This window comes from Candidatus Thiodiazotropha endoloripes, assembly GCF_001708965.1.
Taxonomy (GTDB): domain Bacteria; phylum Pseudomonadota; class Gammaproteobacteria; order Chromatiales; family Chromatiaceae; genus Thiodiazotropha; species Thiodiazotropha endoloripes.
The window spans coordinates 1-115,343 of sequence record NZ_LVJW01000006.1 but is presented as its reverse complement, the minus strand read 5'-3'; the positions used below and the strand labels follow the sequence as shown (position 1 = coordinate 115,343).

Here is a 115,343-nt window from a genome sequence, read left to right as displayed (position 1 = left end):
GGTCGCCATACCGCTGTGAAGCTCACGATTCAGGTTGGCGATCTTGTGCGACTTCTCACTGAGTGGAAAACGGGTACCGAGATAGTGCTTGTTCAGATTGGTGGCAACATAGGATAAGGGTTCGCGAAAATTTTCGATGCTTCGCAGTCGTTGCGTGGCATCCAGGCTGGTACGGTTGAAGGCACGCAGGGATTGGAAGATCTGTCTTGAAGTCTCACCGATATTAGCCATTGGCAGCTCCTTCGCCCACGCAGCGACCTGTTTATCATTCAGATAAAAGGGTACGCCTGACGGGGAGGATTGCTCTGGAATTCTCAAGCCGATCGGATTGCTGGTTGCCATATTAGTTTTGCCGCCGAAATTCACTGTTGCTCATATAGGTTTAGATTAGTCACTTTTTCCATCAAATTCACAGATATGTCTCTATGATCCGATTCTGCAATAACTGTTCAGGTTAGACGCCGAGGACCATGCAAAACAGCTACCCTGCTGACAACCAGCTGAGGATTGACGAGCTGATCTCTCCGAGGGGATAGGTCTGTGGGACGGAATACGTGTGCACCCAGGTCATCCGTGAGCAGGTAATTCAGTATCTTGAATAGGTAGGAAAAATACAGATTTTGTAAACGTTTGTAAATAACCCTGTAAACTCTGGGTGTAGTCCTTTCCATTGCCTTTAATATTCCCTGGTAATTATAGTCAAGCTGTTGATATTAATGAATTTATGCATGTCAAGCCGCTTGCCATTTCATCAATATAAGCCGAGCTTTGACAGATTGCAATAGTGCCTTAAATTCCTCAGTTCTATCAAAAGCTTATGTCTAATGTCATGAAACAGTCATCAATCTGCTCAAGAACAATGGACCTAGCCAGCAGGCGGTACACCGTTTACCTCTGGGGAAATCACTGATCAACTGCAGATCTGGCACAATCGAGCAAGAGCGCCTGGTTGTCGGAGAACCGTTCACTCACGCACCTGTGAAGATCCATCCGGAGTCGTGAAAATCGGCTGAATCGCTCATGCCGGACAGGCTATGATGCGTGGATAGTGATGATTCAATAAGGTGGGTGATATGGAACTGAAACTGGTCAGCTTTGCAATCTGTCCATTTGTACAGCGTTCTGTGATTCTATTGCGGGAGAAGCAGATCGACCATGAGATTGAGTATATCGACCTGAACGACCCTCCGGATTGGTTTCTGCAGCTATCCCCGACTGGAAAGGTCCCGCTGCTGTTGGTTGATGGCGCCACGCTGTTTGAGTCCTCAGTTATCCTGACTTTTCTGGATGAGTCATTCCCTCCCGGCTTCCAGCCTGCAGATACCCTCAGACGAGCCCGGCATAGATCCTGGATCGAATATGGATCGACTCTGCTGATGGCGCAACATGCCATGGCAACCGCCAGTGATGAAGATACGTTTATAGAGAAAAAGCACTTACTTGAAGAGGATATTGCGCGACTCTCCGAGCCGTTGAGTGAAGGATTGTTCGCCAATCCGGATGAGTTTTCGCTGGTCGATGCCGCCATTGCACCACTTTTTATGCGTCTGCAGCATCTGGCTGATATCAATCAGCAGGCGGTTGTGAAAATACCGGATCCGGTGCGTCACTGGTCAGAGCGGCTGTTGCAGCGTGCTGCGGTCGAGCAGTCGGTGGTGACGGATTTTGCGGATCGATACAGGGCTTTCCTGGTGTCGAATAAGAGCTGGCTCTGTGTCGCTGATGGTTCTGGTAATTGAAAGTTGGCGGCAAGATAACCCATTGATCTCGCATGGATAAATAGGCTCCTTGCTATGCTAGTTTAGCCCCATGGTGTTGTCGAATAGTTACACGGAGCTGGGTGGGGCCTTCTATCAGAGTATCCCCCCCGAGCCGGTGAAAGAGCCGAAACTGTTTCTCTGGAACAGTCCCCTCGCTGAGACGCTTCAACTGGAGCGGATATTGGAGCGTGACGGACCGTCGCGGGCGCAGATTTTTTCCGGCAACCGGCTTCTACCCGGCGCCAATCCCATGGCACTCGCCTATGCCGGCCATCAATTTGGGCACTTTGTGGCTCAGCTGGGTGATGGCAGAGCCCATCTGCTGGGTGAATTGACCGACCGTTTCGGAGAGCTGAAAGAGATTCAACTGAAGGGATCCGGTCCGACTCCCTACTCCAGAAGCGGGGATGGACGATATGCATTGGGCCCGGCGGTTCGCGAGTTCATCATGGGCGAGGCCCTGCATGCCATGGGCATCCCCACAACCCGCAGCCTGGCTGTGATCACGACCGGTGAAACAGTCTATCGGGAGACACCCAATCAGGGCGCGGTATTGACCCGTATTGCGGCAAGTCATCTGCGGGTGGGCAGCTTTGAATATTTTGCTGCGCAAAAGAATCATCAGGCCCTGCAGCAACTTGCAGATTTTGCCATCGGTCGCCACTATCCGGAACTGCAGAGCGAGGGAGAGGAGCGGTTTACGCTACTGCTCGAACAGGTGATCAAGCGACAGGTCGATCTGGTAGTGGAGTGGCTGCGGGTCGGTTTCATCCATGGCGTGATGAATACCGACAACACCACCATTTCCGGTGAAACCATCGATTATGGACCCTGTGCAATGATGGGGGTTTACAGTCCGGATACGGTCTTCAGCTCAATCGACAAGGCTGGGCGCTATGCGTTTGGCAACCAACCTGCAATTGCCCAGTGGAACATGGCCCGTTTTGCCGAGACACTGTTGCCATTGATCCATCCTGAGGAGAAGCGGGCAGTAGAGATCGCCAGCCGCAGCCTGGAAGTGTTCGGCGATCTTTTCAATGATCGGTATCAGCGGATGATGGCGTGCAAGATCGGTATCACCCAGGCAGAATCCTCAGATGCAAAACTGATATCGGAGCTTTTGCACTGCCTGCAACAGAAGCGTCTGGATTACACCGAGAGCTTTGACCGATTGACCCGCAGTCTCACTTCTCCAGCCCTGGCTCATGAGTTGAGCAGGGAGCTGGGCGATTGGTATCAGCAGTGGCAGACCCGCTTGAGCGCTGTCGGAGAGCTTGAACAGGCACAACAGGTCATGCGGCCGATGAATCCTCTGGTGATTCCCAGAAATCAGCAGATGGAGCAGGTGATTCAGATTTCCACGCAACAGGGTGATGCCAGTGCCGCGGAACAGTTCCTCGAGGTTTTACGCTCACCCTATACCCTGACAGATAAAACAGAACCCTATCAGCGCACTGCGCCCGATGCGGATCAAGGTTATCGTACCTTTTGCGGCACTTGATCGGTGCTGGGTTGATCATTGACACCCAATGATGGAGTCTCGTGGGTGGTTGGCTAAAATGGTGGCTATGGGGAGAGAGAGTCTCTTGTCTGAAAAGAGGTTTCCTTAACAACCTTACCATTGCTGGGTCCCAGGGACCTTCAGCAGAAGAATAAAACGGGTAGCTCATGATTAAACCAAGCCACAAACCATTTGTCATTTCTCAGGGGATGACATCGCTCACCGTCGCCGCCTTTTCGGTCGGGGCCACGCTTTTTTCAAGCGGTATTGAAGCGGCTACCGGGGTACCGGACATCTACACCATCGATGCCAATGATCGTTCGGAAACCATCGTGGTAACGGTGAATGATCGGCTGGAGATCTCCACCCTGGAAGCGATCAATGCCATCGAAATCGTCTCGATCAGCAGTCTCTCCAATGCCGCTGCGGGTTCCGTGCAGATCGATCCGGATGACAACTTCTCGATCAATGTGTTTCCCAATCCGGGATTCTCCGGCAGCGTCACTTTCACCTATCGGGTCAGCGACATCCGAGGCACCAGCGATGACACCCTGGTGACCTTGAACATCGTCTCCTCCACCTCAACCCTGGAGACCGTCAACGATCACTATCTCAGCAGTGGCGGTGCAATCAACCTTTTTCCCCAGGAGAACGACATCCATCCGGGTATCGGATTCCGTGTCGAGATTCTCTCCCAGCCCAGTCAGGGAACACTTTCCACAACCGATGTTACCGGTCTCTATCTCTATACGCCTCCAACGGATCTCAGTGACCCGACCTCGGTCAGTTTCGACTATCGCCTGGTGGCTGACAGTGGTGAGGCCAGTGCTCCGGCCAGCGTCACCATAACCCTCGATCCCAGCCTGGACCCCATTGCCAATGGTGGCGCGGATGAGGCGCAGAGCAGTCTGGCCAGGGTGATGCAGGTGGCCTGTGACGCCAACTCCGCCGCTGCTGGATCACAGACCGATGAGGCGCTGGCTACCACCTGTAGCGCGCTCTCGTCTCTGAGTGGTTCAGAGCTCGATAGTGCGTTGGAAGAGGTGCTTTTGAGACAGGTGGGCGCCCAGGCGAGCTCGATGAAGGGGGTTGCTGCAAACCAGATCAAGAATGTAGCTGGTCGTCTGCAGGAGATACGCACTGGTCTGCCCGGTGTCAGCCTGGCCGGATTGCGGGCCATCCTGAATGATCAGCAGCTCAATCTTGGGCGCCTGCTGACCGGCCTGCAGCAGGGGGGAAGTGCCGGCGATGGCATCGCCAATGAGCGTCTGGGTGGATTTATAACCGGAACGATCAATATCGGCGATGGGGAGTCGCGTAACCGGGAGAACGCCTTTGAGATCGATAATCAGGAGTTGCTGGCCGGTCTCGACTACCGTTTCAACAACGATCTGGTGATGGGAACGGCACTCGGCTACAGCCGCTCTGAGACCAGTGAAAACGGTGGTGATACCGGTGTCGATGTGGATGGTTGGAACCTCTCGATCTACGGTAACTACTACCCGGCCAGAGATTGGTATGTGGATTGGTTGCTCGGTTATGGCGAGTCATCCATCGATACCAGTCGCTCAATCGATATCGGGGGCGTTGCCTCTCAGGCCAAAGCTGAGACAGATGCGGATATCTTCAGTGCCGTGGTTGGTACTGGATACAGCTACAACGTACAGGCCTGGAGGATTGACGGTTATACATCACTTGAGTATCGCAATAGTGAAATAGACGCCTACCGGGAGCGTAACGATGCCGGATTGGATATGAATATCTATAAGACCTCCACCGATGTTCTCTCCGGTCGACTCGGTGTGCGGGCCAGTAACGCACTCAGCTTCAGCTTTGGTGTACTGGTGCCGCAGTTCGAACTTGAGTTGGTCAAGGACTTCAAGAATGAAGCGCCTGAGATCGAAGCGGAATTCGCACTGGTACCGGAAGCGGGAAGCTTTACACTGACCAATGAGGATCCGGATGACAGCTATGTCAATGCGGGGATCTCACTCAGCGGCCAATTCAAAAACGGTATCACAGGCTTTGTCCGATACAGCACCATGCTGGCCAGGGATGATCTGGATCTGGATACCTGGCAGCTCGGCGCGCGCATGCCGTTCGGTGGTCCGGCAGAGGATATCCATCTGCTGCAGGCGGGTGAGGATCAGCATGTTGCAGCGGGCCTGTTCATCGGTACCACCGGTCCCGGTCTGGCTCTGACCCTGCCCGTGCGTGGAGAGAGCCTCAATTTTCGAACCCTGCTGGCAAACATGCCCTATGACACGGATGAGGAGCTCGATGATATCGAGTATGACATAGACCTGGATCTCTTCACTTGGGGCGCACTGCTGGATTGGCATCCGATGAATGGTGGATTCAGAGTGAGTGGCGGACTCTACGCCCTGCAGTCGAATATCACAGCATCCGCTCAACCCACCGAGCCCGTGGAGATCGGTAGCACTACATTCACTCCTGACCAGGTGGGTACCCTGGAGGCGGAGGTCGATTACAGCCGCAATCTGGCACCCTACCTTGGTATCGGTTGGGGTAATGCGGTGAAGCCGGGATCCAAGTTCAGCTTCAGTGTCGATTTCGGTATTCTGTTTACCGACAATCCGACGATCTCACTCGAAGCGGACAGTGCCCTGGCTGATGCCAATCCGGCGCTGAAAGCCCAACTGGAGTCGGAGTTGGCGGTTGAGGAGAACCGGATCAACAGTGAGGATCTGGATGACATCCGATACTGGCCGGTGATCAATGTTGGTGTGGCCTATCATTTCTGATACGGGATGCGACCGTGATGGGGCTGGCCCATGCTGTTGTTATTCGGTTGAGGTTTGAGATCAAAGGCAGAGAGCGGATGCTCTCTACCTGTCTGAAGCGTGTCGTGAAAGCTCGGGTTTAATCGTCTGTGACCAACCCGGCGACTCTGCTTCGGGCTTACTGGGCCGGTTTTACGTTCTCACCGGCAACCAGCTGGCTGACGATTTCGAACATTTTGCTGTAGGAGCCGGCCCGGCTACCACTGGTCAGATATTTACCATTGACCGCGATGGCGGGTACTCCGTCCAGTTGGTACCGCTGCCCCAGCTTCTTCGCATTCTGAACCTTGACGTAGACACCGAAGGAGTTCCAGGCTTCCGTAAACTTCTCTTTGTCCACACCCTGTTCCACCGCAAAGTCGATCAGGGCATTCTTGTCGTAGATTTTACGCTTCTTGTCATGGATGGCTGCAAACAGGGGGGTGTGCAGTTTTTCAGTCAAACCGAGGATCTCGGCGGTGTAGAAGAACTGTGCGTGGGCGGTCCAGCGACTGTTCAGTGGTGCGGGCACCCGGACAAACTCCACATTTTCCGGCTTCGCTTTCAGCCAGCTCTCCAGATCGGGTTCCATGTGGTAGCAGTGAGGGCATCCGTACCAGAAGAACTCGAGAACTTCCACCTTGCCATCGGCAACGGAAGTGGCCACCGGCGGATCCACCGGATCATATCCCTCGCCCCATTCGGCGGCGTACAGTGTTTGGCTGGTAACAATGAGAAAAAGTAGTGTCAGTCGGTTGATCAAGGGCATAATCTGTCCTTCAGTTTGTTGTAATGTTGATAGGATCAAATCCTATTGAAACCTGTTAGAAATTTGAATAGCAGTATGGTTCCCGGTACGGTATGGCGAATTGACGCAAATCAACTTGAAATATCCTATGCGAGTTGTGATTCATGGGAAATAATCAGATAGATCACTATATCGAGATACTCTGCCAGAAGGGTTGCAGATCAGTCCGTGATGACATTAAGTTGTTGGAACAGGGCGTTATATTACCCGAATTGAAGGTTCTAGACGACCTTTCAAGAGAGAAAGTCTTGAAAGAGTTACGCGACATTATGGCGGTTTATGGAGAGAGTTGCCCGCTCGGCTCTCCCAAAGATAATCAGCGAAGCGGTATGAAAGATGGCGAACAGTAGAACAAGACTCGGTAATATTGTCTATAAAGCACCCTCCCGGATACACGGTAATGGACTGTTTGCGAAGGTATCCATTGCCAAAGGGGACTTCATAGGAACCTATGAGGGCCCGCAAGCGAAGCGGGATGGCACCTATGTGCTTTGGGTGTTTGAAGATGACAAGCAACCGGTCGGCCGCAGCGGTAGAAATCTGCTTCGCTATCTCAACCATCATGATCAGGGTAATGCTGAATTTGATGGCTTCGATCTGTTCGCACTGAAGGACATCAAACCCAACGAAGAGATCACCTTCGATTATGGAGGCTGGGAAGAGGAGTAGGCTCCTCTTTCTCGTCATCGAAACCCTGGGCTCAGCCGCCAGCTGTCAGGGATTCAAGGGTATCAGTAGATTCTGTTCGGCTTTATCAGCGGATTGTCTGGAATCCTTTGCCTCTATCAGCTTCAGGATCTCAAAATCCGACCAGCTGATTTCTGAATTAGGGCTGTAGATGGCCCTCTCCAGAGCATTTACCGCTTGTGCCAGATCCGGATGGCATCGCCTGGCCAGCCTGCTGAGGTTGTTGGGCGGGTTGTCGGGCCAGCTGAGCAGGGCCCAGTGGAGCCAGGCATCTCTCGCCGCTTGACCATCTTTGGTCTGATAGGCTTCTGCCAGGTGCTGCAGGACGTTTTCCAGCTCTGGCTGGTTCGATCTCTGCTGGCTGGGCTCTTTGATCGTCACCGGCTTGGCGGGTTGCTTGCGTCGACTGCTGAACCACCAGGCACTGACTGTTATCAACCAGGCCAATCCGAACAGGGTGGCCATCCAGGGAAAGTCGTCAGCCGACTCCGGGTCAGGGGTGGCTGGATTTTCTGCGCTCAGATTCTGTTGACTGGTTTGAGCAGCGACCGAAGGCTGAGCTTGGTTAGCCATTCCGGCAGGATTGGGCATAAAACTGATCTCTTTGGCGGGCAGTCTGGCAATCTCCTGCTGGCGGGTTTCGGTATTCCACCAGGGAACCTCAATCGGGGGCAGGGTGTATCTCCCCGGATCCGTGGCGATCAGAGTCAGACTCTGCTGCAGTGAACTGCTGATACCGGATCGATTCGGCTTGTCATTCAGATGTGGGCTTTCCGGATAGAGTTTGAGTCCGCTTGGCATGCTCTGTTCGATGTTTGGCAGTTGGTTCGACATCACTCCGTCGGCGATAATCATCACTCGACGGGTGATCGGACTGCCCGCCAGCACCATTTCGTTGTCGATACCATTCTCCACAATTTGCAGATTTTTCGCCGGTAGCCAGCGTTCACCGGTAAACTCTTGTGGAATTGGCAGAATCTCCAGGGAGACCGGGTTGGATTCAGCTCGAATGATACGACCGGCTTGTTGATGTGAAGGAAAGCCGTTGCTGAAAAAGGCAGTGAAGGGGTCACGGCTGCCACCTGAACGGCCACGAAATTTTACCCCATCCAGTGTCAGTATGCCGGTTTGGCGTGCGAACAGGGCGTAGACTCGCTCTACCACCCGGTAGTCCACACCATCCTTGCGGCTGCTGTAGCGATCCTCATGGATCAGGCTGATCTGGGTGTCGTCCAGTGATGGTTCAGGTGGATCCAGTGATTCACCCCGGACTCCCTTGGCCTGGTAGAGCTTCAGGGTCAGCAGGATCTGTTCTTCGAGATAGGCGGAATCCTTGTTCAGGTTCAGTTCGATCAGTGCCTGCTTGGTTGCCTCTGCCTCCTGCTGGGTCTGTTGCTCCACCTGCAGGGTCAGTGGTTGTGTGGTTTGATCAGCAACCTGGATCGCCGGGATGGTCAAACTGCCGCTGCGTAACGGAAGCAGTGTGAGGTTCAGGGAACGCTTTGATGTCATCTCGCCATTGATCACCGAAATGCTCTGCTGCGTGGAGCGGCTGAGAATTTCAAAATCCTGTTCGAGGGGGGTGAGGTCGGGCGAGAGATCTTCTCCGTCATCGGTCTCTATGGTCAACTGCACCGGCTGATCCAGGCCGGTTACCTGGTGGGAGAGTCGGCTCTGCACCTGGGCTTGAAGTAAGCCTGCCGGAAGGCACAGAAGAAACGCCATCAGGCGAGCGAGATGAGCAGTGTCGGTTTTTAAAAACTCTGGCATAGTCCTGGTTGTATTGCGGTTTTCCATCTTACCCGGCCGCTGGTGGTATGCAGTGAAAACGCTCTGTTTCAGCAGTACCGGGTTGCAGCAGGGTGACTGAGCGTGTCGCTTAGAGACCTGCACAGACACAACACAGGCTCGCATACCCTATAATTGTGCACTTGTATCAGCTCCAAGGTCACCCCTTTAGATGGGGGTGGCAAACATAAGTTTCCTATGGATTTTACAGAGTTTTTACTCTGATATCCTTAGTCCCTAAGGTTTCGCACAGAACAACTCTGAAGCGGAGACATCGTGTCAGGTAGAATAAGAACTTAGTGAAAATCCAAGCAAGAACCCAACCGTCAGAGCCTCCTCAATTTTCAGCGGAGATACATCCGGTGCTGCAGCGGATCTACCATGCCAGGGGATTGAAGCGGCAGGAAGAGCTCGACCTGGCCCTGTCACAACTCTGTCCAGTGTCCCGGTTGAAAGGGGTTGAAGCCGCAGCCGAGCTGCTGTTCGAGACCATCCGTGCAGGAGAACCAATCGTCATTATTGGTGATTATGATGCGGATGGGGCAACCAGTACCGCACTCTCGGTGCTGGCTCTGCAGGCATTCGGTAGCGACAAGGTCTCCTATCTGGTGCCTAACCGGTTTGAGTTCGGCTATGGCCTGAGTCCGGAAATTGTCGACCTGGCCGCACAGCGCAGTCCGGGTCTGATCGTGACTGTGGATAATGGCATTTCCAGTCTCAGTGGGGTTGAACAGGCCAACTCCCTGGGTATTCCGGTATTGATCACCGACCACCATCTACCGGGACAACAGCTGCCCGAGGCCGCCGTGATCGTCAACCCGAACCAGCCGGATGACGATTTTCCCAGTCCCTATCTGGCCGGGGTTGGGGTGATCTTCTACGTAATGATTGCGCTCTACAATCTGCTCAAAACGAATGACTGGTTTCAGCAGCAGGGGCTGAAACACCCGCAACCGGCGGAGTGGCTCGATCTGGTCGCATTGGGCACCATCAGCGACCTGGTACCGCTGGATCGAAATAACCGCATACTGGTTTCACAAGGCTTGAAACGGATTCGTGCCGGACGCTGCAGGGCAGGAATACTGGCGCTGTTGGCCATCGCCAAGCGCAACTATCAGCGTGTGGTTGCTTCAGACATGGGTTTCGCCGTAGGCCCCAGGCTGAATGCCGCCGGTCGCCTCGACGATATGGGATTGGGTATCGAGTGTCTGTTGAGTGAAGGCATTGACTCGGCCACCGCCATCGCGGCCGAACTGGACCGGCTCAACCATGCCCGGCGGGCGATCGAGCAGCAGATGAAGCAGCAGGCGGAGAGTCTGTTGCAGGAGCAGCTGCCACCAGCCGACGGTATCCTGGCCCAGGGTCTCTGTCTCTACGAAAAGAGCTGGCATCAGGGGGTGATCGGGATTCTCGCATCGAGGATCAAGGAGCAGTATCATCGCCCGGTAATCGCATTTGCAGATGCCGGCTCCGGGGTAATGAAGGGTTCGGCCCGCTCCATTGCCGGATTGCACATACGCGACCTGCTAGAGCGCATCGACAGCGCCAATCCCGGTCTGATCACCCGCTTCGGGGGCCATGCGATGGCCGCTGGTTTGAGTCTCTCCGCTGATAGGTTTGATGATTTTAAATTCGCCTTCGAGCAAGCGCTTGAACAACAGCTGGATCCCCAGTTGCTCGAGGGGGTTATACTGACCGACGGCGTTCTCAAACAGGAGGAGATGAATCTCACTCTGGCGGAACAGATTCGTGCCGGCGGCCCCTGGGGGCAGGGGTTTCCTGAGCCGATGTTTGAGGGGCGGTTTACGGTGAAGCAGCAGAGAGTGGTTGCCGAGCACCATCTGAAGCTGGTGCTGGGGGATGACAGTGGCGAGTGGCTGATTGATGCCATTGCCTTCAATCAGCCACCCCTGTCTGAGTCTGCCGGTCAGGTTTTGCTTGCCTACCGACTGGATGTGAACGAATTTCGTGGTCAGAAGAGCGCGCAATTGATTGTGGAGAAGATAGCATCGACATTCGAGACGACGAACTAGAGCAGGACGAGGGGCCGAGCAAAAGCGAGATCAAGCGTGAAATGCTCGCCCTGCAGAAACTGGGGGAGCGGTTGACCGGTCTGTCAGCGACCCAGCTGGGCAGGATGCCACTGAGTGATGCCATGCTGGCTGCCCTGGCGGAGTCAAAACGGATCAAATCTATGAATGCCCTGCGCAGACACTACCGGCGTCTGGGCAAACTGTTGCAACAGGAAGATCTGGATGCGATCCGCCAGGTGGTGGATGAGCTGGACAATAAACATCAGGCATCGGTTGCAAAGTTTCACAATCTCGAGCGTTGGCGGGATCGCCTGATCGAGGGGGAGAGTGAGGCGTTTGGCGCTTTTCTGGCGGAGTATCAAAATGCCGACCGTCAACATCTTCGGCAGCTGATTCAAGCGGCCAAGCGGGAGCAGGAGAAGGGTGGTCCCCCTCAGGCCTTCCGCAAATTGTTCAAGTATCTGCGAGAAGTGTCCGGGCTATAGTGTCCCTGTCATGGAATCTCTCCTATTCAGTTGGTCAGTACGAGATGATCCGGTCACTGCAGGAGCCGCAATGTCCTAATGGCGGTGCCGTCAGCCAAACCAGTTGAGCCACTTGCCGGCATAAGGGGTCAGAGCCCGCTTGAGCTCGCGCTCCTCAGGGACTCGGTCCGCCATCTTGGAATCGCCCATTGCCAGAGTGCTTCCGGGCTCTCCGGCTGCTCCGGAGGCAGTGGCTGTTGCAGGAAGGCAAGGACACTGAGCAGGGAGTTCAGGGGATCTTTCGGCTCCACCGGCCTGTCCCGATCCTGTTTGCTCAGTTTACGCCCACTTTGATCGACTGCCAGCGGCAGGTGTAGATAGTTGGGTTGCTCCAAGCCGAGCAGCTGTTGCAGATAGCACTGCCTGGGGGTTGAGCTGAGCAGGTCGGCACCACGCACCACATCGGTAATTTTCTGCCAGGCATCATCCACCACCACGGCCAGCTGGTAGGCGTGATAGCCATCCATCCGTCTGATCACGAAATCGCCGATCTCTGTTCCAGGGTTCTGCCGGAATATCCCCTGCAGTCTGTCTTCGACCAGAATATCCCGGTCCTGGGTCACCAGGCGGATGCTGTTTGTCGCTATACCCGGTTTTTTTCCGGATCGACAGGTTCCCGGGTAGATCGGCCCTTCCGGGCCGATCTGAGCACGTTCACGTATCTCTTTACGGGAGCAGCTGCAGGGATAGGCCAGGTCAGCGGCAAGCAATTGTTCAACGACTTCGGCATAGCGCTCCGTGCGACGGCTCTGATAGATCACCTCTCCATCCCAGTGCAGAGCGAAAGCCTCGAGGCTGGAGAGGATCTCCGCGGCGGACCCGGGGACTTCCCGGGTACGATCCAGGTCTTCAATTCTCACCAGCCACTCACCTTGGTGATGACGGGCATCGAGAAAGCTGCCAACAGCAGCGACCAGGGAACCGAAATGGAGTTTTCCTGTCGGTGATGGCGCAAAGCGCCCCCGATAGGTAGTACGGCTCATTGTCCCCTATCCATAACGTAAAAAACCGGCATATGCCGGTTTTTTACAGGAAAAATCCGATCGGCATCACCCCATCTGTTTTTCACGAATCTCATCTAAAGTCTTACAGTCGATGCAGAGGGTGGCGGTCGGTCTGGCCTCCAGTCGGCGGATACCTATCTCGATGCCACAGGACTCGCAATAGCCATACTCTTTGTTATCGATCTGCTCCAAGGCTTCATCGATTTTCTTGATCAGTTTTCTCTCCCGGTCCCTCGTACGCAGCTCAAGACTGAATTCAGACTCCTGGGTGGCGCGGTCGTTCGGGTCAGGGAAATTGGCAGCCTCATCCTGCATATGGTGAACCGTACGGTCGACCTCCTGCATCAGATTGGCTTTCCAAGCAGCAAGTATGGAGCGGAAATGGTTCTCCTGCCCCTCACTCATATACTCTTCACCCTTAGCGGGTTCATAGGGCTCGATGCCGAAGGATCCAGCCCCTTTAGCTGTGGCTTTCTTCTGGGCCATTCATGGTACCTCTTACGTGAAGGCGCATATCTATACCAGAAAGGGGAGAACGAAACAATACATGGTTAAAACAGAATCAGGAATCGGGCACTGAGTCGGTGCACAGGTCTCCCGTCCGTGTAAGGCTATTGTCAGCCAATTGCAATGTTCTCTCTTCCATCAATAAGGTTGGCCAAAATTCAGAAAAAATAAAGGTTGATGCAGGAATAACATTCCTTGGCAGGGGTACTTTGTTGATCTAGAGCAGGCCTTAGCCACAATTGATATTTGCGGATTGAGCCGCTGAATGAGCGAATTACTTAGGATCAATCGGTGGAATAATCGGGTGGTGATCTTGAAAAAAGCCAAATCCTGGCACTTATCAGGGTAATCGCGCATCAATTACCCCACTTGATCATGTGCGAGCAATTCCGGTTTTGTTGTTACACTATTCCGCCGTCGGGGTAATCATCCCGGGTTGTATATGACGAAGGTGTGAAAATGGCTGATTTAGAGGCACTGATATTTGATGTGGACGGCACCCTTGCCGACACCGAGAGAGATGGGCATAGAGTCGCATTCAATCTGGCTTTCAAAGAGGCTGGACTGGACTGGGAGTGGTCTGTTGAGCTGTATGGAAAACTGCTTGCGGTAACCGGTGGCAAGGAGCGTATCCGCCACTATCTGGCAGACTACAATACCGCTTTTCAAGGTCCGGCGGAGCTGGATCAGTTCATAGCCGGACTGCATGCCGCAAAAACCGAGCACTACACCAGGATGCTAGCGGAGGGCATGATACCAGTGCGAAACGGTGTCAAAAGGTTACTGCAGGAGGCGAGAGAGCAGGGTTTGCGCCTGGCAATCGCCACCACCACCACACCGGCAAATGTCAGTGCACTGCTGCAACACAGTCTGGATCCGCAAGCGGAATCCTGGTTCGAAGTGATTGCGGCAGGCGATATTGTAGCGGAGAAAAAACCGGCACCGGATATCTATATATGGGCCATGCAGCAGATGAAGTTGCAGCCACAGGCCTGTATGGCGTTTGAGGATTCCCACAATGGGGTTCAATCGGCAAGTCGCGCCTCGATTGATACCATTCTGGTGACAACCAATGGCTATACCGTGGAGGATGATTTTACCGGCGCCACCCTGATCATCGACCAGCTGGGTGAACCTGATCAGCCTTTCCAGCGCCTGAATGGGAGTGCCGGTGATTTCAGTTACACCAATATCGAGATGCTGCGGGCGCTCCATGGCCGTGGTGTGAAATGACCGAGATCGCCAGGCGCATGGCGCAAATCGCGCCATTTCACGTGATGGATCTGCTGGCAAAAGCCCGTCAGCTGGAGGCTCAGGGCCGTTCGATCATACATATGGAGATCGGTGAACCCGATTATCCGACCCCGGAACCTGTGGTTGCGGCGGCACAGGAGGCCCTCAGCGGGGGCAATGTCCACTATACCCCGGCTACCGGCCTGCCGCAGTTACGTCAGAAGATTGCCGCCTACTACAAAAGTAAATATCGGGTCGATGTGGACCCGCACCAGGTGATCGTGACCCCCGGCTCATCTGGTGCGTTGCAGTTGTTGATGAATGTGCTGATCAATCCGGGGGAATCGGTTCTTATGGCCGATCCCGGATATCCCTGCAATCGCCATTTTGTATCGATGGTCGATGGGATACCCGTGGGTGTGCCGGTCGGGGAGGAGACGGCATACCAATTGACCGCCGAATTGGTGGAGCAGGCCTGGCGGGATGACACCAAAGCGGTTCTGATCGCCTCTCCCTCCAATCCCACCGGTACATTGCTGGCTGAAGCCGAGCTGCGACAGCTGTATGACAAGGTGACCGAATTGGGCGGTGTACTGATCGTTGACGAGATCTATCTGGGCCTGACCTACGGTGTTGACGCGAATACCGCCCTGGATATCAGTTCCGAGATCTGCGTGATCAGCAGTTTTTCAAAATATTTCTCAATGACCGGCTGGCGATTGGGTTGGATGGTTGCCCCCGAGGCGATGATCGATCCACTGGATCGTTTGGCTCAAAACATGTTTCTCTCCGCACCGACCCTGTCGCAGATGGCTGCCTTGAGTGCCTTTTCTCCAGAGGTGATTTCGATTCTGGAACAGCGGCGTCTGGCCTTTCAGCAGCGGCGGGATTTTCTGCTTCCGGCCTTGCGGGATCTGGGTTTCTCACTGCCGGTGACCCCCCAGGGGGCTTTCTATCTCTATGCCGGCTGTGGAGAGCACGCCAGTGACAGTCAAAAACTGGCCCAACAGCTGCTGAATGAGGCAGGTGTTGCCGTTACCCCCGGTCTCGATTTCGGTTTCAATCGGCCTGAATCCTATCTGAGATTCGCCTATACCACGGCAATGGATCAGCTGCAGGAAGGGGTGGCGCGGATCGCCCGCTTTTTTGCCTAGATCCACTTCTCGATCAACGTTGCTGGCTACCCTTTCGGCAACTTTTGCAGTTGCTGATGCCAGAATACGGTGGCGCCGGCCACCCCTGCCGGCATGGCCAGAAAGTTCAGCAGGGGAACCATCATCATCGCGGTCAAGCCACCGCCAAAGGCGAGCGAGGTCATCCGCACCCGCTTTAAGCGTTGATGTTGTTCCTTGAAAGGCAGGCTGTGATTGGCCATCGGGTAGTCGCCATATTCCAGGGCAAGAAACCAGGCGCTGAAAAGTATCCAGAGAAAGGGGGCGGCCAGATTGATCACCGGAATCAGAAACAGTAACAACAGGGGGATGGCGCGAAGTAGAAAATAGAGGAGTTTGCGTAATTCAGAGAGTATCGAGGGTAACACCTCTTTCATGATCTGTTTTGCGCCAGCGGGTTGATCGCCAAGTTTACCACCCAGATAGAGTTCCACTTTCTCCGCCAGCAGGCCGTTGAACGGCGAGGCAATCAGATTGGCAATTACAGTGAATGTATAGAAAACGACCAAAATGATGGCGATCGCGAAAAGCGGCCACAATAGCCAGCGAAGCCAGGCCAGCCAGCTCTCATCATCGGGCAGAAAACGATCCATCAATTGCTCGAATTGATCGACACCCAACCAGACCAGCAGACTGAATACCAGAATATTGATGAGTAGTGGGATTAAAACAAAGGGTCTGATTCCCGGTTTGAAAAGTAACTTTAAACCTTCTAACAGATAACCGGCGCCGGAGATTGGGTTGCTACTCATCTATGAATACCTGGATTACTTAATCTGCATGAAATGTGAAAAAGGCGAGAACGGATAACTCATTCTGATTTGCCCGGAGAGTACACTGATTCTATCGATCAGAAAAATCTTTGGCAGCGAATAGAGGCGCGCCATACACTTTTTTACAATTAGGATGGTGAGTCTCAGATGTATGAAAACTGGTCTGAAGTGGCGTGGGGACCTCTCGAAAACAAACTTTCTCGATCTATTTTTCGATGCATTCTCAAAAGATTGATTCAATTCACATTAGCGCCTATGAGGAGCTATCAACAATCTGTCGAATCAGTCGATATAAAGTAGGATTGTAGTTCACTGTTTTACCGCACTGAACGATGAGAATGGGTGGTACTTATGGAGTATCCTACTGATTGATTTGATAAATCGTTTTTGGTTGCACCTAGATTTACCAACTATACTTGGATTCAGTTCACACTTCTCATAGACTGAATGGTAACTTGTGAGTACGATCAACAAAATTTTAGTGGCGGGAATTTAAACTTCCTAATAAATCGGATTTGTATCTTGCCTGAGGCTGAAAATGTTGAAACACAACACTAAATATTTCTCGTGCAGTCATCTGCGTAATTCTGTTGTTGGTCTGTTGTCCATGGTTCTCCTGGCCATGCCAATGAGCAGTTTTGCCAGAAACGTTGGAAACCTACCCTTCAATGAGACTTTCGATGTCAACAACTATCAGGACATCGTCTGGGTTACCAACGGAGCTCGACACAACTGGCTGTCAAGTGGCGGATGGCAGGGTGGTGGTGCCGCCCAGATTTTCCCAATCTCCAATGGCCAGGGTTACAACGGCGTGGGGCAGTTTACCGGTATGAATACCGAACAGCTCAACGTCAGATGGCTGATGCGCCATGGGCCAGGATTCAATTCAGCCGGTTTTGATGAAACCAAAGTCATCATCATGAACCGTATCGATTATCGTGAGAGACCGATGATCATCGGTCGCGGTCAAGACTGGAGAACCTGGGGCGCCTGTGACAACACGGTGTGTCGATATGAAGGTGGAGACTATTGGCCGGATGGTACTGACTCCTTCAAGATCGGTGATCCTCCATTTCACCGTGAAGACGAGTGGATCAGTGTGGAGCTCGAAGCCAATGCCCGTACCGGTATCATCAGACTCTATATCACCACACAGGATGGTGAGCATAATGGCCTCTATGTCCAACAGACCATGAGTACACCGGGTGGTGAGTTCAACTATGTCGATGTCATAGGTGGTTACTTCAACACGGCAGCCCCCGCCAGTCCCGACAACTATTTCATCATTGATGAGCTGGTTATCGATGACAGCTATATCGGGCCGCCGGCCGGGTTTATCGTGGGAAACCCGCCGAATCCCCCAATTCTTGAGTGAATCAAGAAAAACCCTGATCCCCGGATCAGGGTTTTTTTATTCCGTGATGGTTTTCTCGATACGATCGGAGATCGGGCTGTTCAGGCCATCGGTATCGTAAGCCACAACTCCGAAAAAGTAACTGCCGGGCGTCATGCTGGAGAGGTCGTAGGAGGTTGAGTGGCTATCCTCGATATCGGCAATCAACTCCAGGTTGTTTGATGATGGGCCACTATAGATTTTAAATCCCGCAAGCTCGCTGAGATCCAGGAAACTGCCATCCGTTCTGGTGGATGGAGCAACCCAGCTCAACTCCTGAGCCTGATTATCCGATGGATTGACCGGAGTATTGTCGTCATCTCCACCACCGCCACCACCTCCACAGGCGGTAAGCCCATAGGCAAGTACAACGAGTGTGTAAAGTGCTGATCTATTCATGGTTTCCTACCACTGTTTTCAGTTGCCAGAATCCGTTGTTGAGATGTTACAGCACAAATTGGCTTTAGCACGGTAATTTGCACATTTTTGCGGAGGCAGAATTTACCATGCACCCACTCAAATTATACAAAAAAATGGTCAACATCGATCGGATTTTCGCAATCTTTGATTCAGGCCCCGGTCATCTGATGGAGGGTAGCCCCCAAGGTTTCACTGCCATTGATCCTTACAATGGTAATTAGTTCACTGGATCCGGAAAATCCACTCTCCATTGACAGAGTCAATACCCATCCGGGTTAGGGCCTGTTAATACTAATCCAATTGGCCCAGCAGGGCCGAAGCCCTGGTCCATTATCTGTTTTTATGATAATTCCGGAGCCTATGGAAACGGTGTGATCTGCTTCAATTTTCCGCCTGTTCAGTGGATTCCGGCATTCGGTTCATGACGGCGTCTCTCAGACAATTGACCTTGGAATCGGACGATAGAGGCTTGTTCTGACGATCTGTGATGAAAAAGATATCCTCCACCCGGGCCCCCAGGGTGGTGATCTTTGCATGCTGCAGGCGGATATTGCACTCAGCAAAGGCTTGCCCCACATCGGAGAGTAACCCTGGCCGGTCGAGTGTCACCAGCCGCATGATCGTGCGTTCCAGGGTAGGTTCCTGGGTGAAATAGATTGCTGTCGAGTTATCGAAGTGTTTGTTTTGTCTTGGAATTCTCCGGCTTACGCTGAGTGGTTGGTCACCTTCCTGACATATTCCCTCTCGCAGGGTGTTGACGATCTCCTCACTGCGTGGACCGAACTCAACCGGTGAGCCGTCCTGTTCGAGAACCAGATAGGAGTTGAGTGAGAAACCATTTGAGGTACTCATTACCCGGGCATTGACGATCGAGAGGGAGAGCTGGTCGAGGAGGGTGGTCGTCACGGCGAACAGGTTGTCTCTGTCGATACCGTAATAGAGCACCTCGGTTCCACCCCGCTTCTGGGTCTGGCGCATCTGAATCAGCGGAAAGGCGTCCGCAGGGGCCTGCAGAATGGATTTACTGTGGCGCTGGATGGCATTCGGTGAATGGGTGAGGAAATACTCATGGGTGAAGGTGGACCAGAGCTGACGTATCGCCGTTTCATCGATCTGCTGCTTTTTCAGCTGATGCAGTGCGGCCTGCTGTTTTTCCTGAATCAGCTCCTCCTGGGCGAGGGGATTCTCCAGACCGCGAATCAGTGCCCGGCGGGTGGCATTGAACAGATCCCTGAGCAGTGAATCTTTCCAGGAGTTCCAGGCATCGGGGTTGGTGGCGCGGCTGTCAGCGAAGGTGAGCAGGTAGAGATAGGTCAGTCGGTTCAGGTCGCCGACCAGTGCGGCAAACTCCTGAACCACCTTCGGGTCGGTGATGTCCTTGCGTTGTGCCGTCATCGACATCACCAGATGGTTGCGCACCAGCCAACTGACCAGTTGACTGTCATATTCACTCAGGTGGTGGAGGCGACAGAAATCGTAGGCGTCCACCGCTCCCAGATCTGAGTGGTTGCCGCCTCGGCCTTTGGCGATATCATGGAACAGGGCAGCCAGATAGATCAGCTCTTCCTTCGGCAGGGTTTTGGCCAGTTGAGTACAGAAGGGATATTCGTCTGCAAACCGGTCGACACTCAATCGGCGGATATTGCGAACCACCATCAGGGTGTGTTCGTCGACGGTATAGACGTGGAACAGATCATATTGCATGCGCCCGACGATGTTTTCGAACATCGGGATATAGGCGGCCAGCACCCCGTAGACGTTCATTCGGCGCAATACTCTGGTGAGTCCCACAGGCTGACGCAGAATCTCCATGAAAAGGCTCTGTGCCCGGATATCCTGGCGAAATGCCTCATCGATCAGAAAGGCATGGTTTCTGATCAGGCGTATGGTGCTGGCTCTGACCCCGATCAGGTCCGGGTGTTCCTGCATTACCAGAAACATTTCCAGTAGAGCGGTAGGGTAGCGCTTGAAGACGTTCTCGTGGGTGACTTCCAGGAATTGACTGCGCTGCTGGAATCGCTGATTGAGCTCGACCGGTTCACCGAGCTCGTCTTTCAACAGAATGCTCTCCTGAAAGTGCTGCAGCAGCATTTCGTTGAGACGACTGAGCTCCATTACCGTGCGGTAGTAGTCTCGCATGAAGCATTCGACAGCCAGGTTGGCATGATCGGCGTCATAACCCAGATAGCTGGCGAGGGTGCGCTGATGATCGAACAGCAGCCGGTCGTCGCAACGTCCGGTCAGCAGGTGCAGGGCAAAGCGAACCCGCCAGAGGTGATTCTGTCCCTCAATCAGGGTCTGGTACTCGGCTTCGGTAAGAAACTTATGTTTGACCAGGTCGTGCAGGTCATGGATCTGGAAATGGCGCTTGGCAACCCAGCCGATCATCTGAATATCCCGCAATCCACCGGGGCTCTCTTTAAGGTTGGGTTCGAGATTGCTCAGGCTGCAGCCCTGCTTGTTGTGCCGTTTACGCTGCTCATTCCATTTCGCCTCAAAAAACTCATCGCTGTTCCACATCTTGTCAGGAGCGATTGCCAGCAGCATATTCTCGAAAAGTGTCACGGAGCCGGTCAGCAGCCGTGCTTCGATCAGGTTGGTAATGACCGTGATGTCCTGCTTGGACTGACGCTCCGCATCATCGATGGTTCTAACACTCTGTCCGATTTCCAGGCCGATATCCCAGAGCAGGGTCAGAAACTGCTGCAGCTGGTCCTCAAAGGATTCAAACTGACTCTCATGCTCAAGCAGAATCATGATATCGATGTCCGAGGCGGGGTGGAGTTCCCCCCGGCCATAGCCCCCGACCGCAACCAGAGAGGCTGCCACCTGGTCGGAAAAATAACGCTTCCAGGCCTGTTTCAGAATCTCATCGATCAGATTGGCACGCTCGGCAACCAGCTCACTGGTGGGGGTCTGTCCCGTGGTAAAACGTTCATTGACATCCTCAACATAGCGTTTCAGATAGTCTTTACAGGGTTGGATTGGAGAGACGTCGTGGGTGAAGGCCTCTCTTAGGGCGGCATAGTCGATCATAATTCACAGTATAAAGGTAGTGGGGCTCAGGCCCTAGATTAAGACCACCACTGTTGGGATTTGACTCCCGGTCAGCAACGACTTTCCCGCTCTTCCTCACGCAGAGTCAGCACTTCAAAACCGCCCTCGGTAACCAGGATGGTGTGTTCGAATTGCGCTGAAAGGCTACGATCCCGGGTGATCACAGTCCAGCCGTCCTGCTTCAATTTGACCTGCTGTTTGCCTGCATTGACCATCGGTTCAATGGTGAAGCACATGCCGGGCTGCAGAACCATGCCGGTGCCGGATTGACCGTAGTGCAACACCTGGGGATCTTCATGGAAATCCTTGCCGATACCATGGCCGCAATACTCTCTGACCACACTATAGTGGTGATTTTCGACAAAGGTCTGGATCGCGTGGCCGATATCGCCGAGTCGGCAGCCAGGCTCTACCTTGTTGATCCCCAGCCACAAGGCATCCTGGGTGACATCGATCAGTCGCTTGGCAAGAATTGAGGGTTGGCCGACGGTGAACATCTTGCTGGTGTCGCCATGGTAACCATCCTTGATCACGGTGATATCGATATTCACGATATCGCCCTTTTTAAGACGTTTCTCGTTGGGAATCCCGTGACAGACAACCTGATTGACCGAGGTGCAGATCGACTTGGGAAAGCCGCGGTAGTTCAGCGGTGCCGGAATGGCCTGCTGCTGGTCGACGATGTAGTCGTGGCAGATGCGGTCCAGCTCCAGGGTTGTCACGCCAGGCTGTACATGAGGGGCAATCATCTCCAGTACATCAGCCGCAAGCTTGCCGGCCTGTCTCATCTTTTCTATTTCTTGTGCTGTTTTTATTGTGACGCCCATGTGAAATCGCTTGAATGTCCGGGAAGTTAAACCTGAATCCGAGGGTTCATGACGGCACATAGCGCAAGCTATTGCTTCCCCTGCGGTCCAAAAAATGCCCGCTTAACCTATGGGTGAAGCTAAGATTTTTTGATTCCAATGGGAAATCAATAGTTTACACTCTGAACTCGCCATGAACCCTCGGATTCAGGTTATAAGGGGATGGCGGGTGCGGCAAGATTGTCGCAACAAGCCGGTTATGGTATAAAACGCCCCGCTGAATCGCAAACGCTTCAGCATCCAAAGTCCGCGGAGGCCCTAGGGTTATTCTCGCGGGTAGAAAACACACACATATCGTCACATGGTCCTGGGTGCCTTGGAAGATACTGAGTATTACTAAGTTTTACTTATTAATCAGTATCATAAGGTTGGACTATGGGATATGTGGAGGTTTAACCCGATACATATCAGGAGTCACTCATGAGTGAAGTATCAATGCGCCAGATGCTTGAGGCAGGCGTACATTTTGGTCATCAGACCCGTTACTGGAACCCGAAAATGGGTTCTTACATCTTTGGACATCGCAATAAGATCCACATCGTCAATCTGGAAAGGACGATGCCTCTTTTCAAGGATGCGATGAATTTCATCGGTTCCCTCTCTGCCAACGGCGGCAAGGTTCTGTTTGTCGGCACCAAGCGTGCAGCACAGTCCGTGGTACGCGAAGAGGCGGAGCGTTGCGGTATGCCTTTCGTCAACCATCGCTGGTTGGGCGGTATGCTGACCAATTTCAAGACCATCAAACAGTCCATCAAGCGACTCAAAGAGCTTGAGGCGATGTTCGAAGACGGTAGTGTTGAGCACCGTTTCAACAAGAAAGAGGCGCTCGGATTGAGCCGAGAGCTGGAGAAGCTGGAGCGCAGCCTTGGCGGTATCAAGAACATGAACGGTCTGCCCGACGCCCTCTATATCATCGATGTTGGCCACGAGAAGAATGCTGTGGCTGAAGCCCGCAAACTGGGTATTCCGGTGATCGGCGTGGTGGATACCAACAACGACCCGGATGATATCGATTACGTGATTCCGGGTAACGATGATGCGATTCGCGCGATTCAGCTCTATGTACAGGGTGCTTCGGCAGCGATCCTGGAAGGTCGCGCCAGTGCCGCCAACAGTGTGGCAGCAAATAGTAACGAGGAGTTTGTCGAGGTAGCGCCTGATCAGGCCTGACACTTCGGCAAAGTGGCCGGACTCCCCGGAGTCCGGTAACCATTCTCTTGTAAGACAGTTTTAGTACTTAAATATTTAAGGTAGGCGTATTATGGCAATTACAGCCTCTCTGGTGAAAGAGCTGCGTGATCGTACCGGCGCAGGGATGATGGAGTGTAAAAAGGCATTGGTTGAGTCCAATGGCGACGTGGATGCAGCCATCGAGCAGATGCGCAAATCCGGTCAGGCGAAGGCGGCCAAAAAAGCGGGCCGTATCGCAGCTGAGGGTATCATCGTGTTGAGCTTCAACGATGACAATACCCAGGGCGCAATGGTTGAGGTCAATTGTGAAACTGATTTTGTCGGCAAGGACGACAATTTCACCTCCTTCGCAAAGGCCGTTGCAGAGCGAGTTCTGGCAGGTGGCGCAGATGATGTCGCCGCACTGATGGAGCAACCGCTGCATGAAGGTGAAGAGACCACAGTCAATCAGGCCCGTGAGGCACTGGTCTCAAAACTCGGCGAAAACATGAATGTACGTCGTTTTGTCCGTTTCAATGCCTCATCCGGTAAGCTGGTCAGCTATCGCCACGGCGTTCGCATCGGTGTGGTGCTTGAGCTCGACGGTGGTGATGATGAGCTGGGACGCGATCTGGCGATGCACATTGCGGCAACCAATCCGGTCTGTCTCTCTGCGCAGCAGATGCCTCAGGATATGATGGACAAAGAGCGTGAGATCGTCACTGCTCAGGCCAAAGAGAGTGGCAAGCCGGATGAGATCATTACCAAAATGGTCGAAGGCCGGATGCGCAAGTATCTCGCAGAGAACACCCTGATGGGTCAGGCCTTCGTCAAGGATCCGGATACCAGCGTGGAAAAGCTGCTGAAAAGCAAAAATGCACAGATTGTGGATTACAAACGCTTTGAAGTCGGCGAAGGTATCGAAAAGAAGCAGGAAAACTTTGCTGAAGAGGTCATGGCTCAAGCCAAGATGTCTTGATTTTTTCTGCGCCAAGCCCATGGGCCTAGTGGAAAGGCATCCATCGCAATCCGATGCCTTTCCACAGCCAGCCATCCCGATGGCTGGCCACCATTAATAACAGACCCCAGGAAAGGGATGATATGAGTGCGCTAATTTGCCAACGCATCTTGCTGAAACTGAGTGGCGAGGCCCTGATGGGAGAGGGGGACTTCGGTATTGACCCTGGCGTGCTTCAGCGGGTTGCTGAGGAGATCAGGGATCTGATCGATGCGGGCATTCAGATGGGGGTTGTGATCGGTGGCGGCAACATCTTTCGTGGTGCAGGTCTGGCTCAGGGTGGCTTTGACCGTGTACGCGGCGATCAGATGGGTATGTTGGCCACCGTAATGAACTCACTGGCGATGCAGGATATGCTCTCCCGCCTGGGTGTGGAAGCCGATGTCTACTCGGCGCTTGCCATGCCAGATGTTTGTGAACCCTTTACTGCGAGAGATGCAAGGCGTAGCCTGGATCAGGGCCGGGTTGCCATTCTCGCGGCCGGTACCGGCAATCCCTACTTTACCACTGACTCCGCTGCCAGCCTGAGAGCGGTGGAGATCAAAGCGGATCTGCTGATCAAGGCGACCAAGGTGAATGGTGTCTATTCAGCCGACCCGATGAAAGATCCCCAGGCAACCTTCTATCCCCGATTGACCTACGAACGCGCTTTGGCGGAAAACCTTCAGGTCATGGATGCCACGGCAATCGTTCTGTGCCGGGACAACGGGATGCCCCTGAGGATCATGAATATAAACGACCCGGGTGCTCTCATGCGCTTGATGCGTGGAGAGGCAATTGGCTCCCTGGTGGAAAAAGGCGACTGACTATGATTGATGATATTAAGCGTGATGCGTCAACCCGTATGGGTAAGAGTGTAGAGTCCCTGGTACATGAACTGGCCAAGGTGCGGACCGGCCGTGCCCATCCCAGTCTGCTGGATCATATCCGGGTCGACTACTATGGATCGGATGTACCGATCAGCCAGGTGGCGAATATCAATGTCGAGGATGCTCGCACGCTGACCGTGGTGCCCTGGGAAAAGAACATGGTTTCGGTTGTGGAGAAGGCGATTATGACTTCCGATCTGGGACTCAACCCGATGAGTGCCGGCTCGGTTTTGCGGGTGCCGATGCCGCCGCTGACCGAAGAGCGGCGCAAAGATCTGATTCGAGTCGTCCGCCAGGAGGCTGAGCAGGCCAAAGTCGCGGTGCGCAACATCCGTCGTGATGCGAACCATGATCTCAAGGATCTGGTTAAAGAGAAGATGATTTCAGAGGATGATGAACACCGCGGACAGGAACTGATCCAGAATCTGACAGACAAACACATTAAACAGGTTGATGAGTTGCTGGAGGAGAAAGAGAAGGACTTGATGGAGATTTGATCCTCCTGAAGAGCCTAATGAAATCTCTATGACAAGCGGCATGACAAAGGACTCCGATACTGTCGTCGCAGAACTGCCTCGGCATTTGGCGATTATCATGGATGGCAATGGCCGATGGGCGAAAAAGCGTGGCCTGCCGCGTTACGCCGGTCATCCGGCGGGTGTCGATGCTGTACGGCGGGTGGTTGAAGCCTGTGTGGTGCGTCAGATACCGGTTCTGACCCTGTTTGCCTTCAGCAGCGAGAACTGGCGTCGGCCCGCCAAAGAGGTCAATCTGATCATGGACCTTTTCATCCGCTCCTTGAGGAAAGAGGTCAAACGTCTCGATCGCAATCAGGTCAAACTTAAAGTGATTGGCGATCGCAGTGCATTCTCCAAAAAGCTGCAGCAGCAGATCGCCGATGCGGAGCAGCAGACCGCATCCAACCAAGGCCTGCTGTTACAGGTGGCCGCCAACTACGGAGGTCGCTGGGATATCACTCAGGCTGCAAGATCCCTGGCCCAATCGGTCGCATCGGGAGAACTCTCCGCTGAACAGATCGATGAGCAGGCGCTGGCACAGCAGCTCTCATTTTCCGGGGTTCCGGAACCCGATCTGTTCATTCGCACCGGCGGTGAAAAACGGATCAGCAATTTCCTGTTGTGGCAGTGTGCCTATACCGAACTCTACTTCACTGATCTGCTCTGGCCCGACTTCGATGACCAGGCCCTGGAAGCGGCAATTCAGGATTTTTCAGGCCGACAACGTCGTTTCGGTCGTACCGGAGAGCAGGTTCAGGGACAGACTGCTGAAGCCTCCTGAGCCGTCCGATATGCTGAAGCAGCGTGTGATCACAGCCCTGATTCTGGCCCCACTGGTCATCTCCTCAGTGCTGCTGCTGCCAACCGGTTATGTCGCCCTGCTGCTCGCCGTCGTGGTCTTGGTGGGGAGTCGGGAATGGGCCAGACTGAGTGGTTTTACCGATCTGCCCCAACAACTGCTCTATACGCTGCTGATGCTGCTACTGCTATGTTGCAGCTACCTTTGGTTGCCCCCATCGTGGATTTCTGTCATTACCGGCCTCGCGGTTGTATGGTGGTGTTTTGTGCTGGTGCGGATTATGCGTTATCGGTCGGATCAGATCCCATCTGAAAACTCGCTGTTGAAAGGGCTGGAGGGAATCATTGTGCTGCTTCCCCCCTGGCTTGCGCTGATCACCCTGCATCAGATACCCGGTTTCGGTCCCGGTTTGATGCTGTTTGTACTGATGCTGATCTGGAGTGCGGATGTGGGAGCCTATTTTGCCGGGCATCGCTGGGGGAGTCATAAGCTGGCACCTGAGGTGAGCCCGGGCAAGACAAGGGAGGGTGTGTATGGTGCCATGGCCAGTGCGCTGCTGTGCGGATTCGTTCTAATCTGGTGGCTGGAGAGCTCTGTTCTGAAATCGATACTGATCTTGATTCTCTGTCTGGTTACCATGCTCTCCTCGGTGGTCGGTGATCTGTTCGAGAGTCTGTTGAAGCGTCAGAGGGGGATGAAGGACAGTGGTACCCTGCTACCCGGACATGGTGGTATGTTGGATCGTATCGATAGTCTGACGGCCGCGGCTCCAGTATTTCTCTTCGGCCTGACCCTGTTGGGGGAAGCGTGATGAAAGGTTTGACGATTCTGGGATCGACTGGCTCGATCGGCATCAGCACCCTGGATGTGGTGTCCAGACATCCGGATCAGTACCAGGTCGTCGCCTTGACCGCCAATCGGGATGTGGAGGGGCTGCTGAACCAGTGTGAAAGGTTTCAGCCGAAGATTGCGGTGATGGGCGATCCACACTGTGCCGACCAGTTGGCGAAAGGGTTGAATCAGCGCGGACTGGCGATTGAAGTGCTCTCCGGGCTGCGCGGCCTGGAGATTGCGGCAGCCATGCCGCAGGCTCACTATGTGATGGCGGCAATCGTCGGTGCGGCCGGTTTGTTACCGGCGCTTGCGGCTGTGCGGGCCGGCAAGCGTCTGCTGCTGGCGAATAAAGAGGCGTTGGTGGTGGCCGGAGACCTGTTCATGCAGGAGGTGAAGGCGCACAATGCACTGGTGCTTCCCATCGACAGTGAACACAATGCCGTATTCCAGTGCATGCCGGAGGATTATCAGGGCAATCTGATGCAGTCCGGAGTGAAGCGTATTCTGCTGACTGCATCCGGTGGACCCTTTCGTGAAACCCCGGTGGAAACGCTGCATGACGTCACCCCCGATCAGGCTTGTGCCCATCCAAACTGGGAGATGGGCAGGAAGATCTCAGTCGACTCGGCAACCATGATGAACAAAGGGCTGGAGGTGATCGAGGCGCACTGGCTGTTTCAGGCCGGGGCGGATAAGATTGAGGTCGTGTTGCATCCCCAGAGTGTCATCCACTCCATGGTTGAGTATGAGGATGGTTCGGTGCTCGCCCAGCTGGGACAGCCGGACATGCGGACACCGATTGCCCATGCGCTGGCCTGGCCGAACCGGATTCAGTCCGGGGTTGAAAGTCTGGATCTTTTTCAGATCGGCCGTCTCGATTTTGAGCCACCGGATCCCCAGCGGTTTCCTTGCCTGGGCCTGGCCTATCAGGCAATCCAGAGCGGCGGTACCGCCAGCGCGGTGCTGAATGCGGCCAATGAGGTGGCGGTGGATGCGTTTCTCAATCAGCGTCTCGGTTTTACCGGTATTGCTGAAGTGGTCGAGGAGACGATGCAACGGCAGCCGGTGGATCAGGTCAAAGACCTGGAGAGCCTGTTGGAAGCGGACCGTAAGGCGCGAACCATGGCGGAACAAGTCGTGCAGAAAAGGGTCTCAAGCTGCGGTATCAGCTGATTAGACATAATGAATTCACTACTCTTCACCATCATCTCGTTTCTTGTTGCACTGGCAATCCTGATTGCCGTGCATGAATTCGGCCACTTCTGGGTGGCGCGTAAACTGGGCGTCAAGGTGTTGCGTTTCTCGATCGGCTTCGGCAAGCCGTTGTGGAAAAAGACCAGTCAGGTTGATGGTACTGAGTATGTTGTTGCGGCCATCCCACTCGGCGGCTATGTGAAAATGCTCGATGAGCGGGAGGCACCAGTTCCCGAGGCAATGCAGAATCAGGCGTTCAACCGCCAGTCCCTGCCGGTGCGCAGTGCGATTGTGGTCGCCGGTCCCCTGTTTAATTTTCTGTTTGCGATCTTTGCCTTCTGGCTGATTTTCGTGACCGGTGATAGCGGCCTCAAACCGCTGGTCGGCAAGGTGGAGGAGGGCTCCCTGGCGCAGCAGAGCGGCTTTGTGGTTGGTGACCGGATTACCTCGGTTTCCGGTAAAGCCACTCCCACCTGGGAGAATGTGGTCTATGCGATGCTCTCCCAGGCATTGGATAAGGATACCCTGCAGATTGGTGTGACCAATCCGCAGCAGGGTGAACGTCAGGTTCTGCTGCCGAGCCAGGATCTTGCGACGATGGCGGAAGAGGGGCAGCTGCTGACCAATCTGGGATTGACCCCCGACCGACCGGAGATACCCCCGGTGATTGGTGAGATTGTGCCTGGTGAAGCGGCCGACAAGGCTGGTATGAAGGCGGGAGACAGGATAATTCGGGTTGATGATCAACCGGTTACCGATTGGGCCGAGTGGGTCAACTATGTCCGGGAGCGACCAGATCAGACGATGTTGATCGAGGTCAGTCGGGAGAGAGAGTCGCTGATCATCGAGGTCACGCCGAAAACGGTAATACCCGATCAGGGTGAACCCTATGGACGGATCGGTGCCGGGGTTGAACAGATACCGAGTGACCTGTGGGACGACTATCGGGCGATTGTACGCTACGGACCGCTGGAGTCGGTCGGGCAGGCGATCAACAAGAGCTGGGATCTGTCGGTACTGATGCTGAGAATGCTCGGCAAAATGATCATCGGCGAGGTGTCGGTCAAAAACCTCAGCGGCCCCATATCGATTGCTGATTCTGCTGGTAAATCAGCAAGTTTTGGCCTGGTCTATTTTATTAAGTTTCTCGCTGTCGTGAGCATCAGTCTGGGGGTTTTGAACCTGTTGCCCATCCCAGTGTTGGACGGCGGTCATCTCTTTTATTTCCTGATCGAGGCGATTAAGGGTAAGCCGCTATCGGACCGGTTTATGGAGCAGGGGCAGAAAATCGGCCTGTTGATTCTGCTCGGTGTCATGAGTCTCGCTTTTTATGTCGACCTGAACCGTTTTCTGGGGTAGCCATTCTTATCAGTTCAAGGGGATAGCTCTGTATCCTGAAGCTGTAAGATAACTTATACTTACGCCCTTCGTGACATTGCTGACTTGTCGGAGATTTCTGCCAACAGGCAGCTGAATAATGAATAAACTCTGTTGTTTCAAAGCATAATGCCATTTTTCTTGCGGATTTTTATCACTCTACTGCTGTCTGCCGGTGTCCTGTTTCCGCAACTGGCTGCCGCCTTTGTCGTCCAGGACATCCGTGTCGAGGGACTTCAGCGCATCTCAGCGGGTACGGTCTTCAACTATCTACCGGTGAAAACCGGTGATGAGGTGAATAAGGGGAACACCGCGAAGATCATTCGGGCCCTCCACAAAACCGGTTTTTTCCAGGAAATTCGACTGGAGCGTGAAGGGGATGTGCTGATCGTCTTCGTGCATGAGCGGCCGGCAATTGCTGAGATCAACATTACCGGTAACAAGGATCTCGATACGGATCGGTTGATGGCCGGACTCAAGGATGTTGGACTGGCCGAGGGGCGGGTCTTCAAGCGCGCTCTGCTGGAGCAGGTCGAACAGGAGCTGAACCGGCAATATTTCGCCCGTGGTAAATATGGCGTCAAGATCGAATCCAAGGTGACCCCGCTTGAGCGTAACCGGGTGGGGATCGATATCGAGATCTCAGAGGGACTGACAGCACGGATTAAAAACATCAACATTATCGGCAACTCAGCCTATGACGATGATGCTCTGCTGGATGAATTCGAGCTGGGTGTGCCTGCCTGGTACGCGATCTTCTCGAGCCGGGACAAATACTCCAAACAGGCCCTCGCCGGTGACCTTGAGACCCTGCGCTCGTTCTACCTGGACCGGGGCTATATCGATTTCAAAATCGAATCGACTCAGGTTTCGATTACCCCGGACAAGAAAGATATCTACATCACCATTGCACTCGATGAGGGGGATGTGTTCACCCTCAGCGATATTAAACTGGCCGGTGATCTTGAGCTGCCGGAAGAGGAGCTGTTTCCGTTGATCCACCTGCGCCGAGGCGGAGTGTTTTCACGTAAGCGGGTCACCGCGAGTGCAGAGCGGCTGAATAAAAAGTACTCCGATGCGGGTTATGCCTTCGCCAACGTCAACAGCATACCGGATATCGACAGAGAGAACCGCAAGGTGGCGATTACCTATTTCGTGGACCCGGGTAAACGGGTTTACGTCCGTTATATCAATATCTCCGGGAACTCCACGACTCGCGATGAGGTACTGCGCCGTGAGATGCGGCAGATGGAATCCGCCTGGTTCTCCGGTGAGAAGACCCGACTCTCCCGCGAGCGTCTGCAACGGCTTGGCTTCTTCAATGATGTCAATATGGAGACCCCGGCGGTACCCGGTACCACGGATCTGGTGGATGTCAATCTGAGCGTAACAGAAGCCGCTTCGGGCAGCCTGAGTGCCGGCGTCGGCTACTCGGAGACTCAGGGTGTGCTGTTCAATGCCAGTATCAGCCAGAACAATTTTCTCGGTACCGGTAACCGGGTCAGTGCGGGTTTTGATACCAGTGATGCCACCAAGAAGATCTCGATTCTCTATACCGACCCCTACTATACAATCGATGGGATCAGTCAGGGTTATGAGCTGAGTTATCGGGAGACCGACTTTTCAGAGTTGAATATCTCCAGCTACTCTACCGATGTGGGGCGTCTGGGGGTCAATTTCGGTGTGCCGGTATCCGAGTACGACCGCCTGAGATTCAGTTTGGCCTATGAAAATACGAAATTTTTCATCGCCGACTCGGCCTCGGATGAAATCAAAGAGTTCGAAGAGAAATATGGCAAGAAGTTTTCCGATTTTGAGCTGGTGGGCAGTTGGATCCGGGATAGCCGTGATCGGGCGATCTTTCCGAATAAAGGCGGTCGCCAGGTCTTCACCACGGAATTGAACACACCGGGCAGTGATCTTCAGTATTACCGCATCAGCTATCGGAATGCCCAGTATTTCCCATTAACCAACAATCTGACCTTAAAACTGAATGGTGAGTTGGGTTATGGTGACGGTTATGGAAACAACGAGGAGTTGCCGTTCTATCGGAATTTCTACGCCGGTGGCATTGGCTCAGTCAGAGGTTTCGAAGAGAATACCCTGGGTCCGAAGGATTCAGAAGACGATGCGTTGGGTGCAAATGCTAGAATCGTGGGGCAGATCGAGTTACTGTTCCCGATCTTTGGTGACGACTTCAAAGATACGGTACGTGCCGGATTGTTTGCTGATGTGGGCAATGTTTTCGATCTGGCAAATGACGAGGAGATCAAGTGGGATGGATTTAGGGCTTCTACGGGTCTGATGTTATCCTGGTTTTCTCCGGTAGGTGCACTCTCGTTCAGTTTGGGTTATCCGCTGAAGGAGGAAGAGGGTGACAAGACTAAATCGCTTCAATTCCGAATTGGTAGCGGATTCTAAAACTAATTAGGGAGTCGATGGGTGAACTCAATACGTTTTTTACTAATCACTTTGACCATGGCATGTTTTGCTGCCGGTAGTGCCTACGCTGAGGAGTATCGCATTGCTTTTGTCAATGCCACCAAGGTATTTGAAGAATCACCGCAATACAAAACCGCGCGGGAACGCCTGCAGACAGAGTTTTCCCGACGGGAGAAAGACCTGCTGGCCTCACAGAAGCAGCTCAAGCAGCTTGAGGAGAAACTTCAGCGGGATGGTTCGGTGATGAGTGAGTCCGAGGTGAAGCGTCTTGAGCGGGATATCCTCAGTCGCAGTCGCAAACTGAAAAATGCCCAGACAGAGTTTCGTGAGGATCTGAACCTGCGTCAGAACGAGGAGTTCAAGAAACTGCGCCAGCAGGTTCGTGAGGTCATTCAGGAGGTGGGTAAGAGTGAAAAAATCGATCTGATCGTCTCGGATGGGGTGGTCTATTTCAGTAAAAAGATCGACATTTCTGACAAGGTGTTGGATAAACTGCGTGAACGAAAAGCTGAATAATCCGGATTTGCACACTTGTCCATTCGACTCGGAGAACTAGCTGAGGCGGTAGGTGCTGAGCTGCGCGGAGACCCGGGGATCGCCATTCAAGGGGTTGGTACGCTGCAGCGTGCCACAGAAGGGCAGCTGAGTTTTCTCAGTAACAGTGCGTATCGACGCTACCTTGCGGAGACCGGTGCTTCAGCCGTGATTCTGTCGGAGGAGGCCGCAAGCGACTGCAGCGTGGCCGCACTGGTCACCGATAATCCCTATCTGACCTATGCGCGAGCTGCCAGCCTGCTTTTTCCTGTTGCAGAAGCCGCCCCGGGAATTGCCGATTCTGCGGTGATTGCCGCATCGGCTGAAATCGACAAAAGCGCCTCGATAGGCCCCTGCAGCGTTATCGGTGAGCGAGTCAGGATTGGTGCCGACGTGGTTGTCGGCCCAGGCTCAGTGATTGAATCGGAGTGTGAGATCGGCGAGCAGACAAGGTTGGTGGCGCGGGTAACCCTGTGCCATCGGACTCGAGTTGGCGCCCGCTGTCTGCTGCATCCGGGCAGCGTCTTGGGTGCCGACGGTTTCGGTCTGGCCAATGATCAGGGACGATGGGTCAAAGTTCCTCAGCTGGGAAGGGTCTGGCTCGGGGATGATGTGGAGATTGGCGCCAATACCACGGTTGACCGAGGTGCTCTTGAGGATACGATCCTGCATGACGGTGTTAAGCTCGATAATCTGATACAGATCGCACACAACGTGGAGGTGGGCGAGCACACCGCAATGGCGGGATGTGCCGGCGTTGCCGGCTCGACGAAGATCGGCCGGAACTGTACTATCGGCGGTCAAACCGGTCTGGTAGGGCATATCACGATCGGTGATAATGTACACATTTCAGGTGCGGCCCTGGTTTCTCGTTCATTTCCCAAGGCAGGCTATTACAGCGGTAATCTTCCCGCGATGGAGAATAGTGCTTGGCGAAAGTTGATCGCCAGGCTCAGACGCCTTGATGATATGGCTAAAGATCTGAAATTGTTGAAAAAAAAGGTGAAATCTCTCACTGGAGAGTCATTCAAATGAAAAGTTTGAGTCATGGGAGGGTAGTTTGATAGCGATGGACATCAATAAGGTGCTGAGCCTGCTGCCGCACCGTTACCCCTTTCTGCTGATCGATCGGGTCACCGAGTATGAGAAAAATACCCGTTTGCAGGCGTTGAAGAATGTCACCTACAACGAACCCTTTTTCAATGGACATTTTCCGATTCAACCGGTGATGCCCGGTGTGCTGATCGTTGAGGCGATGGCCCAGGCGACAGGCCTGTTGGCGATGGAGTCCAATCCGGAAACGGTGAATGAGACCACCATCTATCTGTTTGTCGGTATCGATAAAGCACGCTTCAAGCAGCAGGTAGAGCCTGGTGATCAACTGATCATCGATGTGCAGCAGAACAAACTCAAGCGGGGCATCGGTTTCTTTACCTGTTCAGCGACTGTGGATGGCCGCACTGTGGCCACTGCAGAGATCATGTGTACTGCCAGGGAGATAGGCAACTGATCGACTCACGCGCAGTTATAGATCCACAGGCGGAACTGGATGAGGGGGTCACCGTCGGACCCTTCTCGATCATTGGTGCTGATGTGAGTATCGGCGCCGGTACGGTGATTGGTCCCCATGTGGTTGTCAATGGGCCGGCCCGCATCGGCAGGGACAACCGCATCTACCAGTTTGCCTCAGTCGGTGAAGATCCCCAGGATAAGAAATATGCGGGAGAACCGACTTCACTGGAGATCGGCGATCGGAATGTGATTCGGGAGTTTGCCACCCTGCATCGAGGCACGGTTCAGGATCAAGGCGTCACCCGCATCGGCAACGATAATCTGATGATGGCCTATATCCATGTAGCCCACGACTGTGTCTTGGGTGATCATGTAATCATGGCCAATGCGGCTTCACTGGGAGGCCATGTGATTATTGACGATCATGCCATTCTGGGAGGCTTTACCAAGGTACATCAATTCTGTCGTATCGGCGCCCACAGCTTTTCCGGAATGGGCTCTGCGATCAATATGGATCTTCCTCCCTACATGATGGCAGCTGGCCAGCCGACCAAGCCCCATGGTATCAATCGTGAGGGGTTGAGCCGAAGAGGTTTCAGTAAGGATGTCATCCAGCAGATCAAGCGGGCTTACAAAATTATCTATCATTCAGGACAGCGTCTGGATGCAGCACGTGAGGAGATCGAAAGCCTGGCCACGGAGACTCCTGAACTGAAGATTCTCGTTGATTTCCTCTCCCATAGCGGCAGAGGCATTCTGCGATAAACTTCGCTCGACTCTGCCTTCAGAGCACCCTCTGATGCAATCCACAAACCAGCCAAAAGCAATACGTGTCGGCATCATCGCGAATGAGGTCTCTGGTGATCAGCTGGCAGCAGCCTTGATCCAAGCCTTACGGGAGCGGTCGCCAGAGATGGTTTTTGAAGGTATGACCGGCCCACTGATGGAGGCGGCCGGTTGCCGTTCCCTGGCCAGCATGGATCCGGTGATGGGGCTGTTCGAGGTGATCGGTCATCTGCCCGGATTACTGAAAACCCGTCGACAACTGATCAGACACTTTCTCAATGACCCCCCGGACCTGGTAGTTGGTGTGGATGCACCGGATTTCAATCTCGCGCTGGAGACCCGACTCAAGCAGTCGGGCATCAAAACCGCCCACTGGGTGAGCCCCACTGTTTGGGCCTGGCGACAGGGGCGGGTTAAAAAATTGCGTCAAGCGGTCGACTTAATGTTGTGTATCTTCGATTTTGAGGTTGATTTTCTGCAGCAGCATCAGGTGCCTGCTGCCTATGTTGGTCATCCGCTTGCTGATCAGATACCTCTGCAGCCGGCGGATCCAGTTGAGCTCAGAAGTGAACTGGGATTGGTGCCCGAGCAGCCGGTGGTTGCACTGCTTCCTGGCAGTCGGATGAGTGAAGTGAGTCGGTTGGCTGAACCTTTTGCAGAAACGGCTTGCTGGTTGAAGCGGCAAAAACCTGAACTGCAGTTTGTCGCACCGATGGTGAACGAGACAATCAAGCAGGCGTTTCAGGCTGCCTTGGCAAAGCAAACGCCGAGTGTGGATGTGAAACTGCTTGACGGTGAATCCAGGCTGGCGATCGGCGCCGCAGATCTGGTTTTGACCGCTTCCGGTACCGCTACGCTTGAGACACTGTTACTGAAGAAGCCGATGGTCGTTGCCTACAGATTGTCACCGCTTACAGCCTGGTTGATCCGTCGGTTCAAGCTGCTGAAGACGCCCTATGTGGCGATAGCCAATCTGCTTTCTGAGAAGATGCTGGCGCCGGAGTTTCTGCAAGAGGCCTGCCAGGCGGAACTGATGGGGCAGGCGATCATCGATCTGTTGGATGATTCGCAGCAGCGTGAGGAAATTGCCAAGCGTTATCAGCAGATCCACCTGCACCTACGGCAGAATGCGGCTGACAGGGCAGCGGATCTGGTTCTCGAATTGATTGGCCCGAAAGCATGAAGAGGCGGGCACTATCCGGCTGAAATTGAATTCATTGCCGGATTAACGGAGGCTTTGGAGATGGTTCCAAAACCGATAGACAGGCCCTTATCGGTTTTCGATAGGATGCGTCAGTAAGCGGATATAAGGAGGCACATTTCAGGCAATGGCTGCACTACTACACGAGCTGATATTTGAGTCTGCCATCGACAGGCCGGAACAGCCAGCGCTGCAGTATAAGTCCTCGCTGCTCAATTATATACAACTGGAGAGTCAGCTTCGGCTGTTTGCAGGTTCACTGCAGACAATCGGCATCGAGCCCTCGGATCGTGTAGCGATCTATCTGCCGAAATGCCTGGAAAATGTGATTGCCATCTTTGGTACTCTGGCCGCTGCAGCGGTGTTCGTGCCGATCAATCCGGTGCTCAAACCCCACCAGGTGTTGCATATCCTGAAAGATTGCGATGCCAAACTGCTGATCACAACCTGCGGTAAATATCGTGCGTTGGTGGATGATCTCGATGAAGCCGTGGATCTGAACAATCTGGTGGTGATCGATGATTGCGATATCAGTGAAGCCACGGCAGGTGTGCAGCATCTCTTCTCATGGGATGGCTTCATGCATCTGGATCAGCCGCAAGGTCTGCCGCAAATCAGTGACACCGATCTCGCCGCTTTGCTCTATACGTCCGGCAGTACCGGCAGCCCCAAAGGGGTGATGCTGAGTCACCGTAACATGGTGGTCGGCGCGAAGAGTGTGGCCGAGTATCTGGATAACCGCCCCTCTGACCGGATTCTGGTCGTCCTGCCACTCAGTTTCGACTATGGGATGAGTCAGCTGACAACCGCGTTTCTGGTGGGCGCTACGGCGGTATTGATCAACTATCTGTTGCCGATGGAGGTGATCAATACCCTGGTCAAAGAGCGTATTACCGGCCTTGCCGCAGTACCACCGCTCTGGAATGCGCTGGTTGAGCTGAAGTGGCCAGCAGAAGTTGCAGACCATCTCAGGTATATCACCAGCTCAGGTGGCGTGGTGCCGGTGGAGACTACAGGGCAGTTACGGCGTAATCTGCCGGATACCGATATCTATCTGATGTACGGTTTGACCGAAGCCTTTCGCTCAACCTATCTGTCGCCGGATCAGCTCGATCGTCGCCCAACCTCCATGGGGCAGGCGATACCCAACGCCGAAGTAAGGGTATTGCGAGCTGACGGTAAGCCCTGTGAAATCGATGAACCTGGTGAGCTGGTTCATCTGGGCCCATTGGTGGCCCAGGGTTACTGGAAAGATGATCAGGCCACCCGGCAGCGGTTTCGTCCGATTCCCGACAGCCCGGATCAATCGATTGCTGTATGGTCCGGTGATATTGTGAAGCGGGATGGTGATGGTTATCTCTACTTCATCGGGCGAGCCGATGATCAGATCAAAACCTCTGGTTATCGGGTCAGTCCACATGAGATTGAATCAATTTTTCAGGCTACGGGATTGTTGAACGAAGTGGTGGCCCTGGGGATACCCCATCCAGTGCTGGGTCAATCCATTGTGCTGATCGTTGCACCCAAGGTGGATCAAGGGGTTACCGAAGAGCTGTTGATCAATCTCTGTAAAAAACAGTTGACCAGCTATATGATTCCCAGCCGGATTATCATTCGTAACTCAATGCCAACCAATCCTCACGGCAAACTGGACAGGAAGTTGATGGCGCAGCAGTTAATGGATGATATTGCCGATCAGTAACCCGCAGAATCCAATTTGAAACAGTCCGCGCATATGAAATCGAAACAGAAACTGCCTATTGCTCAGCTTATCGCTGGGGTTGATGAAGTCGGCCGGGGTCCGCTCGCCGGGCCGGTTGTGGCGGCTGCCGTCATACTCCACCCTGAACAACCGATCGAAGGGCTTGCCGATTCAAAGAAGCTGAGTGAAAAGCGGCGTGAGAGCCTCGATCTGATCATCCGTGAAAGGGCTTACAGCTGGTCTCTTGGACGTGCAGAGGTGGAAGAGATCGATCGTATCAACATTCTGCAAGCCAGTCTGTTGGCGATGAAGCGGGCGGTTGAGGGGTTGGCGGAAGCCCCCGGTCATGCCATGGTGGATGGCAAGCATCTGCCACAATTGAGTTGCAGTGCCGAAGCGGTGATCGGTGGTGACAGTCGTGTTGAGGTGATCAGTGCGGCTTCGATCATTGCCAAGGTCGCCAGGGACAGAGAGATGGTTGAACTGGATCTGAAGTATCCCGGTTATGGATTGGCCAGGCATAAGGGTTACCCCACCAAGCAACACCTACAGGGATTGGAGGATCTGGGCGTTTCTCCCATCCATCGCCGATCTTTCGGGCCGGTAAAGCGTTTGTTGGATTGAGGCAATATCGCTTGCCTGGGTATGTGCGCCTGCTACACCAGTAACTGCACGGTGGGTATCGCCACCCAGAAAACGGAATTGAGACAGGGTCTGAAGATCGAGAAGGGGGCCGGGCAGTTGAACAACTTCTTCCGCGCATCAACTGAATTGATGCAGGTGATGGCACGGGCCTGTGGTCATGATCACCTGAACGGATTCTCCCTGGATGATCTGACCACCTTCGATCGGGAGATGGCTCATCTCACCGGGATCGCCTATGCCGGTGTCTATTCGGGCTGAGCCCCTCATGCCTGGGAATGCTGAAACCTCCGGCAGTCGACAATCCTGTTTAATCAACTGCCGGAGGTCTGCTTTCGCTGGTTAAATATTGGATAGCGCTTCAACGCCCTGTTCGATATTCAGTTTTGTCGCCGCTTCGGTCGCCAGCATGATTCGGTTTGCCGCAATGCTTTCATCCTCTCGGGTCTTAACTGCGGAAGTGACAATCGATCGCTTCCAGACTACTTTTTCAGAGCTGCCCATTTTCAATGCCCAGGCTATCTCAACATTGACAGTCATATCTTTACCGGCAACGGGTTGCCCGACTTTGACAATGAAAAGTTCCAGTTTGTAGTCCGGATTCTTATCAACCACCTGCTTGAAAAGTTTGGTTTCCACGATGGTATCCTTGACAGCATTCTGCAGTGTCTCATTGGGCACTTCGTTTATGCCGAGAGGGTCCTTTTCCCTGCCTCCGGAAACTGAAACCGAGAGGGTGTCGTTGAAATGTCTGCCAACGGTAGTACCTTCCGGAGTAATCCCCTCTGATGTCAACTGTTTGGTCTGCGCGCATCCTGTAATGAGGAGAAAGATCGCTACCAGTAGCAGAACTCCTGATTGATTGAATCCTTTCATTTTATTCACCCTTTTCAATTTTCAAAAACATGGCGTCGATGGTTTCCGAAGCCATCTCCTTGGTGGACTTGCGGGCAAGAGAGGTACGAATCGTCTCTCCGGCTACTATGGGGTAACGACTTTTCGCGTCACGAAATTCAACATTGAGTTGAATCAGGTAGTTGGACATATCCCAAAACCAGCGATCTTCATAGGTAACCAGAATATCGGTATCGGAGGCTATTTTTGCGGCTGGACCGTGAGTGGCCTGAAAGCCTTTCTCTCGCAACAGCTCACTGATTTCGGCGTCGATATTACGCTTATCCTGGGATTGGTGGATGACATAGAAGTTCTGGATGGCAGTCTGGTCCCGGTTCGGGACAAGCTTTGTATTATTGCTGACTACAGCGCATCCGGTGAGTAGTGTAAAAGCGGCAATGAGTGTGATTGTTAGGCTGTATTTCATGTGAATTCCCTATCTGCCTGAGAAGCGAAGTGTGGAGATTAACGTCTAACAAGGGACATTTCCAGAGAGGGAAGTTGATGTCGATCAGTCAAATAGTGATAAATCCCATATCAATCGCATCGATGGTATTTTATAGCATCAAATTGACCTTTGGCCTGTATTGGAACTGGTAACTGGTCGCTGATCAGGGGGGGTGACTCTGATTTGGGATGCTGGGTTTATGCTGTTGAAATATAGAAGGAATAACTACTATTCCGAGTCTATTTCGGATGCTTCTCCCGGGCAAATAGTTAGCCAATGCTACGTTTGAAGAGGTCGGCAAAAGGCAATTGCGGGCTCATCTTTTGAGTTCATTTCAGGTTAGAATAGCCAGGTCGGTTGGACTCAACAATAATCCAGATTTCTTATGAGTGACTCGGTTCCGCAAGTGCTATTCACTGTTCAAAATGCAACGTCAAAGGGCTCTTGGTAAACGATGGCAGCGAGCTTTGTACATCTTCGTGTGCATTCCGAATACTCGCTGGTTGACGGCCTTGTAAGGGTCAAACCGCTGGTCAAGCAGGTAGCGGAGCAGGGGATGCCGGCTGTCGCCCTGACCGATCAATCCAATCTGTTTGCCCTGGTGCGTTTCTACCAGGCGGCCCTGGCGGCCGGTGTCAAACCGATCGCCGGAGTGGATGCCTGGATTCGCAATCCGGATGATGTGAACACCCCCTACCGACTGGTGCTGCTGGTACAGAATCAGGTGGGATACCAGAATCTGACCCGACTGGTATCCCGCAGCTACCGGGAAGGCCAGCACCTGGGGCGGCCACTGATGGAGCGGGAGTGGCTGATGGGCAATACTGAGGGCCTGATCGCTCTCTCCGCCGGTCGTCACGGTGATGTGGGTCGGGCACTGCTGGCGGAGAATTCCTCGCAGGCCAAACATCTGTTGAAGGGATGGCTTGAGCTGTTTGGTGACCGCTACTATCTCGAACTGCATCGGACCGGACGGGCGGATGAGGAGCGCTGCCTGCATCAGAGTGTGGCGCTGGCAACTGAATTCGGGGTGCCGGTGGTGGCCACCAACGACACCCATTTTCTCCAGCAGAGTGACTTCGATGCCCATGAAGTGCGGGTTTGCATTCATGAAGGTCGTACCATCGACGATCCAAGACGGCCGAAAAACTATAGTGATCAGCAGTATCTGCGCAGCCCGGAAGAGATGGAGGCGCTGTTTTCCGATATTCCCGAGGCGCTGCAAAACAGCCTGGAGATTGCCAAACGCTGCACCATTGAGCTGACACTGGGTAAGAACTTTCTGCCCGATTTCCCGATTCCAGAGGGGATGACCATCGAGGAGTTTCTCGAAGCGGAGTCCCGCAAAGGTCTCGATTGGCGACTGAATCATATCTTTGATACTGGCTCGGCGGAGTTTGCGGAGCAGCGCAAGATCTACGACGAACGTCTGCAGGTGGAGCTCGATGTCATCAACTCGATGGGATTTCCTGGCTACTTTCTGATCGTTGCCGACTTCATCCAGTGGGCTAAGGACAACGATATTCCGGTCGGCCCCGGACGTGGTTCAGGTGCCGGCTCCCTGGTTGCCTATGCACTCAAGATCACCGACCTCGATCCGATCGAGCATGAGCTGCTGTTCGAGCGCTTTCTCAATCCTGAGCGTGTCTCGATGCCCGACTTCGATGTGGATTTCTGCATGGATAAGCGAGACCAGGTGATCGACTATGTGGCGCATCGCTACGGACGGGACTCGGTTTCACAGATCATCACTTACGGCTCCATGGCGGCCAAGGCTGTGGTGCGGGATGTGGGACGTGTGCTTGGTCATCCCTACGGCTTTACCGATCGGGTGGCCAAGATGATCCCCTTCGAGATCGGCATGACCCTGGATAAGGCACTGAATGAGAGTGATGATCTCAAGCACTCCTACCAGACCGATGAGGAGGTGGGTGAGCTCATCGATATGGCGAAGAAGCTGGAGGGTTGTGCACGCAACGCAGGCAAACATGCGGGTGGCGTGGTGATCTCGCCAGGTCTGCTCACCGACTTCACCCCCCTCTACTGCGAAGCCAATGGCGAGGGGTTGGTAACCCAGTTCGATAAGGACGATGTGGAGAAGGTGGGGCTGGTCAAATTCGACTTTCTCGGCCTGCGTACCCTGACCATCGTCGATTGGGCGCTGAAGGCGGTCAATGGGGAACGGGTCAAGCAGAACCTTGAACCCCTGGATATCAATGCCATTGCGATGGATGACAAAGGCTCCTTCAAGCTGCTGAAGAGCGCTGAGACCACAGCGGTATTCCAGCTTGAATCCCGAGGCATGAAGGAGTTGATCAAGAAGCTGCAACCCGACTGCTTCGACGATATAACCGCGCTGGTTGCCCTGTTCCGACCCGGGCCGCTGCAGTCGGGCATGGTGGATGATTTCATCAATCGAAAACATGGTCGTGCAGAAGTCGCCTACCCCCATCCGGATCTGGAGCCGATCCTGAAGCCTACCTATGGCGTTATCCTCTACCAGGAACAGGTCATGCAGATCGCCCAGGTGCTGGCTGGCTATTCGCTGGGTGGCGCCGATCTGTTGCGTCGGGCGATGGGTAAAAAGAAACCCGAGGAGATGGCCAAGCAGGGGGAGATCTTTCGCAAAGGCGCGGTGGAGCGGGGTGTTGAGGAGGCGACAGCCACCTACATCTTCGATCTGATGGAGAAGTTTGCCGGATACGGTTTCAACAAATCCCACTCGGCGGCTTATGCCTTGGTCTCTTATCAGACCATGTGGCTGAAAGCTCACTATCCGGCTGCCTTTATGGCGGCGGTCTGTTCAGCGGATATGGACAATACCGATAAGGTGGTGCCGCTGATCGAAGAGTGCCGGCGCATGCAACTGAAAGTCGAAGCACCCCAGGTGAATCTCTCCCACTACAAGTTTACCGCAATCGATGAACAGACCGTGGTTTATGGTCTGGGTGCGATCAAAGGGGTTGGTGAGTCGGCCATCGAATCGGTGATTCAGGAGCGTGAGAGTCACGGGGTATTCGAAGATATCTTTGAGTTCTGCCGGCGCATCGATCTACGCAAGGTCAACCGACGGGTGCTGGAGTCACTGATCCGCGCCGGTGCCCTGGATGGTCTCGGAGCCAACCGGGCAACCCTGATGTTGCAACTGCCCCTGGCGCTGAAACTGGCGGAGCAACACCATGCCATGGAAGCGGTCGGACAGAATGATCTGTTCGGCATGGGAGAGCCACAACCGGCGGAGGCGAGTCATACCCAGGTGATTCCCAAGGATGTGGAAGAGTGGGAGGAGGAGCAGCGTCTGCAGGGTGAGAAGGAGACTCTTGGGCTCTATCTCACCGGCCACCCCATCGATCGCTATCTGGGAGAGCTGGACTCTATCTGCAGTAGCCGTATCGGTGATCTGAGTCTCGATGGTGCGCCGGCCGGAGGACAGCGTCGTCGGGGCGTTCCGGTGGTTGTCAGCGGTCTGGTGGTTACCGCTTCCCATCGTCAAACCCAGCGTGGCCGTATGGGTACCCTGTTGCTGGATGATCGCAGCGGACGCATCGAGTGCACCCTGTTCAATGAGAACTATGAGCAGCATCGGGATCTGATATCGGCGGACAAGATTCTGGTGGTTTCAGGTATGCTCAACTACGACGAGTTTCGTGGCGGATTGAGTATCCGTGCCGATAATCTGTTGACCATAGAGCAGGCCAGATCACACTACGCCCGGATGCTGAATATACACATGCGAACCGATCAACTGGAACCGGGGCTGCTCTGTGAAAGCCTGGAGCAGACACTCTCCCCCTATCTTGGCGGGACCACTGGAGTGAGACTTCACTATCGGAATGCAGAGGCCAGCGGCGATATCCAATTGGGCAAGGATTGGCGGGTCAATCCCACGGATGAACTGTTGAAACGCCTCGAGCAGCTCTTCGGGGTGGGCTCGGTCAGTGTGGGTTATCGGCACTCTGCGGGTCAGGCCGCCTTTGGCAAGCAGCAGCCACCGGCAGCCAATCGACAAAGACCGGCCAGCGGTGGCTGAGCAGATTCAAAGCAGTCGACAGCTCAAGCTTTGCGCATGACGTAAAAGTTGTTCTGGATATCGTGATCCAGTTGATGCACGGCGACCGAGTCAAAACCGGCGATGCTCAACATCTCCAGCGCCTGCTCTTCACCCCACATGGTGCCCAGACCTGCCCCGCCATTGGACAGGGAGACTGTCATGCAGTGCATGGTGGAGAGGGTATAGAGCAAGGGTCCGATCGGATGATCGATATTCTTCTCCAGATGACTCGAAGCCCTGATGTCCTGCATCAGAAAGGTGCCGCCTGACTTCAAAGTTTTATGTATGCCGTTGAGAACGCTTTGCGGTGTGGTCTGATCGTGAATGGCATCGAAGGCGGTCACCAGATCAAACTCATCCATTTCCGCTCGCTTTTCGAACCCGGTCAGATCACGTTGCTCGAATCGGAGATTGTCCAGTCCCATCTGCCTGGCGGCATTACGGGCATAATCAAGCGCCTCTTCTGAGAGTTCATAACCGACAAACCGACTGTTGGGAAAGCGGGCGGCGAGATGGCACAGCGCCCGGCCACGGCCGCAACCGATGTCCAGAACCCGGATACCCGATTCGAGTGATGGGATCAGTGAATCAATCAGTGGCAGGATATGTTCGTCCAGGGCCGCCAATACAGTCTGTCCACTGTCATCCGCCATCACTTCATGAAAGCGTGGGTAGTGTTCATAACCAACACCGCCTCCGAGGCGAAAGCAGTCAATCACCTTATCCTCAACCTGCCCCATCAAGCCGATATACTGGGCGAATACAGCCATATTGTCCGGAGAGGAAGAGCGTGTCAGCAGGGCAGCATGGCTGTCAGGCAGGCTGTAGTGCTGCTGTTGCGGATCGTAATCCAGGATGCCTCCCGATACCATGGTGGCGAGCCACTCTTTGACGTAGCGCTGATTGAGACCGGTATGGTTGGCGATCTGGGTCAGTGTGGTCGCCGGGAGTTCTGCCAAGGCATCGAACAGGCCGGTACGATGACCGATCGAGACCATCAGGGAGAGCGCGCCCTGGTTCAGCATATCCATCAGTTGGTCGGCAAAGGCCTCGACGCTTTTGCCCTGGGTGGGCATGGGTATACAGGCATTACACATTTGGATTCCTCCGTTGGTTTGAATTCTGTGTGCGGTATACCTAGCCTAGGTGAAAGGATTTTAAGCAGACAATACAGCAATGAAAATTAATTTTGATAGCTGTAAATATATGAATAAAAAAGAAAATATATGATTTGCTCGGTGGGTGGCCTGCCGCTTGTACTGCAATTGGGCCGGGTTTCTGAATCATGGTATAAAATCAACGGAGAAAAACCGGGAAATGGTTTAACACTTGGAGCCAAATATGCCTCGTGACGGTACAATTACCCGCAACAAGATCATGGATATAGCCCAACAGATGGTATTGAATGTTGGACTCACCGGTACCTCGGTAGATAAAGTCATCGTTGAAGCCGGGGTGACCAAAGGGACCTTTTTCTACCATTTCAAAACCAAGCATGATCTGGCAGCGGCTTTGATCGAACGCTATGCCGATCAGGATCAGCACCACTTTCATGATTATATGGCGAAGGCTGAACAGTTGGCTCGGGATCCGCTGCAGCAGCTGTTGATCTTCATCGGCCTGTTTATCGAAATGACAGAGCAGCTTGAGGATCCGTTTCCCGGTTGTCTGTATGCGGCCTACTGTTATCAGAGCGGCGCCATCTCAAAAGATGTGATGAGCAGAATCGAGGAGATGATGCATTTCTGGCGGGATCAGTTGAGTCATAAACTTGAAGCGGTCAATCAACTCTACACGCCTCAGCTTCCAGTCACCCATACACAAGTTGCCGATCACCTGCTGACCACCTTTGAAGGTGCTTTTGTGCTGTCAAAAGTGATGAATGAACCAAAGCTTGCATCCGAACAGCTGATCCAATGTCGAAATTACCTGGAGCTACTCTATCGGGCTGACGGATAGTATGGCTGGAGAGATTAACTGCCATCGTGGATCCCGCCGGTGAAACCGCAGTTGATCCAGCGGGATGCCATCCACGGATTATTTTTCTGCCAGGCTGCCGCCAACAATCTTTTCACAGCTTCCTTTCAGAACCAGCATCCAGGCGTTGCCCTGTGCATCGACCTTGGAGGAGCCGGCACAACTGGTACCCGGTCCTGCCTTACAGTCGTTCTTGCCCGCTTTCGCGACACCGTAACATTTTTCCGTATTTGCCGATCCGGCGGCATGGGCCTGTCCCAGGGTCAGGGCCGTGGTGATTGCGCCGGCAATAATGGCAGTTTTTGCACTCTTGTTCATCTCGTTGCTCCAAAGGTTGGTATGGAATTTATGTAATCAAACTGTGTAGCGATATCTGGCTACGTAGAGGTATACGAAGCTTGGATCAAAATAGATTCAACAGAACACGATGAAAAAAATCGGTCGTTGTCAGGAGTAATAATGGGTAACGGAAATTGTTGTTCAGAAACCCTGAAACCATTGGCGTTTGAATGCCTGTAACAGGCACATTGAATCAAAAGCCGTATTGATCGATCTGATTGTGTGGTGAGAAAAGAGGGCGTGAGGCTATGGATCAATCCAGCTTCAACATTTCCCTGACACGGTCTTTAAACAGATGGCCTTTGGCTTCATCATTGATATCGATCACCATGGTATCGATTAATCGATGCACACTGTTCAGGCTGATTTGTGTCGGTTGGGTTTTCATATAATCGTCACAGACGATTTTGGCTATCGGGCCAATGAACTCAATCGACTCCCTGATAACTACTTCGCATACGTCATTTTTGTTGAAGACCTTTCCAGAAGTGGCTTTACTGTTTATGGGCCTGGAATTTGTTGTATTGTGAGCGGACCCATTTGGCCGGTTTTTACGCTCATGACTTCGTGTATTGATCATCTTCAGAATTTCAGGTGTGGTTGGCAGAGTCTGCTTGCCGATGGTCAATTTAAGCGAAGGATTGAAGCTCATCCGGCCACTGTCGATCAGTCGGATCGCTTCGATCGCCTCGACACCCCGGTGTTCTGCATAGGCTAACCAAGTGATTTCACCTCGATTCATGACGATGCGTGCGGATAGTCCGCTGCTGAGGTTGTAGAAGACAGTACCGCTGGATCTCTCTCTGCAGAGGGTAACTAGCGCCTTGATGAATTGTCGATGGTCAAGAATACCGCCGTCAACCATGTTGCCCTCCTATATGTTTGGGTGGTTGTTGTTCAGCCATTTGGTCACTGACTGAATGACAGGTATGCCAAACCAGCATCAAAGGTAGTATTGCTATCAGTATCATCTCAATCGACAATCTGAAAAAGATCCCAAAACGTACCGGGCTGCTCTCTGCCATCGGGTCTCTCCTGCCTTGAAGAAATAAAACTTTTTATATGAAATCCATATCAAACGATTCGTTTTAGTTGCAACGTGATTGTAATACGGAAAGCATGGTTGCCTGGGTCGATGTTTTCCCGGTGATCAGAGAGTGCATACCTCCTTGTGGACCTGTATGCAGGATACAGCGATGCCACATGTCCGGTTGTGGTTGAGGAGATGAGACGAGGTGGTGGCGAGAACTTGCAAGCGATCGAGTCTTCCAAAAATAGTGATGATTCCCTGTTTGTCTCATACAGATAATCTGTATGAGCGTGGTTGGTGAGTAACGTATGGAATACTGCATGCTCACTTGATTCGACAGAAGATCCTTCTAGCTCTCCCTTAAGTATCTGCGGTTTCCATACACGCAAGATTCCAGAATATTGAGATTATCGATTGATGGTTGTGCGTCATGCACGGGTTCGGTGACGTGAAGAAAATATAAAATAAAGTCACTGGAACACATAATTACAACATCAATTGTAGGTCATTTCACTATTCAACTAGCCTGATTGTCAATGATTTTTAAGGATTTAGTATGACTAAAAAAATTACGCTGTTATATTAATGCGCAATCAATTTGATATTGAGAATATGAATAACAGTTATATTCCAAATGAATGGCATGTTGGGAATTCGCCTGCTGATTAGAGTTCTTAAGCGAACCCTGATGCAGAATCACGAGTCGATAGCATTGTTCATCCGGGAGAAGGCTTTTGGTGATGCTTGGTAGTCACTGTTGCTTGCAATTTGCGCTGTTGTCTTAACTCTACAGTGGCTGTAACTAGACTATTCTGTTACCGGGTTAATAGTTCAACTGCCTTGAGCAGTGGAACATAAAGCAAAATCTCGCAGGGCCGAATAAGCTACTTGTTAAGTTTAAATATTGCATGACCAATCATAATCTCTATCTTCGTCTCGTAGGCGATCGTTTTGAAAAAACAGCAAGCCAACCGTTTCTGATCACCCCGGGGCGCCGACCGCTTCTGTTTTCAGAGTTGGACAGGATGACCGGTTGTGTTGCGGCAAGACTATTGGAACTCAATGTTGAGCCTGGCGATCGGGTGATGGTGCAGGTGTCAAAATCGCCTGAGTCTGTGCTTGTCTATCTGGCCTGTCTGCGGATCGGTGCCATCTACACTCCGCTCAATCCGGCCTATACAACGGCCGAGGTCAGCTATTTTATGACGGATTCAAAACCGCAACTGCTTATCTGTCAGCCGATTGAGCGGGAGAGCTTATTTGATCTATCCCTGGCGTGTAAGGTGCCCCACATCAGAACCCTGGGTAGTGATGGTGATGGGGATCTTATGCACGGCCTGGAAAGTTTAACGCCTGAAATGACCGTGGTAGAACGAGAAGCTGATGATCTGGCAGCGATACTCTATACCTCGGGTACAACCGGCCGCTCCAAAGGCGCCATGCTGACCCATCACAATCTGGCCTCCAATGCAGAGGTGCTACACAGCTATTGGCATTGGCAGGATCAACATGATGTATTGCTGCATGCACTGCCGGTGTTTCATGTACATGGTTTGTTCGTTGCATTGCATTGTGCACTACTTGGTTGTTCGACAGTATATTTTCTCTCCAGATTCGATACAGGTCAGGTTATTGATCGTCTGCCGGATTGCACGGTCATGATGGGTGTGCCGACCTTCTATACCAGACTCCTGAGTGACGCAAGATTGACTCCGGAACTGTGTAGCAAGATGCGACTCTTCATATCCGGTTCCGCTCCCTTGCTGGCGGAAACCCATCGGGAGTTTGAGCAACGCAGCGGATTTCAAATACTTGAACGTTACGGTATGACAGAAGCGGGCATGATTACCTCAAATCCCTATCATGGCGATCGTCTGGCCGGTACAGTCGGCTATGCATTGCCCGGTGTCTCGGTACGCATTGCCGACAACAATGGAAATGAGTTGCCTCGGGGTGCAATCGGTGTGTTGGAGTTGAAAGGGCCAAATGTTTTCAAAGGCTATTGGCAGATGCCGGAAAAGAGCGCTGCGGAGTTTCGTCAGGGAGGATGGTTCATCTCCGGTGACAATGCAATCATGGACCAGACAGGTCGTATCTCCATCGTCGGGCGTGCCAAGGATCTGATCATCTCCGGGGGGTACAATATCTACCCGAAAGAGATTGAAGCGGTAATCGATACCATCCCGGGGGTGGCGGAATCTGCAGTAGTCGGTGTGCCCCATGCGGATTTCGGTGAGGCTGTGGCGGCCATCGTGGTCAAGGATGGCAGTCGTCAGCTCGGCGATCAGGAGATCATCGAACCGCTACAGGGGAGGCTGGCACGCTTCAAACAACCCAAGCGGGTCTTTTTTGTCGATGAGTTACCGCGCAATAGCATGGGCAAGGTGCAGAAGGCAGAGTTGCGCGACACCTACAAAGAGAGTTTCGGTTCAAAATGAATAGCAGCCAACTGGAACAGCGTATTCGTGAAGGTATTCCGATTGCAGCAGAGATGGCGTTTCGTGTCTCTTCTCTCACGGATGGTGGGATTACGGTTACTGGCGGTGGTGAGCAGAACCATAATGTACACGGTACCGCATTTGCCGGTTCTCTCTATGCGATCGCCACTCTCTCCGCCTGGGGACTGGTTCAATCCCGTCTGCCCGAGGGGGCAGAACTGGTGATGGCAAGGGGTGAGATAGAGTACCGTAAGCCGGTAATCGGTGATATCGTTGCCCACTGTAACATTGAGAGAGAGACCTTCGACAGCTTTCTCGAGAATCTGCGACTGAAGGGCAGGGCACGCCTCAAGGCGGTATCCGTAATAGAGAGCGATGGAGGAGTGGCTGCTGAATTCAGCGGATTGCTTCATGCCCGCCTGAGAGAGGCTTCAGGTGCGGTCGATTGAATCCATCGGCCCTTCAGTAGCCGCTGTCGAGTAGGTCCGATGTGAAGTATTCAGGAGCATACAATGCCGACATACGATTACAGATGCGAAGCCAATGGCCGGGTGGTTGAGGTCAGTCACCGAATGAGTGAAGAGATCCTTAATTGGGGAGAACTCTGCAGCAAAGCGGGTATTGAAGCGGGGGATACTCCGGCTGAAAGCCCGGTGAAACGACTCGCCACCGGAGGGAATGTGATAACCGGCGGAGTCGGCAGTGATCCTGTTCCCCCCTGTGCTACAGGCGGCGGATGTCCCGGTGGCAGCTGTGGGATTGGCTGATCTCAGCTGAGACGCAGAGGTAATTGGCCTAAACCAATAACTTCTCGGGCTTTTTTTTCACCTACTCCGGTCTGTAACAGCATTCAGGCTGGGCTGTCCCAATGGGCTGTTTTCCGGTATATTTCCCGTCATGGACCTGAACTTTCTAGAATTCGAACAACCGATCGCAGAACTCGAGGCGAAGATTGAAGAGCTTCGTCTGGTGGGCAGCGATAATGAAATCAATATCCAGGACGAGATCACCCGACTGGAAACCAAATGCCAGTCGCTGACAGAGTCGATCTTCTCCAACCTGAAGCCATGGGATATCTCCCAGCTATCACGTCATCCACAACGGCCCTATGTGCTCGATTACATCGATCGGATCTTTGATGAATTTCATGAGCTCCATGGTGACCGCACTTTTGCAGACGACCACGCCATAATCGGTGGAATGGCCCGTCTGGAAGGGCGTCCGGTGATGGTGATCGGCCATCAGAAAGGGCGTGACACCAAGGACAAGCTCTATCGGAATTTCGGCATGCCTCGCCCTGAGGGTTACCGCAAGGCGTTGCGACTGATGGAGCTGGCAGAGCGTTTCAAACTGCCGATCATGACCTTCATCGATACCCCGGGAGCCTATCCTGGGGTCGGTGCTGAGGAGCGGGGGCAGAGTGAGGCGATTGCACGTAATCTCAAGGTGATGTCCGGTCTGAGAACGCCGATTATCTGTACGGTGATTGGAGAAGGCGGTTCCGGTGGCGCCCTGGCGATCGGTGTCGGGGACCGGATTTTGATGCTGGAGTACAGCACCTATTCGGTGATTTCACCGGAGGGGTGTGCCTCGATCCTGTGGAAGAGTGCTGAAAAGGCGCCATTGGCGGCGGAAGCCATGGGGATTACCTCCGATCGGCTGAAAGAGCTCGGTTTGATTGATGAAATCGTTGCCGAGCCCCTTGGTGGAGCCCATCGGGATATCGAAACCATGGCGAAGAACCTCAAGCACGCGCTGCTGGAAGGCATCGACAACATCACCAGTATGGCCATCGACAAACTGCTCGATACCCGCTATCAGCGGTTGATGCAGTACGGCCAGTTCTCCGGGGAGTAATCCTCAGGGATCTCCCGTGTCCCTCTCACCAGACCAATTGAAACAGACTCTCGACAGCCTGCCACAGGCAGGCTGTTGTTATCTGGCATTCAGCGGCGGTCTGGACTCATGCGTGCTGCTCCATCTACTGCATGAGCTTGTTCCGCAGCTCCCTTATCCCCTGCAGGCGATCCATGTTCATCATGGTTTACAGGCCGGAGCGGATGCCTGGCAGCAGCACTGCGAAGCGGTTTGTGCCGGCTATCGTATTCCCCTGATTACCCTGGCGCTTGATCTGCAACCGAAAAAGGGTCACAGCCTTGAGGCTCTGGCCCGCGCAGCCCGTTATCAGGCTTTGGCCAGACAGCTCTCACCCGGTGACCTGTTGCTCACGGCTCAGCACCAGGACGACCAGGCTGAAACCCTGTTGCTGCAGCTGCTGAGAGGTGGCGGTCCGGCTGGTCTGGCGGCAATGCCTCTGCTCAGCGAATTCTCTCCAGGCTGGTTGGCAAGACCCCTGTTGCATCAATCCAGGCAGTCGATCGAGGCCTATGCAGAAGAGAAGGGGTTACGCTGGCAGGAGGATCCATCCAATCAGGATCAGCGATTTGACCGTAACTTTATCCGCCACCGTGTGATGCCTCTGCTGCAGTCCCGTTGGCCTGCGGCCCCAGTTACCCTCGCCCGCTCCGCCCGCTTCAGTGGTGAGATGCTGACACTGGCAAGGGAGGAGATGGCCGTGGAGCTGGAGCGGGTGCAAAAGGCCCAGTCCGGCAGCCTTTCAGTGGCGTTGTTGCGGGAGATGTCTTCAATGCGGATCAGACATCTGTTGCGCTTCTGGATCGAACTCAACGGGGCGCCAATGCCCAACTCAAAAAAGTTGATGCGGATTGAAAAAGAGTCGATTCACGGGCGCGAGGATGCAGAACCGTTGGTAGTCTGGAGTGGCTGGGAGATTCGCCGCTATCGGGATGATCTGATCCTCAGACAAAGCAGACCTGCGGAACCCCTGCCGGAGTCCATTGACTGGCAGAATAAAGAGAAGCTGGTACTGCCATGTGAGTTGGGAATCCTGATTGCAACAGTTGGTTCAGCAGGCCTGGATAGAGAGCGCTGGCAACAGGGAAAGGTTGAAGTCCGATTCCGTCAGGGTGGTGAGCGTTGTGTTCCGGCTGGTCGTGGTCATCACAAATCCCTGAAAAAGCTTTTCCAGGAGCGTGGAGTGCCCCCCTGGAAAAGGGCTCAAACACCCTTGATCTATATCGACGGAGAGTTGGCTGCAGTTCCCGGATTGGTCACCTGTGAAGGATTTTCAGTGGCTGAAAGTGAGCAGGGTATTCTGCTTCAAATCTCCCGAAGCATACCCGAATAGAGATTCTGCTATTGGCATACTCTCTACATTAACTCGCAATCATTGATACTCGCATGGCCTATCTGAGTATCCAATCGTCGAGATTTAAACTGGGAATTCGAACCAAGTTTGTATTCAAATTCACTGTTGTCTCTTTAACATTCAATCCAACCAGCAGCAAGACTATAAGCACCTCCCCTTTGCCGGGTGCTGATGACCGGAAAAAATCAGTGCGTGTGTGTTTCTTAGATGATCATGGCGGTGCTTTACCTTCTTGCTAACCTTAAGACTGATGGTCGCTCAGTAAGCGCCAAGGTGTTTCATTGTGTTAAATCAAAGCGAAACTGGTGGGGCCATGCCCCACCAAATAGGGTTTGAGTAAGCACCATTCAGGTCTGTTTAATCTTACCCTGTGAAGATTCTCAATCTTTGAATGTGTGTCACTGCCATGGCTTATACCCTTCAAACCCTAGGAGAGTTTTTACCAGATCAAATCATCAGGTACCTGATAATCAGCATAGGGATCGTCCTCCGAGCTTGGCTTTTCCTCGGTCAGGTCGATGACCAGGCTGGGATTACGCTGACGTATTTTTTCCGCGATTTCATTCGGAACCAACTCGAATACCCCATTGCAATTCACAATGACGAGTTTTTTAGAGATGATCAGTTTATGGGTCTCCGCTGATACATACATCTGTTTGACTTTGCCCTTGTTGTCGAAATAGAAGGGTTTGTCATCTTCGTCATTGCTGCGTGGGTGGCGATGGGCTTCGACCAGCTGTTTGATCTGACCGGCGATTTCCCGCTGTTTTCGGGCTTCTTCTCGACGCAGGTTGAGTTCCCGGTCTTTTGCCGCTTTCTCCTGCTGTTTCAGCTGTTGTGCCGTAGGTTGGGCTGTCTCTTTCTTGTTGCGCTGCTGACGTGATTGTTTGCGAAGCTCTTTGCTGGCTTTGTTGGCCTTGTTTTTATCAACCAATCCGGTTTTCAGGAGTTGATCTTGTAGTGTATTTCCCACGGTAGCACGTCTCGTATCGAGTCAATCTTTTAGATAATTGAAGTGGTCGGTTTCTAGGGCCAATTGGATTCGTGTTAACAGGCCCTAGTGAACCTTGCATCTGGCCAGGTTAAGAGTGGGTATGTTGCACCTAACACAGACCGTCACTGTCAGATTGAGAATTATACTGCTTTGGTAAGAATTGCCAACAGCTTGTGGATCGTGAGTAAATGGTAAGAGATGGTGAGATCTCATCCGATGTATCGGGTAGACGATCTATCATCTCAATACGCATCATCCTCTTTCCACATCTCCGGGATAAAACGGAGAACCTTATTACGCCCGGTATCTTTTGCCTGGTAGAGAGCAACGTCCGCATACTTGACCACTTGCCAGAAGCTACTGCTGTCATCGGGGTAACCGGAGACGCCGACGGAAATGGTTCTCTGAACGACGGTGCCTGTCAGCTCCACTTTCATGTTTTCGATGGCTTCGCGTATTTTTTCGGCAACCTGCAGGCTCATCTCCGGATCCGTATCACGTAAAATAATCAGGAACTCCTCACCACCGTAACGGATCACAAGATCGGAGGCCCTTACGCAGCTGGTCAGTGTTTTCGCCAGCGCCTTCAGTGTGGCATCCCCAGCTTCATGCCCATAGGTGTCATTGATCTGTTTGAAATAGTCCAGATCGGCCATCAGCACGGAAAAGCTGCTTTTGTTGCGATCGGTGTAGGAGACAAGAATGTCCACGTACTCTTGCAGAAACCGCCTGTTGTGAAGGCCGGTCATCGGGTCACGTAGTGCTGATTCCCTCAGGGTGCTCATCAGCCTTTTCGCCTCCAGTACCGGTGCGGCCTCTCTCAGGTAGACCTCGATAAAGGGCATCATGTTGCAGGCCAGGGCCTTGCGGTCTCGATCGGTCACGACCTGTACGACACCGCCTACGGAACCCGACTGTATCATTGGTATGCAGACATGATAGGCATCCTCCAGATCTTCCCTGGGGGAGAAGGCTGTACAGATACCGGTTGTGCTCATACCATCCACCACATGTCCGGTACGTTTGGCGCGGCAGGCATCGGCGCGAACCAGGATCTGCGGGTCGCACCAACAACAGTCGTGTCCCGGAACCCCGTCAACCACCATGGGTTTGAGTTTGTTTTTGCTTGATGCCACTTCATAAATTGAGAAGTGATCGATCATGAAATCGTCATTGATCACTTTTGATAGACGCCAGTAGACCTCCTCCTTGGTCTCATCTTCTTCAATCGCCTGTTTGAACCGGGAGACGTCCTCAAGGCTCTCCACCATTTCGATGGTTGTCGCCAGCTGATTCTCACCGATCGGTTGGTTGTAGCGAATCAATCCGGCTACTTTGTGGGCGATTCCTTCAAGGCCTTTGCTCAACAGAACCAGCAGGATGTTGAGGTCTTTTGCGATCTGTCCCACCTCATCGTCGCTCTGATGCTGGATTCTGGCTGAAAAATCCCCTTTGCGTGCCCCGTGAACCGCAAGTTGAACCGCTTCAGCTGTGTCGATCAGCGGTTTGATCAGGCGTCTTGAGAATCCCATGGAGACAACGGCAAACAATCCAATCACTAAAGCCATGAACAGCACGATCAGAAATGCCTGGTCACGTTGTTCCTCAATGGAGAGGTAGAGTGATATAGCGCCCAGCACATCGCCTTTTGCCACCTGATGGCACTGCAGGCAGTGTGGCTCATTTTCACTCTGTGCCACGTATGGAATGGTGGCGCGAAACAGTTGGTTACCACTGGAATCGACCAGGCCGAAGAAGGGTTTTGCCGTTTGAATTACCTGTTTGTCGATGGAATCGAGTTGCTGTTCAGATTTCAGGCCGGCTCCGAATTGTTTTACCACCCCGGGTCCCCGCACCACTCTGACATTGAACAGTCCCTTGACCGCAGCCAACCGATCGAGAAAAGTCTTGCGCTTATCGATCGTCCCATTGACCATCGACTCGGTAAGATGCACCCGGACGATTTCTGCGGCTGTTCGGGCCTGATCTTCGGCGGTGCTGAGAGCAAAATACCTGAAAGAGAAAAGGCTGGCCCCCACCAGGGCAGCCACCATGATCACAGTGAGGATGAAAAAAAATGTGGTTGTCTTTCGTTTGAGGCCCATATAGGAACCCCTCCTGGTCATGCTAGGACGGAATTCTCAGGTTATTCATTAACCTAGAAAGGAATAGCGGCGGGCATTTCCACTTCTTTAAATCCTAATCAGTCAGGTTACGTGACCGCTTTGGCACATATCTCAGAACTGGCTGGATCTGCTGAGAGTCTGGCGGCGACTGAAATCAGCGGGGTGGTGCTTGAGCGGGTTAAGCTGACATCCGATTTGCCTGAAGCTCAGGGGATGTCGGGTGAGTTATGAGCGATTAGGCAATAATTTTTTAACGCTTGCGGCACCGGTCATGGTCATCCCGGCGCAGGCCGGGATTCAGCAACTTCAATCAGCTCCTGATGTATGGATTCAATGCAGGAAGTTAAACATCCTGTTGCGATAACGCTTCACCAGTTCACCCTGGCCGCCAAGCATTTCGAATACCTTCAGCATCTCTTTCTGTGCCAGGTTGTCCCCGTAAGAACGATCCTGCTGCAGCAGCTTCATCAACAGTTCCAGTGCGGCCTCATGGTCGTTTGCCATGATTTTGTGAGAGGCCAGCAGATGTAGGGCTTCGCTATCGGCCGGGTTTTCCTGAAGTCGTTTTTCCAGCTCTTCAACCGGTGGGCTGTCCGCCGTGGCGCGGTCAAACTGGATGCGGGTCAGCATGGCTGCCACGTCCGGATTCTGTTTCTCTTCATCCGGTAAAGCATTGAGTATGTTCTCAGCTTCCTCGAGTTTTCCGAGTGTTGCCAGATAGCGGGCATAGGCCAGCCGGATTCTTGGGTTCTCCGGATCCAGGTCACTGGCCTGTTTGAGCAGAACGCCGGCCTCTTGCGCATTCCCCTGCAGCAGATGTGCTTCCGCCTGTTCCACGAGTCCGTCCGACTCCCTGGGGATGACTTTGTCGAGGAGCTTGCGAATCTCCGCTTCCGGCAGGGCACCCATGAACTCATCGACCTCCTGGCCCTGAAAAAAGAGCTTTACCGTGGGGATACTGCGGATCTGAAAATGTCCGGCCAACGGTTGCTGCTCTTCGGTATTGACCTTTGCCAGGAGGAATTTGCCCTGGTACTCATCGGCCAGTTTGGCGAGGATCGGCATCAGGGCTTTGCACGGATTGCACCATTCCGCCCAGAAGTCCACCACTACGGGTCTCTCCATGGATGCAGCCAGGACCATTTGCTGAAAATTCTCAGCGGTTGCATCGAAGATGTATGGTGAGTCCGCCATGTTCAGTTCCTCTGTCGGTTTTTTGCAAACGGAGCGACATTATACTGAAAAATCGCAATCTACAGAGTCTTGAAATCACTCCCTCACGCCCCAACTGATTAACCAACCTGCAAGAGGTTATGAAAGATTGTTGCCCAGGCCGGGATTGGCTCTGCCTGGGTGGTGGGATTGTGATTTTCAGCCGATAGCCCAGGTGTGGCTGATAGGTAAGTGTTCATGAGTGATTTTGTGCATCTGGTATGCCCCCATTGTGATGGCATCAATCGTCTTCCGGCTGGTCGTTCAGCGGAACAGGCTAATTGCGGCAAGTGCCACCAGCCGCTGTTTAGTGGCCAGCCTCTGGCGCTCGATGAGGGGCGTTTTAAACGTCATCTGCAAAAGAGTGAGCTGCCTCTGCTGGTCGATTTCTGGGCGCCCTGGTGCGGGCCATGCAGAATGATGGCGCCGGCTTTCGAGGCGGCGGCAAAGGAGCTTGAGCCCCAAATTCGGTTGATCAAGGTGAATACCGAGGAGGCTCAACAGCTTGGCGCGCAGTATGGCATTCGCAGTATTCCCACTTTGATGCTGATACATCAGGGCAGGGAGCTGGCCAGGCAGGCCGGCGCCATGGATCAATCCGGCATTATCCGCTGGACCCGAAATCAGCTGCAGGGAGCCTAGGCTGATTCTGCTCCAAGTGGATGGACAGATTTACCTGACATAAAGTACAATATACGGCCATCAGATTCGGGGTGATCCTTAACACTTTTCATTCCCGGAGCAGCATTTGAACTTTTCAGGGGGCAGGCACTCAGCGGTCTGCCCTTTTTTGCACGCCTGTAACGGAGAGATCCTTGAGAAAACCAGCAGTTCTGGTCCTGGAAGATGGCAGCCAATTCCAGGGTGAGTCCATCGGTGCCGAGGGACAAACCGTCGGTGAGGTGGTCTTCAACACCGCCATGACCGGCTATCAGGAGATATTGACGGATCCGTCCTATCGCCAGCAGATTGTCACCCTGACCTATCCCCACATCGGTAATACCGGTATCAATCAGGAGGATGAGGAGTCCGGCCAGATTCATGCCGCAGGTCTGGTGATAAGGGATCTGCCTCTGATTACCAGTAACTGGCGCTCGGAAGAGTCGCTGGATCACTATCTGGAGCGCAATGGTGTGGTCGCCATTGCCGGTATCGATACCAGGCGACTGACCAGGATTCTGCGTGAAAAGGGTGCCCAGAACGGCTGTATTGTCGCCGGTGATGCCCCGGATCTCTCAGTGGCCGCCAATCTGGCTCAGGAGTTCCCTGGTCTTAAAGGGATGGATCTCGCAAAAGAGGTCACCACCTCAGCCAGCTATCAGTGGTCGCAGGGCACCTGGTCACTGGAAGAGGGCCTGCCGGACAGCGCGGCCTACGAGTCGCTGCCATACCATGTGGTAGCCTACGATTTCGGCGTCAAACGCAACATTCTGCGGATGTTGGCGGACCGGGGTTGTCGCCTCACCGTGGTGCCCGCCCAGACACCCGCCGAAGAGGTACTGGCGATGCAGCCTGATGGGGTGTTTCTCTCCAATGGTCCTGGCGACCCGGAACCCTGCGACTACGCCATTGAAGCCATCGGAAAGATCATCGACAGCGACCTGCCGGTATTCGGCATCTGTCTCGGACATCAACTGTTGGCCCTGGCATCGGGCGCCAAGACGATGAAGATGAAATTCGGTCATCATGGCGCCAACCATCCGGTACAGGACCTGGAAAAAGGCAATGTGATGATCAGTAGCCAGAACCATGGCTTTGCCGTGGACGAGGCCTCACTGCCCGACTGCCTGACCCCCATACATCGCTCGTTGTTTGATGGTACGTTGCAAGGAATCCACCGCACCGACAAACCGGCATTCAGTTTCCAGGGACATCCGGAAGCCAGCCCCGGTCCACATGATGTGGCCCCTGTCTTCGATCACTTTATCGAATTGATAGAAGTCCGCAAATAGACGCGAATGAAGGCCAATGGATTTGCTGATGATAGGCAGGGAGAGGCCATATCCAAACCCATGATCGGATGTGGCTTAGAAATCAGCCATCTGTTGGGAGCTGGGTTTATTGCGCTGGTTCACGAGAATGCGCTCTGTCAGGAACTCAATCGCGCTGGGTTGGTTTTTGAGAGGCAGAAGAATTTACATGTCAGATACAAAGGACAGATTGTTGGGCACTATGTGGCAGACCTTGTTGTTTAGAACAGACTGCTCGTGGAACTCAAGGCTTTGTCACAACTGACTGGGGAGCATCATGCCCAGGTGATGAACTACCTCCGTGCGACTGGGTTAAGTGTTGGATTGTTGCTGAATTTTAGGGCGCCTCGTCCTGGTGTAGGAAGCGTCGTTTGGCAACATGACGATAGATCGATTATTTAGTTTATATTTGCGTTCATTCGCGTTTTTTTGCGGACTCAAGAGTTAATGCCAAAACGTACAGATATACAAAGCATCATGATCATTGGCGCCGGACCGATTGTTATCGGCCAGGCCTGTGAATTCGATTACTCCGGCGCTCAGGCCTGTAAGGCTCTGAAAGAGGAGGGGTACCGGGTCATCCTGGTGAATTCCAATCCGGCCACGATCATGACCGATCCCGATATGGCCGATGCCATCTACATCGAGCCGATCACCTGGCGTACCCTTGAACGGATTATCGAGAAAGAGCGACCGGATGCCCTGCTGCCCACCATGGGTGGACAGACCGCACTCAACTCGGCGCTGGATCTGGTACGCGAAGGCGTACTGGAAAAATATGGCGTGGAGATGGTCGGCGCTTCCAGAGAGGCGATCGACAAAGCGGAAGACCGGGATCTGTTCCGCCAGGCGATGCGCAAGATCGGTCTGGACATGCCCCGCTCGGTGATTGCCCATAGTCTGGAAGAGGCACAGCAGGTACAGGTTCAAATCGGTTATCCGGCGATCATCCGCCCCTCCTTCACCATGGGCGGCAGCGGTGGCGGTATCGCCTACAATCCGGAAGAGTTTGTTGAGATCTGTACCCGCGGACTCGATCTGTCTCCCACCAGTGAACTGCTCATCGAGGAATCGATCCTCGGTTGGAAAGAGTATGAGATGGAGGTGGTCAGGGACAGAAATGACAACTGCATCATCATCTGTTCGATCGAAAACCTCGATCCCATGGGGGTGCATACCGGAGACTCGATCACGGTGGCACCGGCCCAGACACTGACCGACAAGGAGTACCAGATCATGCGCGACGCCTCCCTGGCGGTATTGCGCGAGATCGGTGTGGAGACGGGTGGTTCGAACGTGCAGTTCGCCATCAATCCGGAGAACGGGCGGATGATCATCATCGAGATGAATCCCCGGGTCTCCCGCTCCTCGGCGCTGGCCTCCAAGGCCACCGGCTTCCCAATCGCCAAAGTGGCGGCCAAGCTCGCGGTGGGGTATACCCTGGATGAGTTGCAGAACGAGATCACCGGTGGCGCCACACCGGCCTCCTTCGAACCGAGCATCGACTATGTGGTCACCAAGGTGCCCCGGTTTGCTTTTGAAAAATTCCCTCAGGCCGATGACCGCCTGACCACCCAGATGAAATCCGTGGGTGAGGTGATGGCGATTGGCCGTACCTTCCAGGAGTCGATGCAGAAGGCGCTGCGTGGGCTTGAGATCGGCAAGTATGGTCTCAATGAGATCCTCGATCTCAATGAAGAGCATGTCAAAGACACCCTGGTGCGGGAGATCAGGCTGCCCGGGCCGGCCAGGCTCTGGTATGTGGCCGAGTGTTTCCGCTACGGCATGAGCCTGGAAGAGGTCTTCGATATCTGTGCCATCGACCCCTGGTTCCTGATACAGATTGAAGAGCTGATCAACATCGAGCGTGAGATTTCCGGACAGGGTCTTGAAGGTCTGGATGAGCAACGGCTGCGTTTTCTGAAACGCAAAGGCTTTGCCGACCGGCGTATCGCCGAACTGGTCGATGCCAGTGAAGCCGAGATCCGTCAGCGTCGCCACCAGGCGGGTATCCGTCCGGTATTCAAACGGGTCGATACCTGTGCTGCGGAGTTTGCCACCAGCACCGCCTACATGTATTCCACCTATGAGGAAGAGTGTGAGGCTCTGCCCAGTGAGCGTAAAAAGATCATGGTGCTGGGTGGTGGCCCGAACCGCATCGGCCAGGGAATTGAGTTCGATTACTGTTGTGTCCACGCTGCATTCGCGATGCGTGAAGATGGTTATGAGACCATCATGATCAACTGTAATCCGGAAACCGTCTCCACCGACTACGATACCTCAGACAGACTCTACTTTGAGCCGCTGACACTGGAGGATGTGCTCGAGGTCATTCATAAAGAGCAGCCTGCCGGCGTGATCGTCCAGTACGGTGGTCAAACCCCACTGAAACTGGCCAACGACCTGGAGGCGGCCGGTGCGCCGATCATTGGCACCAGTCCCGATTCCATCGATCTGGCGGAAGATCGGGAGCGTTTCCAGCAATTGGTCGAGAAACTCAATCTCAAACAGCCGCCAAACCGTACCGCCCGTGATTCGGAGAGTGCGGTCAAACTGGCCGAAGAGATCGGCTATCCCCTGGTTGTTCGCCCCTCATACGTACTGGGTGGCCGGGCGATGGAGATTGTCTATCGCGAGAATGAATTGCGCCGCTATATGCGGGAAGCGGTGAGTGTCTCCAACGACTCTCCGGTGTTGCTCGATCGCTTTCTGGATGACGCCATCGAGGTGGATATCGACGCGATCTGCGACGGTGAGGAGGTGCTCATCGGCGGTATCATGGAGCATATCGAACAGGCGGGTGTTCACTCCGGTGATTCCGCCTGCTCACTGCCTCCCTATACCCTGTCTGCCGCCATTCAGGACCGGATGCGTGAGCAGATGCGCAAGCTGGCGCTGGAGTTGAAAGTGGTGGGTCTGATGAACGCTCAGTTTGCCATCAAGGATGATCAGATCTATCTGCTGGAAGTGAACCCACGGGCTTCCCGGACTGTGCCATTTGTCTCCAAGGCCACCGGTATGCAGCTGGCAAAAATTGCTGCCCGCTGTATGGCGGGTACCAGTCTGAAAGAGCAGGGCATCGTCAAAGAGGTGGTGCCTGAGAACTATTTCGTGAAAGAGGCGGTATTCCCGTTCGTTAAATTTCCCGGTGTGGATACCGTACTGGGGCCGGAGATGAAATCCACCGGTGAAGTGATGGGTGTCGGCGTCACATTTGGTGAAGCCTACAACAAGTCGATCATGGGTGCGGGCTATCAGTTGCCCCAGGGTGGCAAGGCCCTGCTCAGCGTGCGCAATGCGGACAAGGTGCGTGCCGTACAGGTGGCACAGGATCTGGTTGAGCTCGGCTTTACCCTGAGCGCCACAGGTGGTACCTGTCAGGCACTGCTCGATGCGGGGCTTGAATGTACCCGGGTGAATAAGGTGATGGAGGGGCGCCCCCACATCGTCGACTCGATCAAGAATCAGGAAGTCAGTTTCATCATCAATACCACTGAAGGTGTCCAGGCGATTGCCGATTCAGCGGAGATCAGACGTACCGCTCTGCAGCACAAGGTCAGCTACACCACCACCATTTCAGGTGCCGAGGCGACCTGTCTGGCCCTCAAACAGTTGGATGAACTCAACGTCAACCGACTGCAAGACCTGCATCAGCAGTAACCGGCTTAACAGAGGAAGAGTGCAATGAACAAGGTACCGTTGACTGCTCGTGGAGCTGCTAATCTGCAAGATGAGCTGAAGCAATTGAAAACTGTCGAGCGACCCAAAGTGATCAAAGCGATCGCTGAAGCCCGTGAGCATGGTGATCTGAAAGAGAATGCGGAATATCACGCGGCCCGTGAGCAGCAGAGCTTCATTGAGGGGCGTATCAAAGATATCGAGGGTAAGCTCTCCCATGCCCAGATCATCGATGTCACCAAACTGGATGCCGGTGGCAAAGTGGTCTTTGGCGCCACCGTGGTGGTGCTGGAACTGGATAACGATGAAGAGTTCACCTACCAGATCGTGGGTGATGACGAGGCCGATATCAAGCATGGCCTGATTTCAGTCAGTTCACCGATTGCCAGAGCATTGATCGGTAAACAGGAAGGGGATGATGTGTTCCTCAACACACCTGGCGGTGACCGGGAGTTTGAGATTCTGGAAGTGCGTTACGAATAGGCTCGCCTGAGGCTGTTTCGGCCAGCATGGCCAGTCTCTGGTCAGCTATGCAGGCGTTCCCCGGCCTCTATCATCAAATGACGATTCTGTTTTTCTTCTTCTTGGGGTTCGCCCGGTAGAATATCGCTACCCGTCCGATAATTTGCACCAGGTCTGCTGAGAGACGCTCGACAATGGCGGCACTCAGTGCCTCCCGGTCGCTTTTATCCGCGCCTGCCAGTTTGACTTTGATCAGCTCATGCACATCGAGACTGGTGTCGATTTCGCCGATAACGCCTTCACTCAAACCGTGCTGGCCGATCATCACCACCGGTTTCAGATGGTGGGCGAGTTTTTTCAGTGATCTGGTCTGCTCGGAGGTCAGGGGCATTGTATTGGCCATGTCGATTAGGGGAGGCGGATTCTATCCTGATTACCTGTGATGAGGAAGGGGTTGAGAATTTAAATCTGCAAATGAACGGAATAAACGAAAATATTACTGAAGTAGACAGATTGAATCCTTGCTCTGTGGTTTTTAGGTCGGTTCGTGAGGTGTGGAGAAGGCACTCAATCTCTTACTACACCAGCCATAATTTGAGAATATTCGTATTCATTTACAGACTAAAAAATAACCATAGGTTGTATATGGTTTATTGTCAGACAGGGTTAAGCCCCAATCCCAGAAAAGTTTTTCCGGTCTTGGGTTAAGATTGTATTTGCGATTACAGAGCGGGTAAGCAGATTTCATGAAGCGCAGCAAAAGCAGTCGCAAGTGGCTGGACAGACATTTTAACGATACCTATGTGAAGCAGGCACAGAAGGCAGGGTATCGTTCCAGAGCAGCATTCAAACTCCTGGAAATCCAGGAAAAAGACAGGTTGATCAAACCTGGAATGAAAGTGGTGGACCTGGGTGCGTCGCCTGGAGGCTGGAGTCAGATTGCGCGGGATCTGGTTGGTGACAAAGGTCAGGTGTTCGCCCTCGACATTCTGCCGATGGACCCGATTGCCGGGGTTGAGTTCATACAGGGTGACTTTCGTGAGACAGAGCCCCTCGATTCATTGCGAAATCTACTGGATGGTGCCGCAATAGACCTTGTAATTTCTGACATGGCGCCCAATGTTACTGGTATGGCCAGTGTGGATCAGCCAAGATCGATCTATCTTTGCGAACTGGCACTGGATTTTGCCCGTGAAACCCTAAAGCCAGGTGGCGGATTTGTCGTTAAAGTGTTCCAGGGCGAGGGCTTTGATGACTATTTGCGAGAGGTACGCAGCTCATTTACCCGAGTAGCCAGCCGTAAGCCGGATTCATCGAGGGCCAAGAGCAGGGAGATCTATTTAGTAGCAGGGAACTTTAAGATGTAGTACCGTACCAACCAGTAAGCCCTAAAAAATCAGATGTTTGCACATTTTTATTCAGGTTTTTAGCCGCCAAATCGGCTATCCCTAACAGCCAGCGAGTAGAGATGTCACAGAATAACCACCACACGGATGCCAGTGTGGACAGATATACCGGCAGCCGCCGGAGTGAGATCAAGAGGTTCTTACGTTTTGAATGACATGGCAAAAAATTTAATTCTCTGGGTAGTGATCGCCATCGTATTGATGACGGTGTTCAACAATTTTTCAACTACCCAGCCCAAGGCTCAGCCGATGAGCTATTCGGAATTCATCTCCAACGTCAAGACCGGACAGGTGAAGGAGGTGGAATTAGTCGAGGTCGGGAATAATGGCCATGAAATCAGCGGTGCCCTGACTTCAGGTCAGAGATTCTCTACCTACAGCACGGGCGACAACATGCTGGTCAGCGATCTGCTGAACAGTAATGTGGAGATCGTGGCCAAGCGACCTGAGAAACCCTCCCTGTTGATGAATATCCTCATCAACTGGTTTCCTCTGTTTGTACTGATCGGCCTGTGGATCTTTTTCATGCGGCAGATGCAGGGTGGTGGTGCCGGAAGAGGTGCCATGTCATTCGGCAAGAGCAAAGCACGCATGTTGAGTGAAGATCAGGTGAAGGTCACCTTCAACGATGTGGCCGGTGTGGAAGAGGCCAAGGAGGAGGTCACCGAGATGGTGGACTTTCTGCGCGATCCTTCCAAATTCCAGAAGCTTGGCGGCAAGATTCCCAAGGGTGTGCTGATGGTCGGTTCACCGGGTACCGGTAAGACCCTGCTGGCGAAGGCCATTGCGGGTGAAGCCAAGGTACCTTTCTTCACCATCTCAGGTTCTGACTTTGTGGAGATGTTCGTCGGTGTGGGTGCCTCGCGGGTACGTGACATGTTCGAACAGGCCAAGAAACATGCCCCTTGCATCATCTTCATCGATGAGATCGATGCGGTAGGTCGTCATCGCGGCGCCGGTCTTGGCGGTGGACACGATGAGCGTGAACAGACCCTCAACCAGCTGTTGGTGGAGATGGATGGTTTCGAAGGCAATGAAGGTGTGATCGTGATCGCGGCCACCAACCGGCCTGATGTACTCGATCCAGCACTGCTGCGTCCAGGACGTTTCGACCGTCAGGTGGTGGTCCCACTGCCTGATGTGCGCGGTCGTGAGCAGATTCTCAAGGTACACCTGCGCAAGGTGGCTGCCGGTGAAGATGTGAAACCGGCGATCATCGCCCGGGGTACACCGGGATTCTCCGGAGCCGATCTGGCCAACCTGGTGAATGAAGCCGCACTGTTTGCTGCCCGCGCCAATAAAACCCTGGTAGGCATGGAAGAGCTGGAAAAGGCCAAAGACAAGATCATGATGGGTACTGAGCGCCGTACCATGGTAATGAGTGAGGATGAGAAGAAACTCACCGCTTACCATGAGTCGGGGCATGCCATTGTCGGTCGACTGGTGCCTTCCCACGATCCGGTCTACAAGGTGAGCATCATTCCCCGGGGACGGGCGCTGGGTGTGACCATGTTTCTGCCGGAAGCGGATCGCTACAGCTACAGCAAAGAGCATCTTGAGAGTCAGATCTCCAGCCTCTTCGGTGGCCGTATTGCTGAAGAGCTGATCTTTGGTATCGATAAAGTGACCACCGGCGCCTCCAACGACATCAAGCGGGCCACTGAACTGGCGCGCAACATGGTGACCAAATGGGGGTTGTCGGAACGCCTTGGACCGTTGATGTACAGCGAGGAAGAGGAAGAGGTATTCCTGGGACGCTCGGTGACCCAGCACAAGAACGTCTCTGACGACACCGCCCATACCATTGATGAAGAGATCAGAAATTTCATCGACCGCAACTATGACCGGGCCGAGAGTATTCTCAATGAGAACCTGGAGAAGTTGCATGTGATGGCCGACGCGCTGATGAAGTACGAGACCATCGATACGCAACAGATCAACGACATCATGGAAGGCAAGACCCCTCGTCCGCCGAAGGATTGGGTGGATAACGATATGGATTCAGATGATGGAGCAAGACCTTCCGGTGAGTCCCCATCGTCCGATGATGTGCCGGGCCCCATTGGTGGTCCTGCAGGCCAACATTAAAACCTCACCAGCGGCCAGCTTTGATGCTGGCCGCTGATCCTCTCCAAAAAAACCTCTCTATCATCACAGCCTGTTTTCGTTTTCCCGTTACCGATCCTAATCCGGAAATTCATCGCCCTTGATCAATTCTGCTGCTCTGCTTTTTTGACTTGCTCCCAAACTGCATCAAGTTGCTCCAGGCTTTGAGTCTGTAAGTCAGTAATCCCCTGTTGCAGCAGCGTCTGTTCCAAGGCGCGAAAACGTCTCTCAAACTTCATATTGGCTTGTGTCAAAGTCTGTTCCGCATCCATACCCAACAGGCGTACCACGTTGACCATGGCAAATATCAGGTCCCCCAGTTCATCCTGCAGCTGTTGCCGATTGAAGTTTTCCAGCTCATGACGAACTTCATCGAACTCTTCGCTGACTTTATCGAATGCTCCTTGTGGATCGGGCCAGTCGAATCCCACCCGCGCAGCCCTCTTCTGCAGTTTTTCCGCTCGGATCAGCGCCGGCAGGGCGTGGGCCACGCCATCCATATGACTCGCTGGTGATGATTGTTTCTGTCCAGCACGCTCTTCCGCCTTCTGCTGTTCCCAGGCCTGGCGCAACTGTTCGTCACTCTGATACTCCGCATCGGCGAACACGTGGGGGTGGCGGCGGATCATCTTTTCACAAATCCCGCTTGCGACATCATTGAAATCGAAATGACCCTCTTCCCGGGCGATCTGGCTGTAAAAGGCGATTTGGAACAGCAGGTCACCCAGCTCATCCCGCAGCTCATCCATTTCACCCCGCTGAATTGTATCGGCGACTTCATAGGCCTCTTCGAGGGTATAGGGCACGATGGTGTCGTAGGTCTGACGCAGATCCCAGGGACAACCCTTATCCGGATCTCGTAACTTGGCCATGATTTCGAGTAGTCGCTGCGTAGCTTCCATAGGATCTATTTCCGGCTTAACATTGCTGGCTCTGAGGGATCACTATTAACGCAAGTTTTGTTATGGATAGCTATCCTTTTTTATGTGGTTACAGTGCTCAGACCTGCATCTAAGAGATCCATTGGATTGGATGCGTCAATCAAGGAAGGCATTCGGATGGAGGAGTAGGAAGCCACTCACACAATCTGCTTAACTAATGGTTTCTAATTGCGGTGAATGGCGTCCGTTCGCGGCCAAGAGGGATCCCGCTCTCTATAAACGATCGTGTTATCAGGCCTTAGATGACCGGTAAAAAAATCCCCGGTGTCCCGGGGATCGATTGAGCCAACCATGCCTTGTTATCGATACGACAGTTTAGTCCATGGGTATGCGGATCTTCTGTCCTGGATAGATCAGGTTGGGATCCTTGATCACTTCGCGGTTTGCTTCAAAAATCTTCGGGTATGCCGAGGCATTGCCGAGGAAACGTTTGGCGATTGCCGATAGCGTGTCACCACTGACGATCGTATAGTATTCCACCTTGGACTGTTGCTCCGGAGCCGTAACACCATCGGCACTCACTTCGCTGACACCGACAACATTCCCGGCGATCAATACGCCCTTTTCCAAAGCTTCAGCCGTTTCTGCATTGCCTGACAGGATTACCTTGCCGTTTTCATAGCTGACATCCAGATCCTGAATACCCGGATTGTCCGATTCAATCTGCTGCTTAATTTTCTCTGCCGGATCGTCATCCTTACCAAACAGTTTTTTGCCTAAATCGGTTGCGAAATCGAACAGTCCCATTGCTGCGTGCTCCTATCTTAAGTTGTGTTGTTAGGTATTCTCTGCGGCTGAATATCCCGCTCAATCGGTTATTCAATCCTTCAATACAAAAGTGACTTTCAGCGTTACCCGGTAATCGGTGACCTTGCCATTACTCACCGACAGTTGTTGATCTTTAACCCAGGCCCCTTTGATGTTTTTCAGTGTCTTGTTGGCGCGTTTGATCCCTTTTGTGACAGCGTCATCAAAACTCTTACTGGACGAAGTGATGATTTCTGTAACTTTTGCAACTGACATGTGGACTCTCCTCGTGGGGTAGGTGATCCGTGATTCAACATCAATCACAAAATCGATTTGGTCGCCGGGTTAACAAGCAACCTCAGACACAGTCTGTAGCATAGGTGACTGGGAAAATTACGCCTAGATGGTGGATGGGAAAGACACAAAAGTTTTAATTTCGAAACTGCAGTCAGTCAACGGTTTGCCCGTTAGATAATTCAGAGTCTGTGTAAGCAAGGATGATACCGCAGCGACGTGGTCTTCTCTCAACACACAGTGTGTGCTCAGAGAAAACCACGCCTTGCGTAGGTTTTGTCTCTCCTTCCGGCGTTTGGCCTTGTTGGATTTATCATGCACACCCCCTTTGCGCAGCATCGGGTGGTTGTGCAACAGATTGCGTGCCCTGTCAGCTTTTTTCTTCATCAGTAGTTCCTCAATTTCAACATTAATATATGTGGGCCTTAGCCCGGCCCACTTAACCTTTTACACACATCACCTGCTTCAGGGTGTGTACCACTTCAACCAGGTCGCTCTGGTTGGCCATCACCTGATCGATGTCCTTATAGGCAGCGGGGATCTCATCGATCACCCCTTTGTCCTTGCGACACTCCACACCCTGGGTCTGGGATTCCAGATCGGCCCGGTTGAATTGCCGTTTGGCCTTTGAACGGGACATACGGCGTCCCGCGCCGTGGGAGCAGGAGCAGAACGATGCCTCACTACCCTTGCCTCGAACAATGTAGGACTTAGCACCCATCGAACCGGGGATGATTCCCAGTTCACCTTCACCGGCACGTATGGCACCTTTGCGGGTGACATAGACTTCGGCACCGAAGTGGTATTCCCGTACCACATAGTTGTGGTGACAGTTGATCGCCTCTTTGGTGATCGTGAAGTGAGGCAGATGCCTCCCCAGCACGTCCAGCATATGCTGCATCATCTCCCGGCGATTGATCATGGCATAGTCCTGGGCCCAATCAACCGCCTCGATGTAGTCATCGAAATGCTGAGCGCCTTCGCTGAAGTAGGCCAGGTCCCGGTCGGGTAATCTTCCCAGTTGATCCCCCATATCCTTGCGCGCCAGTTCGATGAAGTAGCGACCAATCACATTCCCGATACCCCGGGAACCGGAGTGCAGCATGACCCAGACCGCCTCGTTTTCATCCAGGCAGAGCTCGATAAAATGGTTGCCGCCACCCAGGGTCGCCAGTTGACGAACCCAGATGTCGTAGGGCCGCTTGCGCTGCATCTTGGCGATAGCCGGATGACGATCAAGAATCTGATCCAGTCGTTTTGCCATAGGCACAATGGTTGAGCGTTTGACCGGATCCCGATCATGCATGTCGAATCCCACCGGAATCGCCTGCTCGATACGATTACGCAGCATACGCAGGCTATCCGGCAGTTCAGCTGCTGACAGGGAGAGCCGGATGGCATTCATACCACAACCGATGTCCACGCCAACCGCCGCCGGTACAATCGCCCCCTTGGTTGGGATCACTGACCCGACAGTCGCACCTATACCCATATGGACATCGGGCATGGCTGCCACGTGGTGGTGGATGAAAGGCATACGGGATACATTCTCAAGCTGGTTGAGTGCTGTGGTTTCCGTATCGCCGGTCCAGATGTGGACCGGCACCTTTCCTTTATTGAGTGTTTGTAAAATAGGCATAGCTATAATCCCTCATAGTTCTAGTTTATAAAATCGGGGCGAGATTTTTCCCCGGCGCAGGCGTTTGATTGTGCGTCTGTCACTCAACAGGCCTGGCAGTTGATCGGTCAGTTCGAAACAGAACTGTCTCGGCAGGCTGGTGTAGAGTGATCTGGGCGGTACATAGCTGCCCTTGATACGCTTCAGACAGTTACCGACTTCCCAACTGTGGAACCAGATACGTTTCAATCCCAGCTCACGGTTGATAAAGTCGATGGTTGCCGCGAGCATTGCCTGACTCCACTGTTTCAGCAGCGGTTGCACAAAATTCAGATAACGACCGGCCAGTGCGGCGGTGGTATTGAAGCTGTAGCAATGTAGGGGATCCTCATCTGTTGCGCAGCATTGACGCCACTTGTTCAGCCAGCTGACATCTCTGACCCAGTCACTCTGGATCTCTTCAATCAGCACTTCGCCCAACTGAAGGTCGATATCCAGCCGCGACCAGGCCAGGGTCTCACGGTAGTAGCTGCGATCGCCGCGTTGCAGTACCGGATGGCCCCAGTTGTTGAACACGCCATCCTCAACAGGGTGGATCGATTGATGAAACATCTGGTCATGTTGATGGTTGAAATTGAGACGCAGCACCAGATTGATACCGGGTCTCGATGTCTGTGCATATCGGTCGGATCTACTGCCCCAGACACCGGTGGTAATCAGGTAGGTGGTGCCGGGCTCCTGCCAATAGCTGTTCAACAGTTCACCGCTGATACAGCCATTGCCACAGCTGCTGAGTAGTGATGTTATCGATGGTTTGTTCAGCAGGCGGCCAAACTTCGACCCCTTTATTGCTTGAATCGACTGGTGCTTTTTCGCTGCAATCTGCAGCAGTTGCACGGCATAGTAATCCTGGCAGTATGGATAGAGGGTTCTCTCTTTAGGCAGACAGGCCAACAGCTCCTTTAAGTCGTTCTGCTCCATGTTCACTCTCCTTGGTTGCAGAGGTGCAGATAGGTTGGCGGGTTAAGGTTGAAAATTGATGCATACTCGACTCCCGTTAAATTGATTTATCTGGCCGGCCTAACGGTCCGGTGATTTGGTTAAACATTGATCTTCTCCGTATCCTGGAGGATATCTTCAAGAGCAGATGACACCGTAAGGCGATCCATCCGTTTGCGCCATATCCCCGGTTATTCGATGTGAGAGACTGTTGCCTCACACAAATTGGTCCGCTTACTCCTGGTCAGCGGACCGGTGCTTCGGGTATCGGTCGAGACTTCTCCCCTGGCACTGCACGGCTGTGCTTGTCGTTCCTGATTCGATTCGAACAGCAGCACTACCTCTTGTCCCTGGCCGGACAGGTGACCATTCCCGGCCCGTAACCGAGAACGAGGGGGGACGAGGCTTGCTTGGTATTGGCCCCAAGCGGCCACAATCCCTTTCCTCTCTCTGGACAGGGATTAATCGGTTTTCCTAATTGTCAAAGAGTGTCCAGGGTGTAGCCCCGGGTTATCCCCGGGCAATAAAAAACCCCCGGGGTTTTCACCAACCGGGGGTTGTTCCGGAAGGTGTCAGTAGTTCATGACACCTTCCCGTCTGTTTGGGCTGTAGGCGTCAGGTCATACCGGTTATGTCCCTGCTGTTAAGCAGGAAGCTGACGGTTTGTAGTTTTGCTGGATACGCAGCCACGCAAGCAGACCCTGTTTCCAGGGGTGCTGGTGTGTGGATGTTGCGTAAGCCCGATAAATACATAGTCAGTTTCCGTTTCAATAAATGTGGCAGAAGCGACAGTCAATTTGACACTTCCCATAACTTGGAGCGCAAGTATAATGCTGATCTTTTATTTTGCAAGAGAATTTTTTGCATATGACAAAAAATAATTCAATCGGCCAGTCGCGCAGTAAAGACCCGGTTGCGGTGAAGATTGGTAAACGTATTGCTCAGGCCCGCAAGATGGCTGGTTTCAAGACAGCCAAGGCGTTCAGGGAGAAGTTACCGAAGTGGCCGGAAAACAGGCTCTCCTGGTATGAGGCCGGTTACTCCATGCCCCATCCCGGCCATGTTGAGATCATTGCCAGGACCACGGGCACATCGACCTGCTGGATCATGTTCGGACTTGGCCCGATCCGTTCCGGCGAGCGGGATCTGCAAGCGGTAAGGCATCAGAACCTGGTATTTCTCTATCGCCAGACTGAGGCCGAAGGATCGGAGGCGATCGCTGAATTACTCTTGGCCAGCCGGCTCAAGGCCGCTCAGCTGGCCGATCATATCGATAATCCCTTCAAACATATCGGTGAGCGTCTAGCGCGCAACATCGAAAAGGCCAGTGACAGGCCGGTCAAATGGTTGGATGAGCAGCATATTGAGTCGGATGGCCTATGCGGATCATTTCCTGACGATCTGCGTGAACTGATGACCATCTACTCAGAGATGAACAGCAAATCGAGGCAGCTGCTGATTGCCCTGGCGCGAACCATGTCTGAACATGTTTGAAGTCTGCTATGGGCGATTCCAAAAAGAGGCCCTGAGTGGTACGGCAATTAAAGAAAAACCGCCAGCCTGACGATGGTAATCTATCGTTTTCCAGCTTAGCTTGTCGGTTTTGCTCAAAATAAGGAAACATATGTCTGCGCCTAAGATTCTTGACTGCGCCGGTAAAACACTCGACCTGAGTCAGCCTCAGGTGATGGGTATCCTCAATCTGACTCCGGATTCATTTTCCGATGGAGGGCGCTTCACCGCCCGGGATGCTGCCATCAAACATGCCATGCAGATGATCGATGAAGGGGCGGCGATTATCGATGTTGGTGGTGAGTCAACCCGACCAGGCGCCCAACCGGTCACCGCGCAACAGGAGATGGACCGGGTGATTCCACTGATCGAGACGCTGGCCGGTGAAATCCCGTTACCCATTTCGGTCGATACCAGTAAGGCTGAGGTGATGCGTGAGGCTGTATCGGCCGGTGCGGGGATGATCAATGATGTGATGGCATTGCGCGATTCCGGCGCCCTGGAGGCCGCTGCTGAAGCCGCTGTGCCGGTCTGCCTGATGCACATGCAGGGTGAGCCCCGTACCATGCAGTGCAATCCTCACTATGATGATGTGGTTGATGATGTTAAAACCTTTCTCCAGCAGCGACTGGATGCTTGTGTGGCGTCGGGTATCCCGCAGGATCGGCTGATTGTTGATCCCGGGTTTGGCTTCGGCAAAACCCTGCCACATAATCTTGCGCTACTCGACGGTCTGCAAAATCTCGAACAGCTTGGTGTGCCGCTATTGGTGGGAATATCCAGAAAGTCTATGATAGGGGCACTGCTTGGAGAACGTGCTGTTGAAGAGCGTCTGTATGGCAGCCTGGCTGCGGCGGTGATGGCGGCCATGAAAGGGAGTGCCATTTTACGGGTACATGATGTACAAGCCACAGTCGACGCGTTGAAGATTGTGTCGGCTGTTCAGGCTGTTAACCCAGTGATCAAATAGTTCATTTTCAGGGTCTTAGGTCCCGATCATCAACATAATGATAAACACAGGCTCGCTGCGACTGAAAGAGAACTGTTCGGGTGCCGGGTTAACAATCGATAAAAACTGAGGAATTATCTGTGAGTCGAAAGTATTTTGGAACTGATGGTGTGCGCGGTCGTTTTGGTGAAGGTGCGATTACACCTGAGTTTGTATTGAAGCTGGGCTGGGCGGTCGGGCGGATTCTGGGCACGGAATCGAAGAGCCGGGTGTTGATCGGCAAGGATACCCGTATCTCCGGCTATCTGCTCGAATCGGCCCTGGAGGCCGGACTCACAGCGGCAGGTGTCAATATCACGCTGCTCGGCCCCATGCCAACCCCCAGTGTCGCATACCTGACCCGAACCCTTCATGCCCAGGCGGGGATCGTCATCAGCGCCTCCCACAATCCCTACACCGACAATGGCATCAAGTTCTTTTCCGCCGATGGGCTCAAGCTGCCGGATCAGGTGGAGAGTGCCATCGAGGCTGAGATGGAGAAGCCGCTCACCACTGTGGATTCCGCCAATCTGGGACGGGCGGAAAAAATGGATGCGGAAGGGCGCTATATCGAATTCTGTAAAAGCACCATTCCACTCAAGACCCGCTTCAACGGTATGAAAATTGTCGTGGATTGCTCGAATGGGGCCGCCTACAACATCGCACCTTATGTCTTCGATGAAATGGGAGCTGATGTGATTGCAATCGGCAATCAGCCGAATGGTTTCAATATCAATGACGGGGTGGGTTCCACCCATCCCGAGCATCTGAAAGCCGCGGTTCTGGAACATGGCGCCGACCTGGGTATCGCCCTGGACGGGGATGGGGATCGTCTGATCATGGTCGATGACCAGGGCAACGAGGTGGATGGGGATGAGATTCTCTATATCATCGCCTGTTCCCGGATGCGGGAAGGGGAGCTCAAGGGGGCGGTCGTGGGTACCCTGATGAGCAATCTCGGTCTGGAGCATGCATTGCGGGAGCATGGGGTGGTGTTTGAGCGGACCAATGTGGGTGATCGCTACATCATGGAGCGCCTCTTTAAAAAGGGCTGGGTGCTCGGCGGTGAGCAGTCTGGCCATATCATCTGCCTGGATCGTACCACCACCGGAGATGGTATCGTCTCCGCGTTACAGGTTCTGGCGGAAGTCCATGCCACGGGGCGCTCTCTACGGGAGCTCAGCGCCGGGATGAGCAAATACCCACAAAAACTGACCAATATTCATCTGGGTGGAACCAGCGCCCAGGAGATTATGGAGTCGGATTTGGTCAAAAGATCGGTGCGTGAAGCTGAAGTGGAGATGGGCAGCTCAGGCCGGGTACTGCTCAGACCCTCAGGTACTGAGCCGCTGATGCGTGTGATGGTGGAGGGCAGTGATGGTGAGCAGGTCGAAGTGCTGTCGTCACAGATCGCCAGTACCGTCGAGGCTCTGGTAACCGGCTGATGCCGGGGCTGCCACGGTTTGGCTGGCGGCGGGCCCCATTTCTCGCCATTACAGTGGGGAATTGGATCCAATCTGCAGAAAATCGCCAGGAAAGGCCTACATAAGATTGATTTCGTACGCGTTGGCCGTTAAGCTACCGCGCTTTCTTTTTATAGCAGGAGTGTAAGCATGCGTAGACCACTGGTTGCCGGAAATTGGAAGATGAACGGTTCACTTGAGAGTGTTCGTAGCTTATTGGATGGCATCAAGGCGGGTGTCGGTGCGGTCACCAACGCTGAAGTTGCTGTCTGCCCCACGGCCATTTTCATTCCTGAGGCTCAACAGCGACTGAGCGGCACCGAGATCGCCTGGGGTGGTCAGGATCTCTCCACCGAGACATCCGGAGCCTATACCGGCGAAGTGGCCGCCTCGATGCTGAATGACTTCGCCTGTAAGTATGTCATCGTAGGACACTCCGAGCGCCGCACCTATCACAATGAAAGTGATGATCTGGTTGCTAAAAAGTTTGCCACCGCACGGGCAGCCGGTCTGGCTCCGATCCTGTGTGTCGGTGAGACCCTGGAAGAGCGTGAGTCCGGAGTCACCAACGAGGTCGTGGCGCGTCAGCTGAATGCGGTGATCGAGCTTGAGGGTGTGGCTGCACTGGCAGATGGCGTCATCGCCTATGAGCCGGTCTGGGCGATCGGTACCGGTAAAACCGCAACCCCTGAGCAGGCCCAGGAGGTACACGCCTTCATTCGTTCCCTTGTGGCGGAGAAGAGCGCCGAGGTGGCCGAGGGTGTACGGATCCTCTATGGTGGCTCGATGAAGCCTGGAAACGCCAAAGAGCTGATTGGCAAAGCGGATATCGATGGCGGCCTGATAGGCGGCGCATCACTGGCTGCGGAAGATTTTCTGGGAATCTGTACGGCGGCAAATTAATTTTTTCAAGGTTGTGAGTCAGTAGCTGACTGACTGGACACCCTCTATTAGGTAACGCAGACATGCAAACGATATTGACCGTGTTTCACATCTTTCTGGCCGTTGGGTTGGTTGGGTTGATTCTGATTCAACACGGTAAAGGTGCGGATATGGGAGCTGCCTTCGGCAGCGGCGCTTCAGGCACCGTATTCGGCTCCAAGGGATCCGCCTCTTTTCTGACCCGTGCTACAGCGATTCTGGCAACCCTGTTTTTCGTTACCAGCATGGTCATGGCCTATTTCGCTGCCCAGACCAACGAACCCGAAGGGCTGATGGAAAACATGGGCACAGCACCGGTGATCGAAGTGCCGGCAGCGGAGACTGATCTGCCTGCAGTACCTGGTGGTAACAGTGATCTGCCAGCGGTGCCTGCGACTGACAGCATGCTACAGGTTCCATCGGAGGAGATGCCGCCGGTTGAGGCGAGTGAATCCGCTGCTGAAGCGAATGCTGCTGCCTCGGAGGCGATGGTCGATTCAACCCGGGAGGCTGCTGGCGACGAACAGCAACCGGCAGTACCAACTGCTGTTGACGGAAAATAGTGAGGAGCAGGAAAAGAGTTTTAGCCGATGTGGTGGAATTGGTAGACACGCTATCTTGAGGGGGTAGTGGCGTAAGCCGTGCCGGTTCAAATCCGGCCATCGGCACCATCCAATAAGAACGGTACACACCATTTTGGTGTGATACCGTTTTTTTATGCCTGTAGAAGTATTATAACTAATTGAAATTTATATAATTATTACTTTTTGTCCCACTTGACATTGTTGCGGGCCAGAGGATAGACTGCCTGCCTTCCCTGAAGTTTCACCTAAGAACATAACGATTGAATCAACTAGGGGGTCAGCTTTCTGATGCTTGAAAATTATTTGCCCATCATGATTTTCCTAACGGTCGCTTTCGTGTTGGGTGGCATTGTCATCGGATTGGGTTTTCTGCTTGGTACGAGTAAGCCGGACGACGAAAAAAACTCTCCTTACGAATGCGGTTTCGAGGCCTTCGAGGACTCCCGCATGAAATTCGACGTTCGCTACTATCTGGTAGCCATCCTGTTCATTATCTTCGATCTAGAGATCGCTTTTCTCTTCCCCTGGGCTGTCGTACTCGACCAGATCGGCATGGTGGGTTTTATCGCCATGATGGTGTTCCTGGGTATTCTGGTTATTGGCTTTATCTACGAATGGAAGAAAGGGGCTCTGGAGTGGGAGTAATGAAGATTTTAAGCGCTGTAATCCTTCGGGAGGCTAAGAGTGGGAATTGAGGGCATTCTTGAGAAAGGTGTAATCACCACCTCCGCAGACAAGTTGATCAACTGGGCGCGCACCGGCTCGATGTGGCCGATGACCTTCGGTCTGGCCTGTTGTGCGGTGGAGATGATGCAGGCTGCTGCAGCTCGTTATGACATGGATCGCTTCGGCATCGTGTTCCGGCCCAGCCCACGCCAATCGGATGTGATGATCGTGGCCGGTACCCTGGTCAACAAGATGGCCCCGGCACTGCGTAAAGTGTATGACCAGATGGCCGAACCCCGCTGGGTGATCTCCATGGGCTCCTGCGCCAATGGTGGTGGCTACTATCACTACTCATACGCCGTGGTCAGAGGTTGTGACCGGGTCGTGCCGGTGGATATCTATGTTCCCGGTTGCCCTCCGACAGCAGAGGCGTTGCTGTACGGTGTGATTCAGTTGCAGGACAAGATACGCCGGACCAGTACCATAGCGCGTTAAGGTGGTGGATAGATCATGAGTAGCGGTTCCCAAAACGGTATGCAAGGTCGACTGGATCAGTTGGCCTCGACACTTGAAGAGCGCTTTTCCGATTTGAGTTGTCAGGTTGAGAGAAGCTGTGGTGAGGTCACCCTGGTCGTGCCCACCGACAAGCTGATCGAAGTCGCCAACACCTTGCATGACGATGACGAGTTTGGTTTCAATGAGTTGATCGACGTCTGCGGCGTCGACTATTCGGATTACGGCAGCTCTGAGTGGCAGACTGACGGTGCACCGAATACCGGTTTCGGCCGGGGTGTGGTCGAGCAGGCGGGGGATGAGCCCGAACAGAACCGGCGCTTTGCTGCGGTCTACCATCTGCTCTCCATCAGCAACAACATTCGCCTTCGGTTACGTGTATTTGTCGACACCGATCAACCGATTGTCGCCTCAGTGGTTCCGGTCTGGGCCAGTGCCAACTGGTTTGAGCGTGAGGCCTTCGATCTCTACGGCATTCTGTTTGACGGACACCCGGATCTGCGCCGAATCCTCACCGACTATGGATTCATCGGTCACCCTTTCCGAAAAGACTTTCCGCTGATCGGTCAGGTGGAGATGCGCTACGACGAACAGCAGGCGCGGGTGATCTACGAACCAGTGAGTATCGATCCGCGCACCCTGGTACCCAGGGTTACCCGTGAAGACAACCGTTATCTGAATGAAGATGACGCAACGCAGGATGCCGCCGATGCCTGAAATTCGTAACTACACCCTCAATTTCGGCCCCCAGCATCCGGCAGCTCATGGTGTACTGCGACTGGTTCTGGAGATGGATGGTGAGGTCATCGAGCGTGCCGACCCACACATTGGGTTGCTGCATCGAGCCACCGAGAAGCTGGCTGAGAGCAAACCCTACAACCAAAGCATCCCCTACATGGATCGCCTCGACTATGTGTCGATGATGTGCAACGAGCACGGTTATGTTCGTGCGATCGAGAAGCTGCTTGGTGTCGAAGCGCCAATTCGGGCTCAATACATCCGCACCATGTTCGACGAGATCACCCGTATCCTCAACCACCTGATGTGGCTGGGCACCCATGCCCTGGATGTGGGCGCGATGACCGTGTTTCTCTACGCCTTCCGGGAACGGGAGGATCTGATGGACTGCTATGAGGCCGTCTCCGGTGCCCGAATGCACGCTGCCTACTACCGCCCTGGCGGTGTCTATCGGGATCTACCGGAAAAGATGCCTCAATACCAGGCAAGTCAGTGGGTAACCGGCCGGGATGTGGCTGCCCGCAATGAGACCCGTCAGGGATCCCTGCTCGATTTCATCGAGGATTTTGTAGACCGCTTTCCCGGTCTGGTTGATGAGTACGAAACGCTGCTTACCGACAACAGGATCTGGAAACAGCGTACCGTCGGAATCGGTGTGGTCTCTCCCGAAAGGGCGCTGCAGCTCGGTTTTACCGGCCCCATGCTGAGAGGCTCGGGAGTTGCCTGGGATCTGCGTAAGAAACAGTCCTACGCGGCCTATGACCAGGTGGATTTCGACATCCCGGTGGGCCAGAACGGTGACTGTTACGATCGCTACCTGGTGCGTATTGGTGAGCTGCGGGAATCAAACCGCATCATCAAGCAGTGCATTGAATGGCTGAGAGCCAACCCGGGTCCGGTGATGGTCGACGATCATAAGATTGCCGTACCCAACCGGGACGAGATGAAGGACGATATGGAGGGGTTGATTCACCACTTCAAGCTCTTCACAGAAGGTTATTGCCCACCCGAGGGAGAGGTCTACGCAGCGGTTGAGGCACCGAAAGGGGAGTTTGGCTGTTACATCGTCTCCGATGGCGCCAACAAGCCTTACCGATTGAAAATCAGAGCGCCGGGTTTCTCTCACCTGGCTGCCATGGACGAAATGGTGAACGGCCATATGCTTGCCGACGTTGTGGCGGTGATTGGCACCATGGATGTGGTATTTGGTGAGATCGACCGTTAGAGCAATTTAAAAATGACAGTAACAGTTAACGACAAAACGGAACTTTTCTCCCCGCAAATCTGTGCGGAGATTGATCGCTGGATTGCCAAGTATCCCGCTGAGTGGAAACAGTCCGCCGTGATGGGCGCCTTGATGATCGTGCAGGATGACAATGGTGGCTGGTTGACCACGGAACTGATGGACCGGGTTGCCGACTATCTGGATATGCCGCCGATCGCTGTCTATGAGGTGGCGACCTTCTACTCCATGTATGAGCTGAAACCGGTGGGTAAGCACAAGATCTGTGTCTGCACCAACGTCTCCTGCATGACCAATAAGTCCGATCTGATTGTCGAGCATCTTGAGAAAAAGCTCGGTATCGGCTTTGGCGAGGTTACCGAGGATGGCCGCTTCTCCATGAAAGAGGTGGAGTGTCTGGGCGCCTGTGGCGGCGCACCCATGATGCAGATCGGCAAACAGTATTACGAAAATCTCACACCGGAAATCGTCGATGCGATTCTGGAAGGTCTGGAGTAACAGCCATGGTCAATGAAGTCTGTTTGCGAACCCTGGATCTTGAGCGCCCCTGGTTGATGGAGCAGTATCAGAGCCGTGGTGGCTATGAAGTATTGAAGCAGGTACTCACAGAGAAACGGGCCCCTGAAGATATCATTGAAGAGGTGAAAAAATCCGGACTGCGCGGACGTGGCGGGGCAGGTTTCCCAACCGGCCTGAAGTGGAGTTTCATCTCTCGCAATGCGCCAGGACAGAAATATGTGGTGTGTAACTCGGATGAAGGCGAGCCGGGGACTTTCAAGGACCGGGATATCCTGCGATACAACCCCCATCAACTGATCGAAGGGATGATTCTGGCCGGTTATGCGATCGGCGCAACCCGCGGATACAACTATATTCGGGGTGAGTTCTGGGAACCCTACGAGCGCTTCGAACAGGCACTGCAGGAGGCCCGCGAAGCCGGTTTTCTTGGTGAGAATCTGCTCGGATCAGGGTTTGATTTCGAACTGCATACCCACTTGGGGGGCGGTGCCTACATCTGCGGTGAAGAGACCGCCTTGCTGGAGTCGATCGAAGGTAAGAAGGGGCAGCCCCGCTACAAGCCTCCATTTCCGGCCCACTTCGGCCTTTATGGCCGGCCAACCATAATCAACAACACAGAGAGTCTGGCCTCGATTCCCATGATCCTGGAGAAGGGCGGTGAATGGTTTGCCGATATCGGTGTGAAGAACAGCGGTGGCTCAAAACTGTTTTCAATCTCCGGAAATATCAACAATCCGGGGGTTTTCGAAATTCCGATGGGAACGCCGTTTTCCGAGCTGCTTGAGATGGCCGGGGGAATGAAAGATGGTTGCAAGATCAAAGCGGTGATTCCCGGTGGTTCATCGGCACCGGTGATTCCCGGTGAACAGATGATGGACCTGAATATGGACTACGACTCCATCGCCGGTGCCGGCTCCATGCTGGGTTCAGGTGCGGTGATCGTGCTGGACGACACCAACTGTATGGTCAAGACCCTTGAGCGTATGTCCTATTTCTACCACGAAGAGTCCTGTGGTCAGTGTACTCCCTGCCGTGAGGGTACCGGTTGGCTCTATCGGGTCGTACATCGCATCGAAACCGGACAGGGACGCCAGGAGGATCTGGACCTGCTGGATGATGTGGCAGATAAGATCAGCGGCAAAACCATCTGCGCCCTGGGAGATGCTGCTGCCTTGCCGGTACAGGGCATGCTGCGTCACTATCGGGATGAGTTTCAATATCACATCGACCATAAGCGTTGCATGGTCGGGGCTGGCTGAGGTCTTACAGTAACACGATGACAGATAAGTTAGTCACCATTGAAGTAAACGGGCAGGAACTGCAGGCGGAAGCCGGCATCATGCTCATTGAAGCCACGGATGCAGCCGGTATCAACATACCGCGCTTCTGTTATCACAAGAAACTATCCGTCGCAGCCAACTGCCGTATGTGCCTGGTTGAAGTGGAGAAGGTGCCAAAACCTCTCCCGGCCTGCGCTACACCGGTAAGCGAGGGGATGAAAGTCTACACCCGCTCACCAAAAGCCCTGGCTGCACAGAAAGGCACCATGGAGTTCCTGCTGATCAATCACCCGCTCGACTGTCCGATCTGTGATCAGGGCGGCGAGTGTGAACTGCAGGATGTGGCGATTGGTTATGGGCGGGATGTCTCCCGCTACAGTGAGGGAAAACGGGTTGTTGCCGACAAGAATATCGGGCCATTGATTGCTACCGATATGACCCGCTGTATCCACTGTACAAGATGTGTCAGGTTCGGCGAAGAGATCGCCGGTATCCGCGAGATGGGCGCGACCGGTCGTGGTGAACATATGGTAATCGGCACCTATATCGAAAAGAGTGTGGATTCCGAATTGTCCGGCAACATCATCGACCTCTGTCCGGTGGGTGCCTTGACCTCGAAACCTTTCCGTTTCAATGCCCGCGCCTGGGAGCTGACTCAGGTGGAGGCGATCGCACCGCATGACAGTCTGGGCTCCAATCTGAACCTGCATCTGCGTGGTAACAAAGTGATGCGGGTACATCCCAAAGACAATGAATCGATCAACGAGACCTGGATCTCCGATCGGGACCGTTTCAGTTACGAAGGGCTCTACAGCAGTGACCGGCTCACCTCACCGATGGTGAAAAAAGGTGGTGAATGGAAAGAGGTCAGCTGGGAGATGGCTCTGGAGATGGCTGCGGCCAGTCTCAAAGAGGTCGGCGATGGAGATCAGATCGGAACCCTGGTATCCCCGTCCTCAACCGTCGAAGAGCTGTTTCTCGCTCAGAAACTGATGCGCGGACTGGGTTGTAACAATATCGACAGCCGTCTGCGTCAAGGCGACTTCCGAATGGATGCAACTCAAAACAGCGTCCATTGGCTGGGCAGCAGCCTCAGCGATATGGATCAGATGCAGACCCTTTTCGTGGTTGGCGGGAACATCCGTAAGGAACAGCCGATTCTGGCACATCGCCTGCGTAAGGCCGCTCTGAACGGGGCCAAGCTTCACTACCTGAATCCCATCCAGATCGATCTGAATCACAGTGGTGAGCAGGATATCTGTACACCGGGCGAGATGGCTGGCCGTCTGGCGGCAGTCGCCAAAGCGGCCGGTGTCAAAGCCTCTGACGGGGCCGCATCTCTGCTGGGTGCCGCTAAAGTGGATGCGTCCGCGAAACAGACAGCCGCCAACCTGAAGGCGGCCGATGGTGCCATGGTTATGCTCGGGGCTATGGCTCAGGCCCACCCGGACTACGCACTGCTGTATACCATCGCTGTTGCATTGGCTGAAGCGACCGGCGCGCAGCTCTCAATTCTGCCAGCATCGGCCAACTCGGTTGGCGCCCAGCTTGCCGGTGCGGTACCTCATCTTCAACCTGGAGGCAGAGCCGCAGATCGTGCCGGACTGGATGCCCTGCAGATGTTGAAGTTGCCCCGCAAAGGCTATCTGCTGCTGGGCGTAGAACCCGGTCGTGACTTCTGGAATGGTTCTCTGTCGATGAGTGCACTGCAGAGCGCCGATATTGTGGTTGCGATCAGCGCCTTCCGCAGTCCTGAACTGGAAGCCTGTGCGGATATCATGCTGCCGATGGCGATCTTTACCGAAACTTCTGGGACCTATGTCAACGCGGAAGGGCGCTGGCAGCAGAGTCGCGGGGTGGTCAGGCCTCAGGGAGAGAGTCGTCCGGGTTGGAAGATTCTGCGGGTGCTCGGCAACCTGACGGATCAGCCAGGTTTCGATTACATCGATTCACAACAGATTCATGATGAGCTTCACCAACTGTGTGAATCCTCAGCACTCGATAACAAGCAGGCAGAACCTCAAAATCTCGAGCCCCAGCTGAGTGCCGATGCGCTGTTGAGAGGCGGGGATACACCGCTGTACGCCTGCGATCCGCTGGTACGTCGTGCCACGGCCTTGCAGCAGACCCAGGATGCGGGTTCGGATACCATCCGTCTGCACCCGGAAGAGGCGGCCCGTCTGGGACTCGAAGGCAGCGATACGGCATTGGTAAAACAGAACGGCAATCAGATCGATCTGCCCCTGCAGCTGGATGAGCGCATTCCTCAGGGATGTGTCTGGATATCCACCGGCCTGGAGCGTACATCGACACTGGGTCAGCCGTTTGGCGAAGTGACCGTGGAGAAGGCATAACCGATGGAATTCCTTATCAGTCTCTGGGAAGCACTTCCCTACGAACTTCAATATCTGATCTGGACCATGATCAAGATCGTGGCGATTGTCCTGCCGATGATGCTGCTGGTGGCCTACTACACCTACGCGGAACGCAAGATCATCGGTTACATGCAGGTACGTGTCGGTCCCAACCGGGTAGGGCCGAAGGGTTGGCTGCAGCCCATCGCGGATGCCTTGAAGTTGATGTTCAAAGAGATCATCATTCCCGCGAATGCCAATAAACTGCTGTTTCTGATGGCACCGGCCATCACGCTGGCGCCGGCGTTGGCTGCCTGGGCCGTCTTCCCCTTCGATGAAAAGCTGGTGTTTGCAGACATCAATGCGGGTCTGCTTTACATCCTGGCGCTGACCTCGGTCGGGGTTTACGGGGTGATCATTGGTGGTTGGGCATCGAACTCAAAATACGCTTTCCTCGGCACCATGCGTTCCGCCGCACAGATCGTGGCCTACGAGATCGCCATGGGCTTTGCCCTGGTCGGTGTTCTGGTGGCCGCCGGAAGCCTCAATCTGGGTGAGATCATCCGCGCCCAGGAGGGTGGTCTGTTCTCCTGGTTCTGGCTACCGCTGCTGCCACTGTTTGCCGTGTATGTGATCTCCGGTGTGGCTGAGACCAACCGCGCCCCGTTTGACGTGGCGGAAGGTGAATCGGAGATCGTCGCCGGTTTCCATGTGGAATACTCCGGTATGGCCTTTGCGGTCTACTTTCTGGCGGAATACGCCAACATGATTCTGATCTCCGCTCTGACGGCGGTGATGTTTTTCGGTGGCTGGCTCTCCCCGTTTCAGGGGTGGCCGGTACTTGGACCTCTTTTCGATTGGGTGCCCGGATTCTTCTGGCTGGTGATCAAGACCGGGTTCTTCATGTTTCTTTTTCTCTGGCTGCGTGCCACCTTTCCCCGCTACCGCTATGACCAGATCATGCGACTCGGCTGGAAGGTGTTCATTCCGATTACCATTGTCTGGATTGCAGTGGTCGGCCTGGCAGTGGTCTATCAAGTACCCTGGTGGTTCGACTGAGGTCTTCTATGAACGTGTTTAAAAACTATTTCAAGAGCCTTTTTCTGCTGGAGCTGTTCCGTGGACTGAGTGTGACAGGGCGTTACCTGTTCCGTAAGAAGTTCACCATCATGTATCCGGAAGAGAAAGCGCCGGTCTCCCCCCGCTTCCGTGGATTGCACGCCTTGCGCCGCTATCCCAACGGTGAGGAGCGCTGTATCGCCTGTAAGCTCTGCGAAGCGACCTGCCCGGCTCTGGCGATCACCATCGAAGCAGAACCCAGGGAGGATGGCTCCAGGCGTACTACCCGCTACGATATCGATTTGTTCAAGTGCATCTACTGCGGCTATTGCCAGGAGGCCTGTCCGGTGGATGCCATCGTTGAGACGCGAATCTATGAGTACCACTTCGAGAATCGCGGTGAGAACATCATGACCAAGGAGAAGTTGTTGGCAGTGGGTGACAAGTGCGAAGCACAGCTGGCTGCAGATATCGAAGCCCAGGCAAAAGTTCGCTGACCCTCAGGCAACCTTGGATATAACGGGAATCCGTATATGACACTTGAAAAGCTGATTTTTTATGTACTGGCAGCTGTTGTTCTGGCGGCGGCAGTGATGGTGGTGACGCGACGCAATCCGGTGCATTCGGCGCTGTTTCTGATCCTCGCCTTTTTTGCCAGCAGCGGCATCTGGTTATTGGCGGAAGCGGAGTTTCTCGCCATTGTGCTGGTGTTGGTCTATGTGGGTGCGGTCATGGTGCTGTTCCTGTTCGTGCTGATGATGTTGGATATCGATATCGCCGTACTGAGGTCCGGATTCATCAAGCTGCTACCGCTCGGGCTGGTGATGGCGATTGCCATGGCCGCGGAACTGATTCTGATCGTCGGGCCAGACAACTTCGGTCTGGAAAAATATGCTGCTCCGGCCAGACATGCCGCCGATTACAGCAATACCGAAGAGCTTGGCAGTGTACTCTACACCGTCTACATGTACCCCTTCGAGGTGGCTGCCGTGATTTTGCTGGTGGCGATCATCGCAGCGATTGGGTTGACCATGCGGCGGCGTACCGATACCAAGTTTATCGATCCTTCTACCCAGGTTGTAATCAAGAAGGGGGACGATCGAATCCGGATGGTCTCCATGGACGCGGAAAAAGGCTAACGACATGATTGCACTTTCAGACTATCTGATCCTTGGCGCTATCCTCTTCGCTATCAGTGTGGCGGGGATCTTCATCAACCGTAAAAACGTCATCGTGCTGTTGATGTGTGTGGAGTTGATGTTGTTGGCAGTGAATATCAACTTTGTCGCATTTTCCCATTTTCTCCAGGATACGGCGGGGCAGGTGTTCGTATTTTTCATCCTCACGGTGGCGGCCGCTGAAGCAGCGATCGGCCTGGCCATACTGGTGGTGCTGTTCCGCAGCAAGCGCAGTATCAACGTTGAGGATATGGATGCCCTGAAGGGTTGATTGATAAGAAGTCCGCAATTGAATGCTGATGAACGCAAAGATGATTTGTGGTTATTGGTGAAGCTTTACGGACTGAATGTACTGAATTGAAACATAGGTAAAGTAAGTCGGTAAATGAAAATGCCTACGCATAAAAACATTTGCGTTTATCAGCGTTCATTCACGGACCTAATTTAAGAAGAAACGGTTTATGGAAAATATCTATCTGACAATCGTATTGGCGCCTCTGGTCGGCGCGATATTGGCCGGTTTCTTTGGCAGTACGTTGGGGCGCAAAGGGGCACACTGGGTCACCAGTACCGGGGTCGGTATCTCCGCCTTGCTCTCGCTCTATGTGCTGAAAGGCTTTATGTATGATGGTCTGGAGACCTTCAACGGCACGGTCTACACCTGGATGGTGAGTGGCGGTCTGAGCATGGAGGTGGGCTTTCTGGTTGACCATCTGACGGCGGTGATGATCACCGTGGTCACCTTCGTCTCTTTCTGCGTACACATCTACACCATCGGCTATATGGCGGATGATGAGCACAATTGGCCGAAGACCAGTCTGGCCGGTAAAAACAGCTATCAACGTTTCTTCAGTTACATCTCTCTGTTTACCTTCTCGATGTTGATGTTGGTTATGGCCAACAACTTCATGCAGCTGTTTTTCGGCTGGGAGGCGGTTGGTCTGGTCTCCTATCTGCTGATCGGTTTCTGGTCGGTCAGACCCACCGCGATCTTCGCCAATCTGAAGGCCTTTTTGGTCAACCGGGTGGGTGACTTCGGTTTCATTCTCGGCATTGCCGCGATTGTCATGTACACCAACAGCCTCGACTATGCCGAGGTGTTTGCCTTGGCGCCGGGACTGGTCGATACCCAGGTCCAGATCTGGGGAGACAGCAGTTGGTCGCTGATGACCGTGATCGGCATTCTGCTGTTTATCGGTGCAATGGGTAAATCGGCTCAGGTACCGCTGCATGTCTGGCTGCCCGACTCCATGGAAGGCCCGACCCCGATCTCAGCGCTGATCCATGCGGCCACCATGGTTACCGCCGGTATCTTTATGGTGGCCCGTATGTCACCACTGTATGAGCTCTCAGAGACAGCCCTCAGCTTCATTCTGGTGATCGGTGCCACCACCGCCTTCTTTACCGGTCTGATCGGTATCGTGCAGAACGATATCAAACGAGTGGTGGCCTACTCGACCCTGTCACAGCTGGGTTACATGATGGTGGCTTTGGGCGCTTCCGCCTACGCCGCCGGCATTTTCCACCTGATGACCCACGCCTTCTTCAAGGCGCTGCTGTTCCTTGCTGCCGGTTCAGTCATCATCGGCATGCACCACGATCAGGATATCCGCAACATGGGTGGGGTGCGCAAATACATGCCGATCACCTACTGGACCTCATTGCTCGGCTCCCTGGCGCTGATCGGTTTTCCCGGCTTCTCCGGTTTCTTCTCCAAGGATGCGATTATCGAGGCCGTGCACCACTCAACCATTGCCGGTTCCGGTTATGCCTATTGGCTGGTGTTGGCCGGTGTGTTTGTCACCGCCCTCTACAGTTTCCGTATGTTCTTCCTGGTGTTCCACGGTGAAGGCCCACGTGATGAACATGCCAAGGAGCATCTCCACGAATCACCCAAGGTGGTGACCGTGCCGCTGATCCTGCTGGCTATCCCCTCGGTGATCCTCGGTTACCTGACCATTGACGCAATGCTGTTCGGCGACTGGTTCAAAGACGCTCTCTATGTACTGCCCGAGCACGATACCCTGGCGGCGGTCCAGACGATGGTTCACAGTGGTAACGGCATGCTCGGCCACACCTTTGCAAGCGTCGCCTTCTATCTGGCGATGGCTGGACTGGGTCTGGCCTTCTATCTCTATATGATAAATCCCGCCCTGGCGGAGAAGATCAAAAACACCCTGGCGCCGCTACACAAGGTGCTGGATAAGAAGTATTGGTTTGATGAGGTTTACCAAGCCGTGTTTGCTGCAGGCAGCCGGGGAATTGGCAAGTTCCTCTGGCTGGTCGGTGACCGGGGCCTGATCGACGGGTTGGCGGTGAACGGCTCCGCCCATACCGTGGGTTGGCTGGCTTCAATCGTACGCCACGTCCAGACCGGTTACCTCTATCACTATGCCATTGCTATGATTCTGGGTCTGCTGCTGTTGCTGACCTGGTTTGTATATCTATAAAGGACGTTGAGCATGATTGCCGATTGGCCCATCCTAAGTCTTACGGTCTGGCTGCCCATAGTGGGTGGCTTCATGGTACTTGCCAGTGGCGACCGGGAAGCGAACGCCACCAAGTGGACCGCCCTGACCATCGCCATTCTGACCTTCATTGTCAGCCTGCCTCTCTGGTTTGCTTTCGACAGCGCCACGGCAGATATGCAGTTTGTCGAACGGGTGCCCTGGGTCCCCGGTTTCGATATCGAGTACTACATGGGTGTGGACGGCATCTCCATGCCGCTGATCATTCTCACCACCTTCATCACCCCACTGGTGGTGATCGCCGGTTGGGAAGTAATCCAGTATCGTCCCTCCCAATACATGGCTGCCTTCCTGATCATGGAAGGTGTGATGGTCGGTGTCTTCTCCGCACTGGACGCGATGCTGTTCTACGTCTTCTGGGAAGCGATGCTGATTCCCATGTTCCTGATCATCGGGGTCTGGGGTGGACCGAACCGGGTCTACGCCACCATCAAGTTCTTCCTCTATACTTTTTTCGGTTCGGTGTTCATGCTGGTCGCTCTGATCTACATGTATTTCCAGTCCGGCAGCTTCGATATCCTCGGTTTCCATACCCTCAAGCTTGGGCTTACCGAACAGATCCTGATCTTCATTGCCTTCCTGCTGGCGTTTGCGGTGAAAGTGCCGATGTGGCCGGTTCATACCTGGTTGCCTGACGCTCATGTGGAGGCACCCACCGGTGGATCGGTAATCCTGGCAGCGATCATGCTGAAGATCGGTGGCTACGGTTTTCTCCGTTTCAGCCTGCCGATCACCCCGGATGCCAGCCATACCCTGGACTGGCTGATTATTGGCATGTCACTGATTGCTGTGGTCTACATCGGTTTTGTGGCGTTGATCCAACAGGATATGAAAAAGCTCATCGCCTACTCGTCGATCGCCCATATGGGTTTTGTCACCCTCGGCTTCTTCATCGTCTTTATCATCAGTCAGAACAGCGATAACATCGGTGGTGCGGTACTCGGCATCGAGGGAGGCATGGTTCAGATGGTATCCCATGGCTTCATCTCAGCCGCCATGTTCCTCTGTGTCGGTGTGCTCTATGATCGCCTGCACAGTCGGGAGATCAAGGATTACGGTGGGGTGGTGAACACCATGCCGGTATTCGCCGCCTTCATGGTCTTCTTTGCCATGGCCAATGCGGGGCTGCCCGGCACTTCCGGTTTTGTTGGTGAGTTCATGGTCATCCTGGCCAGTTTCCAGGCCGACTTCTGGTACGCATTCCTGGCGGCAACCACCTTGATTATCGGCGCCGCCTATACCCTATGGATGGTCAAGCGGGTGGTCTTCGGTGATGTCACTTCCGATGGTGTGGCTTCGCTTGAGGATATGAACCGACGTGAATTCATTGTCCTGGGCACCCTGGCAGCAGCGGTACTGTTGCTGGGTTTGTGGCCCGCACCCCTGGTTGAAGTGATGGACGCCTCTGTCAACAACCTGCTGCAGCATATAGCTGTGTCCAAGTTATAATCTGACGGAGCCTGACTCGGTAGCGAAATCATGCAATTCGATGCAACACAACTGATCCCGGTCTTACCGGAAATTTCCTTGCTGACCCTGGCCTGTCTGGTCCTGCTGGTTGATCTTTTCATCCGAGAAGAGCAACGGATAGCCAGCTATGTCATCACCCAGGTGGGTCTACTGGTCACTGTGGCGGTCACCCTGGCCGTGGCCAGTTCCGAGACTCAGATTCTCTTCGATGGTAGCTACATCCGGGATCCCATGAGCGATCTGCTGAAGGTCGGTGTGCTGCTGGTTACTTTTATCTCATTTCTCTATGCCAAAGACTATCTGATCCAACGGGATCTGTTCAAGGGAGAGTTCTACACTCTCGGCCTGTTTGCGGTTCTGGGTATGACTGTGATGATCTCCGCCAACAGTTTTCTCACCATCTATCTTGGCTTGGAACTGTTGGCCCTCTGTCTGTATGCTCTGGTCGCTTTCAATCGTGACTCCCCCGAGGGTGCTGAGGCGGCCATGAAGTACTTTGTGCTGGGTGCCTTGGCCTCAGGAATGCTGCTCTACGGCATATCAATGATCTACGGCACCACCGGCACGCTGCAGTTCGATGAGCTGGCAAAAGTTGTGAGCAAGGGGGACATGAACGAGATCGTGATGATCTTCGGTATCGTCTTTCTGGTGATCGGCTTGGCCTTCAAGCTGGGTGCAGTACCTTTTCATATGTGGGTGCCCGATGTCTATCATGGTGCACCGACCGCCGTGGTCGCGTTTCTTGCCAGTGCCCCGAAAATCGCCGCCTTCGCTCTGGCCATGCGCTTACTGGTGGATGGCCTGGCTGAGCTGAATGGTGGCTGGCAGGGATGGCAGGGAATGCTGATCATCCTGGCGGTGCTCTCCATGGGTGTGGGTAATCTGATTGCCATCGCGCAGACCAACATCAAACGTATGCTGGCCTACTCAACCATATCCCACGTGGGTTTCATCATGCTTGGCATCCTCGCGGGGACCAAAGAGGGCTATACCGCAGCCATGTTCTACACCCTGGTCTACGCACTGATGTCGGCCGGTGCCTTCGGTATCATCATTGCCCTCAGCCGCAAAGGCTTCGAGGCAGAGAATCTGGATGATATGAAGGGCCTGAATCAGCGCAATCCCTGGTTTGCCGGAATGATGCTGCTGCTGATGTTCTCCATGGCTGGCGTACCCCCTACCGTGGGTTTTTTCGCCAAACTGTTCGTTCTCGATGCGGTTGTTTCGGTAGACCTGACCTGGCTGGCACTGGTCGGTGTGGCCTTTTCGATCATCGGTGCCTTCTACTACATCCGTGTGGTCAAGCTGATCTATTTCGATCAGCCAGAAGATGAAACACCGCTCTCAATCGGGGTGGACACTCAGGTGATGCTCTCCATCAATGGTCTCTCCATGCTGGTGCTGGGGCTTTTCCCCGCAGGACTGCTGTCACTCTGTGCCGCCGCGATAGGCAGCTGACCCCGGCGTCAGGCCGGGTGATTCGAGGGTGGATCAAGCTGATTCACCCCGGACCAGCTCACAAAAACTCGTACAGATAGATCTGTTTTAGGCTTTTTTTTCCATTTTTTCAGCCTGATAAAGCGTTGAATTTTCTGCCTGTCCGGGCTGTCTAACCTAATGTTTCAAATCTTTTAAAATTTTTTTATAAAGGGCTTGTCATCCAGGTCCATCACAGGTAGTATTCCCCACCTTGATGCGGGGTGGAGCAGTCTGGTAGCTCGTCGGGCTCATAACCCGAAGGTCGTTGGTTCAAATCCAGCCCCCGCTACCAACAATCGAAAAGGCCTAAAATACGCTATCTATAGTGGTGTTTTGGGCCTTTTTCTTTTTAGCTGAATAGATAAGAATCAGCTGTTTTTTGTTGGCTTTTTCGGGCGGCAGATTCATCAGTAATCCACATAAAGGTCGCTTGAATAACTTTTCCCTCGGTTGTTAACAAAAGATTAGGAAAACCAGCCTGTTTGTTATTCAGGCCGGTAGCCAATGACAACGTCCAGCTTGCTCATCTGCTGCTTTATATCAGTGAACCGTCCCGCCAACAGGAATTGATAACGGGCTGTTTATTGCATTATCCGATACGATCGAAAAGTTTCCACTGAGATTGCCAGGGCCACTCACATTACAATTGAATCGAAGTGATACGGTTGATGGAGCTATGCCGCTTGCAGGCACGACATCCAGCCATGGGATATTGTGCTCAATCCTCCAGCGCAAAGTGCCATCGCCACTGTTGCCTATATTCAGTTGACCAATCTCCTGAGGACAGGGTGATCTGCCAATGAAGTGATCGAACAGGTAAGCAGTCTGCTCCACTACGTCAATTTCAGGGTTCGTTGTCGGTGGTGGTGGTTCTGTGACTTCCTCTTCCTCTTCCGGTGGGGGCTCTTCAATTACCGTGTTATCACAAACCACTTCGATATTGACACGCCGATGAATACCGCCAGCCTGTACTGAAATGGCATCGGCCGAGCCTGCCTCCGATGGCGCTGTGTAGGTGATTGAGCGTTGAAAGATAAAATTGTCTACGCCATCTTTGTAATGTTTTACAACCAATGGATTGGCACGTTCGTTTGCGGGAATTTCCCGATCATTCTCAACACCGTCCCCATTGAGTTTTGCTGAGCCACCGATATTCCGTTCAAAGTGGATGACCGATTCGTTCCTGCAGGTGTTGTTGTACATATAGAGTGTTTTCTCTACCCCGCAGGCTACAACGATATTCTCAACATATAACGAACCTGTTTGTGGACGGGTATTCTCTTGGTATCGTGCAGAACGTTGAATGATGCTTGGTGCAGTTTCAGACAGATAAAGGCCTCGTTGTTCGGTGTCATAATCAATCCATTGACAGTTCCTTTTCTTATGATTGTCATGACATCCGATTGGCTCATACAACTCATCGATACTATCTGAGAATATGCGTAAGATTTCGACAGCTCGATAGGCGAAATCTCCCCGCTCATTAGTACAGCAGTTGTGCAGTACCGATTCATGGCAGGTAGAGCCAAGGTAGACTTGGACTTCGGTCACGGAATCGGTTTGTGGTTCAGCGTCAGGACCCGCCAGGGGGCCATCATAGTCCAAGCAACAGGGATACGTATTGTAATCCTCCTTGCAATTTCCTGAGACACCCTCATCGCCTTGTTCTTCGAACGGCCGTATCGGAGGTAAATGGATATGACCATGATTGATATGATGTACTGCACCGCCTTTCTCAGCGATGGCTGGGTTATGACAAACGTCACCATCCATACCGCATGGTCTCGGGAAAGTACCCTTGATGTCGATTACTGCCGGGTTTGAGGCATCGGTGCTCAACTTGTGCAGTGGAAAGGTAAATAACGGCTTTTCATCTGTTACTTCTCTAACGACAACCGCCAGGCCGGAGCCTGGGTCTGTTACTGGATCTAAGGTAAAGAAGCCGTCAGGATCGATCATAACCTTCTGGTTCTGCGTCACAATCCAATTGCCCTTTTGAGGTATGGGGCCAAATACAATCGTATTGGGATCATCCTCAGATACTTCCAAAAGCGTTGAATCCAGAAGAGCAGGGTCATCCATGATCGCCTGAACTTCTTCCTCTGTGGCCAGTTTTTTGACCAGGCTCAGAGTCAATTGGCCATATAACGGTATATCCAGCGGAATGGAACAAGCGTCACCCAGGCCATCCTGATCTGTATCCTCCTGGTCTGGATTTGATTCATAGGGGCAGTTATCGCTTTCATTATCGATGCTGTCGTTATCAATGTCTCGGTTGGAGAGTAATAAAGATAGATTGAAATCTGCATCCATTCCATCTGCGACACCATCCCCATCCCGGTCTTGATAGAGCAACGGGTTTCGTTGCAGAAGCGCTATATCCTGGTCAGGCAACAGAAGGACGTTGCCGATATCTTCATTTGCACCCAGTGGAAGTTGGAATCGGTCGATGAACTCCTCCAGAGTTCCACCCTGACTGATACGAGGATTCTCGTAGATCACTACGCCAACATCGCTTTCTGAAGCATCGACAAATTTAAGAGAGACTGGTGTCTCTGCTGGAATGTCAACGGTAAAATCGCATCCCTGTGCGATCTCGGCTTGCGAAACCGTATCACCATCCTGCAAAACCAAAATCTTAACAGCCGTACTGGGACAGGTAGTGGATGATTCATCTGACCCAGCGTTGGTGATCAATTGGCCTGATATTGTTGTGCTGGGTTCACTTTCATCCGAATCGGAATGATTGCACCCAGCCAGGATTGCAAAGGTAATTAGAAGTATTGGGAAGTAGAGTAGTTTTATATTAGACATTGTATGATGTGTTGGATTTATAAAGTAGAGCTCAAAGGCGGATCCAAAACAGCCATAACCCCCCTCAATGCGGTTGTTTTCAAAACCATAATTTATACTTTAGATTAGGATGGCAGGTAACGGAAGTTAAATAATTACGTAGTTAAAATGATGTTATTGACTATAACTCGATTGATAAAAGAGACTCCTGGGATACTAATTAACCCGGACATCTACCATTATATTTGATTATTCGGAATGAGGTTCTTTGATCCCTGATATTGAGTGAAGCACAGAATTCACCTGATACCGGTAACGGTTATCCAATAGACCAGATAGGAAACAATGGTGTTACTTCAGTTGTTCTTCATTGCCCTTGATTAATCAGTGACGTCAAATACAACCCGGAAGACATCTCAAAGGCTAGGTCACTTTATGCCTTTCCAGGTTTGTGTGAGCAATCAGATCAACTATCGGGATATGCAAATAGCTTGGGGCCTGTTGGATTAGTATTAGCAGGCCCTAGTTGAAATGATCAGAGTCCTCAGCTTCATTTTTACCGGTAGTAAGAAAAGATTTTAGATTTGATTATGTTGGATGAACTGAACCGGCTGCCCAGCCATTTTGATTTCAAACTGGTTTTGCAATTTTTTCGAGCTCAGTTTGACTGCAAAGAAGGTACTCTCCTGATCCCGATTGGCCAGTTCCTTGGTGATTGCTTCTGTAGCTGACAGATCAAGGTAAGTGACAACACTGAGGTCTAGAACGACACTCTCGTGTCGGTGCTCTTTGAGTATCTGACTGAGTTGGTCGATCGATGCATAGAACAAGTGGCCCTCTACGCGAATTCTGACCGAGACACTCTCCCGTTCGGCTATAAGTTCAAGGCTCGAGGCGGAGATAACAAACAGCAAAACGGATAACACCAAGGCGACGACCAATCCGGTCTGTAAGCCAAGGAAAAGAATACAGAACAGCGTTGTTGTGAATACAGCCAATTCTCCTCGCCAATTGAACAGGCGCTTGATCTCATCGGTCTTGATCATGCCAATGCCGACCAACATCAAAGTCCCTGAGATTGCTGGCATTGGCAGGTAGGTAAGTACGGGTCCAAGCAGCAAGATTAAAACCAGCACGATACAAGCAGAGACTATGCCGGTTAGAGGTGTTTCAGCGTGCAATGATTGATTGACCTGGGTACGATTGAAACTTCCGGATCCGGCAAAACTGGAAAAAAACGGGGCCAGAAGATTCGCTATGCTTTGAGCAAATACCTCTTTATCCGGTTGGATCGGTTGATCGGTATCGTTGCGAAGCTGTTTGACGATTACCATCGATTGGGCTAATCCGATCAACGCAATGATCATTGCATCAGGTAACATAGCCAGGCCGGTGATCAAATAGTCGGATCCCATTGGGGGATATGTTAACGGTAGTGGATTGATTGGTAAATGACCCAGTAACTCAAGTTCCATCTCCACCTGGGAATAGTACGACATTAAAACCAAACCACAGAAATAACCAGCCGTGATGGCAATGAGTATTGCGTAACGGGTGTTGTAGTGGCGGGCAATCATGCCGACAACCACCGTGGTTGCACCGATGGTAAAGCTGAAAGGATTGATTAAGTTTTCAGCATCATCAATTAAAAAATAGAGCTTATGATAAAAAAAATGGGTATCCGAAGATGAGAGACCAAAGATGCCATCGAGTGACGAGAGTATCAGAATGAAGCCCACCCCGGTGGTGATTCCGGTGATTGCTGCCGGACTCAGGTACATGAAAAAACGACCTCCCCGTAACAACCAGATCAGAAGCTGTATCATGCCGACCATGAAGCTGAGCAGGAGAACATATTCAATGTAGAGTGGACTTCCACGTCCTGCAAATGGGGCGACTGCAACACCGATCAAAATCGCAACGGCTGTATTCGGTCCACCCAGCATGGAACTGGTGCCAAACAGACTGGCAAACAGTGTGACAAAAATAGCTGTGTATATGCCGTACTCAGGAGGAAGACCGGCCAGATAGGCAAAGGTGATCCCTTGTGGTATTACCAGAATGGCGCCAATCAGGGCCGCAAACAGTTCGCTTCTTAATTTTAAGCCAGGAGAGTGACTGGGGCGCCATGGTGAAATGTCTGCCAGAAGGTTTACTGCCATGGCAATGTGACTGTCGGCTTTCTGGCCAACCTCAAACATCTATACCGTCCGTGGTAAATATTCATCGATCAAAAAGCCAGGATACTGTCTCGAACAGTTTTAAGAGTTTGTATTCTCGCGGGTCGCCTGGACGAATCTGCATGTTGATATAGGCTGCTACATCCAATGCCTGCTGATGGCTGAGTGTGCGTTCCTGACCCAGGGGCATATTCGCCCAAATGAAGCCGGCAGCTCGGTGAACTCTCGCCATACCAGCGCCATCGTTATAAGCGTCCATACCCCATAATGGTGGGATGTTTGGGATTCCCTGGCCGTCTGCACCATGGCAGGCAGCACACTTCTGGTCATAGATCGCTTTGCCTGAGGCCGGGTTCGGATCATAACCGGTGTCAGGTAGTGTGGGGACACCCCGGCCTGCAGGAGCTTCGCCGATTACCTCCCCATGTGATAGATATGAGATATAGGCAGCTACCGCCATCACCTCAGGAGCGTCTTCAGGGGGCATGATGCCATTCAGGCTGTAGACGAAACACTCGCGTATGCGAAGTCCGATACCATTGCGTCGACCGTTCTTACTCCGCCACTTTGGATACATTCCGGCAACATTCAACGGAATTGCGTGTTCCTTGCGGCCAGCGTTCAAATGACAATTTGTACAGCGCAGGTTATTGCCGGTATAACGAGCACCATACTTTTCAGTCTCTGTGACGATCCGATAGCCAAACACTACGTTGCTGTAATAGTCATCAAGATAACTGCGTTGCAGCAGGCTTTCGATTGGTAGTTGTTCAGACTGAACCGGGCCGGCAGTATATAGAGACAACAGGAGGAGTGGTAACCTGAATGTAAGCCTGACGGGATTTTTCAATAATCGGGGATAATTATCGAAACTGAATCGTATCAACCAATCAACCATCTGAAAAATCAATCTCCATTGAATCAGAATTCGGTGAAATCTGTATAAAATCAGTTTTAACAGATGCTAAAAGTCATAACTTGATTGAACATAGTCGGCAGCTTCAGACCAGTCCAGACTGACTTGATCGAAATTATCAACGCGTTGCAAAATGATCTTTGCGTTTAGTGAATGAATCTGAGTGGCAATATCATTGATTTTTTCAAAATCGGCCTTTAGAAGTGTGAAATGGGGGCGTACACCATCAGCATTCAGGTAGGCAAGAACCTTATAGGCTGTTTCATTGCAGGCAAAGTTGGCGAGTAGTGTATCGATACCTAATGATGACAGTTCGCCGAAGAGATGACGGGCCTTTTTTAGATCCTTTGCAAGTGCTGGCAGGTTGAATTCCATAATCAGGCCGGTGCCAACCATCTGCAGTCGACGCAATTCAGACTTCAGAAAGTCGATAAATGTATCGTTATGGATTGCATGAGCGGATATTGGTAATAATATCTTCTTTGCTGATCCGCTCAGTGCTGTTTTAGCCAATAGATTCAATCCGTATTGACAGATATACTGGTCGAGCTTGTCACTTAATTGATATTGCTCTGCAGTTAAAAATATATTGTCAGAAATCAATAGAATATCAGTTGCAGGCGCAGGCCTGGGGATGAGCTCAATAACCTGATTGCCGCTCTGGTCAGTAGCACTGAAGATCTGTTCCTTGAACTCAATAAGATTGGTTAGAAGAGCATTACTGAACTGTTGCTGTTGGAACTGATCTGGGGATTTGTCATCCGTTTCCAATATTTCAGGTTGATCCTGATGAGTAAGATAGCCACTGGCTTGCTGACGATACGCGTTAAGCGAGGCAGTTTCAGCATGCAGCAGATAGGCATCGGTATCTTCCTGAGTGTTATCGACATATGCCAAGCCGATACCAAATTTATCGAAACCGGACTCGGTTGAAGATTTTTTCAGGATCTCCTTGATAAGGTTATAAATTGTTGTACTGAATTGTTCGATGGCTGTAGTGCTTTCACGTACAATCAACATTCCTATGCTGGTTACCGATGTGCGGGCAATTTTGTCATTGGCATCGAGCGTGGTATTCAGTACTTTTACGATTTCAAGCAGTACCGTGGTGTAAATCTCACTATGACTATGTTGCTCTGGGTCAGAAAATCTGATCGAAATGATGCCGTGGGCAATGTCGTTTGCCGGATACTGCTGGATACAGCAATCGAGAGTGCGTAACAGTATTTTTCTGGTCTCTAAGCCTGTTGAGTGGTCGATATAACCTTTACCGCCTGCGGTAAAAACCACTTCAGCTCTGTTGATCCGGGTTTTCACTGTCGCTAGCAAGTGCTGAGGCCTGACAGGTTTGGTTAAGAAATCATCAGCACCTGAATGCAGTGCGAGTAGCTTTTTCTCCATATCATCTTCTCCGGAGAGAAAGACGATTGGAATAGGCATTAATTCGGCTTTTTCACGTATTACCTGGGTAAGCTCTATACCATTGGCTCCAGGCATGTAGAGATCCATCAGGATCAGATCGGGTTGAAACTCCTGTACAGCTTCGAGAACACTTAATGGGTTGGTGATCGAAAGGGTTTTCAAACCACCCTTTCTAAGAAGAGCCGTGGCAAAATTAGCTTGGGATTCATCGTCCTCAACCACCAGAACCCGCTTACTAGGTACATGCGGTGGTGAGACAGTCTTGCTGATGCTTGAAATTAACTCATTGATATTAATGGGTTTTGTGAAGCACTGAGTGACGCCGGTCCGCAGAACCTGAAGACGAATCTCAATATCACAATCCGGCGTCAAAAATATCAGTTCGGGACGGTTTTTCTTCTGTACAGACAGCTGATCGAGTACTTGATTGATCTGGTCAACACTCTGTAGGTATTGAGTATCAATGAGTATAACCCTGGTCTTTTCGAAACTGTTTATTTCAAACAGTTCTTCTATGGTCTCAATGCTGAGAACCTGCCATCCATTATTTTGAATGGCTTCAATAATCAGTTTATCACTGGGATTCGATTTGTGCAGATAGATCAGGTCGTTAATCTGACGATTGGAAGCGGTAGTTGCTTTTTGTTGGTGAATGTTATGAATTTTCTGCTGCAAATCATCGAGCAGTAGATTTAGTCTGTCAATATCTGCAGGGACAGGCTGTTGAGCGTTTTGGTAAACATTGGTGATGATATTGTCTATCGATTGGGTGATGTCAGTGATACTGATCAATCCCGCCTGGCGACTTTTTCTCGTGAGTTCACTTAAATGTCTCAGGACTGTCATCACGGAAGAGGCATTCCAGATACCTGAGGGTAGGATTGGCCATGATGATTTCAGCTGCTGTAGATTCTCAGATAATAGCTGCAGAAGCTGATTGTTTTCGTTCTCTCTGTTCATCGCCATGAACCATTCTAGAGTCTAGTGTTCACGCTTCTGTTGGAAGCTAATGAATTTCTGCAAAAAAAGTGGGTTATTTATACTCTATATAATTGATAAATAACAGTACTCGTATCAAGTTAGTGCTTTGAAATGAGAAGGTTAGTTGATTTTAATCTGTGATCTACATGTGAAGAGCGGGGAGGTTGTATCTAAATTTATTTAGTCTAATTCTAAATCCTTAATAGTAAATCCAAATCAACGAGTTACAGAAGCGTCTTCAAGATTAAGTAGTAGATGAAATACTGATCCTTTAGCTAAACGAATGGTAACGCCGTTGGGTGCAAAAACAGTCCATGCCCTTCGGGTTGTGCCTGAAAAAGCGCCACTCGGCGTTGCTCGTCACTCATTTGGAACAACCAAATTACGCGCCTCACGCCTTGATTGACGCTTTTTCAGGCACAACAGGGCCTATTGGATTAGTGTTAACAGGCCCTAGGTTGATGTTAGCTAAAATAGAGCCCTCTCTTTAAGAGAGGGCATAGAAGGATTGATTGGAGGTGGAAATGTAGCTGATTAATTGATGGCTCGAATCAAAATCTGTCTACTCTTTATTCATCGAGTCGATTACTTCACTTCCTTTTTCCTTGCCAGCCTCATAGAGTTCATCTGTTTTACCCTTTGCGGCTTCATAAGCTTCACCACTCTCCTTGCTGGCAGTTGACATCATTTCGCTCGTCTCTTGTTTGACAGTAGTGCCAATCTCAGAAGCCGTCTGCTTCGTGTTTTCGTAGAGCTCCTTCGATTTATCGCTGACTGTCTCTGCTGCATCACTACCCATCTGTTTTGCATCTTCATAGACTTCCTTGCTGCTGTCGACGACTGTGTTTGTCGCATCTTTACTCATCTGTTTGGTTTTTTCCCATGTGTCCTTGCTTGTTTCTACGATCTTATCCGTAACTGATTTGTTCGAACCCTCCTGAGCGGGCGCTGTGCTCTTATCAGCGTCTGAAGACTGACTGCAGGCACCGATACCTAGAAAGCAAATTGATAGAAAAATAGTTTTGTATCTTCCCATGTCTGTATCCTCCAAATGAAATGGAATGGTTAGTCTCAAGTATAAATCGACATAGGGTTTATACACTGAAAATCAATTAAGTTAATCTAAATAGTTGTAAAATTAACAAAATTTATTATTTTCAGCTAGAGGATTATGGGTCATCTGACTGATTTTCAATTCAATAGTGAGTCGAACCCAATACAATTCTGACTCCACCGCAAGACAAGAAGGAGTGTTGATCAGTAGGCTGGTATAGGTGCTTGTAATATTGGAAAAGATTATATGAACTGAGAAAATTTGAACATAATGATATTTTACCGATGGCAGCAAACGAGATAATTTCCTAAAGAGTATCAGGAATAGACCTCTCAATATTTGACTTGAGTGCAACAGACTGGTCGAGGCTTACCATTCTCTATCAAGTTTAACAAAACATAACCTCAGGGTATCGGCGAGAAGTCAGATAAATGTCATGCATCACACATTGCTGATCGGACCGCATTTAAAACAACATAGAATTCGGTTGAGCCAGCATCTGTTAACAATACAAGCAATAATAAAGGCTCTTGTGTACTGGAGTCCATGGGGTTTGATGATTGGGAAAATATGATGTTGAAGAGATGGAATTCATGATTGATCTAATGGATACCCTGAACTATCAACCTGAGTATTATCAAACTTATGGCTTACACCTGTCTATCAGTAAATGTAAACGTACTGAGGCAATAAGCTGTTTGATATCAGGGTGTCGGTACTGGACTGTAATGATCACTCAGATATTCGTTGAAACTCATAGATACCATGGGTTTTGCATATAAGAAACCCTGCGCATATTTGATATCCAGGGAGTTCAAGAAATCTGCTTGATCTTCAGTTTCGACACCTTCGGCAATGACGGAAATTCCAAATTTCTTACTCATCAGAACAATAATTTCAGTCAATGCCCGATCATCCTCATCATGAGGCAGGCCTTTGACGAAGGACCTGTCGATTTTTAAATGATTCAAAGGAAATTTCTTGATATAGGCAAGCGATGAGTAACCGGTACCAAAGTCATCAATTGCTGACTCTATTCCTAACGAACTTAAGTGTTCAAATATATTAAGTACATTGCTATCACCTTGTAGGAGCAGATTTTCCGTGATTTCGATGCAGAGTCTGATTCCTGCGTTTTCGGCTTGTTGGTTGATGCGGGAGATCGCTTTGCTGAAAGAGGTATCACAAAAGTAGTTCGGTGGTACATTTACAGATAGCCAAAAGTTATCAGGCTTGTTGCTCCATACATTGACATCATCGAGTATTCTCTGAAATAGCCAATCAGTAATAGGCCGAATCAGTCCGGATTGTTCTGCTACTGGAATAAACTCAGATGGTGGTACTATTCCAAGTTGTGGGTTTTTCCAGCGCAGAAGAACTTCCGCGCCAACCAGTTCCTGTTGTGCGATATCGAGTATTGGTTGATAAACTGGATACAACTCATTTAACTCAAGCGCTTGGCTGAGTTCAGTCTCAAGGGCTATTTTTTCACTGATCTTGTTGTTCAGGTCTTTGGTAAAAAAGCGGAATGTGTTCCTACCCGCGTGTTTTGCGTCATACATGGCTATATCAGCATTACTCATCAGGGCAGAAACCGTGGTTCCATCATCCGGGTAAACGGCAATACCCAGGCTGGATGTTATATTGAGTTGGTGGTTATGAAGTTCGACAGGAGATTCTGTCGTTGAAAGAAGCCTGGTAACGACCTTTTCCAGATCGGTAGACAGGTCGTTAAGATCCGGGATAAGTGCTAAAAACTCATCACCACCAAGTCTGGCCAAAGTGTCCTGTTTTCTTAACTGGTCGTTGATACGCTTGGATAGCAGAATCAATAGTTCATCACCAACAGAGTGCCCTAATGAATCATTTACATTTTTGAAATTATCAAGATCAATATAGATGACGGCAACATGGGTCTTATTACGTTCTGCATGTTGGATCAACTGTTCAAGCCGGTCAAAGGCAAGAAACCTGTTAGGTAACTTGGTCAGCTGATCATGAGTGGCCTGCTCCAAAAGCTTGTCTTCAATTGCTTTTCTCTGGGTTATATCCTCTTTAACGGTGAGATAGTGGGTAGTGATATTGTTGTTATCACGTATAGGTGCGATTACAGCCGATTCCCAATAGACGGTACCATTCTTTCTTTTAGTACAGAATTCTCCAGTCCACACTTTGCCTTTTTCAATAGTGCTCCAGATATCTTTTAATAGTGCGCCATCTTCCACGTCTGCACCAAGTTGTTTGGTCGGATTGCCAATAACCTCCTTCGCAGAGTAACCGCTGATCTCGGTATACTTGGGATTGACATATTCGATCAATCCTTTGGTGTCGGTTATAACAACAGATGCAGGGCTTTGCTCAACGGCCATGGAGAGTTTCTTTAACTCTTCTGAAGCTTTTTGTCTGTACTCAATTTCTTCTTCGAGTTGTTTGTTGAAGCCGATCAATATCTCTCTGTCTGTCTTGATCTCACGCTGCATCGTGTTAAAACTGTGGGCTAAACGACCAAGTTCGTCATCTGAAATAATCGGAACATCCTGATCAAGTTTTCCAACAGCTACGCGTGTGGCGCCGGTGGTTAATGCATTCACAGGATTAAGTACCTGCATCTTGAACACTATAAATATTACTGAACCTAAGATGAGAACGATGATTGTATATATCTCAATCAGGAAAACAGTTGCGGTTTGTGTTATGTACTCTATCCTGCTCGTGTTGAGGCCTATGACCAGCCAGCCAAGGTTTATCTCTCCATCATTTATTGGGAATTTTAAAGTGATCGAGTTTGTATCCTGACTGCTCTTAAATTGAACCTGGCCTGGATTGTCTGAAATCCAGCTTGCAATCGTTTTCGGATCGATGTCTTCGGGCAAATAAGTGGTTACCGGTACATTTTCAAGGGTTATAATCTGAGCGTATCGTACATCAACATCATTGGAAATTTGCTCTACAAAGCTGTCCAGCGTTGTCACGTCATAGCTGTAAATGGCGTCCGGGCTGATCAATGCAATAAATTGCCCGATAGCATAAGCTTTATTTTTCAGGCTGTATTCAAGGTGTGTTTGCTGAGTGTTATAGATATAGTATGTCGCGCCACCAAGCGTGATTATCAAAATTATACTAATCCAACTCAAAAACCTTAGACGTAATCTTCCGTTGAAAGTAGGGCTTCCAGAATCTGAATTCTCTCTAATAACTTCAATTGGCATAGACAAAATCAATAATTACACGGTGTGAGTCATACTCTGCGTCTGATGCAGTATTTATTGCACTGAGTCGTGCAGATTTAAGAATATTTTTACCTTCAGCACTATTTTTAAGCCCCAGAAGTAGATCCGTTATTTTGCTTTTCAGATCTTCATCCATCTCCTGTTTCACTGCCCAAGGAAGATGTGGTAGTGGCTTGCTAACGGCAAGTGTTGTCAATTCACTGACATCGATCTTGTTTTTAACCAAAGGTAAGCGGGCTACTACTTCACCTGCTCCGCCAGCATCAGCCTGTTTCTGAAATGTGGCCAATACGGCATTCGGTGGGTTGGAAGCATATATTTCGCTATAGTCTCTTTCCTTCAGTCCCCTCTGTCTTAACAGATAGGTAGGTACGATATAACTCATCATTGCCCTCGGTCCACCGCCAAAGAGGATTTTCTTCTCCTTCAACTGGTTGATATCACTGATACCGGAATCTTTCCTGACAAATATCGCACCTCGAATCGTACGCTCACCAAACTCTTCATTCTGTGCTATGACAATGTAGCCAAGTTCCTTATTGGCATTGATGTACTCAAACTGATTGAGATGGACTAGGTCGTAACGCCTCTCTTTCAGACGTTTCAGAAATACATCAAATGTAGGGGAGAGTTCCAGCCTTACCTGTCGATCAAGCTGCTTTTCCAAATGTTGGGTAAGGGGGCGAAATAACTTTGCAGTGACCGCTGCATCCCGTCTGGGAAAAATCCCAACCACCAGTGGGTCGGCCAGGGCGGAATTTAGAAATTCACAACAAACAAGCAATAGGACAACGATCGCTTGGCGGGCATAACGAACAAGGTGTTTTGTTTCGGCTATATGTTCCATGGGAGCAATCAATAAGTCCGATGGTGGCTCGCTCTTACTAGAATAGACACTCTAGTCAGTGGTTAGCGGCCGGAATGCAGGTAACTTAATGTATAAACAGGATATTTTTTAATATTTCCTGCTTCTCCGACTGACCAAAACTGGCTATATTTCAAATAGTAGTCGATATCATTAAATAATACAGTGAGCGCAAAAAGAGTGTAACTATCAGATAATAAAGATAAAACCATCCATGGTGTCTTGGGGGAGCGTTGTTGGGCTGGTGGCTGTCGATATCATCCCAGGCGATCATCCGCCACTTTATAGACAGGATCCTCCATCATATTGACCTCAACCAGGTCCCCGGCCTTAACCAGTAAATTCTGACACTCCTGACTGAGGTGACGGATGTGCAGGGTTTTCTGTTCGCGCATGTAACGCTCTGCAAGGCTATCAATGGCTTCAAGGCCTGAGTGGTCGAACACCCGGGCGTTTGCAAAGTCAACGATAACCTCCTGGGGATCACTCTTTGGATCGAACAGGTCTGCGAAATTCTGAACAGAGCCGAAAAATAGCGGACCATTCAGGTGGTAGTATTTGATGCCATACTGATCAGTTCTGATCTCGGCAATCATCTGTTTCGCGTGCTGCCAGGCGAATACCAGGGCTGAAACAATCACACCGACCACTACGGCAATGGCCAGATCGGTCAGTACAGTGACAACGGCAACCAAAATACCAACAAAGGTGTCAGCGATTGGGATTCTACCGAGCAGTCGAAAGCTCGCCCACTCAAAAGTACCCAAGACTACGATAAACATGACACCAACGAGTGCTGCTATCGGGATTACTTCGATCAGGCTCGATCCCACCAGAATGAACAGCAGTAGGAAAAGTGCGGCGGCAATTCCGGAAAGTCGTCCACGTCCTCCGGAATTGATGTTGATCATACTTTGACCGATCATGGCACAACCGCCCATGCCTCCGAACAAACCGTTTACCGTGTTACCAACGCCCTGACCGATACACTCCCTGTTTCCCCGCCCTCTGGTTTCTGTAAGTTCGTCAATCAGAGTCATGGTCAACAGGGACTCGATCAGACCGACGCCGGCGAGAATTACGGCATAGGGCAGAATGATATGCAGGGTCTCAAGGGTCAGAGGAACCATCGGGATATGGAAAGAGGGGAGCCCCCCTGCGATGGTGGCGTTCGGATCTCCAGACAGGTCCTGCAGAACATCCTGCACCGTCCTTGCATCCAGGTCGAACAGGGTTACCAGCAGAGTGATCGTGACAATGGCAACCAGTGAAGCAGGAATCGCGGAAGTCAGCTTGGGGAGATAGTGAATAATCGCCATGGTGAGCCCGATCAGGCCTAGCATGGTCCATAGGGATGCTCCTGATAGCCATTCCATATTCCCTTCCATATCAGGAACTTGGAACTGTTTTAGCTGAGCAAGAAAGATCACGATCGCCAGCCCGTTGACAAAGCCGAGCATGACGGGGTGGGGCACCAACCGGATGAACTTGCCCAGCCGGAGTATGCCCGCACCAATCTGAATCAAGCCGGCAAGCAGGACTGCAGCAAACAGATATTCAACCCCGTGTTCAGCCACCAGGGCTACCATTACCACGGCCATGGCTCCGGTAGCACCGGAGATCATGCCGGGGCGACCTCCGATGATGGCGGTGATGATGCCCATCATGAAGGCGGCGTAGAGGCCTGTGAGGGGAGTCACGCCGGCAACGAATGCAAATGCCACCGCTTCCGGGACAAGGGCTAGGGCTACGGTCAGGCCAGACAGCACATCGTTCTTAACACACTGTTTTCCCGGGCAGGTCAGCTGAAACATCTGTTTTCTCTTGAGGGTCGGCAAAAAGCTTAGAAGTATATCAGGAAAAACTAATGTAGGTAACCTCAAAATGGATCTATTTCGTGTTTAACCTCTCATTTGTCTCAGATGTCGTCAGGCTGTAGCTCTACCTGATCTGTTGTGCGTGAGCGGGTGATCGAAACGAGGCACAGAGAGGGGCCAACAGCAAAATCCATGAAATCCTTTTTAATTTGTTAGTCTGCTTCGTTAACGTGAAACTGCAGGCAGTCAATTGGTGTCTGCAGAGCACTCCTGGTATCCGCTCGTCTTATCAGATCAGAGTAATAAACAAATGGGATTCTTATTGAAAGTCGTGGAATAATCAGGGTTCCAGGCAAATCTACCAAATCGGTATCGGCAGAAGACCCTATGACTGGTCTTTCTTCATCCTGGCATCCACCAGGTTGGCAATTTTCAATTGAGAAAGCCAGGCAAGCAGCAGGTAACAAATTCTAATGCTCAGCGCTCTCTGAAAGCGCTGTCCATGCCTCGGCTGACTGGTCGCATGAGGTAGTCCAGAATGGTTTTTTCTCCAGTGCGTATTTCCGCCGTGACGGTCATGCCTGGCAGAATCTTCAGCTGTTCGGGATTGCTGCCCAGATAGTTACGGTCAAGAATGACTTCAGCCCGATAGTAGGGGTTCTGTTCCTGATCGAGGTAGGTGGAGGCGGAAATCTTGTGTACCTTGCCCTGCAGGCTGCCGAAGCGGGATGAATCGTAGCTGGTAAATTTTAATTCCGCAGACTGTTCGATATGAACATGCCCGATATCCTGGGGGAGGATTTTTGCCTCAACGATCAATTCGTTTTTAACCGGTACCAGCTGCATGATCACTTCGCCGGGTGCAACTACAGTGTTGTTACTGTTTATCGTCAAACTTTTAACGATACCGTCAATGGGTGCCTTTACCTGCAGTCGATCAAAACGATCGCGCAAACGGATCAAAGTACCTTCCACTTCCGCCAGCTCCGATGCAACGCTTCCGGCTTCCAATTCGATCTCTTTGTTGTGTCTGCTGAACAGCTCCAGTTTGCGTTGTTTGCTCTCTTCCAGTTCCGTTTTGGCAACAGCAATGCCATCTACGGTTTTTCTCAGTTCACTTTCAGCTTCTGCCAGGCGAGAGCGTGCACTGAGCAGCTCTGTACGTGAAACCGTACCTTTCTTCGCTAGAGATTGTCTGATCGAGACCTGCTCTTTGTAGATAGTCAACTCTTTACGCAGAGCTTTGACCTGATTCCGTTGACGGGTCAGTTGATTCTTTCGCTGGCTGATCTGGCTTTCAATCACCGCAAGCTCACTCTCCAGGCCATTCACTTGTGCCAGGTATATGGTTTTCTGCTTGGCTGCAAGATCAGGGTGTTCACTTTGCAGATTGCTGAAGTCCGGATCACGATTTTCCACCAACGCCTGCAGTCGCTCTCCCTGCAATTGCAAACTGGCTTTGCGGGTCAACATCTGCTGCAGTTCCGACTGAGATGATGATGGAGAGAAGTTGACAAGAGTATCACCTTGTTCCACCTGATCCCCATTACGAACATTCAGCTGTCTGACGATACCTCCTTCAAGATGTTGAATATTTATAATCAGATCTGAAGGTATGACTTCACCCTTGGCTATGGCGACCTCACTGATCCTGGTCTGTGCTCCCCAGAAGAGTAGAGAGACAAATAGAAAAATACTGACAACGATAGCGGCACTGAGTGTGCGGGAAGGGGTCACCTCTTCCAGCTTGATGGCTTGTGCCAGGTAGTGTGCTCTTGCTCTGGGTAATCCTGCCGTACTTTCCTGAGCAAAAACGATGCTGTCTTCTTTCATGCCACACTCTCCAAAACCAGTTGGATCGCTTTGTCCGGATCACCGGCAAAAACCTCGGAACCCTGATCCAGTACAATGACTTTATCAGCCAGTCTTACATGGCTGGGTCTGTGGGTGACCATGATAATGGTCTTTTTCCCTTTCAGTTTTTTAATCTGCTGCATAAAGCGTTCATCACTCTCGATATCCAGAGAGGCGCCTGGTTCATCAAGCAGAATAATCGGGGCTGAACGTAAAAAAGCTCTTGCCATAGACAGACCTCGGGTCAGGCCAGGTGGTAAATGCTCTGTTGTGTTGTCACCGATGCGGGTGTTGAATCCCTTTGGCAGTTGTTCGATCTCTTCGAGAATGCCTGCCTGTGAGCAGGCTTGCCGCAGTTCATCATCTGTTGCCAGTACATTGTTGAGCCGCAGATTCTGTGCGACCGTGCCGTGGAAAAAATGTGGGTTCTGCGGTACATACGCAATGGCACGACGCAGGTCCATGGCATTGAGTTGCCTGATGTCAAATTCATCGATCGAGAGTGAGCCGGCTTGTGGTCTGTACATACCGGCAATGAGTTTAGTCAATGTGGATTTACCTGATCCAGTTTCACCCATAATCGCAAGCATCTCACCAGGCTCAACATGTACCGAAATTCCAAGCAGTGCCGGATCATAATTCGGTCCATAGCGGAAGCTGACTCGGTCGATATTGATACGCCCCTTCAGCTCGGTAAGCATCAACGCTGATCGGCCGCTATGTCGTTCCACATCGAGTTTCATCAACTGGTTGATCTGCTGTATGGTTTTGGAGACCTGTTCGAAACGGCTGAAACTGAGAAAGGCGCTCTGTAACGGCGCCAGAACCCTCCAGATCAACGCCATGGTGGCAATCAGCGCTCCGATACTCATGGAACCCTCGATCACCATGTAGGTACCGATGGCGAGCACGGCAACACCCGATAGACTCATTGCGCCTTGCGCAAATGAATTGATGACTGCATTCGATACGGTAGTACGATAGTTGGCAGTCACCGCTTCGCCTGAAAATTCCCGATAGCGTTCCCACCAGGTGGTTTCCCCGCCAACGCCCTTGATTTCGTAGCGTCCGTTCAATGTCTGTATCTGCATACGCTGTTTATCCGTACGGGAAGACGATGCATGGGTGACCCGGTGAGCGCTTGCGGGTAACCAGAGTGCACCAAAGGCGGCGTAGATAATCAGCATCACAACCGGTACAAGTGCTACCGGTCCGGCGATGAAGCCGATCACAATGACAAACATCAGCACAAACGGCAATTCCAGGATCAGTGTGGCATTCGGGCCGGTGAAAAAGTCACGTACCGAGTCAAACTGTTTCAGTCTGGAGAGTTGAGCCGCCATGGTTGAACGCTCAGTGAACAGCGGTGGCAGGTGCAGAATCTGTTTAAAGGTTTCGACACCGATCAAATAGTCAAGACGGCCGGCAATATTACCAATGACGCGAGCACGTAGATAACGCAATGCCATATCAGCGAGCAGTGCTGAGCCGATTCCGGCTACCATCCAGGGAAGGGCATCGACCGATTTTGCACCGATTACCTTGTCATAGACCAGCATGATGAATAGCGGTACAGCCATTGCAACCAGGTTGATCAAAAAACTCATTGAAAGCAGATGCCAGGTAAGACCCTGAAAGCGTCGCATCAACCTTGCAAACCAGGCCTGTCTCGATTCGGTCTCAACAAATCCATGTGGATTGTGGGTATCGGTGAAGTAGTAGGCAGTACCCTTCAGGGATTTTACCGGATGTGTCTTATGTTCACCGCTATTGGCATCATAGAAGCTGATGGTATCTTTGTGATGCTCTTCAAGTACCAGGATTTCCCCTTTACGGCCTAAAAACAGGCATGGGTAGAGCTCCTCGCGGATATCTCGAAGATTGATTTTCTCAACACTGCTTTCATAACCGAGATTGACCAGAATGTTACGCAGGTCGACCAGGTCGATGGTGTCTGTGAAGTGGGGGAGTGCCTCGATCAGTTCACGGGCATAGTGGTGCCAGCCCAAGGCTTTGAGCAGTGGCATCAGACTGGCGGCAAAGGGGGAATCCAGATGAATATCATCCAGCCGGTTATGTCTGAGCGCATCGGCAAGTACTTCACTGAGAATCGGCTTTTGCTTTGCACCGCTCATTTTTTGAATACCATTTTAAGTTTGCGCTGCTGCTGCTCATGAAGCTGCCCGTCTCGCAATTCAAACTGTTTGTCGCAAATACGCAGGAATGAGGGGCGGTGTGACACGATGACCAGGGTACGGCTACCCTTCATTTTTTTTATCAGAGCCATCAATTTCGCATCATTTTTGATATCGAAGTTTGCATTTGCGTCATCAAACAGAATGATGTTGGGATGGCCTATCAATGAGCGTACCATCACGATTTTCTGTCTGACGCCCTCAGACAGGGAGTTCACTGCTGAACCGCCGATCTGGGTATCCAGTCCATCAGGCATGCGTGCGATGATCTCGCCTAAACCCAGCTCTCTGGATAGTTCCATAGCCTGATCAATGGCTTCCCCTTCACGGAACAGGGTCATGTTCTCGAGAATCGTGCCTTCATAGAGCATTCCGTGTTGAGGCATGAAACCTATCTGTTGCCGTAAAAACTCCTGTCGATAGGTCTTGATGTTGCGGCTGTCGAGTAGAACTTCCCCCTGTTGTGGGTGCATGAATCCGGTCATGATGGATATCAGTGTGCTTTTTCCAGTCCCATTGTTACCGGTAATTCCGACTGATCCCCCCGCAGGAACCTCGAGCGACAGGTCCTCCAGTAACCACTGTTCCTGGCCAGGGTAGCGGAAGTGAATGCCCTCTACTTTGATATCACCGTGCAGCGGCTCCGGCCCGTCATACTCACCGGAGATTTCGGCAGGCATTCGATCGATTTCCTGACGTCGATCAAGTGACAGACGAACACTCTGAAACTGGGTCCACAGTCCCATCGCTTTCAGGCCTGGCTGCAGTACCCGGCCGGTGAGCATGGTTCCGGCAGCGAGTGCACCGACAGTCAGATCACCGGAAATCACAGAAAGGCTGCCAAAACTGACGAAACTGACCATGGCGACTTGTGAAAAAGTACTGCCAAACCCCTGTACCACGCTGTTGATATGCGCCAGTTTACGAATACTCTCAGCTGATTGTGCTTGTAATCGCTCATATCGACGCAGCATCAATGCCTCCATGGCCATGGATTTCACAGTATGGATACCGCTCAGAACTTCGATTAAAAAGTTCTGTCTCCGAGAGTCGGTGGTGTTTCTGGCCTTGAGAGCGTTATGCAGCTGTCTTCCCAGCATAATGGAAATCAATGCGAAAATGGTCAGCAGCAGGATTGGGATCTGTACCAGTTCACCACTGATAAACCAGATTAATGACAAAAAGAGAACTACGAAGGGGAAATCCATCAGCAGCAGCATGGATTGCCCGGAATAGAATTGATTGATCTCTTCGACTGACTGCAGACGAGTGAGATAATCCCCACTGGTCTCCCGGTTGAAGACGAGCGTGTCGGTATGCAGCACCCGGTGCATCGCATCCATGCTCTCCCTGTGCTCAAAACGTGCACCGCTCCAGGCAAGAATTGCTGACCTGAAAATTCTCAACAACGCCTCTAAAACGACCACACCCAGCATTCCGATCATCAATGCCATGAAAGTTCCCATCGCCTGATGAGGGATGATGCGATCATAAACCTGCAGAACCACCATGGGCATGGCGAGGGCAAGGGTATTGATGCCCAGCGATGCCAGCAGCACATCGGGTCTTCGCCAACCGCGTGGAATTGTGAAACCGGATGAACTAGTCATATTTATCAATTATCAAGGCAGTTCAGCCATACAGCCGGCTATTGGTTGTGTTTTAGTCAGGAGTGACACTACAGATATCGACTGCTTCAGGAATTTATTTAATAGAGCACGGATCCTCGCGCAAGGTTTTTCAATTGCTTGCCGATAACCTGTTGACAGGCTTTAGAATCAAGAAATATTCAGCATCGGGAAATTAATTCCTTACCAGAGAGGCACCATGGCTGACAAAAACAGTGAAAACACGGGTTCACTGGAAGAGCGGGAGAAAGCGACAAAGGAGCTGTTTGAGCGGGATATTGCGAAAGAAGGTAATCGTAAAGACCTGGAGGCGGATGATGTCCTGGGCAGTGATCATCACGAGGTGGCTCAGACTGATGTTGCAATGGCTGAAAAAGCCGATGACAAGCTGAGTAGAGAGGCCGAAGAAGCGGCAGATTCCACGACGGGAAAATTAGTACCTCCCTTAGATAGTGAGCCTGTATTTGATGAGAATAGTAATCCATCACGAGGGGATGAGAGTAGAGTTCCCAAATCGGCCCCCACTGTCAGCCGTGATGATGAGCCGACCACTTCGTCAGTTTTAGCAGGTGGCCGAACACAACACGCGTATGGCCTGCACAATCAGGCACAACAGGAATCTCATCCTTCAGTGGACCCATCCACTGAAAACGCCCCAGCCACGGTTTCCCTTGGTATTGAAAAACCGGAACCAAACTATGATGTGAAAAAGCTGGATCCCACCGCTCAGGAAACAATTCCAGACGAAGCAGCGGAAGTGTCATCAGCTGATGGAGGTGACCAAGAGTTGGTGGTTGCCAACTTGATGTTGGCAAACTCACAAAATGAGAGGGATTACAGTTACGAGTTAATTGGTTCAGGTAGTGATTATTTCGAGCTGGTGGATAATCAGATATTGATCAAACCAGGTGTCAATTTTGACACAACCCAATCCTCATATCATAGCTTGACCTTTCAGATTACCGACAGATCAGGGAATACGCGTCAGGAAACGGTTGTCGTCAATGTTGATTTCACCACCGAGGAAGCAGTCATCATTTTGGGTGTGCCGGAAGAAGAGGCAGGTCCAATCACTGAAGAAAGTGATTCATTGCCCCATCAAGAGCCGGAACCTGATGAGAGTTTAACCTATTCACTACTTGATGAAACAGAGGCACCTGTTGGTTTTGTGCTCCATGAAGATGGCAGTTACGACCTGGATGTTACTCATGAGGCGTATCAACATCTTGGCGTGGGTGATAGTCAGACATTAATTATACCGGTCAAAATCACCACGGATCAGGGTGAGGTGACGACTACTGAGATTCAGGTAGTTGTTCATGGAAGCAATGATCTGCCCATTGTGGAGATGGGGCAGAGTGCTGAGATTACGGAAGGAGCATCAGCTATTGAAGGAGAGATTCTTGCAACGGATGTGGATGACAACTCAGTTCTGACATACGCTGTATCTGAAGGAAATGATCTTCCGCCCGGGTTTATTCTTAGTCAGAATGGTCACTACAGTTTCACAGCGGAAAACTACAATAGCCTTGAAGCCGGACAGAATCAAATACTCGATATACCGATAACGGTAACCGATGATCATGGCGGTACTGCACATACAATACTACAAATAACAATTACCGGTACCAATGATACGCCAGTTGCAGAAGCCCAAGAGGTCTCGGCGGAAGAGGGCGGTTTGGTCAGCGGCCAGTTGCAAGCCAATGATGTTGATCTGGCGGAAGGTGCGGCTCTGAGTTTTACCACATCATCAGAAGTTGATGGCCTGACTTTGAATGAGGATGGCTCTTACAATTTCGATGCTTCCTCTTATCAATCACTTGGAGAGGGTGATACTGAAATCATAGAAGTCCCTGTGACAGTCACCGATGACCAGGGCGCCACAGCTGAAACCACACTGACGATTACCGTCACTGGCACGAATGATAATCCAGTTGCAGAGGCCCAAGAGATCTCGGCGGACGAAGGTGGTTTGGTTAACGGTCAGTTACAAGCCAGTGATGTTGACCTTGCCGAAGGTGCGTCTCTCAGTTTTGCCACTTCA

General features: G+C 52.2%; 96 protein-coding genes, 2 tRNA genes and 1 pseudogene (1 of these 99 running past the window's edge). 64 read left to right on the top strand and 35 right to left on the bottom strand.

The window, feature by feature from the left end; genetic code table 11:
* Positions 1-342, bottom strand: the start of a protein-coding gene (locus tag A3193_RS11165) for a hypothetical protein (RefSeq protein ID WP_069006185.1). The gene continues 1,494 nt to the left of window position 1, outside the view; the window shows 342 of its 1,836 coding nt (coding positions 1-342); the start codon lies at positions 340-342; its stop codon lies beyond the left edge, outside the window.
* A gap of 731 nt (positions 343-1,073) precedes the next feature.
* Between A3193_RS11165 and A3193_RS11160 the strand changes: the two genes are divergently transcribed.
* The 3 genes from A3193_RS11160 to A3193_RS11150 all read left to right on the top strand — a co-directional run bounded on the left by A3193_RS11160 (position 1,074) and on the right by A3193_RS11150 (position 6,026).
* The gene (locus A3193_RS11160) at positions 1,074-1,739 is read left to right on the top strand and encodes a glutathione S-transferase family protein (RefSeq protein ID WP_069006184.1); all 666 of its coding nucleotides are present in this window, start codon (positions 1,074-1,076) and stop codon (positions 1,737-1,739) included.
* A 70-nt stretch (positions 1,740-1,809) separates the two neighbouring features.
* Positions 1,810-3,261 (top strand): protein adenylyltransferase SelO, encoded by a 1,452-nt coding sequence (locus A3193_RS11155; RefSeq protein WP_069014841.1) that lies wholly within the window; start codon positions 1,810-1,812, stop codon positions 3,259-3,261.
* Positions 3,262-3,428: 167 nt separating this feature from the next.
* Positions 3,429-6,026: an autotransporter family protein gene (locus A3193_RS11150; RefSeq protein WP_083218737.1), complete on the top strand. Its 2,598-nt coding sequence runs from the start codon at positions 3,429-3,431 to the stop codon at positions 6,024-6,026.
* A gap of 157 nt (positions 6,027-6,183) precedes the next feature.
* Here A3193_RS11150 and A3193_RS11145 read toward each other — a convergent pair whose 3' ends face one another.
* The gene (locus A3193_RS11145; protein WP_083218736.1) at positions 6,184-6,813 is read right to left on the bottom strand and encodes a thiol:disulfide interchange protein DsbA/DsbL; all 630 of its coding nucleotides are present in this window, start codon (positions 6,811-6,813) and stop codon (positions 6,184-6,186) included.
* Positions 6,814-6,956: 143 nt separating this feature from the next.
* On the opposite strand from A3193_RS11145, the gene A3193_RS11140 reads away from it, so the two are divergent.
* Together A3193_RS11140 and A3193_RS11135 are read left to right on the top strand one after the other, a co-directional pair.
* Positions 6,957-7,202, top strand: a complete 246-nt coding sequence (locus A3193_RS11140) for a hypothetical protein (RefSeq protein WP_069006181.1) — start codon at positions 6,957-6,959, stop codon at positions 7,200-7,202.
* Positions 7,189-7,521: an SET domain-containing protein gene (locus A3193_RS11135; protein WP_069006180.1), complete on the top strand. Its 333-nt coding sequence runs from the start codon at positions 7,189-7,191 to the stop codon at positions 7,519-7,521. Before A3193_RS11140 ends, A3193_RS11135 begins: the two co-directional genes overlap by 14 nt.
* 45 nt (positions 7,522-7,566) lie before the next feature.
* On the opposite strand, the gene A3193_RS11130 is transcribed toward A3193_RS11135, so the two are convergent.
* Positions 7,567-9,264 (bottom strand): BatD family protein, encoded by a 1,698-nt coding sequence (locus A3193_RS11130; RefSeq protein WP_069015467.1) that lies wholly within the window; start codon positions 9,262-9,264, stop codon positions 7,567-7,569.
* 425 nt (positions 9,265-9,689) lie between these two features.
* Between A3193_RS11130 and recJ the strand changes: the two genes are divergently transcribed.
* Together recJ and yjgA are read left to right on the top strand one after the other, a co-directional pair.
* On the top strand, positions 9,690-11,360 hold the full coding sequence (recJ, locus tag A3193_RS11125; RefSeq protein WP_305782033.1) for a single-stranded-DNA-specific exonuclease RecJ: 1,671 nt from the start codon (positions 9,690-9,692) through the stop codon (positions 11,358-11,360).
* The gene (gene yjgA, locus A3193_RS11120) at positions 11,291-11,845 is read left to right on the top strand and encodes a ribosome biogenesis factor YjgA (RefSeq protein WP_320409093.1); all 555 of its coding nucleotides are present in this window, start codon (positions 11,291-11,293) and stop codon (positions 11,843-11,845) included. Before recJ ends, yjgA begins: the two co-directional genes overlap by 70 nt.
* A gap of 128 nt (positions 11,846-11,973) precedes the next feature.
* Here yjgA and gluQRS read toward each other — a convergent pair whose 3' ends face one another.
* On the bottom strand, positions 11,974-12,867 hold the full coding sequence (gluQRS, locus tag A3193_RS11115) for a tRNA glutamyl-Q(34) synthetase GluQRS (RefSeq protein WP_069014835.1): 894 nt from the start codon (positions 12,865-12,867) through the stop codon (positions 11,974-11,976).
* 66 nt (positions 12,868-12,933) lie between these two features.
* Entirely contained in the window at positions 12,934-13,374 is a 441-nt protein-coding gene (gene dksA, locus A3193_RS11110) for an RNA polymerase-binding protein DksA (RefSeq protein ID WP_069006176.1), read from the bottom strand.
* Positions 13,375-13,854: 480 nt separating this feature from the next.
* Between dksA and A3193_RS11105 the strand changes: the two genes are divergently transcribed.
* On the top strand, positions 13,855-14,628 hold the full coding sequence (locus A3193_RS11105) for an HAD family hydrolase (protein ID WP_069014834.1): 774 nt from the start codon (positions 13,855-13,857) through the stop codon (positions 14,626-14,628).
* Positions 14,625-15,782 carry a pyridoxal phosphate-dependent aminotransferase gene (locus A3193_RS11100; RefSeq protein ID WP_069006174.1) on the top strand — a complete coding sequence of 386 codons (1,158 nt, stop codon included), beginning with the start codon at positions 14,625-14,627 and terminating at the stop codon, positions 15,780-15,782. The genes A3193_RS11105 and A3193_RS11100 overlap by 4 nt, the downstream gene beginning before the upstream one ends.
* A 26-nt stretch (positions 15,783-15,808) precedes the next feature.
* On the opposite strand, the gene cysZ is transcribed toward A3193_RS11100, so the two are convergent.
* Entirely contained in the window at positions 15,809-16,552 is a 744-nt protein-coding gene (cysZ, locus tag A3193_RS11095) for a sulfate transporter CysZ (RefSeq protein WP_069006173.1), read from the bottom strand.
* A gap of 649 nt (positions 16,553-17,201) precedes the next feature.
* Between cysZ and A3193_RS11090 the strand changes: the two genes are divergently transcribed.
* Positions 17,202-17,948: a hypothetical protein gene (locus A3193_RS11090; RefSeq protein ID WP_141694786.1), complete on the top strand. Its 747-nt coding sequence runs from the start codon at positions 17,202-17,204 to the stop codon at positions 17,946-17,948.
* Between the two features lie 36 nt (positions 17,949-17,984).
* Here A3193_RS11090 and A3193_RS11085 read toward each other — a convergent pair whose 3' ends face one another.
* The 3 genes from A3193_RS11085 to map form a co-directional block, all read right to left on the bottom strand.
* A complete protein-coding gene (locus A3193_RS11085; protein ID WP_069006171.1) occupies positions 17,985-18,365 on the bottom strand; it encodes a hypothetical protein in 381 nt (126 codons plus the stop codon).
* 402 nt (positions 18,366-18,767) lie between these two features.
* Complete coding sequence (glnD, locus tag A3193_RS11080) at positions 18,768-21,422, bottom strand: [protein-PII] uridylyltransferase (protein WP_069006170.1); 2,655 nt, start codon at positions 21,420-21,422, stop codon at positions 18,768-18,770.
* Positions 21,423-21,493: 71 nt separating this feature from the next.
* Positions 21,494-22,270 carry a type I methionyl aminopeptidase gene (gene map, locus A3193_RS11075; RefSeq protein ID WP_069014830.1) on the bottom strand — a complete coding sequence of 259 codons (777 nt, stop codon included), beginning with the start codon at positions 22,268-22,270 and terminating at the stop codon, positions 21,494-21,496.
* Between the two features lie 474 nt (positions 22,271-22,744).
* On the opposite strand from map, the gene rpsB reads away from it, so the two are divergent.
* From rpsB to A3193_RS10990, 17 genes are all read left to right on the top strand, one after another.
* Positions 22,745-23,479, top strand: coding sequence for a 30S ribosomal protein S2 (gene rpsB / locus A3193_RS11070; protein WP_201258731.1), 735 nt, complete (start codon positions 22,745-22,747; stop codon positions 23,477-23,479).
* A gap of 91 nt (positions 23,480-23,570) precedes the next feature.
* Positions 23,571-24,458, top strand: coding sequence for a translation elongation factor Ts (gene tsf / locus A3193_RS11065; protein WP_069006167.1), 888 nt, complete (start codon positions 23,571-23,573; stop codon positions 24,456-24,458).
* A 122-nt stretch (positions 24,459-24,580) separates the two neighbouring features.
* Positions 24,581-25,303, top strand: coding sequence for a UMP kinase (gene pyrH, locus A3193_RS11060; protein WP_069014827.1), 723 nt, complete (start codon positions 24,581-24,583; stop codon positions 25,301-25,303).
* A 2-nt stretch (positions 25,304-25,305) separates the two neighbouring features.
* Positions 25,306-25,863 (top strand): ribosome recycling factor, encoded by a 558-nt coding sequence (frr, locus tag A3193_RS11055; RefSeq protein ID WP_069006165.1) that lies wholly within the window; start codon positions 25,306-25,308, stop codon positions 25,861-25,863.
* Between the two features lie 40 nt (positions 25,864-25,903).
* Positions 25,904-26,665, top strand: a complete 762-nt coding sequence (locus tag A3193_RS11050) for an isoprenyl transferase (protein ID WP_069006164.1) — start codon at positions 25,904-25,906, stop codon at positions 26,663-26,665.
* Positions 26,666-26,675: 10 nt separating this feature from the next.
* Positions 26,676-27,494 (top strand): phosphatidate cytidylyltransferase, encoded by an 819-nt coding sequence (locus A3193_RS11045; RefSeq protein WP_069006163.1) that lies wholly within the window; start codon positions 26,676-26,678, stop codon positions 27,492-27,494.
* Positions 27,494-28,690 carry a 1-deoxy-D-xylulose-5-phosphate reductoisomerase gene (gene ispC / locus A3193_RS11040; protein WP_069014825.1) on the top strand — a complete coding sequence of 399 codons (1,197 nt, stop codon included), beginning with the start codon at positions 27,494-27,496 and terminating at the stop codon, positions 28,688-28,690. The genes A3193_RS11045 and ispC overlap by 1 nt, the downstream gene beginning before the upstream one ends.
* Positions 28,691-28,699: 9 nt before the next feature.
* The gene (gene rseP, locus A3193_RS11035) at positions 28,700-30,070 is read left to right on the top strand and encodes a sigma E protease regulator RseP (RefSeq protein ID WP_069006161.1); all 1,371 of its coding nucleotides are present in this window, start codon (positions 28,700-28,702) and stop codon (positions 30,068-30,070) included.
* Positions 30,071-30,217: 147 nt separating this feature from the next.
* Positions 30,218-32,509 carry an outer membrane protein assembly factor BamA gene (gene bamA / locus A3193_RS11030; protein ID WP_069014824.1) on the top strand — a complete coding sequence of 764 codons (2,292 nt, stop codon included), beginning with the start codon at positions 30,218-30,220 and terminating at the stop codon, positions 32,507-32,509.
* A 21-nt stretch (positions 32,510-32,530) separates the two neighbouring features.
* Positions 32,531-33,046, top strand: a complete 516-nt coding sequence (locus A3193_RS11025; RefSeq protein WP_235614979.1) for an OmpH/Skp family outer membrane protein — start codon at positions 32,531-32,533, stop codon at positions 33,044-33,046.
* Between the two features lie 15 nt (positions 33,047-33,061).
* Positions 33,062-34,099: a UDP-3-O-(3-hydroxymyristoyl)glucosamine N-acyltransferase gene (gene lpxD / locus A3193_RS11020; RefSeq protein ID WP_069014823.1), complete on the top strand. Its 1,038-nt coding sequence runs from the start codon at positions 33,062-33,064 to the stop codon at positions 34,097-34,099.
* Between the two features lie 34 nt (positions 34,100-34,133).
* A complete protein-coding gene (gene fabZ, locus A3193_RS11015) occupies positions 34,134-34,574 on the top strand; it encodes a 3-hydroxyacyl-ACP dehydratase FabZ (RefSeq protein ID WP_069006157.1) in 441 nt (146 codons plus the stop codon).
* Complete coding sequence (lpxA, locus tag A3193_RS11010) at positions 34,547-35,341, top strand: acyl-ACP--UDP-N-acetylglucosamine O-acyltransferase (protein WP_414630443.1); 795 nt, start codon at positions 34,547-34,549, stop codon at positions 35,339-35,341. Before fabZ ends, lpxA begins: the two co-directional genes overlap by 28 nt.
* Positions 35,342-35,375: 34 nt before the next feature.
* The gene (gene lpxB, locus A3193_RS11005) at positions 35,376-36,545 is read left to right on the top strand and encodes a lipid-A-disaccharide synthase (RefSeq protein WP_069014822.1); all 1,170 of its coding nucleotides are present in this window, start codon (positions 35,376-35,378) and stop codon (positions 36,543-36,545) included.
* A 145-nt stretch (positions 36,546-36,690) separates the two neighbouring features.
* Positions 36,691-38,265 (top strand): acyl-CoA ligase (AMP-forming), exosortase A system-associated, encoded by a 1,575-nt coding sequence (locus tag A3193_RS11000; protein ID WP_069006155.1) that lies wholly within the window; start codon positions 36,691-36,693, stop codon positions 38,263-38,265.
* A 33-nt stretch (positions 38,266-38,298) separates the two neighbouring features.
* On the top strand, positions 38,299-38,889 hold the full coding sequence (gene rnhB, locus A3193_RS10995; protein ID WP_069006154.1) for a ribonuclease HII: 591 nt from the start codon (positions 38,299-38,301) through the stop codon (positions 38,887-38,889).
* Positions 38,890-38,895: 6 nt separating this feature from the next.
* Positions 38,896-39,168, top strand: coding sequence for a glutamate synthase-related protein (locus tag A3193_RS10990; RefSeq protein ID WP_320410385.1), 273 nt, complete (start codon positions 38,896-38,898; stop codon positions 39,166-39,168).
* Between the two features lie 81 nt (positions 39,169-39,249).
* Here the strand turns inward: A3193_RS10990 and A3193_RS10985 are convergent, their stop codons facing one another.
* Positions 39,250-39,783 (bottom strand): hypothetical protein, encoded by a 534-nt coding sequence (locus tag A3193_RS10985; RefSeq protein ID WP_069014819.1) that lies wholly within the window; start codon positions 39,781-39,783, stop codon positions 39,250-39,252.
* 1 nt (position 39,784) lies between these two features.
* A complete protein-coding gene (locus A3193_RS10980) occupies positions 39,785-40,228 on the bottom strand; it encodes a hypothetical protein (RefSeq protein ID WP_069014817.1) in 444 nt (147 codons plus the stop codon).
* A gap of 475 nt (positions 40,229-40,703) precedes the next feature.
* Between A3193_RS10980 and dnaE the strand changes: the two genes are divergently transcribed.
* Entirely contained in the window at positions 40,704-44,279 is a 3,576-nt protein-coding gene (gene dnaE, locus A3193_RS10975) for a DNA polymerase III subunit alpha (RefSeq protein ID WP_083218734.1), read from the top strand.
* Positions 44,280-44,302: 23 nt separating this feature from the next.
* On the opposite strand, the gene A3193_RS10970 is transcribed toward dnaE, so the two are convergent.
* The gene (locus A3193_RS10970; protein WP_235614978.1) at positions 44,303-45,397 is read right to left on the bottom strand and encodes a class I SAM-dependent methyltransferase; all 1,095 of its coding nucleotides are present in this window, start codon (positions 45,395-45,397) and stop codon (positions 44,303-44,305) included.
* A gap of 244 nt (positions 45,398-45,641) precedes the next feature.
* On the opposite strand from A3193_RS10970, the gene A3193_RS10965 reads away from it, so the two are divergent.
* Complete coding sequence (locus tag A3193_RS10965; RefSeq protein ID WP_069014814.1) at positions 45,642-46,259, top strand: TetR/AcrR family transcriptional regulator; 618 nt, start codon at positions 45,642-45,644, stop codon at positions 46,257-46,259.
* A gap of 78 nt (positions 46,260-46,337) precedes the next feature.
* On the opposite strand, the gene A3193_RS10960 is transcribed toward A3193_RS10965, so the two are convergent.
* Positions 46,338-46,595 (bottom strand): BufA1 family periplasmic bufferin-type metallophore, encoded by a 258-nt coding sequence (locus A3193_RS10960; RefSeq protein ID WP_069006149.1) that lies wholly within the window; start codon positions 46,593-46,595, stop codon positions 46,338-46,340.
* A gap of 274 nt (positions 46,596-46,869) precedes the next feature.
* Positions 46,870-47,481 (bottom strand): DUF8082 domain-containing protein, encoded by a 612-nt coding sequence (locus tag A3193_RS10955; protein WP_069014812.1) that lies wholly within the window; start codon positions 47,479-47,481, stop codon positions 46,870-46,872.
* A 1,073-nt stretch (positions 47,482-48,554) separates the two neighbouring features.
* Here A3193_RS10955 and A3193_RS10950 point away from each other — a divergent pair.
* The 5 genes from A3193_RS10950 (at position 48,555) to tilS (ending at position 53,292) form a co-directional block, all read left to right on the top strand.
* Positions 48,555-50,084, top strand: a complete 1,530-nt coding sequence (locus A3193_RS10950) for a malonate--CoA ligase (RefSeq protein ID WP_069014803.1) — start codon at positions 48,555-48,557, stop codon at positions 50,082-50,084.
* Positions 50,081-50,533 carry a YiiD C-terminal domain-containing protein gene (locus tag A3193_RS10945; RefSeq protein WP_069014801.1) on the top strand — a complete coding sequence of 151 codons (453 nt, stop codon included), beginning with the start codon at positions 50,081-50,083 and terminating at the stop codon, positions 50,531-50,533. The genes A3193_RS10950 and A3193_RS10945 overlap by 4 nt, the downstream gene beginning before the upstream one ends.
* A 63-nt stretch (positions 50,534-50,596) precedes the next feature.
* Positions 50,597-50,851 carry an FmdB family zinc ribbon protein gene (locus A3193_RS10940; RefSeq protein WP_069006145.1) on the top strand — a complete coding sequence of 85 codons (255 nt, stop codon included), beginning with the start codon at positions 50,597-50,599 and terminating at the stop codon, positions 50,849-50,851.
* A 130-nt stretch (positions 50,852-50,981) separates the two neighbouring features.
* Complete coding sequence (gene accA / locus A3193_RS10935) at positions 50,982-51,941, top strand: acetyl-CoA carboxylase carboxyl transferase subunit alpha (RefSeq protein ID WP_069006144.1); 960 nt, start codon at positions 50,982-50,984, stop codon at positions 51,939-51,941.
* A 16-nt stretch (positions 51,942-51,957) separates the two neighbouring features.
* On the top strand, positions 51,958-53,292 hold the full coding sequence (tilS, locus tag A3193_RS10930; RefSeq protein ID WP_069014800.1) for a tRNA lysidine(34) synthetase TilS: 1,335 nt from the start codon (positions 51,958-51,960) through the stop codon (positions 53,290-53,292).
* A gap of 460 nt (positions 53,293-53,752) precedes the next feature.
* Here tilS and A3193_RS10925 read toward each other — a convergent pair whose 3' ends face one another.
* Both A3193_RS10925 and A3193_RS10920 read right to left on the bottom strand, forming a co-directional pair.
* On the bottom strand, positions 53,753-54,286 hold the full coding sequence (locus A3193_RS10925; protein WP_069014799.1) for a DUF2058 domain-containing protein: 534 nt from the start codon (positions 54,284-54,286) through the stop codon (positions 53,753-53,755).
* A gap of 263 nt (positions 54,287-54,549) precedes the next feature.
* Positions 54,550-56,412, bottom strand: a complete 1,863-nt coding sequence (locus tag A3193_RS10920; protein WP_069006141.1) for a diguanylate cyclase — start codon at positions 56,410-56,412, stop codon at positions 54,550-54,552.
* 120 nt (positions 56,413-56,532) lie between these two features.
* Between A3193_RS10920 and A3193_RS20900 the strand changes: the two genes are divergently transcribed.
* Positions 56,533-56,664 carry a hypothetical protein gene (locus A3193_RS20900; RefSeq protein ID WP_268803309.1) on the top strand — a complete coding sequence of 44 codons (132 nt, stop codon included), beginning with the start codon at positions 56,533-56,535 and terminating at the stop codon, positions 56,662-56,664.
* A gap of 99 nt (positions 56,665-56,763) precedes the next feature.
* Here the strand turns inward: A3193_RS20900 and trxA are convergent, their stop codons facing one another.
* Entirely contained in the window at positions 56,764-57,627 is an 864-nt protein-coding gene (trxA, locus tag A3193_RS10915) for a thioredoxin (RefSeq protein WP_069006140.1), read from the bottom strand.
* 216 nt (positions 57,628-57,843) lie between these two features.
* Here trxA and trxC point away from each other — a divergent pair, with 216 nt between their 5' ends.
* The 5 genes and pseudogenes from trxC (at position 57,844) to greA (ending at position 63,776) form a co-directional block, all read left to right on the top strand.
* On the top strand, positions 57,844-58,287 hold the full coding sequence (gene trxC, locus A3193_RS10910) for a thioredoxin TrxC (RefSeq protein ID WP_069014798.1): 444 nt from the start codon (positions 57,844-57,846) through the stop codon (positions 58,285-58,287).
* 173 nt (positions 58,288-58,460) lie between these two features.
* Positions 58,461-59,597, top strand: a complete 1,137-nt coding sequence (carA, locus tag A3193_RS10905) for a glutamine-hydrolyzing carbamoyl-phosphate synthase small subunit (RefSeq protein WP_069014797.1) — start codon at positions 58,461-58,463, stop codon at positions 59,595-59,597.
* Between the two features lie 6 nt (positions 59,598-59,603).
* A pseudogene (locus tag A3193_RS10900) lies at positions 59,604-60,017 on the top strand (GxxExxY protein).
* Between the two features lie 45 nt (positions 60,018-60,062).
* Positions 60,063-63,275: a carbamoyl-phosphate synthase large subunit gene (gene carB / locus A3193_RS10895; RefSeq protein WP_069006137.1), complete on the top strand. Its 3,213-nt coding sequence runs from the start codon at positions 60,063-60,065 to the stop codon at positions 63,273-63,275.
* A gap of 24 nt (positions 63,276-63,299) precedes the next feature.
* Positions 63,300-63,776, top strand: coding sequence for a transcription elongation factor GreA (greA, locus tag A3193_RS10890; protein WP_069006136.1), 477 nt, complete (start codon positions 63,300-63,302; stop codon positions 63,774-63,776).
* Between the two features lie 73 nt (positions 63,777-63,849).
* On the opposite strand, the gene yhbY is transcribed toward greA, so the two are convergent.
* The gene (gene yhbY, locus A3193_RS10885; RefSeq protein WP_069006324.1) at positions 63,850-64,146 is read right to left on the bottom strand and encodes a ribosome assembly RNA-binding protein YhbY; all 297 of its coding nucleotides are present in this window, start codon (positions 64,144-64,146) and stop codon (positions 63,850-63,852) included.
* Positions 64,147-64,501: 355 nt separating this feature from the next.
* On the opposite strand from yhbY, the gene rlmE reads away from it, so the two are divergent.
* Both rlmE and ftsH read left to right on the top strand, forming a co-directional pair.
* The gene (gene rlmE, locus A3193_RS10880) at positions 64,502-65,122 is read left to right on the top strand and encodes a 23S rRNA (uridine(2552)-2'-O)-methyltransferase RlmE (protein WP_069006135.1); all 621 of its coding nucleotides are present in this window, start codon (positions 64,502-64,504) and stop codon (positions 65,120-65,122) included.
* Between the two features lie 195 nt (positions 65,123-65,317).
* Positions 65,318-67,249: an ATP-dependent zinc metalloprotease FtsH gene (gene ftsH / locus A3193_RS10875; protein WP_201258721.1), complete on the top strand. Its 1,932-nt coding sequence runs from the start codon at positions 65,318-65,320 to the stop codon at positions 67,247-67,249.
* 122 nt (positions 67,250-67,371) lie between these two features.
* On the opposite strand, the gene mazG is transcribed toward ftsH, so the two are convergent.
* The 6 genes from mazG to A3193_RS10845 form a co-directional block, all read right to left on the bottom strand.
* Positions 67,372-68,169: a nucleoside triphosphate pyrophosphohydrolase gene (gene mazG, locus A3193_RS10870; protein ID WP_069006133.1), complete on the bottom strand. Its 798-nt coding sequence runs from the start codon at positions 68,167-68,169 to the stop codon at positions 67,372-67,374.
* 354 nt (positions 68,170-68,523) lie between these two features.
* The gene (lysM, locus tag A3193_RS10865) at positions 68,524-68,955 is read right to left on the bottom strand and encodes a peptidoglycan-binding protein LysM (RefSeq protein WP_069006132.1); all 432 of its coding nucleotides are present in this window, start codon (positions 68,953-68,955) and stop codon (positions 68,524-68,526) included.
* Positions 68,956-69,027: 72 nt separating this feature from the next.
* On the bottom strand, positions 69,028-69,231 hold the full coding sequence (locus A3193_RS10860; protein WP_069006131.1) for a dodecin family protein: 204 nt from the start codon (positions 69,229-69,231) through the stop codon (positions 69,028-69,030).
* A gap of 123 nt (positions 69,232-69,354) precedes the next feature.
* Entirely contained in the window at positions 69,355-69,636 is a 282-nt protein-coding gene (locus tag A3193_RS10855; protein ID WP_069006130.1) for a hypothetical protein, read from the bottom strand.
* Positions 69,637-69,688: 52 nt separating this feature from the next.
* Positions 69,689-70,888, bottom strand: coding sequence for an RtcB family protein (locus tag A3193_RS10850; RefSeq protein WP_069006129.1), 1,200 nt, complete (start codon positions 70,886-70,888; stop codon positions 69,689-69,691).
* 12 nt (positions 70,889-70,900) lie between these two features.
* Positions 70,901-71,848, bottom strand: a complete 948-nt coding sequence (locus A3193_RS10845; protein WP_069014796.1) for a hypothetical protein — start codon at positions 71,846-71,848, stop codon at positions 70,901-70,903.
* A gap of 885 nt (positions 71,849-72,733) precedes the next feature.
* Between A3193_RS10845 and A3193_RS10840 the strand changes: the two genes are divergently transcribed.
* From A3193_RS10840 to A3193_RS10740, 21 genes are all read left to right on the top strand, one after another.
* Positions 72,734-73,360, top strand: coding sequence for a hypothetical protein (locus A3193_RS10840; protein WP_083218436.1), 627 nt, complete (start codon positions 72,734-72,736; stop codon positions 73,358-73,360).
* Between the two features lie 130 nt (positions 73,361-73,490).
* Positions 73,491-74,348: a dihydropteroate synthase gene (gene folP, locus A3193_RS10835; protein WP_069014795.1), complete on the top strand. Its 858-nt coding sequence runs from the start codon at positions 73,491-73,493 to the stop codon at positions 74,346-74,348.
* Between the two features lie 119 nt (positions 74,349-74,467).
* Positions 74,468-75,811 (top strand): phosphoglucosamine mutase, encoded by a 1,344-nt coding sequence (glmM, locus tag A3193_RS10830; RefSeq protein ID WP_069006126.1) that lies wholly within the window; start codon positions 74,468-74,470, stop codon positions 75,809-75,811.
* 168 nt (positions 75,812-75,979) lie between these two features.
* Entirely contained in the window at positions 75,980-76,732 is a 753-nt protein-coding gene (gene tpiA, locus A3193_RS10825) for a triose-phosphate isomerase (protein ID WP_069006125.1), read from the top strand.
* 62 nt (positions 76,733-76,794) lie between these two features.
* Positions 76,795-77,313 carry a preprotein translocase subunit SecG gene (gene secG, locus A3193_RS10820; RefSeq protein WP_069014794.1) on the top strand — a complete coding sequence of 173 codons (519 nt, stop codon included), beginning with the start codon at positions 76,795-76,797 and terminating at the stop codon, positions 77,311-77,313.
* A gap of 23 nt (positions 77,314-77,336) precedes the next feature.
* Positions 77,337-77,421: transfer RNA gene (locus A3193_RS10815), tRNA-Leu, on the top strand.
* Positions 77,422-77,622: 201 nt separating this feature from the next.
* Positions 77,623-77,979 carry an NADH-quinone oxidoreductase subunit A gene (locus A3193_RS10810; RefSeq protein WP_068991403.1) on the top strand — a complete coding sequence of 119 codons (357 nt, stop codon included), beginning with the start codon at positions 77,623-77,625 and terminating at the stop codon, positions 77,977-77,979.
* Between the two features lie 39 nt (positions 77,980-78,018).
* Entirely contained in the window at positions 78,019-78,495 is a 477-nt protein-coding gene (locus A3193_RS10805) for a NuoB/complex I 20 kDa subunit family protein (RefSeq protein ID WP_069006123.1), read from the top strand.
* Between the two features lie 39 nt (positions 78,496-78,534).
* Complete coding sequence (locus A3193_RS10800) at positions 78,535-79,230, top strand: NADH-quinone oxidoreductase subunit C (RefSeq protein ID WP_201258732.1); 696 nt, start codon at positions 78,535-78,537, stop codon at positions 79,228-79,230.
* Positions 79,223-80,476, top strand: coding sequence for an NADH-quinone oxidoreductase subunit D (locus A3193_RS10795; protein WP_069006121.1), 1,254 nt, complete (start codon positions 79,223-79,225; stop codon positions 80,474-80,476). Before A3193_RS10800 ends, A3193_RS10795 begins: the two co-directional genes overlap by 8 nt.
* A gap of 12 nt (positions 80,477-80,488) precedes the next feature.
* Entirely contained in the window at positions 80,489-80,992 is a 504-nt protein-coding gene (gene nuoE / locus A3193_RS10790; protein WP_069006120.1) for an NADH-quinone oxidoreductase subunit NuoE, read from the top strand.
* Between the two features lie 5 nt (positions 80,993-80,997).
* Entirely contained in the window at positions 80,998-82,272 is a 1,275-nt protein-coding gene (gene nuoF / locus A3193_RS10785) for an NADH-quinone oxidoreductase subunit NuoF (RefSeq protein WP_069014792.1), read from the top strand.
* Positions 82,273-82,289: 17 nt separating this feature from the next.
* Positions 82,290-84,647 (top strand): NADH-quinone oxidoreductase subunit NuoG, encoded by a 2,358-nt coding sequence (nuoG, locus tag A3193_RS10780; protein WP_069006118.1) that lies wholly within the window; start codon positions 82,290-82,292, stop codon positions 84,645-84,647.
* A gap of 3 nt (positions 84,648-84,650) precedes the next feature.
* The gene (gene nuoH, locus A3193_RS10775; RefSeq protein ID WP_069006117.1) at positions 84,651-85,706 is read left to right on the top strand and encodes an NADH-quinone oxidoreductase subunit NuoH; all 1,056 of its coding nucleotides are present in this window, start codon (positions 84,651-84,653) and stop codon (positions 85,704-85,706) included.
* Positions 85,707-85,714: 8 nt separating this feature from the next.
* Entirely contained in the window at positions 85,715-86,203 is a 489-nt protein-coding gene (gene nuoI / locus A3193_RS10770; protein WP_068991428.1) for an NADH-quinone oxidoreductase subunit NuoI, read from the top strand.
* A 36-nt stretch (positions 86,204-86,239) separates the two neighbouring features.
* The gene (locus A3193_RS10765) at positions 86,240-86,845 is read left to right on the top strand and encodes an NADH-quinone oxidoreductase subunit J (RefSeq protein WP_069006116.1); all 606 of its coding nucleotides are present in this window, start codon (positions 86,240-86,242) and stop codon (positions 86,843-86,845) included.
* Positions 86,846-86,849: 4 nt separating this feature from the next.
* A complete protein-coding gene (gene nuoK, locus A3193_RS10760) occupies positions 86,850-87,155 on the top strand; it encodes an NADH-quinone oxidoreductase subunit NuoK (RefSeq protein ID WP_068991433.1) in 306 nt (101 codons plus the stop codon).
* Positions 87,156-87,345: 190 nt separating this feature from the next.
* Complete coding sequence (nuoL, locus tag A3193_RS10755; protein WP_069014791.1) at positions 87,346-89,334, top strand: NADH-quinone oxidoreductase subunit L; 1,989 nt, start codon at positions 87,346-87,348, stop codon at positions 89,332-89,334.
* Between the two features lie 12 nt (positions 89,335-89,346).
* Complete coding sequence (locus A3193_RS10750; RefSeq protein WP_069006114.1) at positions 89,347-90,861, top strand: NADH-quinone oxidoreductase subunit M; 1,515 nt, start codon at positions 89,347-89,349, stop codon at positions 90,859-90,861.
* 30 nt (positions 90,862-90,891) lie between these two features.
* Positions 90,892-92,340, top strand: coding sequence for an NADH-quinone oxidoreductase subunit NuoN (gene nuoN, locus A3193_RS10745; protein ID WP_069006113.1), 1,449 nt, complete (start codon positions 90,892-90,894; stop codon positions 92,338-92,340).
* 236 nt (positions 92,341-92,576) lie between these two features.
* A tRNA-Met gene (locus tag A3193_RS10740) sits at positions 92,577-92,653 on the top strand.
* A 248-nt stretch (positions 92,654-92,901) separates the two neighbouring features.
* Here the strand turns inward: A3193_RS10740 and A3193_RS10735 are convergent.
* The 11 genes from A3193_RS10735 to A3193_RS10685 form a co-directional block, all read right to left on the bottom strand.
* On the bottom strand, positions 92,902-95,058 hold the full coding sequence (locus A3193_RS10735; RefSeq protein ID WP_141694785.1) for a thrombospondin type 3 repeat-containing protein: 2,157 nt from the start codon (positions 95,056-95,058) through the stop codon (positions 92,902-92,904).
* A gap of 674 nt (positions 95,059-95,732) precedes the next feature.
* A complete protein-coding gene (locus A3193_RS10730) occupies positions 95,733-97,355 on the bottom strand; it encodes a SulP family inorganic anion transporter (protein WP_069014789.1) in 1,623 nt (540 codons plus the stop codon).
* Positions 97,356-97,377: 22 nt separating this feature from the next.
* Entirely contained in the window at positions 97,378-98,139 is a 762-nt protein-coding gene (locus tag A3193_RS10725) for a c-type cytochrome (protein WP_069014788.1), read from the bottom strand.
* A 159-nt stretch (positions 98,140-98,298) separates the two neighbouring features.
* The gene (locus tag A3193_RS10720) at positions 98,299-100,638 is read right to left on the bottom strand and encodes a response regulator (RefSeq protein WP_069014787.1); all 2,340 of its coding nucleotides are present in this window, start codon (positions 100,636-100,638) and stop codon (positions 98,299-98,301) included.
* A 577-nt stretch (positions 100,639-101,215) separates the two neighbouring features.
* On the bottom strand, positions 101,216-101,689 hold the full coding sequence (locus tag A3193_RS10715; protein WP_069014786.1) for a hypothetical protein: 474 nt from the start codon (positions 101,687-101,689) through the stop codon (positions 101,216-101,218).
* A gap of 722 nt (positions 101,690-102,411) precedes the next feature.
* Positions 102,412-104,916: an EAL domain-containing protein gene (locus A3193_RS10710; RefSeq protein WP_069014785.1), complete on the bottom strand. Its 2,505-nt coding sequence runs from the start codon at positions 104,914-104,916 to the stop codon at positions 102,412-102,414.
* Positions 104,906-105,784 (bottom strand): phosphate/phosphite/phosphonate ABC transporter substrate-binding protein, encoded by an 879-nt coding sequence (locus A3193_RS10705; RefSeq protein ID WP_069014784.1) that lies wholly within the window; start codon positions 105,782-105,784, stop codon positions 104,906-104,908. Before A3193_RS10705 ends, A3193_RS10710 begins: the two co-directional genes overlap by 11 nt.
* A gap of 275 nt (positions 105,785-106,059) precedes the next feature.
* Positions 106,060-107,616 (bottom strand): SulP family inorganic anion transporter, encoded by a 1,557-nt coding sequence (locus A3193_RS10700; RefSeq protein WP_069006105.1) that lies wholly within the window; start codon positions 107,614-107,616, stop codon positions 106,060-106,062.
* Positions 107,617-108,096: 480 nt separating this feature from the next.
* Positions 108,097-109,452 (bottom strand): HlyD family type I secretion periplasmic adaptor subunit, encoded by a 1,356-nt coding sequence (locus tag A3193_RS10695; RefSeq protein WP_069006104.1) that lies wholly within the window; start codon positions 109,450-109,452, stop codon positions 108,097-108,099.
* Positions 109,449-111,608 carry a peptidase domain-containing ABC transporter gene (locus A3193_RS10690; protein ID WP_083218733.1) on the bottom strand — a complete coding sequence of 720 codons (2,160 nt, stop codon included), beginning with the start codon at positions 111,606-111,608 and terminating at the stop codon, positions 109,449-109,451. Before A3193_RS10690 ends, A3193_RS10695 begins: the two co-directional genes overlap by 4 nt.
* On the bottom strand, positions 111,605-113,278 hold the full coding sequence (locus A3193_RS10685; protein WP_083218732.1) for a peptidase domain-containing ABC transporter: 1,674 nt from the start codon (positions 113,276-113,278) through the stop codon (positions 111,605-111,607). The genes A3193_RS10690 and A3193_RS10685 overlap by 4 nt, the downstream gene beginning before the upstream one ends.
* A 217-nt stretch (positions 113,279-113,495) precedes the next feature.
* Here A3193_RS10685 and A3193_RS10680 point away from each other — a divergent pair.
* Positions 113,496-115,343 (top strand): VCBS domain-containing protein (locus tag A3193_RS10680; RefSeq protein ID WP_201258784.1); only part of this gene is annotated, 1,848 nt, incomplete at its 3' end.

What these genes read in the sequence shown, in the direction of transcription:
- A3193_RS11160 (WP_069006184.1), top strand. Translation starts at nt 1,074, where the DNA reads ATGGAACTGAAACTGGTCAGCTTTGCAATCTGTCCATTTGTACAGCGT.
- A3193_RS11155 (WP_069014841.1), top strand. Translation starts at nt 1,810, where the DNA reads ATGGTGTTGTCGAATAGTTACACGGAGCTGGGTGGGGCCTTCTATCAG.
- A3193_RS11150 (WP_083218737.1), top strand. Translation starts at nt 3,429, where the DNA reads ATGATTAAACCAAGCCACAAACCATTTGTCATTTCTCAGGGGATGACA.
- A3193_RS11145 (WP_083218736.1), bottom strand. Translation starts at nt 6,813, where the DNA reads ATGCCCTTGATCAACCGACTGACACTACTTTTTCTCATTGTTACCAGC.
- A3193_RS11140 (WP_069006181.1), top strand. Translation starts at nt 6,957, where the DNA reads ATGGGAAATAATCAGATAGATCACTATATCGAGATACTCTGCCAGAAG.
- A3193_RS11135 (WP_069006180.1), top strand. Translation starts at nt 7,189, where the DNA reads ATGGCGAACAGTAGAACAAGACTCGGTAATATTGTCTATAAAGCACCC.
- A3193_RS11130 (WP_069015467.1), bottom strand. Translation starts at nt 9,264, where the DNA reads ATGGCGTTTCTTCTGTGCCTTCCGGCAGGCTTACTTCAAGCCCAGGTG.
- gluQRS (WP_069014835.1), bottom strand. Translation starts at nt 12,867, where the DNA reads ATGAGCCGTACTACCTATCGGGGGCGCTTTGCGCCATCACCGACAGGA.
- dksA (WP_069006176.1), bottom strand. Translation starts at nt 13,374, where the DNA reads ATGGCCCAGAAGAAAGCCACAGCTAAAGGGGCTGGATCCTTCGGCATC.
- A3193_RS11105 (WP_069014834.1), top strand. Translation starts at nt 13,855, where the DNA reads ATGGCTGATTTAGAGGCACTGATATTTGATGTGGACGGCACCCTTGCC.
- A3193_RS11100 (WP_069006174.1), top strand. Translation starts at nt 14,625, where the DNA reads ATGACCGAGATCGCCAGGCGCATGGCGCAAATCGCGCCATTTCACGTG.
- cysZ (WP_069006173.1), bottom strand. Translation starts at nt 16,552, where the DNA reads ATGAGTAGCAACCCAATCTCCGGCGCCGGTTATCTGTTAGAAGGTTTA.
- A3193_RS11090 (WP_141694786.1), top strand. Translation starts at nt 17,202, where the DNA reads ATGAGCAGTTTTGCCAGAAACGTTGGAAACCTACCCTTCAATGAGACT.
- A3193_RS11085 (WP_069006171.1), bottom strand. Translation starts at nt 18,365, where the DNA reads ATGAATAGATCAGCACTTTACACACTCGTTGTACTTGCCTATGGGCTT.
- glnD (WP_069006170.1), bottom strand. Translation starts at nt 21,422, where the DNA reads ATGATCGACTATGCCGCCCTAAGAGAGGCCTTCACCCACGACGTCTCT.
- map (WP_069014830.1), bottom strand. Translation starts at nt 22,270, where the DNA reads ATGGGCGTCACAATAAAAACAGCACAAGAAATAGAAAAGATGAGACAG.
- rpsB (WP_201258731.1), top strand. Translation starts at nt 22,745, where the DNA reads ATGCGCCAGATGCTTGAGGCAGGCGTACATTTTGGTCATCAGACCCGT.
- tsf (WP_069006167.1), top strand. Translation starts at nt 23,571, where the DNA reads ATGGCAATTACAGCCTCTCTGGTGAAAGAGCTGCGTGATCGTACCGGC.
- pyrH (WP_069014827.1), top strand. Translation starts at nt 24,581, where the DNA reads ATGAGTGCGCTAATTTGCCAACGCATCTTGCTGAAACTGAGTGGCGAG.
- frr (WP_069006165.1), top strand. Translation starts at nt 25,306, where the DNA reads ATGATTGATGATATTAAGCGTGATGCGTCAACCCGTATGGGTAAGAGT.
- A3193_RS11050 (WP_069006164.1), top strand. Translation starts at nt 25,904, where the DNA reads ATGACAAAGGACTCCGATACTGTCGTCGCAGAACTGCCTCGGCATTTG.
- A3193_RS11045 (WP_069006163.1), top strand. Translation starts at nt 26,676, where the DNA reads ATGCTGAAGCAGCGTGTGATCACAGCCCTGATTCTGGCCCCACTGGTC.
- ispC (WP_069014825.1), top strand. Translation starts at nt 27,494, where the DNA reads ATGAAAGGTTTGACGATTCTGGGATCGACTGGCTCGATCGGCATCAGC.
- rseP (WP_069006161.1), top strand. Translation starts at nt 28,700, where the DNA reads ATGAATTCACTACTCTTCACCATCATCTCGTTTCTTGTTGCACTGGCA.
- bamA (WP_069014824.1), top strand. Translation starts at nt 30,218, where the DNA reads ATGCCATTTTTCTTGCGGATTTTTATCACTCTACTGCTGTCTGCCGGT.
- fabZ (WP_069006157.1), top strand. Translation starts at nt 34,134, where the DNA reads ATGGACATCAATAAGGTGCTGAGCCTGCTGCCGCACCGTTACCCCTTT.
- lpxB (WP_069014822.1), top strand. Translation starts at nt 35,376, where the DNA reads ATGCAATCCACAAACCAGCCAAAAGCAATACGTGTCGGCATCATCGCG.
- A3193_RS11000 (WP_069006155.1), top strand. Translation starts at nt 36,691, where the DNA reads ATGGCTGCACTACTACACGAGCTGATATTTGAGTCTGCCATCGACAGG.
- rnhB (WP_069006154.1), top strand. Translation starts at nt 38,299, where the DNA reads ATGAAATCGAAACAGAAACTGCCTATTGCTCAGCTTATCGCTGGGGTT.
- A3193_RS10985 (WP_069014819.1), bottom strand. Translation starts at nt 39,783, where the DNA reads ATGAAAGGATTCAATCAATCAGGAGTTCTGCTACTGGTAGCGATCTTT.
- A3193_RS10980 (WP_069014817.1), bottom strand. Translation starts at nt 40,228, where the DNA reads ATGAAATACAGCCTAACAATCACACTCATTGCCGCTTTTACACTACTC.
- dnaE (WP_083218734.1), top strand. Translation starts at nt 40,704, where the DNA reads ATGGCAGCGAGCTTTGTACATCTTCGTGTGCATTCCGAATACTCGCTG.
- A3193_RS10970 (WP_235614978.1), bottom strand. Translation starts at nt 45,397, where the DNA reads ATGTGTAATGCCTGTATACCCATGCCCACCCAGGGCAAAAGCGTCGAG.
- A3193_RS10965 (WP_069014814.1), top strand. Translation starts at nt 45,642, where the DNA reads ATGCCTCGTGACGGTACAATTACCCGCAACAAGATCATGGATATAGCC.
- A3193_RS10960 (WP_069006149.1), bottom strand. Translation starts at nt 46,595, where the DNA reads ATGAACAAGAGTGCAAAAACTGCCATTATTGCCGGCGCAATCACCACG.
- A3193_RS10955 (WP_069014812.1), bottom strand. Translation starts at nt 47,481, where the DNA reads ATGGTTGACGGCGGTATTCTTGACCATCGACAATTCATCAAGGCGCTA.
- A3193_RS10950 (WP_069014803.1), top strand. Translation starts at nt 48,555, where the DNA reads ATGACCAATCATAATCTCTATCTTCGTCTCGTAGGCGATCGTTTTGAA.
- A3193_RS10945 (WP_069014801.1), top strand. Translation starts at nt 50,081, where the DNA reads ATGAATAGCAGCCAACTGGAACAGCGTATTCGTGAAGGTATTCCGATT.
- A3193_RS10940 (WP_069006145.1), top strand. Translation starts at nt 50,597, where the DNA reads ATGCCGACATACGATTACAGATGCGAAGCCAATGGCCGGGTGGTTGAG.
- accA (WP_069006144.1), top strand. Translation starts at nt 50,982, where the DNA reads ATGGACCTGAACTTTCTAGAATTCGAACAACCGATCGCAGAACTCGAG.
- A3193_RS10920 (WP_069006141.1), bottom strand. Translation starts at nt 56,412, where the DNA reads ATGGGCCTCAAACGAAAGACAACCACATTTTTTTTCATCCTCACTGTG.
- trxA (WP_069006140.1), bottom strand. Translation starts at nt 57,627, where the DNA reads ATGGCGGACTCACCATACATCTTCGATGCAACCGCTGAGAATTTTCAG.
- trxC (WP_069014798.1), top strand. Translation starts at nt 57,844, where the DNA reads ATGAGTGATTTTGTGCATCTGGTATGCCCCCATTGTGATGGCATCAAT.
- carB (WP_069006137.1), top strand. Translation starts at nt 60,063, where the DNA reads ATGCCAAAACGTACAGATATACAAAGCATCATGATCATTGGCGCCGGA.
- greA (WP_069006136.1), top strand. Translation starts at nt 63,300, where the DNA reads ATGAACAAGGTACCGTTGACTGCTCGTGGAGCTGCTAATCTGCAAGAT.
- yhbY (WP_069006324.1), bottom strand. Translation starts at nt 64,146, where the DNA reads ATGCCCCTGACCTCCGAGCAGACCAGATCACTGAAAAAACTCGCCCAC.
- rlmE (WP_069006135.1), top strand. Translation starts at nt 64,502, where the DNA reads ATGAAGCGCAGCAAAAGCAGTCGCAAGTGGCTGGACAGACATTTTAAC.
- ftsH (WP_201258721.1), top strand. Translation starts at nt 65,318, where the DNA reads ATGGCAAAAAATTTAATTCTCTGGGTAGTGATCGCCATCGTATTGATG.
- mazG (WP_069006133.1), bottom strand. Translation starts at nt 68,169, where the DNA reads ATGGAAGCTACGCAGCGACTACTCGAAATCATGGCCAAGTTACGAGAT.
- lysM (WP_069006132.1), bottom strand. Translation starts at nt 68,955, where the DNA reads ATGGGACTGTTCGATTTCGCAACCGATTTAGGCAAAAAACTGTTTGGT.
- A3193_RS10860 (WP_069006131.1), bottom strand. Translation starts at nt 69,231, where the DNA reads ATGTCAGTTGCAAAAGTTACAGAAATCATCACTTCGTCCAGTAAGAGT.
- A3193_RS10855 (WP_069006130.1), bottom strand. Translation starts at nt 69,636, where the DNA reads ATGAAGAAAAAAGCTGACAGGGCACGCAATCTGTTGCACAACCACCCG.
- A3193_RS10850 (WP_069006129.1), bottom strand. Translation starts at nt 70,888, where the DNA reads ATGCCTATTTTACAAACACTCAATAAAGGAAAGGTGCCGGTCCACATC.
- A3193_RS10845 (WP_069014796.1), bottom strand. Translation starts at nt 71,848, where the DNA reads ATGGAGCAGAACGACTTAAAGGAGCTGTTGGCCTGTCTGCCTAAAGAG.
- A3193_RS10840 (WP_083218436.1), top strand. Translation starts at nt 72,734, where the DNA reads ATGACAAAAAATAATTCAATCGGCCAGTCGCGCAGTAAAGACCCGGTT.
- folP (WP_069014795.1), top strand. Translation starts at nt 73,491, where the DNA reads ATGTCTGCGCCTAAGATTCTTGACTGCGCCGGTAAAACACTCGACCTG.
- tpiA (WP_069006125.1), top strand. Translation starts at nt 75,980, where the DNA reads ATGCGTAGACCACTGGTTGCCGGAAATTGGAAGATGAACGGTTCACTT.
- secG (WP_069014794.1), top strand. Translation starts at nt 76,795, where the DNA reads ATGCAAACGATATTGACCGTGTTTCACATCTTTCTGGCCGTTGGGTTG.
- A3193_RS10810 (WP_068991403.1), top strand. Translation starts at nt 77,623, where the DNA reads ATGCTTGAAAATTATTTGCCCATCATGATTTTCCTAACGGTCGCTTTC.
- A3193_RS10800 (WP_201258732.1), top strand. Translation starts at nt 78,535, where the DNA reads ATGCAAGGTCGACTGGATCAGTTGGCCTCGACACTTGAAGAGCGCTTT.
- A3193_RS10795 (WP_069006121.1), top strand. Translation starts at nt 79,223, where the DNA reads ATGCCTGAAATTCGTAACTACACCCTCAATTTCGGCCCCCAGCATCCG.
- nuoE (WP_069006120.1), top strand. Translation starts at nt 80,489, where the DNA reads ATGACAGTAACAGTTAACGACAAAACGGAACTTTTCTCCCCGCAAATC.
- nuoF (WP_069014792.1), top strand. Translation starts at nt 80,998, where the DNA reads ATGGTCAATGAAGTCTGTTTGCGAACCCTGGATCTTGAGCGCCCCTGG.
- nuoG (WP_069006118.1), top strand. Translation starts at nt 82,290, where the DNA reads ATGACAGATAAGTTAGTCACCATTGAAGTAAACGGGCAGGAACTGCAG.
- nuoH (WP_069006117.1), top strand. Translation starts at nt 84,651, where the DNA reads ATGGAATTCCTTATCAGTCTCTGGGAAGCACTTCCCTACGAACTTCAA.
- nuoI (WP_068991428.1), top strand. Translation starts at nt 85,715, where the DNA reads ATGAACGTGTTTAAAAACTATTTCAAGAGCCTTTTTCTGCTGGAGCTG.
- A3193_RS10765 (WP_069006116.1), top strand. Translation starts at nt 86,240, where the DNA reads ATGACACTTGAAAAGCTGATTTTTTATGTACTGGCAGCTGTTGTTCTG.
- nuoK (WP_068991433.1), top strand. Translation starts at nt 86,850, where the DNA reads ATGATTGCACTTTCAGACTATCTGATCCTTGGCGCTATCCTCTTCGCT.
- nuoL (WP_069014791.1), top strand. Translation starts at nt 87,346, where the DNA reads ATGGAAAATATCTATCTGACAATCGTATTGGCGCCTCTGGTCGGCGCG.
- A3193_RS10750 (WP_069006114.1), top strand. Translation starts at nt 89,347, where the DNA reads ATGATTGCCGATTGGCCCATCCTAAGTCTTACGGTCTGGCTGCCCATA.
- nuoN (WP_069006113.1), top strand. Translation starts at nt 90,892, where the DNA reads ATGCAATTCGATGCAACACAACTGATCCCGGTCTTACCGGAAATTTCC.
- A3193_RS10730 (WP_069014789.1), bottom strand. Translation starts at nt 97,355, where the DNA reads ATGTTTGAGGTTGGCCAGAAAGCCGACAGTCACATTGCCATGGCAGTA.
- A3193_RS10720 (WP_069014787.1), bottom strand. Translation starts at nt 100,638, where the DNA reads ATGGCGATGAACAGAGAGAACGAAAACAATCAGCTTCTGCAGCTATTA.
- A3193_RS10715 (WP_069014786.1), bottom strand. Translation starts at nt 101,689, where the DNA reads ATGGGAAGATACAAAACTATTTTTCTATCAATTTGCTTTCTAGGTATC.
- A3193_RS10710 (WP_069014785.1), bottom strand. Translation starts at nt 104,916, where the DNA reads ATGCCAATTGAAGTTATTAGAGAGAATTCAGATTCTGGAAGCCCTACT.
- A3193_RS10705 (WP_069014784.1), bottom strand. Translation starts at nt 105,784, where the DNA reads ATGGAACATATAGCCGAAACAAAACACCTTGTTCGTTATGCCCGCCAA.
- A3193_RS10700 (WP_069006105.1), bottom strand. Translation starts at nt 107,616, where the DNA reads ATGTTTCAGCTGACCTGCCCGGGAAAACAGTGTGTTAAGAACGATGTG.
- A3193_RS10695 (WP_069006104.1), bottom strand. Translation starts at nt 109,452, where the DNA reads ATGAAAGAAGACAGCATCGTTTTTGCTCAGGAAAGTACGGCAGGATTA.
- A3193_RS10690 (WP_083218733.1), bottom strand. Translation starts at nt 111,608, where the DNA reads ATGAGCGGTGCAAAGCAAAAGCCGATTCTCAGTGAAGTACTTGCCGAT.
- A3193_RS10685 (WP_083218732.1), bottom strand. Translation starts at nt 113,278, where the DNA reads ATGACTAGTTCATCCGGTTTCACAATTCCACGCGGTTGGCGAAGACCC.